The sequence below is a fragment of the Planctobacterium sp. R6 genome (genome assembly GCF_055755215.1).
Map to the genome: position 1 here is coordinate 1 of NZ_JBVTQY010000001.1, position 115,343 is coordinate 115,343.

General features: G+C 46.9%; 94 protein-coding genes and 3 pseudogenes (1 of these 97 running past the window's edge). 56 read left to right on the forward strand and 41 right to left on the reverse strand.

All coding sequences use genetic code 11. From position 1 onward, the window contains the following. Nucleotides 1–74: 74 nt before the first annotated feature. The 3 genes and pseudogenes from AC0J20_RS00005 to AC0J20_RS00015 form a co-directional block, all read right to left on the reverse strand. Nucleotides 75–293 (reverse strand): annotated as a pseudogene (locus AC0J20_RS00005) (flagellar motor protein MotB); the annotation flags it as partial. A 19-nt stretch (nucleotides 294–312) separates the two neighbouring features. Beyond that, nucleotides 313–1,008: a permease prefix domain 2-containing transporter gene (locus AC0J20_RS00010; protein WP_229529623.1), complete on the reverse strand. Its 696-nt coding sequence runs from the start codon at nucleotides 1,006–1,008 to the stop codon at nucleotides 313–315. A 10-nt stretch (nucleotides 1,009–1,018) separates the two neighbouring features. Next, the gene (locus AC0J20_RS00015; RefSeq protein ID WP_229529622.1) at nucleotides 1,019–1,354 is read right to left on the reverse strand and encodes a PadR family transcriptional regulator; all 336 of its coding nucleotides are present in this window, start codon (nucleotides 1,352–1,354) and stop codon (nucleotides 1,019–1,021) included. 170 nt (nucleotides 1,355–1,524) lie between these two features. Between AC0J20_RS00015 and AC0J20_RS00020 the strand changes: the two genes are divergently transcribed. The 10 genes from AC0J20_RS00020 (at nucleotide 1,525) to AC0J20_RS00065 (ending at nucleotide 13,300) form a co-directional block, all read left to right on the forward strand. After that, nucleotides 1,525–2,607: a CNNM domain-containing protein gene (locus tag AC0J20_RS00020; RefSeq protein ID WP_473020124.1), complete on the forward strand. Its 1,083-nt coding sequence runs from the start codon at nucleotides 1,525–1,527 to the stop codon at nucleotides 2,605–2,607. A 401-nt stretch (nucleotides 2,608–3,008) separates the two neighbouring features. Next, complete coding sequence (locus AC0J20_RS00025; protein ID WP_473020125.1) at nucleotides 3,009–3,197, forward strand: hypothetical protein; 189 nt, start codon at nucleotides 3,009–3,011, stop codon at nucleotides 3,195–3,197. A 72-nt stretch (nucleotides 3,198–3,269) separates the two neighbouring features. Beyond that, nucleotides 3,270–4,283, forward strand: a complete 1,014-nt coding sequence (locus AC0J20_RS00030) for an MvdC/MvdD family ATP grasp protein (RefSeq protein ID WP_473020126.1) — start codon at nucleotides 3,270–3,272, stop codon at nucleotides 4,281–4,283. Between the two features lie 2 nt (nucleotides 4,284–4,285). After that, nucleotides 4,286–5,176 (forward strand): hypothetical protein, encoded by an 891-nt coding sequence (locus AC0J20_RS00035; RefSeq protein WP_473020127.1) that lies wholly within the window; start codon nucleotides 4,286–4,288, stop codon nucleotides 5,174–5,176. Then, a complete protein-coding gene (locus tag AC0J20_RS00040; protein WP_473020128.1) occupies nucleotides 5,163–5,693 on the forward strand; it encodes a MauE/DoxX family redox-associated membrane protein in 531 nt (176 codons plus the stop codon). Before AC0J20_RS00035 ends, AC0J20_RS00040 begins: the two co-directional genes overlap by 14 nt. After that, nucleotides 5,693–6,244, forward strand: coding sequence for a TlpA family protein disulfide reductase (locus AC0J20_RS00045; RefSeq protein WP_473020129.1), 552 nt, complete (start codon nucleotides 5,693–5,695; stop codon nucleotides 6,242–6,244). The genes AC0J20_RS00040 and AC0J20_RS00045 overlap by 1 nt, the downstream gene beginning before the upstream one ends. 37 nt (nucleotides 6,245–6,281) lie before the next feature. After that, entirely contained in the window at nucleotides 6,282–8,039 is a 1,758-nt protein-coding gene (locus tag AC0J20_RS00050; protein WP_473020130.1) for an ABC transporter ATP-binding protein, read from the forward strand. A gap of 93 nt (nucleotides 8,040–8,132) precedes the next feature. Continuing rightward, nucleotides 8,133–9,185 (forward strand): aldo/keto reductase, encoded by a 1,053-nt coding sequence (locus tag AC0J20_RS00055; protein ID WP_473020131.1) that lies wholly within the window; start codon nucleotides 8,133–8,135, stop codon nucleotides 9,183–9,185. A gap of 165 nt (nucleotides 9,186–9,350) precedes the next feature. After that, nucleotides 9,351–10,631 (forward strand): ABC transporter substrate-binding protein, encoded by a 1,281-nt coding sequence (locus AC0J20_RS00060; protein ID WP_473020132.1) that lies wholly within the window; start codon nucleotides 9,351–9,353, stop codon nucleotides 10,629–10,631. An 11-nt stretch (nucleotides 10,632–10,642) separates the two neighbouring features. After that, the gene (locus AC0J20_RS00065) at nucleotides 10,643–13,300 is read left to right on the forward strand and encodes a hybrid sensor histidine kinase/response regulator (protein ID WP_473020133.1); all 2,658 of its coding nucleotides are present in this window, start codon (nucleotides 10,643–10,645) and stop codon (nucleotides 13,298–13,300) included. 168 nt (nucleotides 13,301–13,468) lie between these two features. Here AC0J20_RS00065 and AC0J20_RS00070 read toward each other — a convergent pair whose 3' ends face one another. Both AC0J20_RS00070 and AC0J20_RS00075 read right to left on the reverse strand, forming a co-directional pair. Next, nucleotides 13,469–14,473 (reverse strand): hypothetical protein, encoded by a 1,005-nt coding sequence (locus AC0J20_RS00070; RefSeq protein ID WP_473020134.1) that lies wholly within the window; start codon nucleotides 14,471–14,473, stop codon nucleotides 13,469–13,471. A gap of 184 nt (nucleotides 14,474–14,657) precedes the next feature. Further along, nucleotides 14,658–15,158: a hypothetical protein gene (locus tag AC0J20_RS00075; RefSeq protein ID WP_473020135.1), complete on the reverse strand. Its 501-nt coding sequence runs from the start codon at nucleotides 15,156–15,158 to the stop codon at nucleotides 14,658–14,660. Between the two features lie 234 nt (nucleotides 15,159–15,392). Between AC0J20_RS00075 and AC0J20_RS00080 the strand changes: the two genes are divergently transcribed. Next, a complete protein-coding gene (locus AC0J20_RS00080; RefSeq protein ID WP_473020136.1) occupies nucleotides 15,393–15,800 on the forward strand; it encodes a hypothetical protein in 408 nt (135 codons plus the stop codon). A gap of 91 nt (nucleotides 15,801–15,891) precedes the next feature. Here AC0J20_RS00080 and fusA read toward each other — a convergent pair whose 3' ends face one another. Next, nucleotides 15,892–17,979, reverse strand: a complete 2,088-nt coding sequence (gene fusA, locus AC0J20_RS00085; protein ID WP_229529614.1) for an elongation factor G — start codon at nucleotides 17,977–17,979, stop codon at nucleotides 15,892–15,894. 217 nt (nucleotides 17,980–18,196) lie between these two features. Next, nucleotides 18,197–18,994 carry an MBL fold metallo-hydrolase gene (locus AC0J20_RS00090; protein WP_473020137.1) on the reverse strand — a complete coding sequence of 266 codons (798 nt, stop codon included), beginning with the start codon at nucleotides 18,992–18,994 and terminating at the stop codon, nucleotides 18,197–18,199. A gap of 118 nt (nucleotides 18,995–19,112) precedes the next feature. Here AC0J20_RS00090 and AC0J20_RS00095 point away from each other — a divergent pair, with 118 nt between their 5' ends. Both AC0J20_RS00095 and AC0J20_RS00100 read left to right on the forward strand, forming a co-directional pair. Further along, complete coding sequence (locus AC0J20_RS00095) at nucleotides 19,113–20,894, forward strand: peroxidase family protein (protein ID WP_473020138.1); 1,782 nt, start codon at nucleotides 19,113–19,115, stop codon at nucleotides 20,892–20,894. After that, on the forward strand, nucleotides 20,860–21,012 hold the full coding sequence (locus tag AC0J20_RS00100) for a hypothetical protein (RefSeq protein ID WP_473020139.1): 153 nt from the start codon (nucleotides 20,860–20,862) through the stop codon (nucleotides 21,010–21,012). The genes AC0J20_RS00095 and AC0J20_RS00100 overlap by 35 nt, the downstream gene beginning before the upstream one ends. Here the strand turns inward: AC0J20_RS00100 and AC0J20_RS00105 are convergent. Next, the gene (locus AC0J20_RS00105; protein WP_229529611.1) at nucleotides 21,009–21,911 is read right to left on the reverse strand and encodes a DMT family transporter; all 903 of its coding nucleotides are present in this window, start codon (nucleotides 21,909–21,911) and stop codon (nucleotides 21,009–21,011) included. The genes AC0J20_RS00100 and AC0J20_RS00105 overlap by 4 nt on opposite strands. Before the next feature lie 212 nt (nucleotides 21,912–22,123). On the opposite strand from AC0J20_RS00105, the gene AC0J20_RS00110 reads away from it, so the two are divergent. Together AC0J20_RS00110 and AC0J20_RS00115 are read left to right on the forward strand one after the other, a co-directional pair. Continuing rightward, nucleotides 22,124–22,804, forward strand: coding sequence for an SPOR domain-containing protein (locus AC0J20_RS00110; RefSeq protein ID WP_473020140.1), 681 nt, complete (start codon nucleotides 22,124–22,126; stop codon nucleotides 22,802–22,804). 144 nt (nucleotides 22,805–22,948) lie between these two features. Next, nucleotides 22,949–23,710, forward strand: a complete 762-nt coding sequence (locus AC0J20_RS00115; RefSeq protein WP_473020141.1) for a substrate-binding periplasmic protein — start codon at nucleotides 22,949–22,951, stop codon at nucleotides 23,708–23,710. A gap of 21 nt (nucleotides 23,711–23,731) precedes the next feature. Here the strand turns inward: AC0J20_RS00115 and minE are convergent, their stop codons facing one another. The 7 genes from minE to AC0J20_RS00150 form a co-directional block, all read right to left on the reverse strand. Next, the gene (minE, locus tag AC0J20_RS00120; protein WP_229529608.1) at nucleotides 23,732–23,983 is read right to left on the reverse strand and encodes a cell division topological specificity factor MinE; all 252 of its coding nucleotides are present in this window, start codon (nucleotides 23,981–23,983) and stop codon (nucleotides 23,732–23,734) included. A gap of 6 nt (nucleotides 23,984–23,989) precedes the next feature. After that, on the reverse strand, nucleotides 23,990–24,799 hold the full coding sequence (gene minD / locus AC0J20_RS00125; protein WP_229529607.1) for a septum site-determining protein MinD: 810 nt from the start codon (nucleotides 24,797–24,799) through the stop codon (nucleotides 23,990–23,992). Between the two features lie 13 nt (nucleotides 24,800–24,812). Further along, nucleotides 24,813–25,526 (reverse strand): septum site-determining protein MinC, encoded by a 714-nt coding sequence (minC, locus tag AC0J20_RS00130; protein ID WP_473020142.1) that lies wholly within the window; start codon nucleotides 25,524–25,526, stop codon nucleotides 24,813–24,815. 161 nt (nucleotides 25,527–25,687) lie between these two features. Further along, nucleotides 25,688–26,779 carry a fatty acid desaturase family protein gene (locus AC0J20_RS00135; RefSeq protein ID WP_473020143.1) on the reverse strand — a complete coding sequence of 364 codons (1,092 nt, stop codon included), beginning with the start codon at nucleotides 26,777–26,779 and terminating at the stop codon, nucleotides 25,688–25,690. Nucleotides 26,780–26,921: 142 nt separating this feature from the next. After that, entirely contained in the window at nucleotides 26,922–27,650 is a 729-nt protein-coding gene (locus tag AC0J20_RS00140; protein ID WP_473020144.1) for a hypothetical protein, read from the reverse strand. A gap of 78 nt (nucleotides 27,651–27,728) precedes the next feature. Continuing rightward, nucleotides 27,729–29,720, reverse strand: a complete 1,992-nt coding sequence (locus AC0J20_RS00145) for an alkaline phosphatase (protein WP_473020145.1) — start codon at nucleotides 29,718–29,720, stop codon at nucleotides 27,729–27,731. 13 nt (nucleotides 29,721–29,733) lie between these two features. Beyond that, a complete protein-coding gene (locus AC0J20_RS00150) occupies nucleotides 29,734–31,311 on the reverse strand; it encodes an alkaline phosphatase (RefSeq protein WP_473020146.1) in 1,578 nt (525 codons plus the stop codon). 621 nt (nucleotides 31,312–31,932) lie between these two features. Between AC0J20_RS00150 and AC0J20_RS00155 the strand changes: the two genes are divergently transcribed. From AC0J20_RS00155 to AC0J20_RS00170, 4 genes and pseudogenes are all read left to right on the forward strand, one after another. Beyond that, nucleotides 31,933–33,144: an HD-GYP domain-containing protein gene (locus AC0J20_RS00155; protein WP_473020147.1), complete on the forward strand. Its 1,212-nt coding sequence runs from the start codon at nucleotides 31,933–31,935 to the stop codon at nucleotides 33,142–33,144. A gap of 88 nt (nucleotides 33,145–33,232) precedes the next feature. Next, the gene (locus tag AC0J20_RS00160) at nucleotides 33,233–34,267 is read left to right on the forward strand and encodes a GGDEF domain-containing protein (RefSeq protein WP_229529600.1); all 1,035 of its coding nucleotides are present in this window, start codon (nucleotides 33,233–33,235) and stop codon (nucleotides 34,265–34,267) included. Nucleotides 34,268–34,373: 106 nt separating this feature from the next. After that, entirely contained in the window at nucleotides 34,374–34,868 is a 495-nt protein-coding gene (locus tag AC0J20_RS00165) for a hypothetical protein (protein WP_473020148.1), read from the forward strand. A gap of 100 nt (nucleotides 34,869–34,968) precedes the next feature. After that, nucleotides 34,969–35,226: pseudogene (locus AC0J20_RS00170) on the forward strand (2OG-Fe(II) oxygenase family protein); the annotation flags it as partial. Between the two features lie 5 nt (nucleotides 35,227–35,231). Here AC0J20_RS00170 and AC0J20_RS00175 read toward each other — a convergent pair. Next, complete coding sequence (locus tag AC0J20_RS00175; protein WP_473020149.1) at nucleotides 35,232–35,750, reverse strand: hypothetical protein; 519 nt, start codon at nucleotides 35,748–35,750, stop codon at nucleotides 35,232–35,234. Between the two features lie 215 nt (nucleotides 35,751–35,965). On the opposite strand from AC0J20_RS00175, the gene AC0J20_RS00180 reads away from it, so the two are divergent. The 13 genes from AC0J20_RS00180 to AC0J20_RS00240 all read left to right on the forward strand — a co-directional run bounded on the left by AC0J20_RS00180 (nucleotide 35,966) and on the right by AC0J20_RS00240 (nucleotide 62,967). Then, the gene (locus tag AC0J20_RS00180) at nucleotides 35,966–37,894 is read left to right on the forward strand and encodes an aspartyl/asparaginyl beta-hydroxylase domain-containing protein (protein WP_473020150.1); all 1,929 of its coding nucleotides are present in this window, start codon (nucleotides 35,966–35,968) and stop codon (nucleotides 37,892–37,894) included. A gap of 44 nt (nucleotides 37,895–37,938) precedes the next feature. Next, on the forward strand, nucleotides 37,939–38,454 hold the full coding sequence (locus AC0J20_RS00185; RefSeq protein ID WP_473020151.1) for a GNAT family N-acetyltransferase: 516 nt from the start codon (nucleotides 37,939–37,941) through the stop codon (nucleotides 38,452–38,454). Nucleotides 38,455–38,720: 266 nt separating this feature from the next. Further along, a complete protein-coding gene (locus AC0J20_RS00190; protein WP_229529595.1) occupies nucleotides 38,721–39,059 on the forward strand; it encodes a DUF6916 family protein in 339 nt (112 codons plus the stop codon). A 63-nt stretch (nucleotides 39,060–39,122) separates the two neighbouring features. Then, nucleotides 39,123–39,650 (forward strand): phage tail protein, encoded by a 528-nt coding sequence (locus AC0J20_RS00195; protein WP_229529594.1) that lies wholly within the window; start codon nucleotides 39,123–39,125, stop codon nucleotides 39,648–39,650. Nucleotides 39,651–39,662: 12 nt separating this feature from the next. Beyond that, entirely contained in the window at nucleotides 39,663–40,196 is a 534-nt protein-coding gene (locus AC0J20_RS00200) for a phage tail protein (protein WP_473020152.1), read from the forward strand. 30 nt (nucleotides 40,197–40,226) lie between these two features. Further along, nucleotides 40,227–40,763, forward strand: a complete 537-nt coding sequence (locus tag AC0J20_RS00205) for a phage tail protein (protein ID WP_473020153.1) — start codon at nucleotides 40,227–40,229, stop codon at nucleotides 40,761–40,763. A gap of 136 nt (nucleotides 40,764–40,899) precedes the next feature. After that, the gene (locus AC0J20_RS00210) at nucleotides 40,900–42,084 is read left to right on the forward strand and encodes a S8 family peptidase (RefSeq protein ID WP_229529591.1); all 1,185 of its coding nucleotides are present in this window, start codon (nucleotides 40,900–40,902) and stop codon (nucleotides 42,082–42,084) included. A gap of 597 nt (nucleotides 42,085–42,681) precedes the next feature. After that, entirely contained in the window at nucleotides 42,682–43,875 is a 1,194-nt protein-coding gene (locus AC0J20_RS00215) for a TIGR03032 family protein (RefSeq protein ID WP_473020154.1), read from the forward strand. A 2-nt stretch (nucleotides 43,876–43,877) separates the two neighbouring features. Continuing rightward, entirely contained in the window at nucleotides 43,878–59,579 is a 15,702-nt protein-coding gene (locus tag AC0J20_RS00220) for an Ig-like domain-containing protein (protein WP_473020155.1), read from the forward strand. A 148-nt stretch (nucleotides 59,580–59,727) separates the two neighbouring features. Continuing rightward, nucleotides 59,728–60,636 (forward strand): hydrogen peroxide-inducible genes activator, encoded by a 909-nt coding sequence (locus tag AC0J20_RS00225; RefSeq protein WP_473020156.1) that lies wholly within the window; start codon nucleotides 59,728–59,730, stop codon nucleotides 60,634–60,636. A 132-nt stretch (nucleotides 60,637–60,768) separates the two neighbouring features. Then, complete coding sequence (locus tag AC0J20_RS00230) at nucleotides 60,769–61,311, forward strand: RNA polymerase sigma factor (protein WP_473020157.1); 543 nt, start codon at nucleotides 60,769–60,771, stop codon at nucleotides 61,309–61,311. Further along, nucleotides 61,304–61,987 carry a hypothetical protein gene (locus AC0J20_RS00235; protein WP_473020158.1) on the forward strand — a complete coding sequence of 228 codons (684 nt, stop codon included), beginning with the start codon at nucleotides 61,304–61,306 and terminating at the stop codon, nucleotides 61,985–61,987. Before AC0J20_RS00230 ends, AC0J20_RS00235 begins: the two co-directional genes overlap by 8 nt. Before the next feature lie 14 nt (nucleotides 61,988–62,001). Next, nucleotides 62,002–62,967, forward strand: coding sequence for a hypothetical protein (locus AC0J20_RS00240; protein ID WP_473020159.1), 966 nt, complete (start codon nucleotides 62,002–62,004; stop codon nucleotides 62,965–62,967). 53 nt (nucleotides 62,968–63,020) lie between these two features. On the opposite strand, the gene AC0J20_RS00245 is transcribed toward AC0J20_RS00240, so the two are convergent. The 10 genes from AC0J20_RS00245 to AC0J20_RS00290 all read right to left on the reverse strand — a co-directional run bounded on the left by AC0J20_RS00245 (nucleotide 63,021) and on the right by AC0J20_RS00290 (nucleotide 77,919). Then, a complete protein-coding gene (locus tag AC0J20_RS00245) occupies nucleotides 63,021–63,863 on the reverse strand; it encodes a hypothetical protein (protein ID WP_473020160.1) in 843 nt (280 codons plus the stop codon). A 352-nt stretch (nucleotides 63,864–64,215) separates the two neighbouring features. Further along, the gene (gene nspC / locus AC0J20_RS00250; protein WP_473020161.1) at nucleotides 64,216–65,352 is read right to left on the reverse strand and encodes a carboxynorspermidine decarboxylase; all 1,137 of its coding nucleotides are present in this window, start codon (nucleotides 65,350–65,352) and stop codon (nucleotides 64,216–64,218) included. A 129-nt stretch (nucleotides 65,353–65,481) separates the two neighbouring features. Continuing rightward, a complete protein-coding gene (locus tag AC0J20_RS00255; RefSeq protein WP_473020162.1) occupies nucleotides 65,482–66,684 on the reverse strand; it encodes a saccharopine dehydrogenase family protein in 1,203 nt (400 codons plus the stop codon). Nucleotides 66,685–66,962: 278 nt separating this feature from the next. Beyond that, complete coding sequence (locus AC0J20_RS00260; protein ID WP_473020393.1) at nucleotides 66,963–68,561, reverse strand: isocitrate lyase; 1,599 nt, start codon at nucleotides 68,559–68,561, stop codon at nucleotides 66,963–66,965. Between the two features lie 391 nt (nucleotides 68,562–68,952). Then, a complete protein-coding gene (locus AC0J20_RS00265; RefSeq protein WP_473020163.1) occupies nucleotides 68,953–71,139 on the reverse strand; it encodes a malate synthase G in 2,187 nt (728 codons plus the stop codon). 153 nt (nucleotides 71,140–71,292) lie between these two features. Beyond that, on the reverse strand, nucleotides 71,293–72,228 hold the full coding sequence (locus AC0J20_RS00270; protein WP_229529580.1) for a LysR family transcriptional regulator: 936 nt from the start codon (nucleotides 72,226–72,228) through the stop codon (nucleotides 71,293–71,295). Nucleotides 72,229–72,431: 203 nt separating this feature from the next. Continuing rightward, the gene (locus tag AC0J20_RS00275; protein WP_473020164.1) at nucleotides 72,432–73,376 is read right to left on the reverse strand and encodes a phospholipase A; all 945 of its coding nucleotides are present in this window, start codon (nucleotides 73,374–73,376) and stop codon (nucleotides 72,432–72,434) included. Nucleotides 73,377–73,566: 190 nt separating this feature from the next. Further along, entirely contained in the window at nucleotides 73,567–76,332 is a 2,766-nt protein-coding gene (locus AC0J20_RS00280; protein WP_473020165.1) for a CHASE domain-containing protein, read from the reverse strand. Between the two features lie 284 nt (nucleotides 76,333–76,616). After that, nucleotides 76,617–77,078, reverse strand: a complete 462-nt coding sequence (locus AC0J20_RS00285; protein WP_473020166.1) for a YHS domain-containing (seleno)protein — start codon at nucleotides 77,076–77,078, stop codon at nucleotides 76,617–76,619. Between the two features lie 67 nt (nucleotides 77,079–77,145). Next, nucleotides 77,146–77,919, reverse strand: coding sequence for a substrate-binding periplasmic protein (locus AC0J20_RS00290; RefSeq protein ID WP_473020168.1), 774 nt, complete (start codon nucleotides 77,917–77,919; stop codon nucleotides 77,146–77,148). Between the two features lie 173 nt (nucleotides 77,920–78,092). Between AC0J20_RS00290 and AC0J20_RS00295 the strand changes: the two genes are divergently transcribed. After that, nucleotides 78,093–79,043, forward strand: a complete 951-nt coding sequence (locus tag AC0J20_RS00295) for a chemotaxis protein CheV (RefSeq protein WP_229529575.1) — start codon at nucleotides 78,093–78,095, stop codon at nucleotides 79,041–79,043. 14 nt (nucleotides 79,044–79,057) lie between these two features. Then, nucleotides 79,058–79,456 (forward strand): VOC family protein, encoded by a 399-nt coding sequence (locus AC0J20_RS00300; RefSeq protein WP_229529574.1) that lies wholly within the window; start codon nucleotides 79,058–79,060, stop codon nucleotides 79,454–79,456. 14 nt (nucleotides 79,457–79,470) lie between these two features. Here AC0J20_RS00300 and AC0J20_RS00305 read toward each other — a convergent pair whose 3' ends face one another. Together AC0J20_RS00305 and AC0J20_RS00310 are read right to left on the reverse strand one after the other, a co-directional pair. Continuing rightward, on the reverse strand, nucleotides 79,471–80,997 hold the full coding sequence (locus AC0J20_RS00305; RefSeq protein WP_473020169.1) for a GNAT family N-acetyltransferase: 1,527 nt from the start codon (nucleotides 80,995–80,997) through the stop codon (nucleotides 79,471–79,473). Nucleotides 80,998–81,060: 63 nt separating this feature from the next. After that, entirely contained in the window at nucleotides 81,061–82,704 is a 1,644-nt protein-coding gene (locus AC0J20_RS00310) for an alpha-amylase family glycosyl hydrolase (protein WP_473020170.1), read from the reverse strand. A 131-nt stretch (nucleotides 82,705–82,835) separates the two neighbouring features. Here AC0J20_RS00310 and AC0J20_RS00315 point away from each other — a divergent pair, with 131 nt between their 5' ends. Further along, a complete protein-coding gene (locus AC0J20_RS00315; protein WP_473020171.1) occupies nucleotides 82,836–83,756 on the forward strand; it encodes a DMT family transporter in 921 nt (306 codons plus the stop codon). 7 nt (nucleotides 83,757–83,763) lie between these two features. Here the strand turns inward: AC0J20_RS00315 and AC0J20_RS00320 are convergent, their stop codons facing one another. From AC0J20_RS00320 to AC0J20_RS00365, 10 genes are all read right to left on the reverse strand, one after another. Continuing rightward, nucleotides 83,764–84,156: a DUF3224 domain-containing protein gene (locus AC0J20_RS00320; RefSeq protein ID WP_473020172.1), complete on the reverse strand. Its 393-nt coding sequence runs from the start codon at nucleotides 84,154–84,156 to the stop codon at nucleotides 83,764–83,766. 109 nt (nucleotides 84,157–84,265) lie between these two features. Continuing rightward, a complete protein-coding gene (locus tag AC0J20_RS00325) occupies nucleotides 84,266–85,003 on the reverse strand; it encodes a VC0807 family protein (RefSeq protein ID WP_473020174.1) in 738 nt (245 codons plus the stop codon). Nucleotides 85,004–85,082: 79 nt separating this feature from the next. After that, nucleotides 85,083–85,643 (reverse strand): rhomboid family intramembrane serine protease, encoded by a 561-nt coding sequence (locus AC0J20_RS00330; protein ID WP_473020175.1) that lies wholly within the window; start codon nucleotides 85,641–85,643, stop codon nucleotides 85,083–85,085. Between the two features lie 81 nt (nucleotides 85,644–85,724). Continuing rightward, complete coding sequence (locus AC0J20_RS00335; protein ID WP_473020176.1) at nucleotides 85,725–86,888, reverse strand: glutathionylspermidine synthase family protein; 1,164 nt, start codon at nucleotides 86,886–86,888, stop codon at nucleotides 85,725–85,727. A 15-nt stretch (nucleotides 86,889–86,903) separates the two neighbouring features. Further along, nucleotides 86,904–87,530, reverse strand: a complete 627-nt coding sequence (locus AC0J20_RS00340) for a DUF1190 domain-containing protein (RefSeq protein ID WP_473020177.1) — start codon at nucleotides 87,528–87,530, stop codon at nucleotides 86,904–86,906. A gap of 12 nt (nucleotides 87,531–87,542) precedes the next feature. Next, the gene (locus AC0J20_RS00345) at nucleotides 87,543–87,962 is read right to left on the reverse strand and encodes a DUF350 domain-containing protein (RefSeq protein WP_229529567.1); all 420 of its coding nucleotides are present in this window, start codon (nucleotides 87,960–87,962) and stop codon (nucleotides 87,543–87,545) included. A 15-nt stretch (nucleotides 87,963–87,977) separates the two neighbouring features. Beyond that, nucleotides 87,978–88,631 (reverse strand): YjfK family protein, encoded by a 654-nt coding sequence (locus AC0J20_RS00350; RefSeq protein ID WP_473020178.1) that lies wholly within the window; start codon nucleotides 88,629–88,631, stop codon nucleotides 87,978–87,980. Beyond that, entirely contained in the window at nucleotides 88,624–89,670 is a 1,047-nt protein-coding gene (locus AC0J20_RS00355; protein ID WP_473020179.1) for a potassium channel family protein, read from the reverse strand. The genes AC0J20_RS00350 and AC0J20_RS00355 overlap by 8 nt, the downstream gene beginning before the upstream one ends. Further along, complete coding sequence (locus AC0J20_RS00360) at nucleotides 89,667–90,347, reverse strand: PspA/IM30 family protein (RefSeq protein ID WP_229529564.1); 681 nt, start codon at nucleotides 90,345–90,347, stop codon at nucleotides 89,667–89,669. The genes AC0J20_RS00355 and AC0J20_RS00360 overlap by 4 nt, the downstream gene beginning before the upstream one ends. 29 nt (nucleotides 90,348–90,376) lie before the next feature. Beyond that, nucleotides 90,377–90,766, reverse strand: coding sequence for a DUF2170 family protein (locus AC0J20_RS00365; protein WP_229529563.1), 390 nt, complete (start codon nucleotides 90,764–90,766; stop codon nucleotides 90,377–90,379). A 132-nt stretch (nucleotides 90,767–90,898) separates the two neighbouring features. On the opposite strand from AC0J20_RS00365, the gene AC0J20_RS00370 reads away from it, so the two are divergent. Next, a complete protein-coding gene (locus AC0J20_RS00370) occupies nucleotides 90,899–91,159 on the forward strand; it encodes a DUF6471 domain-containing protein (protein ID WP_473020180.1) in 261 nt (86 codons plus the stop codon). Between the two features lie 33 nt (nucleotides 91,160–91,192). Here AC0J20_RS00370 and AC0J20_RS00375 read toward each other — a convergent pair whose 3' ends face one another. Next, nucleotides 91,193–92,830: a methyl-accepting chemotaxis protein gene (locus AC0J20_RS00375; protein WP_473020181.1), complete on the reverse strand. Its 1,638-nt coding sequence runs from the start codon at nucleotides 92,828–92,830 to the stop codon at nucleotides 91,193–91,195. A gap of 179 nt (nucleotides 92,831–93,009) precedes the next feature. Between AC0J20_RS00375 and queA the strand changes: the two genes are divergently transcribed. From queA to AC0J20_RS00405, 6 genes are all read left to right on the forward strand, one after another. Beyond that, nucleotides 93,010–94,053, forward strand: coding sequence for a tRNA preQ1(34) S-adenosylmethionine ribosyltransferase-isomerase QueA (gene queA / locus AC0J20_RS00380; RefSeq protein ID WP_473020182.1), 1,044 nt, complete (start codon nucleotides 93,010–93,012; stop codon nucleotides 94,051–94,053). A 110-nt stretch (nucleotides 94,054–94,163) separates the two neighbouring features. Beyond that, complete coding sequence (gene tgt / locus AC0J20_RS00385; protein ID WP_473020183.1) at nucleotides 94,164–95,285, forward strand: tRNA guanosine(34) transglycosylase Tgt; 1,122 nt, start codon at nucleotides 94,164–94,166, stop codon at nucleotides 95,283–95,285. 22 nt (nucleotides 95,286–95,307) lie between these two features. After that, complete coding sequence (gene yajC / locus AC0J20_RS00390) at nucleotides 95,308–95,643, forward strand: preprotein translocase subunit YajC (RefSeq protein WP_229529558.1); 336 nt, start codon at nucleotides 95,308–95,310, stop codon at nucleotides 95,641–95,643. Nucleotides 95,644–95,711: 68 nt separating this feature from the next. Beyond that, a complete protein-coding gene (secD, locus tag AC0J20_RS00395; RefSeq protein ID WP_229529651.1) occupies nucleotides 95,712–97,556 on the forward strand; it encodes a protein translocase subunit SecD in 1,845 nt (614 codons plus the stop codon). Between the two features lie 9 nt (nucleotides 97,557–97,565). Then, nucleotides 97,566–98,507, forward strand: a complete 942-nt coding sequence (gene secF, locus AC0J20_RS00400; RefSeq protein ID WP_473020184.1) for a protein translocase subunit SecF — start codon at nucleotides 97,566–97,568, stop codon at nucleotides 98,505–98,507. Nucleotides 98,508–98,667: 160 nt separating this feature from the next. After that, complete coding sequence (locus tag AC0J20_RS00405) at nucleotides 98,668–99,630, forward strand: hypothetical protein (RefSeq protein WP_473020185.1); 963 nt, start codon at nucleotides 98,668–98,670, stop codon at nucleotides 99,628–99,630. Between the two features lie 39 nt (nucleotides 99,631–99,669). Here AC0J20_RS00405 and suhB read toward each other — a convergent pair whose 3' ends face one another. After that, the gene (gene suhB, locus AC0J20_RS00410; protein ID WP_229529555.1) at nucleotides 99,670–100,443 is read right to left on the reverse strand and encodes an inositol-1-monophosphatase; all 774 of its coding nucleotides are present in this window, start codon (nucleotides 100,441–100,443) and stop codon (nucleotides 99,670–99,672) included. A gap of 181 nt (nucleotides 100,444–100,624) precedes the next feature. Between suhB and trmJ the strand changes: the two genes are divergently transcribed. The 14 genes and pseudogenes from trmJ to AC0J20_RS00480 all read left to right on the forward strand — a co-directional run bounded on the left by trmJ (nucleotide 100,625) and on the right by AC0J20_RS00480 (nucleotide 114,801). Then, a complete protein-coding gene (trmJ, locus tag AC0J20_RS00415) occupies nucleotides 100,625–101,356 on the forward strand; it encodes a tRNA (cytosine(32)/uridine(32)-2'-O)-methyltransferase TrmJ (protein ID WP_229529554.1) in 732 nt (243 codons plus the stop codon). A 12-nt stretch (nucleotides 101,357–101,368) separates the two neighbouring features. Continuing rightward, entirely contained in the window at nucleotides 101,369–102,136 is a 768-nt protein-coding gene (cysE, locus tag AC0J20_RS00420; RefSeq protein WP_473020186.1) for a serine O-acetyltransferase, read from the forward strand. Between the two features lie 95 nt (nucleotides 102,137–102,231). Continuing rightward, nucleotides 102,232–102,717, forward strand: a complete 486-nt coding sequence (gene iscR, locus AC0J20_RS00425; RefSeq protein ID WP_229529552.1) for a Fe-S cluster assembly transcriptional regulator IscR — start codon at nucleotides 102,232–102,234, stop codon at nucleotides 102,715–102,717. A gap of 4 nt (nucleotides 102,718–102,721) precedes the next feature. Next, a pseudogene (locus AC0J20_RS00430) lies at nucleotides 102,722–103,870 on the forward strand (IscS subfamily cysteine desulfurase); the annotation flags it as partial. A gap of 155 nt (nucleotides 103,871–104,025) precedes the next feature. Then, entirely contained in the window at nucleotides 104,026–104,457 is a 432-nt protein-coding gene (ndk, locus tag AC0J20_RS00435; protein ID WP_229529550.1) for a nucleoside-diphosphate kinase, read from the forward strand. A 158-nt stretch (nucleotides 104,458–104,615) separates the two neighbouring features. Beyond that, nucleotides 104,616–105,752, forward strand: coding sequence for a dual-specificity RNA methyltransferase RlmN (gene rlmN, locus AC0J20_RS00440; RefSeq protein WP_229529549.1), 1,137 nt, complete (start codon nucleotides 104,616–104,618; stop codon nucleotides 105,750–105,752). A 22-nt stretch (nucleotides 105,753–105,774) separates the two neighbouring features. Further along, entirely contained in the window at nucleotides 105,775–106,746 is a 972-nt protein-coding gene (gene pilW, locus AC0J20_RS00445; RefSeq protein WP_229529548.1) for a type IV pilus biogenesis/stability protein PilW, read from the forward strand. Nucleotides 106,747–106,766: 20 nt separating this feature from the next. Further along, on the forward strand, nucleotides 106,767–107,918 hold the full coding sequence (locus AC0J20_RS00450) for a RodZ domain-containing protein (protein WP_473020187.1): 1,152 nt from the start codon (nucleotides 106,767–106,769) through the stop codon (nucleotides 107,916–107,918). Further along, nucleotides 107,915–109,036 carry a flavodoxin-dependent (E)-4-hydroxy-3-methylbut-2-enyl-diphosphate synthase gene (gene ispG / locus AC0J20_RS00455; protein ID WP_229529546.1) on the forward strand — a complete coding sequence of 374 codons (1,122 nt, stop codon included), beginning with the start codon at nucleotides 107,915–107,917 and terminating at the stop codon, nucleotides 109,034–109,036. Before AC0J20_RS00450 ends, ispG begins: the two co-directional genes overlap by 4 nt. A gap of 99 nt (nucleotides 109,037–109,135) precedes the next feature. Beyond that, on the forward strand, nucleotides 109,136–110,410 hold the full coding sequence (gene hisS / locus AC0J20_RS00460; protein WP_473020188.1) for a histidine--tRNA ligase: 1,275 nt from the start codon (nucleotides 109,136–109,138) through the stop codon (nucleotides 110,408–110,410). 42 nt (nucleotides 110,411–110,452) lie between these two features. Continuing rightward, a complete protein-coding gene (locus AC0J20_RS00465; protein WP_473020189.1) occupies nucleotides 110,453–111,079 on the forward strand; it encodes a YfgM family protein in 627 nt (208 codons plus the stop codon). 2 nt (nucleotides 111,080–111,081) lie between these two features. Next, nucleotides 111,082–112,338, forward strand: a complete 1,257-nt coding sequence (gene bamB / locus AC0J20_RS00470) for an outer membrane protein assembly factor BamB (RefSeq protein ID WP_473020190.1) — start codon at nucleotides 111,082–111,084, stop codon at nucleotides 112,336–112,338. Between the two features lie 110 nt (nucleotides 112,339–112,448). Next, on the forward strand, nucleotides 112,449–113,888 hold the full coding sequence (gene der / locus AC0J20_RS00475) for a ribosome biogenesis GTPase Der (protein WP_229529542.1): 1,440 nt from the start codon (nucleotides 112,449–112,451) through the stop codon (nucleotides 113,886–113,888). A 67-nt stretch (nucleotides 113,889–113,955) separates the two neighbouring features. Further along, on the forward strand, nucleotides 113,956–114,801 hold the full coding sequence (locus AC0J20_RS00480; protein ID WP_473020191.1) for an EamA family transporter: 846 nt from the start codon (nucleotides 113,956–113,958) through the stop codon (nucleotides 114,799–114,801). A 10-nt stretch (nucleotides 114,802–114,811) separates the two neighbouring features. On the opposite strand, the gene AC0J20_RS00485 is transcribed toward AC0J20_RS00480, so the two are convergent. Then, nucleotides 114,812–115,343: the 3' portion of a hypothetical protein gene (locus tag AC0J20_RS00485; protein WP_473020192.1), read on the reverse strand. 341 nt of this gene lie beyond the right edge of the window; the window shows 532 of its 873 coding nt (coding positions 342–873); its start codon lies beyond the right edge, outside the window — the gene reads right to left on this strand; it ends in the stop codon at nucleotides 114,812–114,814.

A 115,343-nucleotide genomic window follows, 5' to 3' on the forward strand; every position in this document is an offset into this window, starting at 1 on the left:
TTCACTCAAACCTGTCATCCACCCCCTGTCTAACAATACGAAAAACTGAGGCGACAACTATCCTGACACAGGGGGCCTTTAGGGATATCCTGAACATTAATTTTATTTTGCACACCAAAGGCATATTTCATAGAACCGGCGATTTGTTTGAATTTCTGCACGTCCAGTTCAGAAAAGGACAATAACAGAACAAAAAAGCACATAAGTAGCGACATAAGATCGGCAAATGTGGCCAACCAGCCCTGAGCACCTTCTTCCTGCTCAACGTCCTCTAATAATTGCTCGGTTTGCATCTTTTTTTGTGAGCCTGTCTTACTTTTTAGATTTGCTCAGAATAAACCACGCCATCGGAAGAATCAGGTAAACAATGGATAGGGTCATGAATGCTACCGGAGGTCCTACATGACGGGCTTGGGGTTGAATGATCTCGATATAGATCAGTCCAAACAAGTAGGGAAGCAGCATTAACATTGTGCACCATGCGGCAGCTTGATGAGCAGAGAAATCTGCACGTTTATTGCGTATATAAAGTGCCGCCAGGGCAAACAGGGTCCAGAGAGTGGCTGGCGTATTGAAATACATGCCCAAATCGAAGTCAGAGAGCAGTTTGTCTGTGCCAAGAGATAAAACTTCAGCTTCAAAAAGAAAAGTGTGTACCTGGCCCTGTAACAGGCTCTGCCAGATATGTTCTGAGGTGTCATGGTCCATATTACTCAACCATGAAATCATCAATACCAGTGTCGGAAACAGCACCAGGGTAACAGCAATCACCAGTTTTTTAAGTAGCGATTCAGTGGCAAGATATTGTGCGAAAAAATGTAGTGAGGTTTGCATCGTTTGTCTCCAATACCAGCGTGTGGCGTTTTGCTTGTTGTATTTCAACAAGGTTGTAAATTCTTCTTCCAGATCACCTGTTATGCTCTCTCTGAGATGAGCAGGTACCACCAGATTCAAAATACGATTAGCCAGTGCCGGAGGACGTGGATCTGAACTGTTTGAATTTTCCATGGTGTTATCGTTAGCGGCTATAAGTGCGAATTGAAATCCCTTGCCAAAGGGTATCCATTGCTTCCCTGGCGCGTTTTAGAGATTGCTGTCCTTTCGCCGTTACTTCAAAAAAGCGTTTGGGTTTACCACCCCGCTCTGCAGTGGCTTCACCAAAGTGGGAGGTAACCATGCCTTTTTTCTCCAGTCTTTCCAGCGTTGAATAGAGGGCTCCAATGGCGACATCTCGCTGAATTTCTTGCTGTAATAATTGTCGCAAGGAGGCCCCATACGCCTCTTTTCCCAGATGCAAGCAAGCTAACAGCACCACCTGTTCAAATTCCCCCAAAAACTTTTCTTTGTCAGCCATAGTACTGTTCTCAAAATAATTATGACTACAATGTAGTATTAATTGGATGAAGATGGCAAGTATTAATTACTACAAAATAGTAATAATCTTGTTTTCGCTGAAAAAGCCTCAAAATTGTCTTACTATGCAGAAGCGTTTTAATTGATTCACAGATTGGAAAGGAAAAAGTAGTGCTACTACTGATCACATACGTACTGATTGCTTTGGGTTTTTCGTTTATATGTTCTGTTGCTGAAGCTGTAATTCTGAGTGTTTCATCGGCTTATATTTCTTTAATGGAGCGGGATGGCAAACCAACGGGAAAGTTGTTGAGAGATTTGTCAGCTGACATCAATAAGCCGTTATCTGCAATACTGACTCTCAACACCATTGCTCATACGATGGGGGCCGCAGGGGCAGGGGCGCAAGCCGCCGTGGTGTTTGGCGATGCCTATCTGGGTATTATTTCTGCTGTGCTGACCCTACTGATTTTAGTTTTTTCGGAAATTATTCCAAAGACATTAGGTGCCACCTATTGGCGACAACTAGCGCCACTTACGGCGTTTTTCCTCAAGTATCTGATTATCGTGCTTTATCCCTTTGTAAAAATGTCAGAAAAATTAACCAGCGGCTTTAAAGAAGAAAGCCCATTGCGTGGCTTAAGCCGCGGGGAGATGTTGGCTATGGCGGAAATTTCAGCACAGGAAGGTCAGTTAGCCGTTCACGAAATGAATTTTATGCAGAGCCTGTTGAACCTGCATGAGCTAAAGATCAAAGACGCCATGACCCATCGAACCGTGGTTTTTTCACTACCCGAGCGTATGACCGTCGAAACCTACTTTCACAAGCACGACAATAACGAGTTTTCACGGATCCCTATTTATGAAGAAAATGAGCCTGAAAAAATCAGTGGCTTTGTGATGAAGTCAGATTTGTTGTTGGCACAGGCACGCGGCAATGGCCAGAAACAGTTATTTGAATACAAAAAAGACATGATCGTGATGCTGGCTGGCATGCCATTATCATCAGCTTTCGACAAGTTTTTAAGCCAACGTGCCAATATGATTTTGGTGGTTGATGAGTACGGCGGGCTGGAAGGTATTATTACCATGGAAGACCTTCTGGAAACGCTTTTAGGCATTGATATTGTGGACGAAAATGATCGCACCGTGAGTATGAAGAAATTAGCTAAGAGCCTGGGTAAAAAGCGGGAAAAGTCAGTACTGAGTAAAATTCAGGAGAAACAAAAAAACGATCAGCCCCCTAAGATTTAAGATAGCTGAACTTAACTTTTTTAAGCCAGATATGTGGAAAGTGTAAACTTTTTAGTACTGATGTGTAGCGCGAAAAAGCACCTTTAAAGGTGCTTTTTTTCGTTGTGGAGTGTCGTAAAGCGGCCTGAGCCTTGTTGTATACACGTGGTTGTTGTCTTACAAGAATACCCAAATTCGAAGGCTAAATTCTACATTTACTCCGCTAATTTTTAGCGAAAATTAATACCCGGCAGTGTATTGACAAGCGAATTCCGCGTAGGTTAATTTAACTCTCGAAAGGTCAAAAATGTAACCGTGATTTGGTGTGTTTATGCTGATACAGGCTACATGGCTTTGACAAAAAAAGTCTGGCAGCACGTGAAAATTAAAGCCAGGCAGTTACAACAAGAAGAGGAAAAAACATGAAAAATCAAAGCAAAGGTTTTACTTTTAAAATTGCTCAGGAAAAAACTGAAAAGGCTCCTGTTAAAGCACGTGATGGCGTTGCATTAGCGGGCTGCACTATGAAAGCGACCCCATGGGGTACTGAGCCAGCATATAGCCGTTACTACGCAGGTCAATGGCAAAGAGATGGCGGCGCCTGGTGCTAAGCGACGATTGAATTATCAATCCTGATGAACCCTGCATTGCAGGGTTCTTTTCTTATTTTCTCGTCGTATCCTATGAAAAACAATAATAAGAATACAATTCTAATTATCACGCACTCTTTCGACTTACACGTTGATGTTCTGACAAAACACCTGACGCAAATGGGGGAGCGATGCTTCCGGTTGAACCTCGATCATTTCCCAAGGGATTACGATATTCATTTTCATACTGATGGACGTTCCTCTCCCCGGTATCAGTTAAGCTACATCACCCAAAACCAATTGATTGAAAGCGGTCAAATTAAATCAGTCTGGGTACGAAAAAAGGCCCCGTTTGCGTTCGTCAGCGATGACCTTGGTACTCAGGAACTCAAATATGCTCAAACGGAATGTGAGCATTTACTATTCGGGTTTTTGTCCTCTTTGGATTGCTACTGGATGAGCCATCCTAAAGCAATGCGTGCCGCACAGTGGAAAGTGGAACAGTTGGCTCGTGCCAACAGATTCGGCTTTATCACTCCGGCTACTTTGATCACCAACGAGCCTGAAAAGTTACTGCAATTTTATCATCACCATAAGCAACAAATTATCACCAAACCGATCTGCGAAGCATCGTTAGAAGTAGACAATTTACAACCAGAGGACGTGCTGACTAATGGCGTTTCAACGGCAATGGTTTCCGAAGAGCACATTGAACACATTGCTGCGGTCAGGGAGTTTCCTTGCCTGTTTCAGGCGTATGTGGAAAAGCAATATGAGTTAAGAGTGACAGTCATTGGTGATAGGTTGTTCGCCGCCAAAATTGATTCTCAGGCAGATGAGCGTACCCGTGTGGATTTTCGCGATTTTTCAGTGGAGATTGATTATCAGGCCTGTCAGTTGCCAGATGACGTGGCCTCCTCTTGCCTTGAGTATGTTCACAGTTACGGATTGCAATACGGAGCACTGGATCTGATTTTCACTTCGGAAGGCGAATATGTATTTCTGGAAAACAATCCTGGTGGACAATTTTGGTTTGTAGAGCAACTGGTTCCTGAGTTGCAAATGATGAGTCAGGTGGCCGGTTGTTTGGCCAGAGGAAGAATTTAAATATGACAAGTTTATCCGACCCTGTATTGCTGGATATTCGGCCCCTGTCTGAGATTAGTCAGCGCCGTAATAGTAATACTTTGTTGCTTGCCGCTTCTGTCCTGGAGATGGACGCCTTACCTAAACTCTATGAAATACTGACACAGCTACCTCAAAAGGAACGCCTGGATGTAGTCCTTTATGGGCGAGGGGGAGAGATTGTCGCTGCGCGACGATTTGCGATTTTATTACATAAGTTTTGCACTGAACTGACTTTTATCATTCCCTATCATTGTCAGTCTACAATGACCGCATTATCACTGAGTGGTCATCATATTATTGCGGGTGACATGGCTCTGTTTTCTGCCATCGACCCCGCACTACAATGTAAGGAGCAGGGAGCCCTGGCGAGTGAAGATTTGCGCTTGTTTGCTGAAATGGGACAAAAGTGGTTTGGCATTGATTCCGAAGAAGCCAGAGGTCAGTTATTAAGTGCACTGGCTTCCAGTATATTTCCAACTACACTCACCTCCCTGTACCGTTCAACCCTTGAAGTTGCTGATATTGCGAAAGATCTGTTGGCGATGGGGGCACCGGATATGTCGGGTGAGGAGCAACAAAAGATCGTCGATAAACTTTTATATGGATACCATTCACATAGTTATGCGCCAACCAATGATGACTTAAAGGCTTTGGGATTGCCGATAGTGAGGGAGCCGATGATCGAGCAGGTTTCATGGCAGCTGGCGATGGCTATTCAGTCGGTTCATGGTGGAACTGCCCGTGATAGTCACCAGGATCCCCGTAATGACTTCATTCTGGCGACACCGGAAATCGCGTGGGTCAGGCAGCATTATCCAGGGGGATTTGGACCGAGTTGGCAACGATGTGAGATTACCGATGTTAGCGCCTGAACCCGTCGCTATTTTTGGTCGCATCCTACTGAGCCTGATACTGTTGGTTGCAGTGTGGGGGAAGCTTCGGCATCGCAAAGTGTTTTGTTCAGATCTTCAGACCTCGTTTGGTTTGTCTGGTTATCAGGCGTTTTTTAGCTACCTTGTGTTATTGCTTGCCGAAATCATCATTTGTGGAGCCTTGTTATTGGGAGGCGACTGGGTGGTAACAGGTTTATGGTCAGCGTTGTTATTATTTTCCGTTATGACTTTGCTAATGGCTGTAATGTTAATACAAAACCGGGTGTTTAAGTGTAATTGCTTTGGGGAATCGCATCACAATGTCAATGCCGGTGATCTGCTGCGCAACCTGTTTTTAATATCCATTACTGCGATCAGTTTACTGTCTGCCAACCCTTACCAATTCACAATGACTGAACATTGGTTGCTCTTTCTGGCGGCGATACCCGTCTCATTGGTGATCATTTCGTTCAATGATATTTACCTGGTTTTGAAGTGGCAGGAGAGAAAACTGTGATGGCGCAATCGACGATTATTGTGCTATTCATCATCGCGTTTAGCTTGATATTACTCAATTTAATACTGACCATTCGATTAATCAGAGTCACTCGCAGTATCAATGTGGCCGCTGCTGAACCTCAACCTCTCTTGGATGGGAGTCAGTTACCACAGTTGCAAGCGACTCTTTTGTCAGATAACAGTGCATTTGATTACCAATCCATAGCGCAAGAAGCAAAGGTGTATTTGTTTTTATCCAGCCATTGTTCTAAATGCAAAACCTGGTTACCTGACATTGAAAAATTGCATACCCGTACGCAGAACCTGGGTGTCAGTATTTGGTTATTAACTGATGAGGAGCCCAACAGAGTCAGGCGCTTTTTACAGGGAACATCCTTATCCGGGCGAGTATTGCTAGTTGATAAAGCGTTACTAGTACAATTTAATCCATTGATGGCATCCCCTTACTATTTGTTTATTGACCAGGAAAATACACTGCAGGCGCAAGGGGCTTTAGGAGATGAAAATTGGCTTAGCTTTATAGAACAAGCCAGTCAGGAAGCTGCCTGAAGTGGTGGTCAATATAAGTTTTGGATGAGTGAGTTACATGCAATTAAACAATAAACACAAAATGATGCTCAGATTAATGCAACCGGTGCTGGGGTACCTGGTTGTGGGCCTGATGTTTATGTTTTTAGTGGTTGGCTTACAGTTGTGGATCCCGTCGTTGACTGGGTCATTTGTGGATGAGCAAATCGTGCAAAAATCAGGGAGTCACCTGACGCAGGCAACCCTTTTTCTTGCTTTGCTTGCCTTTAGTTACGCTGTAATTAATGCAATTCGTTTTTACCTTTTTGATTTTGCGGGTAACAGCATAATTGTGCAATTAAGGCGTAAGGTCTTTAGTCATTTATTGCGTCAGGAAGTTGGGTTTTATGATGAACAAAAAACCGCTGAACTCACCAGTCGCTTGACTTCTGACGTCGAAGCCATAAAGGATGTATTGACTACCCAGGTGGCAATTTTGTTGCGCACCAGTGCTATTGCGATAGGCGGTTCAGTTATGCTGTTTTATTTGTCCTGGCAATTGACGTTGGTGATGCTCTTGGTGTTTCCGATATCTGCCTTATTAGGGCGATGGATTGGCACTAAGGTGCAGGACAATTCGCGCTTTTTGCAAGAGGCGATTGCCAGGAGTTTGCATGTTGCCAATGAGAATCTCACTAATATTCGCTTAATCAAAGCCTTTAATAAGCAAGCAGCAATAACCCAAAGCTATCACGGAGTTACTGAAAATGTGCTCAATTCTGCTATCCGACAAGGGGGGCTGTTTGCATGGATACAGGCCGTTTCAAATATTATTACTTACAGCGCGCTCATTGTGATTTTGTTCAGTGGCGGTCACCTGGTCTTAAGTGGAAACCTTTCGGTAGGGGAACTGACCAGTTTTATTATTTACGCCGGTATGACCTCTATGGCCATTTCCGGAATATTGAGTTTTTGGGCTGAGTGGAAACAGGCAAGCGGGGCCAGTGAGCGAATATTTCAATTACTGGAGCGTAAGCCAGAGTCGAAACGAACGGCAAATCAGCCGGTTAAAACTTCTGCTTTTTCCGGTGATATTCAGTTTTCTGATGTGTCTTTTTCCTATCCGCAACGTCCTGAAGACAAAGCACTACATCGCGTCAGTTTCGATATTGCTCCGGGGGAAGTGGTGGCCTTTGTTGGTGCTTCGGGTGCTGGTAAATCTACCATTGCGGCACTCATGTTGGGTTTTTATGAGCCAGATGAAGGCACGATAAAATTTAACGGTGTTGATTATCATCAGTTTGATCGCCAACTACTGAATGACAAAATCGCCATTGTCGAGCAGGAGCCTAAGATGTTCTCAGGTTCTATTGCTGACAACATTGCCTTTGGTAGCACAACAGATAATGTGATTTTTGATGAGATCGTCAATGCGGCAAAACAAGCCAATGCCCACCAGTTTATTTCAGCAATTAACGCGGGATATCATGCCGAGGTGGGACAAAATGGCGTTCAATTGTCCGGCGGTCAAAAACAACGAATCGCGATAGCGAGAGCGTTGTTACGGGATCCGGAATTACTTATTCTGGACGAAGCCACCAGTGCTCTGGATGCGGAAAGTGAACAGAGTGTCCAACAAGCCCTGCAAACTCTGATGCAGGGGCGCACCACCATAATCATTGCACACAGGCTGTCAACTATCATGAATGCTGATAAGATTGTCGTCCTGAATGACGGTCAGATTGTGCAGACAGGGAAACACAAAGAGTTGGTTGCTCAGCCAAATAGCCATTACGCCAAATTGGTTGCTGCGCAAACTGCTGCAGAAGCAGCTTAGTAACTACTCCAGAGGCCTTCTGGTCTCTCGGTCTGTCGACATTCATACTTCTCAATATATTTCTTCATTTCATACACATTACAGGAAGTCACAATGCGATATTCCAGATTAGGTAGTAGCGGGTTAGAGGTGTCCAGAGTTTGCCTGGGAACGATGACGTGGGGTCAGCAAAACAACCAGCAAGAGGCAAACCAACAACTAGATTATGCCGTGGCAAATGGCGTTAACTTTATCGATACCGCAGAACTTTATTCGATTCCACCCAGACCTGAAACCTATGGCGCCACTGAAACCATTATCGGAAATTGGTTAAACAATAACAAAGAAAGGCGTCGAGATCTGGTGTTGGCCACGAAAATAGCTGGCCCGGGCCTCAGTTGGATTCGCGATGGTTCGCCAATTTCTGGTGAAACCGTGATTGCTGCTGTAGATGCCTCTTTGCAACGATTACAAACAGACTATATTGACTTGTATCAGTTACATTGGCCAAACCGTCGTCACCCGCACTTTGGCAATCATTGGCCCGGCGAGGTCAAATTTTCTGATACTGACTCTCAGGCAGCTTCCAGTCAAATGTTGGAAATTTTACAGGCCTTAAAACAGTGTGTGGACGCCGGGAAAATTCGCTATTGCGGACTCTCTGATGATACGACCTGGGGCATCAGTGAGTATTTGAAGCTCAGCACCAGGTACAGTTTGCCGCGCATGGTATCGATTCAAAACGAATTCAACCTGTTGCACACCAAAGATTGGCCATATCTGATTGAACAATGTATTCACGAAGATATTGCTTATTTACCCTGGTCACCATTGGGGGGCGGTGTATTGAGCGGAAAGTATCTCAATGGGGCCCGGCCTGAAGGTAGCCGCTGGACGATAGCGCAACGCAATGGCTTATTCAGAGATAGTGTTGTTGTTGAGCAGGCCGTTACCGAAATCAAATCGCTTGCTGAGCAACATGGGCTGACGGCAGCGCAGCTGGCTTTAGCCTGGTGTGATCAGGTGGACGGTGTCACTGCCACAATCATCGGAGCCACGAGCATGGCGCAACTACAGGAGAATCTCAACGCATTTGATGTGAGTCTGTCTGATGAGTTGCAAAGTGAAGTGGTTAATCTGTTAAAACGCTATCCACTCCCTTTTTAAAGGAACGCTATTTATTGTGATGTGAAAAATATTTCCAAATTGTTTCTGATGGTTGTTGTGACATTGGAATTGTTGTTCAGTCAGCGAATATATACTAATGGATAGTTGCGAAATTCATTACGCAGTGCCACGCTTTATCGGTAATAAAAGTACTGGTGCTTACGCATGGCGGAACCAAAAGACACTGGAAGTTCAGGGTCAACAACAAGACGACATTTTCTCAAAGGGGCATTGGCGACGGTATCTGCTGGTGCTGCGCCTTTTGCGATCGGCAAGCCTAAGCCTGTTATTCGGGTGTTGGGGACTCATGTCACTCTCAGAGAAGCAATAAGAGAACAGGCGGAAGCTGACCTGGGAATTCGCCTGGTGTTTGAACCCAAAGGCAGTGCCGCTGTATTGCAAAAGGCCTCGGTAAATCCGCAGAGTTTTGATCTGTATGAGCAGTGGTCTAACAGCATCAATGTGTTATGGCGTTCTCAGGCCATTCAACCCATAGAAAAGCGCAGATTGCGCTTCTGGGATGAAATCAACGATTTAACCAAAACCGGTAAAATTTCAGAAAAAGCGAAAATTGGTGCCGGTGATGCACCGCATAAAATTCTCCATGTGCAAAAAGACGGTTCACTGTCAGCACAACACACGGATGAAATTAGTTTTTTGCCCTACGTCCATAATGTTGACTCATTTGGTTATGTGGTTAACAAAATGCCAGACCGCTTTAAAACGGATAACGAAAGTTGGGGCTGGCTTCTGGACCCGGAATTTAAGGGGAAGGTTGCTATTGTCAATGATCCCACCATTGGGTTGTTTGACTTAGCACTGGCAGCTCAGGCCAAAGGTTTAGTGACCTTCAACGATATCGGCGCTATCACTGAATCGGAAATGGATGCATTGTTTACTGTGCTTCTCAATCTAAAACTGGATGGCCATTTCAATGGCTTTTGGACATCGGTACCTGAGTCTGTAGAGTTTATGAAGTCTGGCCGCGTGGTCATTGAAAGTATGTTCTCACCGGCGGTTTCAAGCCTGAATGGACAGGATATACCGGTCAGATTTGCCGCGCCGAAAGAAGGTTACCGGGGCTGGCACGGGGTAATGTGCCTGTCAGCCGCCACCAAAGGAAGGGAAAAGGAAGCTGCCTATGACTATATGAATTGGTGGCTCTCCGGATGGCCTGGCGCATTTATTGCGAGACAGGGCTACTATATTTCTAATCCACAGCGTTCAGCCGGGTATTTAAGTCAGGCTGAATGGGATTATTGGTACGGGGGGTTACCCGCACAGACAGACCTGAGAGGACACGATGGCAAAGTGTCTGTAAAACAAGGACAAATCAGAGCCGGGGGCAGCTATACCGAGCGATTGGGGAATGTAGCTGTATGGAATACCGTGATGCCGACCTACGAATACAGTTTGCAAAAATGGTATGAGTTTATTACCGGGTAAGGATTTTCTGGATGTTAAGATCAATTCGCTCACAGTTGATATTTGTTATCGCTGCATTGATCATTCTGTTTTTACTGCAAACCTTTCTCAACCAAAAGAGTCAGTTGCAATTAAGTACAGCACTGGATAATTCCGCGCTGTCATTTGCTGATCTAAAGCAGGTGAAAGAAATCGAATATGATCTGTTAAACCTGCAACGCACCGTACTGTTGTTTATCAATACCGGAAGCCCGTCAGCGGTTACCCGGTTCACCCGGACTATGGATAAAATCAACTCGAACCTTGCGCGATTTGAAGCACTACACGAGTCTGATTTACCCAGTTTGCTGAATGATAACCTGTTACAAAGAATGCAGGCGCACTTGCAGGATTATCAGTCCAATTTCGAACAGGTGGTGGCTGCCCGTGCAAAACGCGAAGAGTTGTTAAAGCAAGGCACTATTAAACGGCTGGACGAGATAAAGAGCCGGTTAACGGGTATCAAAAATGAGCCATCGCTTCACGCGCTCATTCAACAATTACTTTGGCATGTCAGTGAGGCAGAAATTGCGTCTATCCGCTATACAGTGCAACCCAGTAGTGTTCATATTAATCAGTTTAATGACAGCTTGTTATTTCTTGAGTCCAGACTCACTGAGTTACCCGAGACAATACGCGCTGCACAATTCAAAGAAATTGAAACGGCACGTAGTGATTTTTTGGCCCTGACTCAGTTAATTCAGGGAAATTTGTTTTTGGTGAACGTGGTGATGGCCGGGGCGGCGAACGAGTTTCTGTATCTCAGTACTACGTTGGTGGAAGACGTCGCACAGACGCTGGAACGCAACCGACAACAATCTCAACAGCTGGTGCAAAAAGCTGAAATTCATAGTTATCTATTTTCAATCATTGCCATTTTGCTGGCTTTTGCGGCGGCAGTTTATACGGTTTTAAGCATATTAACGCCCATCAGGTCTATTACCGAAGTCTTTAACAAACTGGCCAGAAATGAAAAGGTCAGTGCTATTCCTGGGTTAGAGCGCAAAGATGAAATAGGCGCATTGGCAATTGCTGCTCAGGTGTTCAGCGACAAGAATAATGAAACACAGCAACTGCTCGCAGAGACGCAGAATACCAATGACCGCATGACGCAACTGAATCAGGAATTGATGCAGGCGAAATCAAAAGCGGAGAAAGCAACGATTTCCAAAAGTATGTTTTTGGCGAATATGAGTCATGAAATTCGCACTCCCATGAACGGTATAATTGGATTAATCGATTTGGCCACGAAAAAGACGAACCAACAAGAGGTGCGCTCTTATCTGGAAAAAGCGTCCTATTCCAGTGAAATACTAATGACGGTAATCAACGACATTCTGGATTTTTCTAAAATTGAAGCCGGTAAAATGGAAATTGAAAAAAGCAGTTTTGAGCTGCATGGCTTTATTGATAATTTGATTTCGGTAGTTTCGCTGAGAACAAAAGAAAAGAACTTACAGATAAAATTGGATATTGACCCCAACCTGCCCAACAAAGTCGTGGGTGATCCACTGCGACTTTCTCAGATCCTGATGAACATCTGTAACAATGCCGTCAAATTTACGGAACATGGCCAAATCGAAATTCGTTTTGGCGGTGAGTTGAATACTCAGGGCAATGAATTGCAGTTGCGTATCGCGGTGAAAGATTCCGGTATCGGCATGAATGAAGAGCAGTTAGAGAAAATTTTCAAACCTTTTGAACAGGCAGATGGTTCAACCGACAGAAAATATGGTGGTACAGGGTTGGGGCTCTCTATTGTGACTCAGCTACTAAATTTGATGGGCGGAAAGATAGAAGCCGAATCAGAGCCCGGCAAGGGGAGTTGCTTTTATGTACAATTACCCCTCAGTGCGTTTAAAAAGCAACCGTCTATATTGGATGGTCTGCCCTGTTTGCCGGAAAACAGTATTTATGTCACTGACAAAAATTTTATTGATAAGTTCTATTGCGACAGTGTGGGGCTGAGTAACAAACGTGTTGCGAAACAGGCACTGGCTACGCTATTGCAACGACAGGATATAACACATTTACTTATTGATATTGAGTCTCCTGCGGATTTGCGACAGTTCTTAAGTGAATTACCGGGTTTACTGGAAAACAGGATACGGATTGGCATCATTATTAATACTTTAATTTCAGATACCTTAAACATGACGGACGCCCGTTACCTGGCGTTAGCCGTGCCATTCAGCCCGTTGCAGTTTAAGAATTTTATTTCTGATTTTGTTACTGAACGCAGCGATATTACCGACAGTGCAGCCGCCACTGAATCTCATGAAACGCGTTTAAACGGACATATCTTGTTGGTGGAAGATAACGATATCAACCAGGTGGTAGCCGGGGAGCTTTTGAAAACATTGGGCCTGACTTTTGATATCGCAGAAAACGGTGTTGTCGCCGTCAGTAAAATTAGCAATTTCCCCCATTACGATGCCATTTTGATGGATATTCAGATGCCGCAAATGGATGGTTATACGGCAACAAAAACGATTCGGGGTAAAGGTTACAACGACATTCCGATAATTGGCTTATCTGCCAATGCGATGAAAGAAGATAAGCAAAAGGGCAAAGAAGCCGGCATGAACGATTACCTTACCAAGCCGATCAAACGAGATATATTGACAGCGATGTTAAAAAAATATCTATAGGGCCTGTGGCTTTGTGCGGATAGATTGCCTACCTGATGAGTCCGGTTTCGGCTCCTGCGGTATTCAAATTTCAGATGTGCCAGTCTCTGATATTCAAGGTAGCGACACCCATAACGGTTCAGTTAAAAATTGACAACGCGCGACAGGCGCCGCGCAATTGCCTTTTCGCTATTGCAGTGACGGTAAATAACTCTGCGCTTTGCCCGGCAACAGAGCAACAATGGCGTGACGGGTTTGCTGCCAGTAGGCCGACAGCAACAGCAGACTGCCGCCGATAAAGATACCAGTCAAAGCCATGCTATAACTAACGAGTCCATAGTTTTCCAACAGACCACTCATTGCGTACACCACGTATACCAGCGCTGAAACCATGATCGCCCGTCTGTCGACAATAATAGATATTAATGCCAGCAGCGCGTACAGAGCTAACACTAACAGCGCGGTAGAGTAACCAGTCATCCCTGAAAATATGCCCAGCGTGCTAAATATGGGATGCACAATCAGCGGCGCTGATAACAGGTGCAACCAGAAAGCGATATCAGAATTACGGGTTTGTCTTAGCGGGTCCCGGGCATCCCAGTACATTGCAACAGCAAAGGTCAATAACCCCGCAACGGCAAGATAAGGTTGATAAAAGTAACGTATTTCTGGATATTGCAGGAATAATACCCCAAAGGTGCCCAGCAATAGCGCTATCATACCTGCTGCAACTGTGACCGGGACACGGAATCGTTGCCAGTGAACCCAGGCGCCAAAGACTGTCAGTAGTCCGGCGGCGATAAACTGAGCCTCATGCACCTGCTGCTCAGCACCGAACAGGGTAACTGGTATTGCGAATAGCCCCGCCAGAAAGGTAACCAACAACCCTATGGCGGGCAGCGCCATGCGTTTTCGTTTAACAAATACTTCTGCTAAACCCCAGGAGCCGGCGGCTAATACGATTGCGCCTAAAACCGGCTGATTTTCAAAGCCCAGCCAGGTCAATGAGGCCAGAAGCAGGGCACTGGCAATAACCACAAAAACATCATTGAAACCGCTGAGCAGTCGAAAGTTTTCTTCATCAACCTGATGGATATTGCGAGATTGCGCAAAGTGCTGTCTGAATTCGTTAACGGATTGGGTGCTAAAGATACCCTTTCCGATTGCTTCGTTGAGATCTTCATCTGAGTACATAGGGGCTTCCTCGTTTTCTTTTTCTACGTCATACTCTGGTCAGCAAATCTGAGGCCATATATAAAATTCAATAAAAACAAAGGGATAGTGATTTTCGAAGACGGTTTTGTGAAATTAACCAATTTCTATTAGGAATTTAAGTGAATTTTTGGTCTAAATCACAGCGAACCGCGGTTGTGACCAATCATTTATGAGTGATGAGTTCGACTAATTCTGCTATCAACTGCGTGATGTGTTGTTCAAATAGCACAAGACGCGCCTGGTAGTCCGCATTGATGTTGTCTTTAAACTCCTGAAAAATAATTTTTAATGCAAGCAGTAACCGGTTGATGTCAGCATAAAACTCGTTACCGACATTAAACGAGCTGCACTTAAATGCCGTATCCAGAGCCAGAATTTCGACTTCAATACTTTGGATGTGACGGGATTCACTGCGTGTTAAGGGGATACCTGAATAGCTATGGCGGCAAGCAACAGCCTGTTGCTCACTTTGTTGCCGGATCAGATGATAAGGGAAACACAGGACATTTTCCTGGCCTCTTGATTGACGCGCGAGTTCTTCCCAAATCGCTTTGAGATTCAATTTCAGATTTTGGCTGGTGGCGAGAGAAAATGCTTCAGTTGTGTGCTTGTTTGCGACACTTGTCTCTGAATGTAGCTCACACGTCTTTTGTCTTCTGTTCATTGCGCCACCGCAGGATTAATCCGATACAGGGTATTTTATTGCGCAGTTAATTCAAAAACAATGCAATGTCACGCTGATTGGGGTATGGCCGGCGAGGGGGGCGTATAACGTGATATACCTTTAAGGTATTAAAATGTATACCTAACTCTCTGCTGACATCAGTAATGTCACTGATTTTTAATTATTATATTCGACTCGTTTACAGTCGACAGTAAAACTGTCCGGAGGCCACGAATGATACCAGAAAACAGATCAGTAATAGAATGGATTAGAGAAATAACCATTGGATTAAAACATCGCAATCTGGATATCAACACGCGGGTTTCCTTATCATTTTACCTTGAACATAGCTCTGAGTCGGGCGCTAAAAAACTTGCGGAACTTCTTGCTTGTGAAGGTTTTGATACCGATATAGATGCGTTTCAGCAACATCTGAATAAATGGCGCTGCTGGGCCAATATAAGTATTGTTCCGAATACCCCAAATTTGAGTTACTTGTTACATTTATTGAAAGACAAAGCGGTCGAGTTTGATGGTCAACTTGAAGGCTGGGAAACAAACCCTTATGAATCAGGTCAGGAACTGGGGCAATTGATTGCAAAGTTGGAAAACGACTGGCAGGAGGTTATGCGCCGGGGGTAAGCCTGTTTTACTGTTCTTGTTTTTAACCGATTCTGCATAAAAAAAGCCCCGGCATTTGCCGGGGCTTTTTGATTCGGCTTGTCAGAAGCGCTTATTTAGCTGCTTTACGCGCTTTGGCTTCTTCGATAACTTTTTCAGCTACTGCATTAGGACAAGGCATGTAGTGTGAGAACTCCATAGAGAACTGACCACGGCCTGAAGTCATAGTACGCAGGTGACCGATATAACCAAACATTTCAGACAGAGGTACGTCAGCTTTAACACGTACACCTGTTGCACCAGCTTCCTGGTCTTTGATCATGCCGCGACGACGGTTTAAGTCACCGATTACGTCACCAACGTGATCGTCTGGCGTGAATACGTCAACCTTCATGATTGGCTCCATCAATTGCGGGCCAGCTTTAGGCATAGACTGACGATATGCGCCACGAGCAGCGATTTCGAAGGCTACAGCCGAGGAGTCAACTGCGTGGAAACCACCGTCGTACAGCTCAACTTCAACGTCCAGTACCGGGTAACCAGCAAGAACACCTTGGTCCATCATAGACTTGAAGCCTTTTTCGATGGCAGGGAAGAATTCTTTAGGAACGTTACCACCAACAACCACAGATTCGAATTTGAAGCCAGAGTTAGGCTCACCAGGACGGATGCGGTAGTCGATTTTACCGAACTGACCAGAACCACCAGACTGCTTCTTGTGAGTGTAAGAATCTTCGATAGGCGCAGTGATGCTTTCACGGTAAGCAACCTGAGGTTGACCTACTTCCAGCTCAACACCGTAAGTACGCTTCAGGATGTCTACTTTGATATCTAAGTGCAGCTCACCCATACCTTTCAGGATGGTTTCGCCAGACTCTTCATCAGTTTCAACCTGGAACGACGGATCTTCAGCTACCAGTTTACCGATAGCGATACCCATCTTCTCGTTGCCGCCTTTATCTTTAGGCTTAACAGCAATAGAGATTACTGGCTCAGGGAAGATCATCGGCTCAAGCGTACAAGGGTTGTTAGGATCACATAACGTGTGACCAGTTTGTACGTTCTTCATACCGACAACAGCGATGATGTCACCCGCTTGTGCAGAAGTTAATTCTGTACGCTCGTCTGCGTGCATCTCAACCATACGGCCGATACGCTCAGTTTTACCTGTTGCAGAGTTAAGGATGGTGTCACCTTTGTTCAGCTTACCAGAGTAAATACGGATAAAGGTTAATGCACCGAAACGGTCGTCCATGATTTTGAACGCCAGAGCACGGAACGGCTCGTCTACAGATACTGTTGCAACTTCGCCAGTAGGCTCACCAGTTTCTTCGTCAGTCAGATCCTGAGGATCAACTTCTGTTGGAGAAGGCAAGTAATCAACAACGGCGTCTAGTACCAACTGAATACCTTTGTTCTTAAAAGCAGAACCACAGTAAGTTGGGAAGAATGCCAGATCACGTGTACCTTTACGGATACAACGCTTGATGTCTTCGATAGAAGGCTCTTCGCCGTCCATGTAAGCCATCATCAGATCGTCGTCTTGCTCAACCGCAGTTTCGATCAATTGCTCACGGTATTCTGCCGCTTTATCAACCATATCTGCAGGGATATCAACTACTTCGTAGTTTTCTGGCAGACCAGAATCATCCCAGATGTACGCTTTCTGAGAAAGTACATCTACAACACCTTTGAATTCGTCTTCGATACCGATAGGCAGAGTCATTACCAGCGGGTTAGCCGCCAATACATTCTTAACCTGACCAACAACGCGGTAGAAGTCTGCACCCATACGGTCCAGTTTGTTAACGAAAATGATACGAGATACTTCAGATTCGTTAGCATAGCGCCAGTTAGTTTCTGATTGTGGCTCAACACCACCTGAACCACAGAATACACCTACACCACCGTCAAGTACTTTCAGTGAACGGTATACTTCAACTGTAAAGTCAACGTGTCCTGGAGTATCGATAATGTTTAAGCGGTGATCTTTCCAGAAACAGGTTGTTGCAGCTGACTGGATGGTAATACCACGTTCTGCTTCCTGTTCCATGAAGTCGGTAGTTGATTCACCGTCATGTACCTCACCGGTTTTATGGATTTTACCGGTAAGTTTAAGAATACGTTCTGTAGAAGTTGTTTTCCCCGCGTCTACGTGAGCGAAGATACCAATATTTCTGTACTTAGCTAAGTCTGTCATGGCTTCACTTTTTGGAGTTAAAAAAAAATTGCGCGGCAGTATACACCATTTTTGCAAAATAGATCAGGGATATTGCCACTAATCTGATTATTTTACGTTCAAATGGTGAAAAACCAGGCGTTTCGAACGGTTTGTATGGAATTTGCGCGTTATCGCTTTTTGTAACAGTCTAAGATAGTGCACTGTTATTGCTGAATTATGTCAAATATCGGGGTGATCATTCAATACTTTGCACTTCTCCTGGCGTAGAAAAATACCGGTAATCACTGTCTTTCAGGTATTTGGGTACTTGTTTGGGCACATGAACCCCTATGTGCTTTTTCACATTCAAAATTTCATACAGGATATCGCGGCCTTCCGCGGACATAAAAAACCAATAGGGTGGAAAATTCACGGACGTCATTTGCTCTTGCCAGAACGCCTCGTAGGGGAGGTAATGGCTATCATCCGGATCGGCATCCCCCATGTGCATTGCTGAGAAATTGTCACCCAACTGCACTCTAAAAACCAGATTCTGAACATCTTTTCTGCCTGGCCATCCGGCATGAGGAATGCGTAAGGCACTGATCTGCATTCCCTTAATGGATTGTTGCTCAGGCGCTGCTTTGAAATCCAGATTAAAGGCATGGAGTTGTTGTTTGGGCACCAGATATTCTTTCAGCATATCAATCGCTTGCTGGGGAGCGACTAAGACCGTGTCTGGAAATTTAGAGAGGTATTCAGCTACATCGTAAGCCGAAAAGTGATCTTCATGGGCGTGGCTTATCACGATTGCATCAATATCGTCGTAAGGCGGTGCACCGGCCATGATGGCACTGTGCATTGTTTCCGGTACCAGCTGATAAATGCCAAAATCATTGTGAAAAAATGGATCAAACAGGATTTTTTTTTGTTCAGTTTGTACCAGAACGGCACTGTTACCCAGATAATGAGCATCGCCATGGGCAAAACACAGTTGACTGTAAAAAGCACTAAACAGGATGGCGATATTGCCAAATAAGCTCAATTGTTTCATATCACCTTCTCTGATTCTCAGTTCATAAAATATTTTGTCAGTTTTTCGTAAATCAATGTCAACCATTGGTAATGGTACGCGTTGTATAGGGTAAACAATCCGCAGTTTGGAGAACAAGATGCGACTAAGTACCCTGATACTATACATTGTCACCACCATGACCGGCAGTTTAGCACTGGCTCAGCAAAACCCGGAACAAGCAGCAAACGCAACACAGGTTAATTCCGAAAATAAAACCAATCGGGTTTCTCCGGTACGCAATATTGAGCGCGATGCGCGGCCCCAGCCAGAAACCCCGGTTTTTGAGGTCAGAGCGATTGATGGTCGTAATAATAATATTGAGAATTCCGCCATGGGGGCAACTCATACTGTGTTACAGCGCTATACACGCAGTGGGTACAGCGATGGTATCAGCAGCCTGGCCGGTGAAAATCGCCCTTCGCCCAGATTGATCAGCAATCTGGTGTTCGCGCAAGACCACGTTGTCCCCAATAGTCATTCAGTCACCGATTTTATGTGGCAGTGGGGGCAATTCCTCGACCATGATATCGATTTGACCGATGGTATTGATCCGGAAGAACCGGCCAACATCCTTGTCCCGGCCGGGGATCGTTTTTTTGATCCCCTGAGTACAGGTATTGCGGAAATTCCCCTTAACCGATCCGTTTATGATCTTGAATCAGGTACCGACCAGGAGAATCCAAGGCAGCAAATCAACGAGATAACGGCCTGGATAGATGCATCTAACGTTTATGGATCTTCCGCGCAGCGGGCTGAGGCGTTGCGTCTGTCAGATGGTTCGGGCCAGCTAAAAACCAGTGAAGGACGGTTCCTGCCTTTTAATGAGCCCGGATTAGCGAATGCCGGTGGTACGGCAAACACATTGTTTCTGGCAGGAGATGTGAGGGCCAACGAGCAGGTGGGATTAACCACCATGCACACGCTTTTTGTCCGGGAGCACAATCGTCAGGCTCGTCGGATCAGACGTGATCAGCCTGATTTAAGTGGTGAGGAAATCTATCAGGCTGCCAGAGATATCATAACGGCACAGATGCAGGTAATCACCTACCGTGAATTTTTACCCCTGTTGCTGGGCCGCAACGGCATTCCTGCTTATCGGGGTTACGATGCCACGCTCAATGCTGACATTGCCAACGAATTTTCCACGGCAGCCTATCGTCTGGGGCATAGTTTATTGAGCCCACAGATATTGCGGCTAGATGAAAACGGAGAAGAAATTGCAGCCGGGCACCTGTCGTTGAGAGAGGCGTTTTTCCGCCCCGATGAAATCATCAACGAGGGGCTGGAACCGATATTAAGAGGACTGGCAAGCCAGGTTTGTCAGACGATCGACAATTATGTCATAGATGATGTACGCAACTTTTTATTTGGCCCGCCAGGTGCTGGTGGTTTTGATCTGGTGTCGCTGAATATTCAGCGCGGTCGGGACCACGGACTAGCCTCTTACAATCAGGCCCGGCAGGACATGGGCCTGGTGCCGGTATCCGACTTTTCTGAAATTAGCTCCGATGTGTTGGTACAAACCGCCCTGACAGCCGCTTATGAAACGGTTGACGATATTGATTTGTGGGTGGGCGGTCTGGCTGAAGACCACTATGAAGATGCGATGGTGGGGGAGTTGTTTTTTCACATCCTGCAACGTCAGTTTGTGGCACTTCGCGACGGCGACCGCTTCTGGTATCAGAACAGCTTATCAGAGGACCAGATAAAGCGGGTCGAGGACACGCGTTTGTCTGATATTATTCGCCGCAATACTGCGATTGGCAGTGAATTGCAGCGCAACGTGTTTCTCGCTGCGGATGCACAGCGCAATGGCCGAAATAATGGTGGCCGACGCGATAACAATGAGCGGTCTGAAAGCGGCGATGGACGTCCCTGAATTAACGTCACTGGGCGGTGCAACCGCCCCGGTTGCCGTAACTTCACTCAGGCAAAAAGAAACGACCGACAATGCCTGCCAGCAGCAGGCATCAAAGCCATTATTTAATTTCGTCTAATTGATTTCGTCTTTGTGGCGATTTTTGTTGCCGTGGATATTGCCATAAATGGCCCCACCGGTTACACACAACAAACTCACCGCAATAAATACGGTGATCTGCTCCTGCAAAACCGGTACAGCCAGCAAAGCCGCAAGAACAGGCACAAAGGCCATAGTTACGGCCATGTTATTGGCTCCAATAGTTTTCGCTGCCTTAACGTACAATAACAACTGTACTACAGCCGCTAAAACGCCCTGATATCCGGCCTGAAGCCAAATTTCTGCGTCCGGAGCACTGCCCAGATTTGAAGGCAGGTACATCAGAAACAGTGGTAAGTACACGACGGAAGTAAACAAAGATACTGCAGCAACGGTGGCATAGGGGTCCGGGTGCCACTTTTTTAAAAGGGCATTAAAAACCCCCCAACTGAATGCCGCGCCCATAAACAACAGATCGCCTCTGAGGGTATCTGCACTCACCGTCAGAGTATTTAACGCCAGTAAAACAATGCCGGCCGAGATAATTCCAAGCGCGATTAACTGCTTGCCCTGCACCCTGGTACCCAGAATCAGCCATATGCACAGACTGATGGCCACCGGCATAAAACCGGGTAAAAACACTGCAGCGTGATTGGCCGGAGCCAGAGCGAAGGCACTAAATGCACAAAACGCGTAACAAAGCCCGCCGAACAGAGCGAGCAACAGGTAGCGATAATGGAAAAAGTTTATCCTTGCCGAGAAAAACCACCATACGGGTATGGATACCAGCGTAGCGACCCCATAACGCAGGGCGATCAAATCATAGTTGAGCAATGCGTTAGTGGCACCATAACGGGAAACAACGATAAAACCACTCCAGATGGAAATGACTATCGCCGCCATAATGTAGCCGGTCACCAGACTGTAATTTTTTTGCATGGATGGTTGATATGTGTGCGTAAAACTGTGGTTCAGGTACGGCTGTGAGCGTAACAACCGGACAGAATTACTGCTATTGGATGTGATGTGAGTCTAACCAGGATGAGTGTTCAGAACAATGATTTCTAATTTTTGGCCCGAACATTGCCTGTTTAATGAGCAATTACCCCTGAATCAGTAAATTGTCAGGAAACTGACGTTGTGGAAAACGTATGCAAAAGCTAATCAAGGTCTCCTCGTTGTGTGTGGCCGTTACCTGTGTTTCCGGATGTGCTTCACTGGAGCTATTAGCAGTTGGTGGGATCAGTTACCTGCTCACCGGCAAAGGCTTAAGCGATCACGCCCTATCAGCGGTAATGGATAAAGACTGCGCACTTCATCGTTATTTGACGGATGAGGCAATTTGTGGCGAACCCGTTGAAGCCACTTTAGTGGCAGAGCAGGCTGCAGATAGCCACTCCGATGGTGTGCTATCCGACCCTTCGGCCGTCTCGGTTGCTGCAGCAAATCATGAAACAATCGCAGTCGTTGAGGACAACCTTTCTGCGCCATCTGCCAGGCGTACTACTATTCTGGCTGAACCGGGCCGTGCCGAGGTATACGCGGTGGCGGGTAGTTTCAATGATTTAAAGTATGCCTATGAACGCAGTATGATCTATCGCAATTACAACACCCATATTGTTGAAAGCCCCGGCAGCAGCCTGACCCGGTTTAGGGTGGTTATTGGTCCTCTGGAAGATAAATCACTGGTAGATTTAATCTCAGTGCCAGACGTGGCTGATCTGGAACCGCTGTGGACAACAGAGTTGTGTGCCCTTGATCTGTCCTCACCGCCTTGCCATGACGCTGGTTTATTGGCAAATACCGAACACAGAGCTGCGACGGGAACCTGATCCACAACCTGGAGATAAATCTGCTATTTCGGCCAGACAAGTGAATTCATTCCCTCTATACTGAAACTAACTTTTACTCCTGATAAGGTGACTTTGGGATTGTACATGTTCAGGTGTTGTAGTCTGTGGTTTATGCTGTTGGCGATGAGTTTGAGCCTCCAGGCCAAAGTTGAAGTGAAAATCCATGTGGATGACGGTTATCCGCCCTATAGCTATGTCAAAGATGGTCGGGTGCAGGGTTTGTATATTGAAATTCTCACCGCTGCATTCGATAAAATGGCAGACTACAGCGTTATTTTTGAACCCGTGCCCTGGAATCGCGGCAAACATCTGATGGAGCGAGGCGAGGGTTTTGCTTTCTCGCCAACTTATTTTCACGCCCATGACTGGCCTTATCTTTATCCTTATTCTTATCCATTGTACGAAGAAACCGTATTGGTTATCTGCAACAGCAAAGTTAACAGCGCAACATCACTGCAGTGGCCGTCGGATTTTATCGGGAAAACCATTGGTAACATGCGGGGATACGATGGTTGGGGCGGTGCGGAGTTTCGCACTTTGTTGCATCAAAAAGCCATTAACTATCACGAAGTGGATGGGGCAAATTTACTGTTGATGATGGTGGCATCGGGCCGCAACGATTGCATTCTGATGGAAAAACTGGCCTATCAGTATCACATGAAAAAGCTTGTAACCTCCGGACAGTACAAGCCCGAAACTCATCTGCGTTTGTTTCAGGCGGCAATTGCCGGCAGAGATGATGGCTATATTGGCTATTCAGAACCAGGTATCGCCTCAGGCCAATATCCCTGGCAGAAGGCGTTTAGAAGAGCGCTGGATGGCACCTTATATCAAATGAAAAAAAGCGGCGAACTGCAGGCCATCACCGCCGGATTTTCGGATTAACGCGTTGTCGGCCGGAACCCCTTATTCCGGCAAAGTGACATTCAGTTCCAGCACCGACAGATCATCTTCAGTTTGTTCCAGTTGCACTGAAATGGCGTCCGGACCAATTTCCACGTATTTGCTGATCACAGCAAGAATGTCGCGTTCCATTTGCGGTAACCAACTGGGCCCGGCCCGTTTTTTACGTTCATGAGCCACGATAATCTGCAGTCGCTCTTTGGCCACTGAGGCGGCGGGCTTTTTCTTGGGGCGGAAGTAGTTTAATAATGACATCGCTGATTACCCCCCGAATAAGCGCTTCAACAAGCCCTTTTTCTCTTCTGTTAAAAAGCGAAAATCCAGTTTTTCACCTAAAAGTCGTGCGATGGCATCCTGGTATGCCAGGCCAGCATCACTTTCCTGGTCCATTACCACCGGCTCACCAATATTGGACGCTTTTAACACCGCCTGTGATTCGGGAATAACTCCCAACAGTGAAATAGCCAGGATTTCGTTGACGTCATCAACGCTCAACATCTCGCCCGCGGTTACCCGGGTCGGGTTGTATCGGGTTAACAACAGATGTTCTTTGACCGGTTCCATATTCTGTTCAGCGCGACGAGACTTCGATGCCAGAATGCCCAGAATTCGGTCCGAGTCACGCACCGAGGATACTTCCGGATTCGTGACGACAATGGCTTCGTCGGCGAAATACAGCGCCATCAAGGCACCCTGCTCAATACCCGCCGGTGAGTCGCAGATAATAAAATCAAAACTTTGTCTGAGCTCTTCCAGAACTTTTTCTACCCCTTCCCGGGTTAGTGCGTCTTTGTCACGGGTTTGCGAAGCGGGCAGTATATACAGACCTTCCACGCGTTTGTCTTTGATTAATGCCTGGTTCAGATTGGCATCACCGTTAATGACATTAACGAAGTCGTAGACCACGCGGCGCTCAACACCCATGATAAGGTCCAGATTTCGCAAACCGATGTCAAAATCCACGATAACAGTTCGGTGGCCCTTCAGAGCCAGACCTGTACCGATGGCGGCACTGCTGGTAGTTTTGCCAACACCGCCTTTTCCGGAAGTAACTACGATAACTCGTGACATATATGTTCCTAAATTAAATGTCTAATGATAAAACCGACAGTTGTTCACCATTTAATGAAATACACACCGACTGCTCCCAATGCGCTTGAAGTTGATCTGAGGTCCAATAGTGACCGTTGATACTGATCAGTTCGCCCTGGAGCTTTCGGCAAAAAATTCTTGCATCATTGTTGCCAGACGCACCGGCTATGGCTCGGCCTCGCAGTGCGCCATAAATATGAATATTGCCATCAGCAATGACTTCGGCTCCGTTGCTGACCGAGCCAATAACAATTAAATCACCGCCTTTGGCGTAAATTTGCTGACCTGAGCGCAACGTTTGCTGAACAATACGACTGGGCACGGATTCCGCCACTTTGACTACTTTCTCGACTACCTGAGGCGCAGGCGTCTCGCTGCTCTGAGTCACGCCGTGAGAGGCTTTCTTTGGAGCATTGAGTAAGGCAAATCCGGCATCGTTTGCCGCCTGTTTATGAGCGTCCGGACAACCGGTAATACCAACGGGCAACAGTTTTAAATCGGCTAATAATGACTTGAGTGAGGCGAAATCTGGCATCACCTCACTGGCTTCCAGATTAATGACCACAGGAGCAAGATTAAAAAACTGCGGAGCCTGTGCGATTTTTTGAGACAACTCGGCTTTGACTTTTTCCAGATCCGGGTGGGTGATTTTCACCACCGACAAGGTAAACCCCGTACCTTTTAATTCTACTGCGTGTTCAGACATGCTTATTATTTTTTAATCCGTGAATGAAGGTATAAACGCTGCCGGAGCTGGTCCGGACGGCCTTATGTTGGCAGTTTATAGCGCGTGATCTTTAGGCGCAAGCAGCAAAACTGTGACATCCCAATGACAGCCTAAAAATCAAGCAGTTAGCCAAAGAATACTCACCGCTGTGAAATATTAACCGGCACCGTGGTTTGCATCTTTTGGCATCCGGTGGCGATGGCGACCATTTTACTCAGTCTTTGCCAGACACTTTCCTGAATGTAGGGTACCCCATGCTGTAAACACAGTGCTTTGACCTGAGGTTGAATGCGTCGATATTGGCGCATGGGAAGTGCCGGAAAAAGGTGATGTTCAATCTGGTAATTCAGGTACATTTGCGACAAATCCAGCCACTCATTTCCGCAATGATAGTTTGCTGAACCCAAAATCTGTCGCAGATAATAACTATCGCCTCGTCGCTGTTGTTTTTGGATATCGTGAAAGCGACATAAATCCTCACCGGCATGGTTGGGAACTATGATAATGAAGGTATGTAAATTGTGCAGCAGCTCTGCGACGATCCGGCAAAGCAGAAATGACCCACCCGCTGAGAACCACCACTCCACGAGCAGTGGCAACAAGGCAAAATGAAAAAGTCCGTAGGGGAGGAACAATTGCAGCCACATTACTCGCTGGGATTTCTGGCGAATATCCAGAAAATTAGCAAAGGTGACTTTGTTGTGGCCCCGAAGAAATGACAGGGTGCGGGCTGAATAATACGTGACTTTCCAGGTGAGTGCGAAAAACAACAAGATTAGCTTTTTCAATGGCACCGGCAGTTTTGCTTTGGCCAGCCAGTCCAGGTTTTCCTCTACGAGGTCCGGATCTTTTAGTTCTCCGGTAAAAGAGTGATGCAGGTAATTGTGTTCATAATTCCAGGCTTCCGGTTTAATCCAGTCAAACCAGTCAATGTAGCGTCGCCACCCCTGAGCATAGTGCTTTGAATGGTAGCGTCTGGGAATATCGGCTATTTTGTTATATCCGCCATGACCGATGTGGTGCATTAACAGCCAACTAATCATTAAAGACCATGCCATCAGGACAGCGGCTGGTAGCATATACTGCTGCACAGCACAGTAGACACCCAACAAAAAGCTGCTTTGACCGGCTAGGCCAATAATACGCATGTGGTAATAGTCGGTCTTGCTGATCTCGCTTTCAGCCCGCTGACCTATAGCCTTGAGTGCTGTGAAAAATTGTTCTGATGGCATGCCGGCGATAAAAAATTTGTTGTGAAATTAGGGGACAACAGATTCTACAATAACACAACTTACCGGCCTGCAAACTGATGTTTGCAAGTTGTCATGCAAGGAGACAGAGAACGCCGTTAGCGCGTTCTCTGTGTTTCAGCCTTTAGTGATGATGGCTGTGTTGACCTTTAATCGGCTGACCTTTGTCATTGTAAAAACCGGAAGCGGCTTCCTCGACAAATCCAAGGTTGATCATTTGCATTAAAAACGGATCGGATTCATTGTCCCCAATGTCAGCATAGTCGGTCAGATAGTAACCAGCCCATGCCTGCCATTGTTGTTCAACGTGTTGCGCATCACTGGAAACCGAGTGCAAAACCCAGGTTTCCTTACTTTGTGCACTGTCGTTAGTGATTGATTTTACTAATGACAATTCGGGCAACCATTCTACGGTGAAACGATTTTCGGTTGCCTGTTTACTGAGTACTTCCACTTTGCCAAATTGTTCATCATCGTAAGTGCGAACCAGTTGCAACTCACGCAGAAAATCGTTGCTCAACAATTGCCATTTCTCTGACCAGTCACGTTGCTGGTGGCCTTTAATGTCTGCTGCTGCGTATTCAATGCCCCGTTGATGACTATCAAACAAGGTGATCAGTTTTACCTTGTGGTTGTTTTGCAGGGTCCAGTATTGGGCCACCTGTTGGTCATTATGCTGGTGTATGACCTGATTATGTTTATTGCGCCATAGCGTAAAGTGTCTGACCTTTTCGGGATGGTCTTGGCTGGTGATCGCGATTTCATACTTCGCGCTTAACAGGCTTTGGGCGCCCGAGAGAACGGGCATTAGCAGCGAAAAAACGCCAATGATTAACTTAATTGCGGGTTTCATAATAGTGTTAAATTGCTTGATTGGGTTAAAAACGGGACCAGTATGGTCCCGTTTTATTGCTAACACATTAAGCTGTGCTTAATTGAGTGTGTCGTTGGCTTTTTTCACAAAATCTGCCGCGTAATCCATCACGTGGAAGATGACACTTTGTTCATTGGTACCTGTCACCAGATGTGCGCCGGGACCACTGGCATAAATGCCAACATCTTCAGCCGCATGCGTTTCTGACGTCAAGGGCACTAACGCTTCCTGGTGAAAGCCTGGCGCAGTAGTGTCCACATCGCTTAAGTCCACGCGACCGGTCACCGGTGCAAAGGCGTATGCAGCGTCAGCGTCTGTCTCACTACCAAGATCCTGGAAACCTAAACCGTTGGTGTAACCCAGTGTGGTGTAAGGCATGCCATCAGCAGCTAAAGAGACTTCCTCTGAGCCAACCGGCACTACCTTGCCCAGTATCGGGTTGCCGCGCTTAGGGTACCCTGCAATGGTAAATACGTGACTGTGGTCAGCGGTAACCACGATCAGCGTGTCACTGTCACTGGTCATATTGATGGCGGTTTGTACGGCATCGTCGAAAGCAATCGTGTCTGTCAGCGCCCCGTAGGCACTTCCGGCGTGATGCCCGTGATCGATACGACCAGATTCCACCATCAGGAAGAACCCATCACTGTCGTTGTCCAGGATGTCAATCGCCTTTGCGGTCATTTCAGCTACAGAAGGTTCACCCGAAATATCATTTCCACGGTCTGCTTCATACTGCATATGTGACTCGTTAAACAGACCAAATACCCGGGTTGTAGTTGCAGCATCGATAGCATCAAATCCGGTTTGGTCATACACGTATATGCCATCGGCATAAGTCGTTTGCCATTCGGCGGTCAAATCGCGTCCATCTGTTCGATCACCTTCCACATCGCTGGCTGCATCAGGAGAATTGAACGCGGCGTCTCTGGGCAAGAAATGACGACGACCGCCACCCATCACCACTTCGATACCATCTACGTCTAATCCGTCAAAGCGCGCTTCCAGATTGGCTTCAAAATTCACTAACTGAGAAGCGATGTCCTCACAGGCAATTTCAGTTTCGGGCATATCTGAGATGTCTTCCCAGTTGCGATCGGCGGATTTTGCGTAGGTGGCTGCGGGTGTTGCGTGAGTAATACGCGCGGTAGAGATAATACCGGTCGCTTTGCCGGCAATTTCCGCCAGTTCCAGCGCGGTAACCAGTTCGTTGCCGGCTACAGAAGCGCAACTGCCGCGCTCTACGCCTTCGGCGACACCAATTACACCTACATCGGTTTTAACACCAGCTACCATGGCTGTCATAGTACCGGCTGAATCCGGTGTTTGCGCATCGACGTTGTAGGTTTTTGAAAAACCTGAAAACGGCATGTTGTCCATGGCCAGTACGTGTTCTTCGCCATCCAGTCCCTTGTTTTGACCGTCAAGAATACGCGCAGCGGTAACCGTAGAAATGCCCATGCCATCACCCACGAACAGGATGACATTTTTCGCTTTGCCACGGACATCGGCGATGTCACGTGCCGCGATTTTCTCTACGACTAATCCTTTTGCCTCGGCATGTTTAAGTGCGCGCTGAGCAGTAGGGTCAGTAACATCAGCCCATACCGCCTGAGCCGTGCTGATTTCTGCCTGGCCCGCAATAAAGTAATCGTTTGTGCGGCTGGATTCCAGGGCCGTGTCATCCAGGGCCAGTAGTGTTGGAGAACACACATATTCGGTTGCGGTCACTTCACTGGCGTCCAAAACTCCGTCGTTGTTGCTATCCAGACCGGAATCAATTTGCACGCCACCATTGCGACAATTTGCATTACCAACCTGCAGAGCCGTCTGACTGATCAGGCTATTCAGACCATCAGTACCATCAGTACCATCAGCACCGTTTGTGCCATCCGTGCCGTTAGTTCCGTCAGTACCATTTGAACCGTCCTGGCCTGCCGGTCCCTGTGAACCTTGTGGACCCGCCGGGCCCTGATCACCATCATCTCCGGAGCAGCCTGATAGACCGATAATGGAAGCCACAATTAATGTATAGATAAACTTGTTCATTTTTAATTCTTCCTTAGTCTACCAGGTCAAGTGCCTGGTCAATCAGATGGAATACCACGCTCTGTTCAATCACGCCTTGCGCATATTGAGAGCCAGGGCCCATGGCATGTAAGGAGATGTCTTCACCAGCATGAGTTTCAGAACCCAGTGGGATCGTGGCTTCCTGGTGATAACCGGATTGTGTGGTGTCAATGGCGGAGGTATCGACACGGCCTGTCATTGCATCCAGTGCATAGGTGGCATCGGCATCGGTTTCAGTGCCCAGATCGCGATACCCCAATCCATTGGTGTAACCTACTGTGGTGTAAGGCAAGCCGTCAGCAGCCAAAGAGGGCTCGTCTGCGCCTACGGCTACCACATGTCCCAAAATCGGGTTGCCGCGTTTGGGATAACCAGCGATAGTAAATACATGGCTGTGATCAGCCGTTACCAAAATCAAGGTTTCGTCAGGATCGGTGGCATCCACAGCGGCCTGAACTGCATCGGCAAATGCGATGGCGTCAGTCAGTGCACCGTAGGCACTGCCAGCGTGATGGCCGTGATCTATACGACCCGATTCAACCATCAGAAAAAAGCCTTTGTCGTTGTTATCCAGCACATCGATGGCTTTTGAGGTCATTTCGGCAATTGAGGGCTCACCAGCGATATCGTTGCCGCGATCCGCTTCATACTGCATGTGTGATTCGTTGAACAAACCAAAAATACGCTCAACCGAATTGGCGTCAATAGATTCAAAGCCTGTCTGATCATAGACGTAGACACCATTTTCATATTGCGCCTGCCATTCAGCTGTTAAGTCGCGGCCATCGGTACGATCACCTTCAATGCTGCTGGCAGCATCCGGGGAGTTGAATGCTTCGTCGTTAGGCAAAAAGTGGCGGCGACCACCTCCCAGCGCAACTTCGATACCATCAACATCGATGCCCGGATAACGATTCTCCAGATGACTTTCGAAATTAACCAGCTGCTCGGCAATATCGGCACAGTTGCCTGCCGCACTCGCTGGCATATCAGAGATATCTTCCCAGTTGCGATCCGCCGATTTGGCATAAGTGGCGGCAGGTGTGGCATGGGTAATTCGGGCAGTAGAGATAATGCCTGTAGACAGGCCTTTAATTTCAGCCAGTTCAAGAGCTGTAACCACTTCATTACCCGCAACAGTCGCGCAATCACCACGAACGATATCTTCATCGACCCCGATAACACCTACATCGGTTTTTAGGCCTGACATCATGGCCGTCATAGTACCGGCTGAATCGGGCGTTTGGGCATCGACGTTATAGGTTTTTACTTGTGCAGAAAAAGGAAAGGTTTCAAAGCTCAGGTAACCCTCTTCACCGGAGTTACCTTGCTGTTGGCCTTGTAAGATACGGGCAGCGGTCAGGGTTGAAACACCCATTCCATCACCCACAAATAAAATGACATTTTTCGCTTTTTGCTTTGGCGCTCTGGCCAGTTTACTGCTGATTTGAGCCTGACCGTCGGTATACCAGGCGCTATTACTTTGCGCTTCGGGTAATACCTGGGCATGAGTCGCAGCGGATACAGCCAATGCTAAAGCACTGACTGGTGCAATCCAGTTCGTCTTCATGTTTATGTTCCTGAATTTTATCAATGTTGGGTTTGAGGATCGTGCTACACGTGGTAGCACAAAACCTGAGAGAGCATAGGGGGGCTTAATGACACAAATTTTATGTTTTTGTGTAAAAAAATGCGCTAATTTGTGACAAGTTTGGCGCTTTTATGACGAATATAAGTCGTTGTTGGGTAAATAAATTTTCACGTTGGGTGGTGGCTTTTTCTGCGGCTTTTGTGGTGTTATGAGTTACCGCAGGGTAAAGTCAAAAAGCGTATGTGAAAAATCATGAAAGTTGTATTACATTAAAGTGTAACAGATGACAAAAAAGTGAACTATTGATGAATTGTTGCGGTATCAGGATACACAAATAGTGGGCTAAAAATAGGATACCGATGTTAGACAAGGTCAGCTTATCGGATATGTTATATTATCTCAATGTGTTTTTTGAGTAACAGCGAAATTAATAGCAATCCCGAAAAAAAAATTACTTTGTCAGCAGGCTTTAATAACAACAATTTTAAGTATACTAAAGAGACATTGAGGTTCTGCAAATGGGGTTTGATGTCGGGCGAAGTGATGCAATAATCGGTATCACAGTATTGCATAGTGAATAACAAGGGTTGTGTCAGATTGATGAACAAATTAGTCGTAGTCCCCATAGATAAGCTCGCAGTGGGAATGTTCGTCGAGGCGGTACATCAGCAAGATGGTGATCTGAAAATAAAGACTCAGGGCAAAGTTACCACCGAAAACGCCATTTCGATATTAAAAACCAAAGGTATTATTTCACTCATTGTGGACATGGAGCGCAGTGATGTGGCAAGAGATACAGAGCGAGACGTTGACACCGGCACAAACGAAACCGAACGAGCGGAGCATGTCAGAGGCTCTGTTTCTCTTGAAGACGAATTAACCCAGGCCAGTGCCTTGTATGAAGAGGCTAAAAAGCTACAGAAAAAATTACTGCACTCAATTCAGGCGGGGCTTCCGGTTAACTTTCAGCCTATCAAAGACGTCAGCGAGAAATTTGTCAACTCACTGGACAGAAATCCCAACGCATTGTTGTGTATGACCCACTTGCGTCAGAAAGATGCTTACCTGTTGGAGCATTCGCTCAATGTCGGAATTTTAATGGGGGCGTTCGCACAATATCTTGAGCTGGATAATGACGTGGTATCGGAGCTGGCCCTGGCGGGCATGTTGCATGATATCGGTAAAATTGAAATTCCTGACCAGATACTACACAAGCCTGGCAAACTAACCGACGAAGAAATGGACGTCATGAAAGGTCACGTGGTTAAAGGGCTGGAAGTGCTGAAAAAGATGGAGGGGATCTCGAAACGGCTATTTCACGTGGTGGCGCAGCATCATGAACGCCTGGATGGTTCGGGTTATCCAATGGGGCTGAACGACAGCGACATCAACATATACGGACGTATGATTGCCATTGTCGATGGGTACGATGCCATGACCGCTGACCGTTGTTATCGAAAGGGCATGCCGCCTAATCAGGCGCTGAAAATACTGCTGAAATGCAGTGAGACGGAATTGGACAAAGCCCTGGTGAACAAATTTATTAAATATATTGGTGTGCATCCGGTGGGCAGTCTGGTGAAACTGGATTCCGAAAAGCTCTCGTTAGTCACTGAACACAATGAGAATGCGCCCTTATCACCAAAAGTGAAAACCTTTTTCTCATTTCGGTCCAATCACTTTGTGGCGCCCAAAGACGTTAATCTGGCAGACAAGCATTGTCGGGAAAAAATCGCCAGCGCGGTGCGCGCCGAGGATATTAAGATTAACTACCGAAAGTTCTTTCATGAACAGATAGTGTTGAGCAAGTAAACCCGGCACTGCGATATCATACTAAAGTTTAATTGAGAACTTACGTTTAGGGCTTAAGCTGGGTCATTACCTTCACAGAGAATGGTCGATGAACAAGCAAATACTCGATTCGGTGGTGTCATTAACTGAGCAAAAAGACCTGGATTCCGTCGGGATCAGTCTGTTGTCTACTATTGCCGAATACGTGTATTTTGAAAAAGCGTGTTTATACGAGTTAGAACGGAGCTGGCCCAATCCCATCATCACCGTTTTACTCGAACTAAAAGTGCAGTCCGTCGAGCCTCACTTTGTCTGGTATGCAAATCAAACCCTGATGCAACCCGCCACACAACTCGTCACTTCAATAGATAGCCTGAAACGCTCCGTTACCGAAACCCGGGATGGGATGACGGAGTTATGGGTGCCGGTTGCAGGGGCAGGTAAAAAGTTAGCGTTGCACTTGCGTGCTGAAACCATCACTACCGAAAACAAGTCATTGATCAGTGCTTTCGCCCGGATTTATGGCAATTACCTCAGAGTGCTGGTGGAAAGCGAAAAAGACAAGCTCACCGGATTATTAAATCGACACTCTTTTGAACGGCATTTGCGCCAAATGTTGGCCAAGCAGGCGAGCCGCCAGAAACGCCAACACACTAATTTTCCTTCCCGTGAGGCTCATGCTGAGGATAAACCCTGGCTGGTTATCATTGACATAGACTACTTTAAAAAGGTGAATGACGTCTTCGGGCATGTCTGTGGCGATGAGGTTTTGCTCACGCTGTCGCAGAAAATGTCTGGCTATTTTCGCTCTTCTGATTATGTCTTTCGTTTTGGAGGTGAAGAGTTCGTTATCATTTTAGAGCCTGCTACCCGCTCGGATGCCTTCAAAAAACTCAACGACTTTCGACTGGAAGTTGAGCAAGACAGGTTCCCATTGGTGGGTAAAATTACAGTGAGTATCGGGTTTGCAGAAGCCTCGCAGGAAGATTACGAACAGGTGCTAATGGAGCGGGCTGACAAGGCCATGTATTACGCCAAAGAGCACGGCCGCAATGCCGTGTATTGCTACGAGCAATTGGTTGAAGAAGGTGAACTTCAGGAGGAAGTGGCCATTGCCAAAGAATCAGCCATTGATTTGTTTTAGTTTAACCCTCTATCATTTGATTTTTATTTACCCCTTTTAATCGTCTATAGTTTAGTCCTCAAATGCTTATTGCTATTGAACGCCATCAACATGAAAAGGAACTCTGATGCAACCATCAACTTCAGGTACTGAACTTTTGCAGCGAATAATTACATTTCTTGAGCAGGTGGGGGTTCAGGTGAAGCTTACCGGGATTGATGGCGAGACATTCCTCCCGGGCGTAACCATCCATAATGGACAGCTGTGGGTGGATAGCGAAAAATTAGAATACCCCGGTGATTTATTGCACGAAGCTGGTCACATAGCGGTTCAACCTGCGGCAACCCGCCACCTTTTAAACGAAAATGTAAATGATTCAGGTCAAGGCGATGGTGAGGAAATCGCGGCGATTGCCTGGTCCTGGGCGGCATTGGAAGCAATTGGTTTGCCTCCCGAAGTGGTGTTCCACGAAGCTGGATATCGCGGTTCTTCAAAAAATCTTATCGAATGTTTCCAGAGCGGGGGGTTTTATGGTCAGCCTTTGCTTTCCTATTTTGGAATGTGTAAGCCGCTGAATGAGCCTGGCTCCTTTCCCAATATGCTGTGTTGGTTACGCCCTTAATGCTTGTGCACGATGCATTAAATAATGGAATGAAAGCCAGAGACACTATGAAACCTGCAGAACAAATAATGGTTGATTTGACCGACTATCAGGCAGCTTTTTAACCGCCCATCATGACGTGAACCAGGCAGAAGTTCGCAAAATTGCTTACGTGTTTAACTTTTCTAACAATTGGCATCCCGATTGGGGCGGACTTTTGCCATTTTTTTCAGCGGATATCACTTCCTCTGAAACCTGGTTGCCTTTGTTTAATAGCCTGGTATTGTTAGATGTGGCATTGCCTCATTCAGTGACTTATGTAACCCCCTTTGCTGAGAATTATAGTTACAGCATCACCGGCTGGATCAATGGGAAGTAGTTGTATCAGCACTCTCTAACACTGATTGTGCGATTTATTTTCTCTTGCAAGTTACTCATCGCGGCGACCTGGACATGGTAATTTGTGACTACCTGTTCAATACGCTTTTCAATCTCTTTGATTTCTGACTTACTTTCCGGGGTCTCGTTGCTAAGCTGTGCTTTTTTCACCTTGGCGTGACGGACTTCCAAATCACTTTTTTGTACATCAAGGCTGACAATCTTAAAATCGATGTCTTTTATATCTCTAATCCAACCCTCTCTCGTCTGTGGTGCTACCAGGTCGTCTGGTATTTTTTTGATTAGGTTAACTAATTTGCATCGAGATGAGGTGTGAGCGCAGGTAAGATTCACAAGTCGCCCTGCGGTAGGACATAGCCCAACCCGCGCAAAACCATGCTCGGCAACGGCATTGCTTAGCGGTATTTTACTGTTCCTGTGATACGCAATCCTCTCGTGTTGCATGTCACATTTCCCGCAACTGAGAGACGTTAAATAACCGATATCTTCTTGAGTCAGGCTCATTATCTTACTCTATCCCCCAAGTTTGTAATGAGGCGTAATGTGGATTGAAATAGGAGTCGTGCTATAAAAATAACGCATTTTAATAAATATTAAAAAATATTGGCAAATATACCAATATGGGTCTAGTTTTATTCACAATTCGATGCGCGTATACGAGTAATGCTGTGCATCAAGTTGAATGACTTATTGAACATGGATCAGGTAAGGAGACTGTTTTGGCGATAGCGTCACAGAAGTTAGACACGTTACTGAATTTTGATGCTGAGAAACTAAAGCGAGAGTTGCTTACATTGGCGGATGAAAACTGGTCAGATCATGTTAATGCTGATGTTTATCATGGAGAATGGCGGCTCTTGCCACTAAGGGCACTCGCGGATCACGAAAATGCCAATGTTATTTTACAAGCAAATCAAATCCACAGTAATGGCGTCTGGGTAAATTTACCTGTTCTGGAAAAATTACCTGTTATTAATGAGTTGTTGGCTCAGATACAAGCCCCCAAAAAATCTGTACGGCTTATGAAGTTAGGTAAAGGTGCTAAGATTCTTCCGCACCGTGATAACGATTTGTGTATTGAAAAGCAAGCCGCAAGATTACACATCCCAATTCTTACTGCCGCTGAAGTTCAGTTTTATTCCGATGGAAAGCCTCTGGATATGAAGGTGGGGGAACTGTGGTATGTAAATGCCAATTTGGAACATTCAGTAGTAAATGACAGTGAAACCGAACGCCTGCACTTGGTGATGGATATACAACCCAATGATTGGCTGATGTCTCAATTTGACGAAGCGAGTCTAATTACTAGCCAAACTGCCCCAACCGCACAGTGTTTAGCAGAGCTCACTAAAAAACTGCTTCAGGGGGAGAAAGACTTTGTCGCCTTGATGCCGGTTGTTAAGCAAATGGCGGATATCTACAGTGCCTGGACTGACATCGTCCTCGATGACGACATGAACAATTGGGATGACATCGACACAGGCGCAGGTGTTGCAATATCACCATTACAGGCCGCTAAATGCCAGGTGGAACCCATCAGAACCCAGACCTTTTTATTGGCAAATCAGGCGGCTATAACCGATATTTTGGCGTCTCGTTTGAGCAGTGGCGAAGGGTACATTGAACCCATCAAAATTCTTTATGCTGGCACGGGACCATGGGGCTCAATTCTGACACCACTGCTACCGGGATTGAAAAAAGTCCCTGTCCATGTGACTTGCCTCGATATTCATCCTGAAAACGTCACGGCATTGCAAAAAGTACTGCAACAGTTGGATGTCGAAGATAGGGTGACGATCCATTGTGCTGATGCCACCAAGTGGTGTCCACCAGAAGACCATCGCTTTGATTTACTCATTTCAGAGACCATGAGTGGCTTTCTGTGCAGAGAACCTCAAGTTACCATTTTTTCTCACTTACAGCAGTTTTTGAAACCTGACGGCAAGTTGATCCCCGAAAACATCAGAACCAGTATTTGGATGGGAGAGCCGGCCTCCGTCTTTGACGCCGAAAAAATCGGATCGTTTGAGGATAAATCTGGCCTTCCCTTTAAATTGGCCGATTTACTCCATTTAAATCGCGAGACCGCAGCCGCGATTCATCGTGGTGAGCAGGAACCTCTGAATTTTGAATTCGAGCTTCCCGAAGTACAGGGCATTATCGACCGGTTTTATCAGGTAACAGATATTATTGTTTACAAAGAACACTACCTGGACTTACAGCAAAGCAGCTTATGTACTGCTAGCGCCCGAATGCATTTCCAGGGCGGCTCAGGTGACATTGTAAAGTACCGATACGTGATCAATGAAGCGCCTGTTTGGGAGGTGCAACTACCCGATTATTTTGCAAAACAACCGGTTTTACAAGCAGACGAAAAGAGCGAGAAAGGTTTGGTATATTTACCCCGACTCTGGAGTAAATACCGGTTGATGTCCACACCTCATTACGATGCGCAAGGACTGCAGAAGGAGTTTGAACAGGATGTGGCATTTTGTAATTTTTTTGAAATACCTTGTTTCAACATAATGAATTTTATGACCAATGGCTATCCAACGTTGCAAGAATTTGAAGACTGGTTTAGTCGCCAGGCAAATAGTTACGAGCAAATTAAAATCGAAGAAGCTAATAAGCTATTTATGAGTGTTTGATTTTAACTATGTGTGTTTTTAAAGGTAAAAAAAGAGTTTAGTTGGTGAACAATTTAAATATACCCGAAGGCCTTCATATGCGGCCTGCTCAAGATAAAGATAAACCGTTTCTGGCTATGCTTCATGAGTCCGTGCGTCAGGATCTGTTACTCATAGACGCTGAAGAAGATTATATAAAGCAGATTGTTGAGATGCAGTTACGAGCCCAGACCGACGGTTATGGTCAGCAGTATCCCAATGCAATGTATTTTGTCATTGAGAAACACCACGAGCTTATTGGCAAAGTGACCGTAGATTTTGGCCACAATGAAGTAAGACTTGTGGAAATCGCGTTTTTACCTCAGGCCAGGGGCCTCGGATTTGGTGAAGTCATTATCCGTTCGTTGATGGTTGCCGCAGAGCAATCGAAAGTGCCAATGACGTTAACCGTGGCGCGCAACAATCCTGGTGCTTTTAAGCTCTATGTGAAGCTGGGTTTTGTGATTGAACAGGAAGATGATATGTACATTTTAATGACCTGGAAGCCTGAGTTGAATGTTTTTCAAACAACGTTTTCTTAAATTGAAATTAGCTCATGGATAGGCGTTTCGTAAATTTTAATGGTTGGTTTTTGTTTAATGATAAATTGTCAGTGTGTTTATAGCTGTTTTTAAATTCAACGTCTTAACGTGAAAATAAAACGCTCACATTTTTGGATGTAAAAAGCTTTGTTGTCTACGCTTTAAGTGCATCAGCTGGAATAAAAAAGTGTACTCCACATCGTGATGTAGGCGTTATCTATTTTTATTTGTAAATAAAGAATTTTAATTGGTTTTAAGGAGGTGGTATGGAGAATTTTCGTTATAAGGATGTTTCCAAGTTGGTCGAGGAAACATTCACTCTTCAGTTATCTGATGTCGATGGAAATCCGGTCTCTGATGGTGAAGGTGAGATTATAGAAACGTTTGAAGCTCCTATGATTAAGTGCGAACAAGGTGCTTGCAACGGTGAACAATGGGAAGCATTTAAAGTCGTGTTTAAAGTTGAGCCCAAACAGGCAACGCCGGAACATCACTATATATTAAAGCACGATACTCTCGGTGAAGTATGCCTTTATGGCAGCCCAAACGATGCCGAAAACCTTGAATTTTGCTGTTCCTACGATCGGTCAAAACTTAGCAACTAAACCGTATTCGTTTGAACATTTACTCGTTTCGGATTCAACTTATTTAGGATTAGGAGAATTTTTATGGCGATGATTGACCCTTTTCTGGGGCAAATCTCAATTACAGGCTTCAACTGGGCACCAGTTGATTGGGCCAAGTGTGATGGTCAAATTACCCAGATTTCGCAAAATAGCGCTTTATTTGCCTTATTGGGCGTAGCCTACGGTGGCAACGGACAATCTACTTTTGGTTACCCTGACTTACGTGGCAGAACCCCAATGGGCTTGAATCCTGGCATTGATGACCTCGGGGCAAAGGCGGGACTAGAAGATGTAGTGCTGACCACGGCCACAATGCCTGGTCACAGCCACGCTCTGGCTGTAACTGATGCCGAAGGCGATAAAGCCGGGATCTCAGGTCGGGCATTTGCCATCGCGACTATGTCTGGTGTACCTGCTAACGTCTACACTCCTGCAAATAACCTTGTTGAGTTAAACCAGCAGTCACTGCCTACCTCTGCAGGTGGCAACCAGGCACATACCAATTTACAGCCGACTCAGGTAGTTAATTTTGTATTGTGTATCTCTGGTCTTTTCCCACCCCGCAATTAACAGGAGCGAATCATGTCAGAAGGTTATTACGGAGAAATTCGAATTTTTGGGGGTACCTATGCCCCAGCCAAGTGGTCTTTTTGTGACGGTCAGATATTGAGTATTAGTAGCAATTCGACTCTGTATTCATTGCTGGGTACTTACTATGGTGGCGATGGGCGCACTAGTTTTGGTTTGCCAGATTTGCGAGGCCGCATTCCTGTGCACCAAGGCATAGGGCCGGGCCTGACACCAAGAGCAATAGGGCAGCGATATGGTTTGGAAGCAGTGTCGTTGACCTTAGGTGAAATGCCTGCTCACACTCATACACTTCAAGCGAGTAATAACGATGCTACCTCAAATACTCCAGTGGATAATGTTTTAGCTAATATGACCAACCAGACAGGTTTAGCTTATAAAACATTTGCTGCGGGGGATACGCCTATTGAGATGGCCGATAATCAGGTTCAAAACAGCGGTAGCGGCACATCTCATGAGAATATGATGCCTTGGAGTTGCCTGAGTTTTATCATTTGTATTCAGGGTCTTTATCCGAGCCGCTCGTAACGTTAACCAAATTTATTCAAGGAGTTTCAAATGGCAAATCCATTTATTGGAGAAATCCAAATGGCCGGATTCAACTTTGCGATTGCAGATTGGGCCTTATGTCAGGGGCAGTTAATGTCGATATCCCAGTACCAGGCATTATTCGCAATTATCGGCTCCACCTATGGTGGTGATTGGCGAGTGACTATGGGCATTCCCAATCTCAAAAGCAGGGTGCCGTTGGGAGATGGTACGGGGCCTGGGTTGACCTCAAGGCAACATGGTCAGTTTGGAGGCTATCAGGCTGTGCAGCTTTACAAGTCTCAATTGCCTTCCCATTCTCATGGCAAAGTAAACGGTGATAATCCTCAAAATACTGCAGGGCCAGGTTCTACAGTGGTACCTGCTAATATGAGAATTGGTAGTGCGGGAGTATCGGCCTTTGCAACTACACCGATTGCAGGGGAGTATATGTCTACTTCTGCCATATCTAATACCGGAGGGAATAGTGCCCATGAAAATAGGCAACCTTTTTTAACGGTCAACTTTATGATGGCGCTGGACGGAATTTTTCCTCCCAGAAGCTAAGTTTTTCAGAATACAGTCGCTGAACAACGGAGGTGAAATGCCTTATACTGCAAAGTATAAGGCATTTTTTTATTGGTCTAATATGACACCTTTGCTAAAAATGTTTCTTTAATTGGATACTTATGCACTCATCCTTATGGAAAAAATGATAGCCTTGTTACGAATATTGATGGTAATAGCCTTCTCTTTAATCAGTCAGGTGGTTGAAGCTCGAGCCTTGTCCAGGCATCAGTTTCCCTCAACCATAGAATATGAAAATTTAGGGAGCAAGGTGGTGCTGGCAGTTAAAGAAAAACAAAAGTCGGGGCCTGAAAATGTTGCTTATTATGAGGTTTCGTCGGGCATTGATGCGGGAGCCAGAAAGCTAAAGGTAGCAGTCTCTAAACATTTGGTGGTGACAGGAAATAAGGAATTGCTTAAAAATGATTGGAGCGAAATAATATCAGGTACTTCAATCGAAACTACGTTGGCAGAGTTTGACGAGACAGTTATCCTGCTTTTATCATTACCTGACTGGGACCTGCAAACCGCAATCGATAAAGTCAAATTGATGCCTTTGGTGCTGAATGTTCAGCCTGATTTCATCCAATTGCGATATTACAAAGCGTCTGGCTCATTACATAAAACCTCTGCAAAAACATTTAATAACCCCGCCAATAAAACCAAAGAGTCTCTTGTTACTTCCAGGGTTGCCATTATTGACGATGGTTTTAACCTGAATCATCCCGCTCTGGCTAAAACCAAAGTGGTATTTCAGTATGACCTGGACAATAAATCTCTGGATGCATCACCTCGAAGTGAAGCTGATTTTCATGGAACCATGGCATTGGGGCTTTTAGCTGCACAAAAGACAGGTAACATCCCGGCCGGGTTATTGCCGGACGCAGAATTTGTGTTGTTAAGATTAACACAAGCCAAAACATCTAATTTTGTTTTGGCATTTTACTTGTCGCAGTTGATGGCGTCAGATGTTGTCAATGCCAGCTGGACACTACGTTATTTACCTGAACCCTTAAAGAGGTTGTTGGACTGGCAATTAGAGCGTGGAACACCCGGTCTAATAATTGCCGCGGCGGGAAATAAAAATAAAAATGCCTGTCAAGAGACTGCCTTGAGTCAGATTAATGGTGTAATGATCATCGGCTCTCGTGATTCTTCAGGTGAAAAAGCATCGTTTTCCAACTATGGTGAATGTGTTGTTGGTTTCTATCCTCATGAATTTATCACGACTTCTTCTGATGGTATCTCCGAATCTTTGTACGAAGGTACTTCCTCGTCCACTACTTTTGCGGTCGCCGACGTAATTTCGGAGATGAAATAAGAGTAACACTTGAGTTATCCGTGTAATTTGTTGATAACTGGTCTGATTACTACTTTACAAAAAATGTTCTTATTGTTTTTACGCGATGTTGCTTTGGGCAAGACTTAATATGCTTGATTTAGCGGTATTCTCCTTTTTATTACTATCTACATTCAGGGGGTGAGCCAGGATTCCACGCAAGGTAGACACGAACCCTATAGCTTGCCAAGTGCATCTTTATCTGTGTAGCGTTTTTTTAAAGGCCTTGGCGATCAGATTAAAAAGCGAATGGTGTCAAATATTTTTGTATTAGTCTTGAATTTAAGAGCCTGCCCTACGATACTTGTACAAAGAAAACAAAAGGTTAAATGTAAAAATATACACATTTATAAGGGACAGTGGTAAGTTCTGTGTGTTAATCTTATATCACTAATTAAACTGCCAAATTGGCCTCAAATGTCTGTTTTTCATTGCATTAGTATTAATTTTTAAAAGACCAATGCCGTTAAACAATAAAGCATCGTATTTTGTAGAGACGAAATTGTAATAGAACGTAATATGATGATGTTAACCGAAGTTATATTGTAAAATTGATCCAAAAAACGTCAAAAAGTAGATATGGAAGTTGAGCCAAAACACCATAAACCTGATTCTGTAAATGAAATTTCAGAAGACCTGGAAGAGTTGAGAGACTTTTCCAGCGAATGTTCAGACAATTTCCCTCAGATTTTGCAGGCCCTTAATATTACACTGGCTATGACCAGCTATGATTCTAACAGACTTATTCTGGTTCGCGCGCTCGACGGGGAACTCAATACACAATTAGAGTTCTTTCCACGCCCCATGGGGTTACATGTAGATCAAAACACCTTAACCTTGGGGACTCTGACGCAGGTTATTAATTTTAAGCGTGCAGACTTTTTTCTTCCCAAAATAAAAGACGGTCATTACGACAATTTGCAGACTTTTAGCCGAAAGCTGTATGAGAAGCATCCGCAAAGAGCAGCAAAATATATTGAAAGCCGAGATAAAAAAATAAGCGAATTAAAGCTTGCGGATGCCATGTATGCCCAAAGAGCATTTATTACTACCGGGCGTATTAATATTCATGACATAGCCTGGGGCAGTGATCGATTATGGATAGTCAATACCGCCTTCTCCTGTTTGTGCTCACTCGACCCTGAATATAATTTTATCGCTCACTGGAAGCCTGAGTTTATTTCAGCGTTAAAACCTGAAGACCGATGCCATTTAAATGGCATGGCGATGCTTAACGGAATGCCAAAATATGTTACGACTTGTGGTCAAAGAGACATTAAGGATGATTGGTATGAGCGAGAGTTGAATGGCGCAGTTATTGATATTGAAACTAACCAGGTATTGGCCAGTGGCTTGTATATGCCCCATTCACCGCGAGTAAATGGCGATTATGTCTATTTTTGCGAATCTGGTCGAGCCTGTATCAAGCGCATTCATCGAGAAACTGGAAATATTGAGGTATTTAAACCATTGCCGGGTTTTTGCCGGGGAATGTGTTTTCACGGTGAGCTGCTTTTTGTGGGTTTAAGCGCCATGCGAGAGACAGAACGAAAAACCTACATGCCCATAAGAGACTTTATTGATCCTAATGATACGTTTTGTGGAGTTTGGCTGTTAAATGCCAATACCGGTGAACTTATCGCGGAATTAAAGTTTACCGGGGATGTTAACCAAATTTACGATATTGCTGTAATAAATGATGGTCATTTCGCTGCAATAACTTCTGGTGATGATGTTCTAAATCAGCATCTTTATGACTATGTGGAAGATTAATTATGAATGATAAAAAACTACGCGTTAAGGCCATTGGGTTGCTTTTACCAGGGATGCTGGCTGCCCCGGCTTTCGCCAGTACGAGCCGTTCTGTTCAGCGTGTCGCACGCACTTTATCCTACAATCATAGTCAAATGGTGCAGGGGGTATCAACACCACCTTCTGTTGCTAAAGAAAAGAACACCCTTGCTGCGAGAAAATCCCCGTTTTCTGCTTTTAAAAAAAGCAATTCTGAAAATGGAAAAGAAGCTCAATCTGCCGCAAATCATGAACAAACCGGAAATAATCCTGAAGCATGGCATAAAAAAGCAACTTTAGATTTTTTGCAGGAACAGAATTTACTCAATAGCTTGGAAACCATCGCAACAACGATATCTGGCGAAGAGAGGGTTGAGTTTTCCAGAAGACGCAGAGGCTCTTGTTTTCATGGTGGTTCATGTCAGACAACAGCCGGTATTGGAGAGACAACCTGTACCTCATCCAATGGCGGCACTTATTTCACTCAGAACAACTGTGCGGCTGGTGGCGGTGATTCCGATGCCCCAACTAATGATTCAGGCCCTTCAGTATCTGGGACTACTGATTCTCAAACCACAGTCAATTTCGACCTGAACGAACAAGGAACCGTCTACGCTATTGCCATCGGCGATGGGGAGACAGCGCCAACTTCTGCTCAGGTCAAGGCTGGGGTAAGCTACACCGGAGCCACAGTAGCTTCAGCAAATAGTTCGGCGACAGGTGGGGATCCTTTTTCTGGTTCCTTCAATCTTACAGGGTTGGCGTCGAATACTGCTTACGATGTATACGTTGTCTCTGAAGACGATGAAGGGACGCCCAATTTACAGGCATCACCTTCGTCAGCCCTGAATATCACTACCTTGATATCTGCCCCAAATATTACGGCGGTATCAATACCCGATACCGCCATGAAGGTTGGTGACTCCGTTACTGCCACTATTACTGTGGATTCCAATACCGATGATTTCACAGGCGGTTCTGGTGGTATCAGCGGGAATATTAATGGTTTTACACTTGGCTCACTAGCGAAAACCAATGACACTACTTACACCGCTTCTTTTACTGTTGCAAATGGCGGTACCGATGTTGCTGCTGGCAGCAACATTACTCAAAGTGTTCAGCTAACCAACTCTGCGGGTACCGCTGGTAACACCTTTACCACTGCCATTACAGGGAGTAGTGATGCCATCGACGCAAATAATCCGACTATTAGCACATTTAGTCCAACCGATGGCAACACAACGGTTTCTGCGGATTCTAATTTCGTCATCACGTTTAATGAAAATATTGCCGCTGGTTCCGGTAATGTGACTATTTATGACTCGGGGGATAATGCTGATTTCACTATAGCGATTGGTGATGGTCAGATTGATATTACCGGCGCCGTGCTTACTATTAATCCCAGCTCTGATTTGACCGAGCAGGACAGCTATTATATTCAAATTGATGCTGCTGCTATCGATGATTCTGCGGGCAATAGCTTTGCAGGTATTGCTGATACTACAACCTACAACTTTACTGTTCCCGATGCTACAGCACCGACGAACGATTCCTCATCCAATGTCGCATCTGAAAATGGTACTTCAATCACAATAAACGTTGATATTAATGAAGCGGGTACCGTATACGCTATTGCAATTCCAGACGGAGCCACGGCACCAAGTTCCAGCGAAGTAAAGGCAGGAGTTAATTATGGTGCTGTGACTGTAGCAGCGAGTAACAGTAAGGCGGTAACTGCTGCTGCCGACACACTTGTATTGAGCAGCCTGGCAGAAGGCACGGCATACGATATTTATGTTGTAGCAGAAGATGACGAGACATCACCTAATTTACAGGCGTCACCTGAAGGTCCTGTCAGCCAAACAACATCCGATGTTTCTCCGCCAGTGGTGCAATCCATTACCGAAAGCAGTGCGGATGATGCCACCTCTGTTGCATTTACTGTCACTTTTAATGAAGATGCTAATAACGTAACTACTGGTGATTTTGAGATCACCAATGTTACAGGCGATGCGACAGGGTCCATTGATAGCATTGCTACTGCGGTTGCTGATACCACATACACGGTTACCGTAACACCTTCAGGTGAGGGTAGCTTTAGGTTAGATTTAAGTGCCAGCACAGACATCGTTGATGATTCCGGCAATGGGAATGGCACCAACGGCTCTGTGGCTACTTACACCTCCGGTACTGCCCATACGGTAAGTTTCACCACTGCTTCAACGACGGGAGCTGGGTTTAGCACAGGTGGTACGCCCACAAATATTAGCCCCTCCTTCACGTTTGATTCCAGTGATGAGACTTTAACCATAACTGACGGCTCGCATATGACGGGCTCTACAGCCGCGGCAGCTGGAGAGACGACCGCTGATACCATTGTTATCGCGACTAATCAGTCGGCGGATTTTACGGCTTTAGCCTCATTTTCCGGCTTTGAAGCTCTGACGCTAAATGACGATGCTTCTGCCACGATGACAGAAACCGATCACGAAGGATTCACCAGCGGTATCACCGCAGGCGCAGGTACCGAAACTATCACACTAAGTACTTCTGATGGAGACGATACTATCACCGGTGATGCGGATATTGAAGCCTATACGTTAAACGATGTATACACGTTTACCCTTGGCGCGTCAGGGCAGGATGTGACGGGTTCAGATGCTGCCAGCCAGACGATCAATATTGGTACGTTTACCCTATCTGCCACCAGTGATCTGGATGGTGGTTCAGGCCAATCTGATGTTCTGCAAATGGCAACAGGATCGTCGATCGCCTCAGCCGGCAGTATCGCCGGTTTTGAAACTGTGGATGTTACTGGTTCAGTCACCATGACGGAAGCGCAGCACGATGGCTTTTCTTCAGGCGTAACTGCCTCTGGAGGCTCTGATCAGATCACGATTAGCTCCGCCGATGGCGATGCTTCAGTCACCGCTGATGCCGATGTGGAAACCTATGTATTGGGCGCTGGAATGACAATCATACATGGTGCTGCAGGGCAAAACATCACGGGAAGTACTTCTGCCGATACTATTTCCACCTCATTCACTGCTACAGGCACTTTGGATGGTGGTAGTGGCACTGACACTTTGAGTCTGGGAAATGGCGCTGACGTAGATAGCGCTACGGTCTCAAATTTCGAAAACCTGACACTGGCAGATGGTGCTACGGTAGCTGTTAACGCCACTCAACTAGTACAATTCTCGGGCACAATTACTGCCAATGGCAGTGAAACAATCAATGTGAACAATGACGGTGATGTCACCACACTTGCTACAACGGCCCTCGAAAGCTATGTGGTGGGAGACGATTCAACTAATTCCCGCACTATTACTTTGGGTTCAGGGCACACCTCTGGAGCCATTACCGCTAATTCTTCAGATGATGCCGTGACTTTCAATATTGGCACCCAATCTTTCGCGGGCACTCTGACGGGTGAAGGAACAACAAACGATACTGTTCAGATGGGCAATGGCAGTAGCATCGTCTCCGCTACCTTGAATAATATAGAAAATCTTACAGTTGATTCCGGTGCTTCGGTAACGATGACCGAAGACCAGCACGATGTTTTCACAGGCACTATTACCGCTACTGGTACTAACCAGATTACCATCAGTGCTGCTACAGACGGATTCACTGCAAATGCCGATATAGAAACCTACGTGCTTAGTGTAGCGAACTCTGTCACATTGGGTACCAGCGGAGGTTCGCTAACGCAAAATATTACCGGCTCGACAGGGAGTGATACTCTCACGCTTGGCGCAGCGACGTATTCAGGGATATTAAATGCGGGTGATGGTACAGATACTTTAAGTGTTGTAGATAACACGAATATCGTGGGTGCTACGCTGAGCAACTTTGAAAACCTGACGCTGGCATCAGATGCCACTTTATTAATGGCAGCCGCAGATCTTGCTGATTTTTCCGGGACTGTCACCGCGCCAGGCACAGAACAAATCACCGTGTCGGGTGACGGCGATATTAGTACCTTTAACAGCGCAGCCGTTGAAACCTATGTTGTTTATGATGATACATCAAATACCCGAACGATTACCCTGGGTAGCAACGATACAGGTACCGATATCTCTGCTACCAGCACTTCTGATACCGTGACATTTTCGGTACCTGGTATCACTTATACCGGAACCTTAGAAGGTCAAACTACCAATGGAGACATATTATTATTAGCAGACTCGGCGAATGTTTCTGGGGGAACGCTTACTGACATAGGATCATTATCATTGGCGTCCGGGGCTAGTGTTACACTGTCTGCTGCCCAATATAATGCACTAAATAATGCCACAATAGTCGCTGCAGGTACTGGCGTAGGCGGAGAGGAGATTACAATTAGTGGGACTGGTGACCTCACAATTAACTCGACGACTGTAGAAACTTATACTATCGAAGATGATAGTTCTGATTCTCGCACCATAACTGTAGGGTCTGACAATAGTAATACTTTTACAGCAAGTTCAGATTCTGATGCTATCTCGTTAAACGTAGGCGCAACTACCTTTAGCGGTTCGTTTACCGCAAATACAGATGTAGCTAACACGTTAGTGGTTGATGGTACTGCAGATATTGCATCAGCAACTTTGTCTGGATTCACCAATTTAACTCTTGATGGCGCCACCAATGATTTAACACTCACCGTGGCGCAGCTTAATGCCTTTAGCGGCACCATTACGGGCTCGGGTACTGATACCTTAACATTCACTGCCACCGGCAGTGTGACAGGCGGAAATTTAACAGCCATCGAAACGTTTTCCACCGGCAGCGGCGGTAGCATTACTATTACTATTCCTGCCTCTGATGTAAGCACAAAAACACTGAATGTTACTACGTCTGCCAGCGACAGCTTTACCGTAACCGGTTCTGCCAGCTCTCAAACTATCAACGGCAGTGCCGGCGGCGACAACCTCTCCGGTGGAGACGGTGCCGATGTTATTAATGGTAACGCCGGTAACGACACCTTAAATGGTGGTGCTGGCGCTGACACGCTCTCTCCCGGAGCGGGCACAGATTCAATGACGGGGTCAGATGGTAATGATACTTTCAGTGGTTCAGCCTCAGACCTGACAGGGGATACCATTACTGATTTGTCTGAAGGGGACACAGTTAAAATTACCGGGGTCACCGGACTAACCACTTCCAATGTGCGTTTTAACGGCGCCAATACGTTGCAGATAGACACGGATGCCACAGATTTCAGCGCCGTTGAAGTGGCTATTACCTTGTCAAATAGTGCCGGCGGCAACCTCAACATTCTTGCAGTGTCAGATAATAGTGGTGATACGGATATTACCTTTGAAAGCGCCAATGATGTTCCGGTATTTTCTAATCTCGACAATAACCCGGCCTTCACCGAAAATGGCTCAGCGGTGGTGCTGGACGACAATGTTGCTATTGCCGATACTGAGCTTGATGCGCTGAATACCGCGGCAGGTAACTACAGTGGGGCAACCTTAACGATTACCCGCAATGGTGGTGCCGATGCAGATGATGAATTTGCTGCAAGCGGCCTGCTTGGCGCTCTTACTGCTTCAGGCAACCTGACTTACAATAGCCTGGTGTACGGTACCGTGACCACCAACGGTAGTGGTACGCTGGTACTAACCTTTTCTGATGCCAGCAATGTCCCGACTACTGCCATTGTTGCTTCAATAATGCGGGCCATCACCTACAGCAATGGTTCAGAGGCGCCGGATGCCAGCGTGACCCTGGACTGGACTTTCAATGATGGTACAGCTAATAGCACGGGTACTAATCAGGTTTTGGTGTCTGTCACTGCACAAAATGATGCACCGGTACTGAATTCAGCCGCATCTCCCGCTTTAACAGCCATCACCGAAGATGCGGGTAATGATGATGGCAGTGGTGCAGATGGTGATGACGATGACTCCAGTAATACCAATAACGCTGGTACAGCCGTCGCCACTATGGTCACTGACGCCTCCATCACGGATGTTGATGGTTCGGCAGTTGAGGCCATAGCCGTTATTACCGTAGACAACACAAACGGTGTCTGGCAGTACAGTACAGATAATGGCACCACCTGGAACAACTTCTCTGGGACTACAGGTAGCTCGGTGGATTTATCAACTGCGGCGCGCTTGTTGGATGGTACTTTAACGGGAGCAAGCACCAATAAAGTACGCTTTGTACCCGATGCAAACTATAACGGTATTGCTACCATCACCTTCAGAGCCTGGGACAAGTCTGATAGCTCAAGCGCTGGCGACACGGCTGACACTTCCACTAATGGTGGTACAACGGCCTTTTCTTCAGTTAGCGATTCAGCTTCAATTACCGTTACTTCTGTCAATGATGCGCCAAGTGTTGACACCAATACAGGTGTAACAGTGGAGCGAGGTAGCAATCTGACAATAAGCAGCTCTGCGCTTTCAACCAGCGATGTAGAAGATGCGGCCAGCAACATAACCTATACCGTTACCGCAGTACCTACCTTAGGTGCATTGCAGTTATCAGATGGCAACAATTACAGTAGTCTGAGTAACAGCAGTACCTTTACTCAGGATGATATTGATAACGATTATTTGCGCTATGTGCATGCCGGGGGGGTGAATACCAGCGATAGCTTCTCCTTTAGTGTTGCTGATCAAAACTCAGGCTCCGTAACAGGGCAAACATTTAATATCACAGTGCAAGACACCACAGCACCAACTATCACCGCGGTGAGTATTCCTAACAGCACCCATAAAGTTGGTGATACGGTCACAGCCACGATAACGGTGAGTTCTGATGCCGACACCTATACCCTGGGGGCCAGCACGGTGGCTGGGTACACCTTAGGTAGCCTGAGCAAAACTAATGATACCACCTACACGGCTACTTTTACGGTGACTGATGGCGGTACAGATTATGCCGCAGCATCTGCTGTCCCGGTGAGTATTGTGTTGATTGATAGTGCTACCCCCACAAACAGCAATACCGCCTTTACTACAGCAATTAGCCAGGCAGGGGATGCTATCTATGCCAATACCCCTGATGTGACCTTGTCATCAGATCTTACGACTATTGCAGAGGATGGTGGTGTCGCTACGATAACTGCCTCTATAACCAATAGTTTGAATAATCAATGGCCGGATGATATTGGTTTTACACTAGGCTTTTCTGGTACGGCAACCAACGCTACTGACTATACCCGCAGTAGCTCATCCATCACCATCAGCGCAGGAAACTCAAGTAATACGGTGACCATAACCGGGGTGGCTGACGACCTGTTTGATGCTGCCAGTAACGAAACCGTCATTGTATCGTTTGATTGCATTCAAACTGGTGCAGCGACACTTCTTTCCGGTCAGACCCAAACAATAACTATTACAGATGCAGAATCTGCACCTACCGTGACCTTAAGCGTCAACAACAGTTCGATTGATGAGGACGGCGGTACCACTACCGCTACGGTGACCTTGAGTAATGCCACTTACCAGGATGTTACGGTTGGCCTGGTCTATTCAGGGACTGCTACTGCATCTGCAAGTGGTGCGGATTACAATAACAATGCAAGTACATCCATTACCATTAGCCAGGGCAATACATCGGCTGATGCTGCTACAGTGATAACGTCTGTAGACGATAGCGACAGCGAAGGTGATGAAACCATCATCATCGATGTTGATAGTGTCAGTGGCGGCAGTGCATTTGAAGATACAGCGCAACAGGTTACGGTAACCATTAGCGATGACGATAATACGGCTCCTGTTTTCAGTAACCTGGGTGGAACAGCTAACTTTACCGAAGATGGTTCAGCTGTAACCCTGGACAGTGATGCTACTGTTGCCGACAGCGAGAATGATGCGCTTAACAGCAGTAATGGTAATTACACGGGATCTACGTTAACCATTGCCAGAAACGGTGGTGCAAACACTGACGATTCCTTCAGTGTGGCATCTGGTTCTCAGATGGCTGTCTCTGGTGCGAATTTAACCAATAGTATCGGTGATAAGTTTGCCAGTTATGCGTCCAGCAACGGTACGATGACAGTGACCTTTAGTGGTGACCTGACTACGCCAACAACCGCGCTGGTGAATGAAGTCATACAAAATATTGCCTACAGCAATAGTTCAGAAGATCCCATAACCAGTGTGCAACTGGACTGGAGTTTCAGTGACAGCCAGTTGTCTAGTACTGGTGTGAATAATACGACAACGGTGACCATAACACCGGTCAACGATGCGCCAACTCTGGATAATACGCAATCTCCTATGTTGACTGCGGTGACGGAAGATGTTGCCGATGGTGACAATGTGGGAACGTCGGTGTCTGCTATTGTAGTCAATGGTAGCATCGATAACATTGAAGCTGCGCAAACTACTGAATCCATCGTGGTTACTCAGGTTGATAACAGCAATGGGGTTTGGCAATACAGCACTGATAATGGTACTAATTGGAATAACTTTAGCAGCACTACCGGGGCGTCAGTAGATTTGACCAGCACCACATCGGCGCGCCTGTTGTCATCTTCTTCTACCAACAATAAGATTCGGTTTGTGCCGGACGAGCATTTCAATGGCAATGTCTCCTTTACCTTCAGAGCCTGGGATGAAGCTTCCGGCAGTAATGGCGGTACAGCAGATGTGAGTACTACAGGTGGCGACAGTGCGTTCTCCTCTGATACCGACAGCGCGATTCTGTCCATTACGGCGGTTAATGATGCACCGACCATTGGTACTAATCTGGGGCTCACTGTAAACGAGGGTGGCACCGGAGTAATAACCACAACCCAACTGGCGGATTCGGATCCGGATGATACCGGTACTGGGCTTACATTTACGGTTACGACGGCAGTCAGCAACGGCACCCTGTTCCTGGATGCGGACGATGACAATACGGCAGACTCTGGTGAAGCGCTGACAGTTAATAGCACTTTCACTCAGCAAGACCTGGCCGACGGCAATATTCAGTATGCCCATAATGGTGGTGAAACCACCTCTGATAGTTTTGTCTTCTCACTGGCCGACGGTGGTGAAGATGGTGCTACAACTCTGACCAACCAGACGTTCAGTATTAGTGTTACCAGTGTCAATGAAACCCCGGTAATTACCTCATCTGAAGTAACGTCAGCGACAGAGGATACTGCGTACAGCTACACAATCTCTGCTACCGATGTCGATGCCGGTGATAGTCTGACGTTTGCCGCGCCAACTCTACCCACCTGGTTGACATTCAACGCCAGTACCGGTGTATTGACTGGTACTCCGACAAATGCCAACGTGGGTAGTCATAGTGTGGTGCTAACCGTTACCGATACCGGTAACCTTTCGGCGACCCAAAGCTTTACCATTACCGTTATTAATACCAATGACGCTCCGGTGATCAGTTCAACTGCAGTGACATCGGCAACAGAAGATAGTGCCTACAGTTATACGCTGATTGCCAGCGATGTTGATGCGGGTGACAGCCTGACTATGGCGGCCACAACAATACCAGGCTGGTTGTCGTTCAATAGTGCGACAGGCGTGTTGTCCGGAACACCTACCAATGACGAGGTAGGAAGTCATGCCGTTGTGCTGAGTGTCTCCGATACCAGCAGTGCTACTGATACCCAGAGCTTTACTATCGCTGTTGCAAACGTCAATGATGCACCGGTAATTACCAGCGCCAGCAGCATCAGTATTGATGAAGATGAATCTACCCAGGTAACCGTCACAGCGACTGACGTAGATAGCTCTGCGCTTACCTGGTCGATAACGTCTGAACCTGCTCTTGGCGTAGCTTCTATAACCGGTAGTGGTACCAGTGCAACCTTGAGTTATAACCCTAATCTGAACGCCAGCGGGACTGACTCTCTTGAGATTACCGTAAGTGATGGTGCGCTTTCTGCGACACAAACAATTACGGTGATAATCGCTTCAGTCAATGACCGACCTGCGATTACAGGTTCGCCGGCAACCAGTGTTAACGAAGGTAGCCGATACAGCTTTACACCTGTCGCTGTTGATAACGATGGTGATGATCTTACGTTTAGCGCCACTAACCTGCCAGATTGGTTGGCACTGAACAGCGCAACCGGAAATATTGCCGGAACGCCTGATGCAGAAGACGTTGGAACCCACAGCAACATCGTTCTGTCCGTTAGCGATGGTATTGCAACAGCCAGCTTACAGGCTTTTTCCATCACTGTTGTTAATGTTAATGAAGCGCCGGTGATCAGCGGTACGCCATCGGCATTGGTTGAAGTGGATACGCCATACAGCTTTGTGCCACAAGCCAGCGATGCTGACGGTGACACATTGAGTTTCAGCGTGGAAAATCTGCCAGCATGGTTAACCCTTGACACCGCAACGGGTGCATTAACCGGTACACCTACTTCTGGTGATATTGCGGAATATAGTGGAATTGTGCTGACGGTGAGTGATGGTGAATTATCAGCCTCGCTGGCGGCATTCTCGATTGAAGTTATCGATCCGAATGTTAACGTAGCGCCGGTTGTGGAAGCTGTTATCGCTGCCACCGATGAAGACGTAGCTACTGAAATAACTTTGTTGGGAAGCGATAGTAATGACGATACGCTGAGTTATTCGGTCGTAACCGCACCGGTAAACGGCACCGTGGAGATAATCAATAACATCGCTATTTATACGCCTGTCAGTAACTTTAACGGCGAAGACAGCTTTACTTATCAGGCTTCTGATAGTTTGCTGACTTCTGAAGCTGCGATAGTGACAATAACGGTGAATGCGGTGAACGATGCGCCGACCATCACCGGTGAACCTGCGACTCAGGTGGCATTCGATAGTGAGTACAGCTTTACGCCTGAAGCCGCTGATATTGATAATGATTCGTTGACATTCAGTGTCACTAACCTGCCTGACTGGGCTGATTTTGATGAAACCACCGGTCTGCTGTCCGGTGTACCGGCTGAGCAGGATCTTGGCACCTTTGCCGATATCAGCATCAGCGTTTCTGACGGCGAATTGGCGGCCAGCTTAGAAACATTCACTATTGAAGTGGTTGACCCTGACGCCAATACAGCCCCCGTTGCTACTGATAGTGAAATAGAAACCAATGAAGATACACCGGTGACCTTTACGCTGGAAGCCAGCGATGAAGATGGTGATACGCTCACTTACACTATTACTCAGCAACCGGTTTCGGGTGAGATAGTTGTAGAAGGCAACAATGTCACTTACACGCCCAATGCCAATGTGGGAGACATACAGGATACTCTGCGCTTTAGTGTCAGTGATGGTGTGGATACCTCTGATGAAGCTACGGTAACCATCGACATCATTGCGGTGAACGATGCGCCGGAAATTTCCGGATCACCAGTAATGTCTGTCAGGGTGGGAATGGCCTATGAGTTTGCCCCTGAGGCGTCAGATGTTGAGGAAGATACCTTAACCTTTACAATTGAAAATCAACCGCGTTGGTCAAGCTTTGATGGTAACACCGGCACCCTGACGGGTACGCCAGGCACCACTGATGTGGGTATTTATGGCAATATTACTATTAGTGTTTCTGACGGCACAGATACTGCGGTACTGACCGGCTTTAACATTGAGGTATTAGCTAACTCACAACCGGTGATCAGTGGCGTAGCCGTGAATGCCGTTGAGCCAGGTCAGAGTTACAGCTTTACGCCTGTGGCCAGCGATTCTGACGGTGACAGCCTGATTTTCAGTATTGAGAATCAACCAGAATGGGCAACGTTTGATGCTGAAACCGGTACCTTAAGTGGCATCCCCGGCAGCGATGATATCGGCCTTTACACTGGTATTGTGATCAGCGTCAGCGATGGCATCGATACGGTATCCCTCGCAGCATTTGACCTTGAGGTCTGTGCGGTTTGCGGTAATGTGGCACCAACCATTAGTGGTTTACCTGCGACGACAGTGACCGAAGGTGTGAGTTATCAATTTACGCCATCAGCATCAGATGTTAATGGCGACATATTGACCTTTAGTATTGTCAACCAGCCAGCCTGGACTGATTTTGATAGCAGCACAGGGACATTGAGTGGCACACCGGGTATTGCTGATGTGGGTACGACCACAGGAATTGTTATATCCGTTTCCGATGGTGAATTTAGCGCCAGTCTGAACGCCTTCTCTATTACAGTATTGGAAGTCAATGACGCGCCGGTCATTAGCGGTACACCAGCCACTTCGGTCTTCCAGAACGACGAATACCGGTTTACACCGACAGCGACCGATGCGGAAGGTGATACCCTGGTATTCAGTATTGCTAATCGTCCAGCCTGGGCAGCATTCAATACCCGCACAGGGACATTGAGAGGCACACCGGTTGCTGCAAATGTAGGTAGCTACACCAATGTCGTCATTAGTGTCTCGGATGGTCAAAACAGTAGCTCACTGGAGAGCTTCACGATCACGGTTGTGGCGCGTAACAATGTGCCCACTATCAGCGGCTCTCCACGCACTGCTATTACGCAGGGTAATGACTATAGCTTTACGCCTACCGCAACGGATATTGACGGCGACAGTCTGACCTTCAGTGCCACAGGCTTGCCGAACTGGTTGTCGGTAAATTCTGCGACTGGTGCTTTGACGGGTACCCCGGATCTGGAGGATGTTGGCACAACCGGCAGCATTATTCTGACGGTTTCCGATGGCACTGACAGCGCCAGCCTTAATGCCTTCACTGTTACTGTGACTGAAGCTAATGCCGTTCCGGTGGCAAGTAACAGCAGTGTTACACTTGACGAGGACGCCAGTGTTGCCATTACGCCAGCTGTCAGCGATGCCGATGGTGATGCACTTAGCTTTGTTGTCATCACTGATGTGCAAAATGGTGAACTGAACGAAACTGCCAGTGGTTGGACTTATACACCAGCGGCTAATTTTAACGGCAGTGACAGCTTTGTTTATCAGGCCAGCGATGGCGAAAGCAATTCTGAGCAGGCAACTATCAGTATTACCGTAAATAGCGTCAACGATCGTCCGGTAGCTGTAGCCGATAGCATTGTACTTGAACAGAACGATGCCGGTATTTACCTGTTGGATGTATTGGCAAATGATACTGATGTGGATATTGCTACGGCCGGTGATGCATTGACACTGCAAGGTGTGCAGGCTGATTTCGGTAACGTTAGTATCGTGAACAACCAGATCCAGTTTGAGCCCGGTCTCAGCTTTATTGGTGATGTAGACCTGCAATATGCTATTCGAGATAACGCCCGTCGCAGTGCTCAGGCCCGGGTTAATCTGACAATCAATGGTGTTGCCGGAATTGGCCAGCCTGTTCTGACTGTACCGGATGATTTGACGGTTGATGCCGACGGCTTGTTTACTGAAGTAGATTTAGGCGTTGCCGAAGCCGTTGATGCTGACGGTAATCCGTTGCCGGTGACGTTAGTGCGGGCTTCCAACAGCTTTAAACCAGGCACCCGTAAGGTCTTCTGGCGCACCGAAGATAGCTTTGGTAGCGTGACAACTGACTCGCAGGTACTGAATGTTAATCCGTTAATTTCACTGGGCAAAGACAAGGTGGTTAACGAGGACAGCACGGTCAGAATGCGCGTGTTACTCAACGGTGATGCACCTGTCTATCCATTGACGGTTAATTATACTGTTGGCGGTACGGCCACTATTGGTGAAGATCACAACGCGCAAAGTGGCAGTGTAACCTTCAGCAGTGGCAGAGAGCAGATCATTACCTTTAACGTGTTCGCTGATGAGGAAGTTGAAACCAACGAGACCATCACCTTTACCCTCAATAGTGATCAGAACGTTGGCGCAAACAATGTCTCTGTTGTCACTATTTCTGAGGCGAACATAGCGCCTGAAATCCGATTGATGGTAAGTCAGTCTGGGGATAATCGCCTGACAGTGGCGCAAGACGAAGGTAATGTCACTATCAGTGCAACGGTTACTGATGCAAACCGTCAGGACACGGTGGACACCGACTGGAGCAGTACCGGATTGTCAAACTTAAGTGATTCTCCGAATCAGTTCCTGTTCGACCCGGCCGGTGTTGCCACGGGTATTTATCAGGTTACTTTGTTTGCCAGCGATGATGGTGATCCCATCTTGTCAAATACCGCGGATGTCTATATTGAAGTGGTGGATACACTGGCCGCCCTTTCGGATGACCTGGATACCGATGGCGATTTGATCCCTGACTCGCAAGAAGGTTATGCAGACTCTGACGGCGACGGTATTCCTGACTATTTAGATGCCATTGACGATTGTAATGTGGTGCCAGAGCAGGCCTCAACCCAGGATGGTTTCCTGGCAGAAAGTGAGCCAGGTGTATGCTTGCGTCAGGGTTCTATTTCTGCGCTGAACAGCTCTAATGGTGTGGAAGTCATTGTCGATGAAACCTTTGTTGGTCGCACCGGATTCAATAGTCGTGGTGAATCGGTGAAACTGCAATCAGCCGGTTTACCGGAAGATCCAGAGGCGACCAATATCGGCGGCATATTCGACTTCATCTTGTATGACTTACCGGAAGAAGGCCAGATAGCCTCCATTGTGTTACCGCAAACCCGTCCTGTGCCGAGCAATGCGGTGTATCGTAAATACAGCGTCAGATCAGAGCAATGGACAGGCTTTGTCATCGACGATAACAACCAGATATTCTCAGCTCGCGGCTCCAAAGGTGTTTGTCCTCCTCCGGGCAGCACGCGCTGGGTGGTTGGTCTGACAGAAGGTCATTGGTGTGTGCAGTTGCGCGTTCTGGATGGCGGCGTCAATGATGATGATGGCCTGGTCAATGGCGCTATTGCAGACCCAGGTGGTGTCGCCGTAGTACTGGCGGGCAACAGCTTGCCGGATATTCAAAATGACGAGGCGATGATGCAATGGAATACCAGCATCGAAATTGATGTACTGGCTAACGACACCGATGTTGATGGCGATACCTTAACGATTGAAAGCGTGGATGGTAGCTTCGGGACCGCGGAAATTACTTCTGGCGATACCATTTTGTATACCCCGGATAGTGGTTTTGTTGGTACTGAAGTGCTGGTCTATGGTGTGAGTGATGGTAATGGCGGCACCGGTAGTGGAGAAGTCACAATAACCATCAATGGCAACCGGGCTCCGGGTGCCAGAAGTGACAGCGCTACAACCACCGATGATACGCCGATTGAAATTGATGTACTGGCCAATGATACGGATGTGGACGGTGACACCCTGACAATACAGTCGGCGACTGTTGATGTTGGTGATGTGGCAATTACGGCCAACAACACATTGTTATACACACCTGCCGACGGATTTGATGGGCTGGCGACAATCACCTATGTGGTAGCGGATAGCTTTGGTGAAACTGATACAGCGACGGTCTCCGTCGTGGTTGATGGTAATCAGTCTCCTCAGGCCATGGATGATAGTGTGACCACGGAATATCAAACCGCTGTCACCATCTCCGTGCTGGACAATGATATGGATGTTGATGGCGATACGCTGACCGTTGTGAGCGCTCAGGCCAGTTCAGGTAGTGTGGTGATTAATGCGGACCAAAGCCTGACATTCACACCGGCCTCGGGTTTCAGCGGCACAGTAGCGATTACTTACGTTATTAGTGATGGTGAATTGACCGATGAAGGGACTGTTAGTGTGACAGTTGCGGCAAAACCCGTGGAAAATGTTAACGTCACTAAGAAATCAGGTGGTGCGGTTAACCTGGCCTGGTTGCTGCTGTTAATGTTAATTAGCTGCTACAGATTGGCCAGCAGCCACAGACTAAGAAAACCTTAACGCATACCTTCGGGTTTAGCTAAATATAAAATAAGGGCACATAGGTGCCCTTATTTTTTTGGATTAAATTTGAGGATATTAATTGATTAAATTGATTATTACCTGAATACTTGAACAGTTGATAACAAGTCAAAGGTTTGTATACGCGATGAAATGGCCTAATCTGAAACACCTGCATTATCTGGTAACGCTGCATCAGGAGCAGCACTTTAATCGCGCCGCTCAGCGCTGCCATGTGAGTCAGTCCACCCTGAGCACTGCTATTCAGAATTTGGAAGAACAACTGAATGGTCAACTACTGGAGCGGGACCATAAAACCTTCATTTTTACCTCATTCGGTTTGGAAATTGTTGAACGCAGCAAAATCCTGTTACAGCAAGCCGGTGAAATGGTGGATTACGCAACCAGCGCTGGTGACTGGCAAGCCGGAAATCTAAAAATCGGGGTTATCCCAACGATTGCCCCGTTTATCTTTGAGCGAATGATTGGTGATATCGGGACTTCACTGCCGGCCCTGAATCTGCAATTACAGGAAGACACCACTGAAAACCTGTTAAAACAATTGAATGACGGCGTGTTGGATCTACTGGTTTTAGCCTTGCCAATGGAAACCCCGGGTTGCAAACAGTTGGTAGTGGGACATGATCCGTTCCACCTTGTGGGACATGAAGACGTATTAGCGCAGCTACCCAACCCCCTGGAGATCTCATCGCTACCCAAAAACAGCGTATTTCTTTTGCAGTCCGAGCATTGTTTGACTGGCCATGCGGTGAGTGCCTGCGGGTTGAAGCATGCCGAACAGGTGAGTGCCTTAGCGGCCAGCAGTATTCACACTTTAATCAAACTTGCGGGTTGTAAAATGGGCATCACCTTTTTACCCGGTATGGCGTTGTCAGAGGGGATTTTACAAGGTTCACCACTGCGCGCGCTGGATGCCGAAGAAAATGCCTTCCGCGAAATTGGCCTGGTGTGGCGTAATGGCACTACCCGAATGCAGCTGTTTCGCAAAATTGCTGAAATTATCTCACCCATCATGCCTGTACCAAAGCTCAAATAACCCCGAAACGGTTATAAAATGCAGGAGGCGAGCAAAACTATATTTTTTTTCTGTTTGCCTCAACTTTTCAGTAATCCCTCTCGACTTTAAGAGTAACAACAACACAACACATTCACCTGGGACACAACAAGCGTGTTTGAAAAAACGGATGAACAATTAATTCAAAAGGCGTTGCAGGGCAATCGCGGGGCCTGGATGAAACTGGTCAAACGCTATGAAAAGTCCATATATAACTATGGTATTCGTATGACCAGTAATCGCGAAGATGCTTTGGATCTGATGCAGGAAATTTTTACTTCCGTGTTCAGAAACCTGGTATCTTACCGGGGCGATGGCGCGTTTAAAGCCTGGTTGTTTCGCATTGCGAGTTATCGATGTGTCGAGTTTTACCGGCGTAGAAAACCGACACAGGCATTAGATGATGCGCCTGAAATGGTTTGTGAATCAGCGGCACCGGAACAGGTGTTGTTTGGCAATCGCGATAGCCAACAGCTCATCCAGGCGATGGCGCAATTACCCTTAGCGCAAAAGGCGGTGGTGGAGCTGAAATTTTTTGGTCAGTTTACGTTTGATGAAATAGCAGAACAGCTCAATGTCTCAAGCAATACCGTGAAATCAAGACTTTACAGTGCATTAGAAAAACTGAAATCGTTATTAGAGGTGGAGTATGTCTGAACTTAACCGTGCTAAAGAAGCCCTCTTTACCAAATGGTCTGAAGCGGAGTTAACTGCGGATGAACAGCAACAATTTGAGCGTTGGTGCCTGGAAGATCCCGCTTTTTCAGATCGGGTGGCTGTGCATGGACGTTTGCAGTTTATGGCCCAGCAGTTTAGTGACGAGGAGGTACCAGAATGGTCCCGGGACGCAGGTTTTGAACAAAGTAAGGGCGAGAGTTGGTGGCATTGGAAAGGTCTGCCTGTGGCTTCTATGGCGATGTCCCTCGTGGCAATCTTGTTGGTGACATTCAAAATGGAAGTCACTGTGCATCAGGGCAGTATGACCATCAGCTTTTCTGGTGCTGTAGAGCAACAAAAAATCGAACAACTGGTTAATGAACGCATTGCTGAATACGCTGCTTTGCAAAATAGCAAGTTTGACGAGCAGGCAGATCACCTGCAGCAACAGCAAATGCAGATGAATACGCAGTTGGCCAACTATCTGCTGGCCACCAGTCGCACCGAGAGACGAGAAGATTTTGCAGAGTTAATCAAGCATGTTAATGAGCAACGGGCTGATGACCAGGTGTTCTACGCTCGTCAAATTAACCGTCTCAAATCTGATTTTAAGTCAGACAGCAAGAATCCGGACTGGTTGTCTGAACCTTACGAACAAACCCATTCTGACAACTAATGGAGTATCAGAACATGAAAAAATCAATGTTAGTATCCAGTGTTATTGCCTGCTTATCGCTGATGACAGCGGCAAACGCACAGGACAAGTTTGATGCCGTCCATAAAGACGCGCAAATTATGCAAAACATTCTCACCACATCGTTGAAGCAAAACACCCGCAGTGATGGCATTCGCTTCAGGAAGATTGAAACCGGGTATCTGGCCGGGCAAGGACTGGTGTTTGATATTTATACATCGACCTCAAAAAACATGCATTTTAGCTTTGATTTTGGCGATATGGTACAAAGCCTGGAAGGCATGATGGAAGGTTTTGATGTACCCGAGGCTCCACCGGCTCCCGACATCGAGGTGGACCCTCATGGTAGTAATTTTTCATTTTCTTTTGAAGTGGACGAGGAGATGGAAGAGTATATCGAAGAGGTACAGGAGCGCACCAGAGAAGTGATGCGCGAACATCGTGAGCGACGTCGTGATTTAAGAGAAAAGGAACGGGATCTGTCGTGGCAAAGTCGGGAGTATGAACGCAACATCCGCGACCTGGAATTTGAAATGCGTCATGCTGAGCCGGAACGCAAAAAGGTACTGGAAAAAGATTTAAAAGAAATCCGCTCTGAACTGGAAAAACTCGACACGAAGAAAGCGGAGTTCGCGAAAAAAGCCAAAGAGCTAGAAGAAGAAGAAGCGCGCCGGGAGGCTAAAATGGAAGAAGCGCAAAATCAGATGGTAAAACGGTTTTTGGCTGATTTTGAAGCGACGGTGGCTGAAACCCTTTGTAATTACGGCAGTGGTTTAAAATCATTGGATGACACTGAAAAACTCAATTTTGTTTTAAAGGAGTTTAGCCGCGGACAGGGAGAGCGATCCAGAGATGAGCTGGACAAGGTGTATGTGTTTAATCTGAAGGACGTAAAACAGTGTGTTTTGCAGAAGGTATCGCCCAATGAATTGTTGACCAGGACTCAGACTTACCAATTCTAAACCCGGGTTCGGGTTTTGTGACGGCCTGCTTAGGGCCGTCACTTAAAACCCTGTTAATTCAATGCTGATAACAAGGGCTGTTTATCAAAGGACAACCAAAACTCTGAAGCCAGTTCTGCACTGGCCTCAGTACCTGAAGGCAGCGAGAAAATTAATGCATCCTCATTTTGTAACTGCTCGTACAGGCTTACCATCCAGGGAGTACTAAGCAAAAGCTCATCCATAGAACCATCCAGTAACATAGCCGTTAAACCTTCACGCAGTTTTTTAGCAAGATCCGGGCGACTCTTGTGCACTACAAAATACCATGGACTATCAATCGCAATAAGACCCGGTAGCAATTTAAAATCAGCAACGGATTTTGCATCGATACGCGCTGCCGGCGCTAATATGGCATCAAATCGTTCGCCGTATAGCATCTCAGTAAGGTTATCCAGGTGTTTTACATTAACAATCTGATAGCCCGAATGTTCAAGGTAGGCCGCCTGCGCATCGTCTCTGAACATCCCCAGTTCCAGTTGTTTTAATTGACTTTCCGGTTGCAGGTTTTGCTGGTAGGTACTTTGAACCATCTTATAATAGCTCATCAGGCCTCTGAATATCGGTACAGCAACGATATGGTGCTGCGTGTTTTCGGCTTCCTCTTTGGGTAGCCAGAGAATGTCCAGTTCCCGGTCGTCAAATGCCTCGATTAATCGTGTGCCAGTGACATCATAGCCATAATTACGTGCGCTAATCGGGTGTTGTTGACTGGCAAGAGCCTGGGTCAGCAAGTCATTGGCGTATTGATCCTCCACCGAATCGTAATAGGGAACCACCACTGATTCTTTTGCTGTTAGTATGAAAGGGGTGAACGATAATACAACCCAAAATAGATAATTCTTCAACCGCATCATAACCTGCTCCTTCGTTGGTTTCTCCGTTCAGTACGCCATTGCACTGAGCGGGGAGGAAGGCAGAACAATCCGGTTAATCAAAACGCAGAAGGTCAGTGATCTTCCTCGATTACACTAATGCGAATGATGGGCCAGGATTGTAACTAAATGATTTCATTAGAATTACGCTTTTATTGCCGAATTTATCAGGGAAATATTTCCCAAATCAAAGGCTTATCAGCACCAGACTTGTGCAATAAACAAACAATTAACACCCTGTTTTCGGCTGGTTAACCTAATTGGCAGAAAATGTCCCCTGACACTGTTTTATCAGGAGAAAATCGGGATTATGACGGATTGGATTGCACCAAAATCAGGAAAGGCGGGCGCGAAATTCCTCATAGGAGAAGGATTTCACCAATTTAAACTGACCGTCTTCTTTTAAGATACCGATGTGAGGGTGTTGTACACCGTTAAAAAATGTGGTTTTCACCATAGTGTAGTGGATCATGTCTTCAAAAATGAGTCGATCACCGGGTTGTAAAGGCTGCTCAAAACTATAGCTGCCGATTACATCGCCAGCCAGGCAGGAGTTGCCTCCCAATTTATAGGTGTAAGCTTTGTCTCCTGGCTCTCCGGCATTGCGCACAACAGGCCGGTAGGGCATTTCCAGTACATCTGGCATATGTGCTGTGGCAGAAATGTCCAGTATTGCAATTGGACCCTGATTTTCAACAATATCCACCACTTCACAAACCAGTGGCCCGGTTTGCCAGGCGACCGCAGATCCAGGTTCCAGGATTAGTTCGACATCATATTTTTCCCGGAAGGTTTTCAGTACTGAAATCAGGTGTTCGACATCGTAACCGGCTTTGGTCATCAGATGACCGCCACCCAGATTAATCCATTTTAAACCCGGCAGCCATTTGCCAAATTTTTCTTCTACGGCTTTGATGGTACGCTCAGTCGCAAAGGAATCGCACTCGCATAAATTATGAATGTGAAAACCTTCAATCCCCGATAAATCCTGACCTTCTAAATCTGCGGCCCGAATTCCGAGTCGAGAACCTGGCGCGCTGGGATCATAAAGTTCGGTATCGGCTTCCTGATGCTCAGGATTAACCCGGATACCAGGTGAGATATCTGTTGCCACAAATTCACTTTTATAACGCTGCCACTGGGTCAGGCTGTTAAAAGAAATATGATTGACCAACTGTTTTAACTCAGTGATTTCTTCTGGCTTGTAAGCCGGTGCGTAAGCGTGAACTTCCTTACCCATTTCCCCTTTAGCCAGTTTAGCCTCCCATACTGAACTGGCGGTACAGCCGTGTAAGTACTCGCCAACCAGATCAAAGGTAGACCACATACTAAAGCCTTTCAGAGCCAGGATGATTTTACAGCCTGATTGTTGCTGTACGCGCGCCATTAACTCAAGATTGCGTTTTAGCTTCGCTTCTTCACAAACATAGCTGGGAGAAGGAATTTCAGGAGAGTGCATAGGGTCGATCATTGTGGGTTACCTCAGACGAGATGTTAAGTCAGAAATCATGGCTCAGAAATCATAGGGTCAGAGTTGTTGCAAATGAAAACCGCCACGCTTTTTGGTTTTCAAAGACTCTGACCCTTGGTTAGGCTTAGCTTATTTGCTGAAGGGGCTGGCGTCACATTCCAGAACGTGCCACGGTAAGCCGTGTTGATTCAGCATGTCCATGAACGGGTCTGGATCGAATTGCTCCATATTCCAGACGCCTGGCTTCTTCCAGGTGCCATTTAGCATCAGTGCTGCACCAATCATGGCGGGTACGCCTGTGGTGTAAGAAACTGCCTGGGCGCCAACTTCTTCGTTACATACGGCGTGATCACAGTTGTTGTAAATAAAGATGGTTTTCTCTTTGCCATCTTTAATACCTGTAATGTAGGTACCGATACAGGTCATGCCGGTGTAGCCTTCCGCCAGTGAGCCTGGGTTAGGCAATACTGCTTTTAAGAATTCTAACGGAACAATCTGTTGGCCCTGGAACTCAACTGGTTCGATTGAAGTCATGCCAATGCCTTCCAGTACGCGCAGGTGGTTCAGATAAGCTTCACCAAAGGTCATCCAGAAGCGGGCACGTTTTAAAGTGGGGAAGTGCTTAACCAGTGATTCCAATTCTTCATGGAACATCAGGTAAGAAGCGCGCTCACCAATATTCTGATAGTGCAGATCTTCACGTACACTCAGGGGATCGGTTTCTTTCCATTCGCCGTTTTCCCAGAAGCGACCACGTTGGGTGATCTCGCGGATATTGATTTCCGGGTTAAAGTTAGTGGCAAACGCCTGACCGTGATCACCACCATTACAATCGACGATGTCCAGGTAGTGGATTTCATCAAAGTAATGCTTAGCGGCATAGGCGGTATAAACATTAGTAACACCCGGATCAAAGCCACTGCCTAACAGCGCCATAATACCGGCATCTTTAAACTTGTCCTGATAAGCCCACTGCCAGGAGTATTCGAATTTGGCTTCGTCTTTAGGCTCATAGTTGGCCGTATCCAGATAGTCTGTCTTAGTTTCCAGACAGGCATCCATGATAGGCAGGTCCTGATAGGGTAGAGCCAGGTTTACCAGTAGGTCTGGCTTGATTTGATTAATTAAGGCAGCCACTTGATCTTTGTCATCAGCATCCACTGCAAATACCGCTTTTACCCTGTCTTCGCCGCATTCTTTTTGCAACGCTTCACATTTGCTCAGGGTTCGGCTGGCCAGATAAATTTCATCAAAATGCTCCGGTAATCTGGCACATTTTTTTACTGTGACGGTGCTGACACCACCGGCCCCGATGATTAATACTTTTGACATAGGTAGTTCCTCAAAATTTTAAACAGCTGCTCAGCGCTATGAGACAGAAAAACGCTGCATCCTAACACGTTTTATTGCCAGTGCAATACCCGGCAGAAGCTATTAAAAATAGGGGAATTTGAACGATTGTAAAGGGCAATTATGGTTTGTTAATGTTTGTTTTGTTATTTGTTGAAAATAGTATGTATTTGCACATTGGAATCCCGCAAATCTGGGCGTAATAAAAAACGGTCTGGCTGACGCCGGACCGTTTCTGTATTTAATGACTTGCTGGTCGCTTAGCTGAACTGATTCATCGTGTTATCTTTACCTGACGCTTTCAGGGCATTTTCACCGGCAAAGTACTCTTTGTGATCATCACCCATATCTGAACCCGCCATATTCTGGTGTTTAACACAGGCAATGCCCTGACGGATTTCTTTGCGCTGAACACCGGCAACATAGCCCAGCATGCCCTGCGCACCAAAGTATTCTTTGGCAAGATTGTCCGTAGACAACGCGGCTGTGTGGTAAGTCGGCAAAGTGATCAGGTGATGGAAGATGCCTGCGTCGCGTGCTGCATCTGCCTGGAAGGTGCGGATCTTATCATCAGCAACCACCGCCAATTCGGTATCGTCATATTCAGCATTCATCAGGTCAGCACGAATGTAGGCTGATACGTCTTTTCCTGCGTCTGACCAGGCATCAAATACCTGTTGACGGAAGTTCAGCGTCCAGTTGAATGACGGTGAATTATTGTACACTAACTTGGCATTAGGAATGACTTCGCGCACCCGGTTAACCATGCCGCCAATCTGACCTACATGAGGTTTTTCGGTTTCAATCCACAATAAGTCTGCGCCGGCATTTAAGGCTCCGATACAGTCAAACACGCAGCGGTCTTCACCTGTACCCTTGCGGAACTGATACAAGCCGGAAGGTAAACGTTTAGGACGCACCAGCTTACCGTTTTTATTGAATACAACATCGCCTTGTTGCATGTCTTCTACTGCGATTTCTTCAACGTCCAGGAAGGAGTTGTAGATATCACCAGCATCGCCAGGCTCTTTCACTACCGCGATTTCTTTGGTCAGACCGGCACCCAGAGAGTCTGTACGAGCTACAATAACACCGTTGTCGACACCCAGCTCAAGGAATGCATAACGCAGGGCGCGTAATTTGGCGTGAAAATCTGCATGAGGCACGGTGACTTTACCGTCCTGGTGACCACATTGCTTCTCGTCAGCAACCTGATTTTCAATCTGCAGACAGCAAGCACCAGCTTCAATCATTTTTCTGGCTAACAGATAAGTGGCTTCTTCGTTACCAAAGCCAGCATCAATATCCGCAATAATAGGCACTACGTGAGTCTGGTGGTTGTCGATTTTGTCCTGAATTTCAGCTTGTTTGGCGCTATCACCCGCCTCACGTGCAGCGTCCAGTTCGCGGAACAGGCCACCTAGTTCTCTGGCATCCGCCTGACGTAAAAATGTGTACAGTTCTTCAATTAGTGCCGGTACGGAGGTTTTTTCATGCATGGATTGATCCGGCAACGGACCGAAATCAGAACGCAATGCGGCCACCATCCAGCCTGACAGGTACAGGTAGCGACGCTCTGTGCTGCCACCAAAATGCTTCTTAATAGAAATCATTTTTTGTTGACCGATGAAGCCGTGCCAGCAGCCCAGTGATTGAGTGTATTTAGAACTGTCAGCGTCATAGGCTTCCATGTCAGCACGCATGATGTCAGCCGTGTATTTGGCGATGTCCAGGCCTGTCTGGAATTTATTCTGAGCGCGCATTCTCGCTACGGATTCAGCGTCTATCGCTTCCCAGGATTTGCCACGCGCTGCAATGACGGCTTGTACTAATTCGATATCGTTACTGTAGAGAGACATGTTTACTTCCTCGTTTTCTTTCAGCTGTAGCTGCTGGTCAGGGTAATTGTTTTTATTCAGAGATTCGGTGAAATCCAGTCTGAAAGTTTTCAACAGAATTCCGAATCCGTTGATGACTACTTTAAGTAACAATTCGCGATTCATCTAATAGATAAAATGGATTTGCGATATTTATTTGGTGAATGTTGCTATGGCTGGGATAAGGGGGTTTATCTGTAATCGTCTTCCGGATAGCATGAAATTAGATTGATTTTCAGTTAACCTTATGAAAATAATAAATATTTATTTTGTGAATGGTGGGTATTTCGTGGTTTTGATGTGTGAATGTGAGTTGCAGTGAAAACACTGATGGAAAAATAACTATAAAAAACGCCTCCGAAGAGGCGTTTAACTAAGCTTGGCTGGCTTTCATTTCCAGGCGCTTGCGATGCAGAACTGGCTCAGTATAACCACTGGGCTGCCCTTTACCTTCATAAATAAGCTCCATAGCAGCCTGATAGGCAATGGCACGTTCTGGATCAGGACACATGGCGATGTACTCACTGTCGTTGGCGTTTTGTTGATCCACCAGGTTTGCCATTTTTTCCATGCTGGCTTTAACTTGTGCTTCACTGACAATGCCATGTTCCAACCAGTTGGCGATGTGCTGGCTGGAAATTCGCAGGGTTGCTCTGTCTTCCATCAAGCCCACATTATTGATATCCGGTACTTTGGAGCAGCCTACTCCCTGGTGTACCCAGCGCACTACATAACCCAGTATGCCTTGCACATTGTTGTCCAGTTCCGCTTCCAGATCATTGGCGCTAAGGGTGGCTACATCCGGTTTTACCGGGATACTTAAAATGTCATCTAAGCCATCGAAGTCCACTTCACTCAGTTGCTGCTGCAAAGAAGCCACCGATATTTCATGATAATGCAGCGCATGTAAGGTGGCAGCGGTAGGAGAGGGAACCCAGGCTGTATTGGCTCCGGATTGCACGTGGCCGGTTTTGGCGGTCATCATTTTGGCCATGTTATCTGGCTCTGGCCACATGCCTTTGCCAATCTGGGCTTTTCCGGCAAGACCGCAGGCCAGGCCCTTGGCGACATTGGATTTTTCATAGGCCTGAATCCATGGCATGGCTTTAAGCTCCGTTTTGCGTGCGAAAGGCCCACATTGCATAGACGTGTGGATCTCATCACCGGTGCGGTCCAAAAAGCCGGTATTAATAAAGGCAACTCTTGATTTTGCCGCAGCGATACAGGCTTTCAGGTTGACGCTGGTGCGACGCTCTTCGTCCATAATGCCGATTTTTATAGTATCCGCCGGTAGCGCCAGAATCTGCTCCACTTTACTAAACAGAGTATGGCTAAACGCCACTTCTTCGGGGCCGTGCATTTTGGGTTTTACAATGTAAATACTTCCGGTTTTGCTGTTGCTGAATTGGCCTTGCTGCATTACGTCCTGTTTGGCGATAAGGCAGGTGATCACGGCGTCCATTAAACCTTCGTAGACTTCTTCTCCGTCAATATAGATAGCGTTATTGCGCATCAGGTGGCCCACATTGCGCACAAACATCAGACTCCTGCCAGGCAGGCGAATGGACTCTTCATTTTTGCCCGTGTATTGCCTGTCCTGATTTAAAGAGCGGGTGATCACTTTGTTGCCTTTGCGCATCTCGAGTTTCAGATCACCACGGATAAGCCCAGCCCAGTTTTGATACACCAGGGTTTTATCTTCGCCGTCTACTGCAGCCACTGAGTCTTCGCAATCCATGATCGTGGTCAGAGCTGCTTCTAACACTACATCTTTAACGTTGGCGGGATCGCCTTCACCCACCAGATGTTTGCCGTCAATCTGAATTTCAACATGAAGTCCATGGTTTTTCAGCAAAATACAAGAGGGGCTGGCTGCCTCGCCCTGGAATCCGATAAATTGTGCATCGTTTGCCAGCTTTTGGCTGGCGCCATCTTGCATGGTAACTGTTAGTTCAGCGTTGGAAACGCTATAGGCAACAACATCACGGTGAGAGCCGTGTTGTAACGGAAAGGATTTGTCTAACCAGGTTTTTACCCATTCCACTACCTGTTGACCCCGCACCGGATCATAGGCCAGCGATGTGTCGGCTTTGCCGGGCAACACATCCGTGCCATACAGAGCATCGTATAAACTACCCCAGCGGGCATTTGCTGCATTCAGGGCATATCTGGCGTTATTGATAGGAACCACTAACTGTGGTCCCGCCATGGTGGCAATTTCCGGATCCACGTTTTGCGTGGTGATCTGAAAATCTTCTGGCTCTGCCACCAGATAATTGATGTCTTTCAGAAATTGTTTGTAAGCCGAAAACTCCATTTCCGGATGCTGATTGTGCCAACTGTCAATTTGCTGTTGTAGTGATTCGCGTTTCTCCAGCAGTGCTTTATTAACGGGTTGTAGCTCCAGCAATAGCGCCTCAAACGCTTGCCAGAAAGCACTTTGCGCCAGTTTAACGGGTGGCAGCGCTTCACTGTTGATGAATTGCCAAAGTGCAGGATGAACAGCGAGTTTGCCTGCTGAGATGTAGTCGGCGGGAACATTGCCCTTGCTGGTGGTCATATTACAACTTCCTCAAACTGTAGGGTCGCAACACCTAGCATGGTAACAAGTGGTGTTGCTGATTGTGTTTTCTTTCAGTTTACGCCCGCTGAATACCTTAATAAAAATTTATGACCTCTATGATTGTTATAAATTTCATGAATGAAATGGTGACTATAAGGTTTCAGCCACCTGGGTGATTAAGCGACGTAACCAGATATGGCCGGCGTCGTGTTGCAATAACGGGCTCCAGGCCATTTTTAATGCGATAGGTGGCACATCAAACGGTGGGTCAATGACTTTAACCGCCGGATCATCACCGTACAGTTTGGCTACCCGGGTGGGAAGTGTGGCAATCAGGTTGTACTTTTTAGCCAGTTGCAGCGCCACATGGTAGTGGCGGGTAAAGACACTGATATCCCGGACACAACCTTGTTTTTGCAACTCAGCATCTACCCACCCCAGCTTTTGTATTTCTTTGGGATCAATACCAACACCGACACCAAAGCCGGTTTTACTGACCCAGATGTGTTTGGATTGCAGATATTCATCTTTGCCAAAACTTTCAATAAAGGGATGTTTTGCATTCACAACACAGGAAAAGCTGTCGTACCAGACCACTTTTTGATGAAACGACAATGGTAATTCTTCAAAGCGGTTGATTGCCATATCAACCTTGCCCTGTTCAACATCATGGTAGGTCACATCACTGGGGGTTATCACGTCTAAGGAGATGTGAGGTGCCAAAGCCTGAAGCTGCTCCAGCAATACCATCAGCAGCGTAGATTCTGCATAATCGCTGGCCATAATACGGAAAGTCCGTTCACTGGTTTCTGGCTCAAATTCGGTTTCGGGTTGAATGGTGGCTTCCAGTTTACTCAGAACATCGCGGATCACCGGTTGTAATTGCAGGGCACGTTCTGTTGGTGTCATGCCTTCGCTGGTACGCACTAAAATCGGATCATTAAACAAATCCCGCAAACGACGCAGACCGTTACTCATGGCTGGTTGCGTGATGCTGAGTTTGTTCGCGGCTTTGGTGACACTGCCTTCCCGTAATAAAACGTCCAGGTAAACCAACAAATTGAGATCGATTTTAGCTATATTCATTGTAAAAATAGTGTGTATATCTTTGATAAATTCATTGAATTGTAATGGTTGCACGGTGACTTGTCAGCCATGAATCCGAAAAAATGTTTGCCGGAATTGCTATGACTTTAACAACGCATAACACCGGCAGACAGTTCAGCTGATAATTTCTGCAACGGATATCTCCGCTAAACTACCGTTGTGAGTACAACACTTCCTTACGGTTACAATATGTCGTTCAGGGCAATTCCGATACCAAAGCGTGTTTGTTTGTGGTTGTAATCAATCAGGCTTTCTCCGTAACCATTAAATGCGGTAGCGTATCCCCGAAGTTTGCCCCACAGTGGGAAGGTCAGGCCCAGTTCAATTGCACCATTGTGTGTTGAGAAGTTATTGCGTCCCTGAAACATCAATTCCATGTCATGCCATTGATATAACATGCCCAGTTCAAAATGGCCCATGTAATCTTCAATGTCCGGGTTATCATCGCCTTTGGGATCTAACGGGGAGGCTTTTTCATCTTCGGAAACGCGGGTCCAGGGGCGAAATGACAACGCAAAATTGTTTTTCTCGAACAGAAATTGTCCGTAAATCCGGTTCCAGCTGCGGGACAGCCCCTGAGTCCGGCCATTCGACTGATGTTCTGCGCCAATCACAAAGGCGGTATTGCCTCCTAACGGATGCCACTCCAGCGGTGCGAGGTAAAACAGTTCCGGTTGATAGTTGGTTTCTCTAAACGGCTTTGAAATGTTATCGGCATAAATTTGCCACCAGGCCTGCAAAGTAAATCCAAAGTACAAGGCATCACCATCGATAAACAGATCTTCCTGTAGCAGGGGGACCTTAAAACTCAATTGATATTTAGCTTCAACTTCAGCCAGGTTTTCCTGATAGCCGTTAACATTTTCATAGGGTAAACGGTTAATGGTGTTGGTGCTGTATACGGGTAACACGTAGTTCATGCGGTGCGGTGTGATCACAAAAGGTTCGAACTGGGTACGGGATTCGTTGTAAAGCCGTTGGCTGATCAGGCCGGGTTTAACTTGTTCCGATGTGGCCTTGGTGGTGGCTGAGTCTTTAACCGGTTGTTCTGCGGCGGTTTTTAATGCGCATTGCTGACGCATTTCTGCCAGCGTCATAGTGTCATCGCCACCCTGGTAAAGTGCCATAACGCACGCGGTTGCTTCATTTGCTGGCGGAGCCGCAAATGCATATCCACAAAGCACAAGGCAATGTATCAGAAGTCCTGTTCGCAAGCCTTTCAGCGGCAACATAATCGTATCCTTTTGTTAATCAGCAAAGGTGAGCATAGCATTTTTGCGTGGTGCGGGCAGACTATCAGTACTCTCAAAACCGGTATCAGATACTACTATTCAGGTCTGATTGTTGCTTGTCCGTAACCACATTGGCTAAACATTCACGCAGTGCGTCAATGGTTACCGGTTTGGTCACGTGGGCACTGAAACCAATCGACAGCGCATATTCACGGCTCTGAGAATCCGCATCGGCGGTCAACGCAATGATGGGGAGATCTTGCGTACTGCGGTTACTTCTGAGTCGTTTTGTGGCTTCGTAACCATCAAGCACCGGCATTTGGCAATCCATTAGTACGGCATCATAATTCTGTTCAGCAAGTGCCTCGACTGCCAGTTGCCCATTGCTCACAATGTGAAAGTTAACCTGTAGTTGTTGCAACATGGCCGCGATGACCTGCTGATTAATTTCATTGTCTTCAGCCACCAGTAAATTCAGTGAACTAACGTCGATATCCTCTCTGACCTCAGATTGAGGTGGTTTCTCATCGGTCAACAAAAAGCGGGATCGGAAACTAAAGATTGAGCCCTGCGGATGATGTGCAGAGATAGTAATATCGCCCTGCATAAGCTGGCTTAATTCTTTTGATATGGCAAGCCCCAAACCGGTGCCACCAAAATGCCTGGACGTGGAGGAGTCTGCCTGAACAAAAGGTTTGAACAGCTCTTTGCGCTTTTCCTCTGAAATACCAATTCCGGTATCGATTACATCTATTTTTAAACTGGCATAACCATCTGATGAATCGGTGAGCCAGCAGAGCAACGATATCCCCCCTGTACTGGTAAATTTAAGTGCGTTGCTGCACAGGTTCATCAATACCTGCTCGAAGCGGGTTTTGTCGCCAAGTACACAGAGGTCTTGCGGGATGGCACTTTTAAACCGCCAGTACAGGTTTTTGTCTTCTGCTAAGGCACTAAACATCTCGCTGACAGAGTGAATTGACTCAGAGACACTGAAGGTCTCAACACTCAGTTCAAATTTATTTGATTCGATTTTTGAGATATCCAAAATATCGTTAATGATGTTAAGCAGTAATTTCGAGGAGGTGCTGATTTTATTGAGATAAAATTTTATCTCGTCCACGTTGTCACTGGTGTTGGCAAGTTGTGCAAAACCAATTACTGAGTTCATCGGGGTTCGGATCTCGTGGCTCATATTGGCTAAAAATCGACTTTTAGCCTGGCTGGCCTGTTTGGCTTTTATCGTCGCTTCCCGCAAAGAGGCCGTTTTGCCGTCCACCAGGTTGTCCAGAAACTGTTGTTGCGAATTCATCATCAACACGATCAGAATGATGCCCGCTACCGTGAACACCTGCAATAAAAACAGCGGGCCAAAAGCATTGTTTTGACGGGCTGAGATATACCCCTGATTCAGGGTGAGTTTGATTTTCCAGGATTGTCCAATCAGGTTGATATCAATCGTTTTGAAGTAGTTATGTGCAACCGCTTTATCGTTTCCTTCAAAGTTTTTGAAAAACGGAATGTCTTTGTCTGCTTCAAACGTTTCGACAAAAAACACCTCTTTATCAGTGGCATTGAGGGCCTGTTTCATCAGAATCTTGGTGTAAAACACGCCGGTTACCATGCCTTTAATACTGGCCTGGCTGAGATGTGTCGATTGATTTTGAATAACCGGAAAGTACAACAAAAATGCGGGAATGGGCAGCTCATCCTGAACCAGATGTACGATCGGAGTGGCGCGAGGCTGAAAGTTTTGCAAAATGGTATTTAAAGTGTTTTTGCGCACCGGGTTGGAAAATACATTGTAGCCAATAGCACTGCGGTTGCCTTCTTCCGGATATACATATTTTATATAATTAATCGGGTCCGACGGGGTCAGAGGGCGACCTTCAATAGAGACATCATACTGATAAATTTGCTGCAGTAGCATCTCGTGCTGTTGCACATCTTCAGCGTCAATTATCGGGTTCCAGGAGATTGAACTAAGCACTTCTGAATTGGCCGTATAGACTTTGGCTTTGTCTTCAAATTCAGTTTTACTGAGTGCCGGGTTTTGCTGAACAAAGGTGGATACTTCTCCCAGTTGCACTATGGTTTTTGTAAGCTCTCTGTATACCTGGTTTTCAATTTGCTGGGCTTCCTTTTGCAACCAGTTGAGCGATGTATTCTTTTCTTTTTCGATAAAAAACCAGGAGATTGAAACCACCGACACAAACAAACAAATCACAGCCGAAATGACCACAAAACGGGCTTGTCGTATTTGTTGTTTTACACTGTTGATTTCCATCAGGCACAGAAGCAATGGCGTTGCCATCAAAACACCCAGCGAGTCTCCCAACCACCAGAAAACCACATTGGTCCAATAGTCATCGTGATTGTAACTGGGATTGAATTCGCTTAATGACCAGACGCCGATATTGGCAGATAACAAATTGAGTAAGACGCCAACAAATACAATGAATTTGACGACTCTGGCGCTATCCACGTGCATGGGGTTGCCGGTCCAGTACCTGAGCAGCAGTGCGCCTGCAATCGCCTGTAGTGTAGCACCACATGCGATAATTAAGTTTTGCAGGCCCACCGATGTAAACACCGCGGTAAGTTGAAAGCCGGGGGTAACCGAGCAGTTAAAAATAAATGAGCCCAGTAATACGGCGGGATAAAAACGCGGTCCAAGGATAAAACAACCCGAAAGTGCGATGCCCGCGGGTAACCAGATGGGCATTACCTGTGACTGAAAGGTAACAAACGAGAGGATGTATCCCGTGGCGATAAAACCGATAAAAAGTGCCAGATAGAGGCTGATATAGCCAGAACGGGACGCTGTAATGGTGTAATCAGGTTTGGTCAAACGCGGTTCCTTAAGATGCTGTGTTCAGTGGCTTTCCCTTATTTTGGGGAAACGGGCAGCATTCAATCTCTCAGTATTCTCAGAGTATAACCAAAGGAATGGGTTTTGTGCGAAAAGCGACAACTTTCTCACGATAAATGATTGATCAGCGGCAGCTATTGTTGAATACGGGATAGATAGCGAATTCCAGCCTGGTCAAAAGGCAATTGCAATACACCGTGCTGGCTGTCGCCTGCAGACTTTAACAGGAGCAGGCGCAGCGACATTTAGTTTGAAGGGGGGCGTTAATACCGGGCGGATTGTACTTGCTCGGGGAATCGTTCTTTGTAAAATCCGTTGCCTTGCTCAACAAACAGCGCTTTTTGTTCCCGCCAGTCCTCCATGACGCTCTTGTTGTAATTCAGGTAAAGTTTGCCATCAAACAGTGTCCAGGCTTCACCGTCTACGCTTGCCAGGCGATCATCAGCCATAGCCCAGGCACAGTAACCGCCATACTCAGGCAGGTACTTTTCCGGATCAGCAATGAACAACTGCATGTTGCTCTGTGATGCGAAGCGCCATTTTGCACCCTTGTATTCATAGGTAAACTCTTTCTTGCCTTCAATAGCCTGACTATCTGTCCAGTAGGCGACAGTGTCATAACCATCAATGGCCTCATCGCCGAAAAAGGAACGGTACACAGGTTCGTCAGCCACACTGGCTGCACTAAACAATAAAGCAAAACACCATACTAACAATTTTTTCATTGGTTCTGTCCGGTTAGATTATCTGACAATAAAAACCGGGCGCGTTGGTATTTTATTTCAAATTTTGCTAATACCACTGAGGGTTGTGGCGCTGGAAGGTTTGCATCAATTGTTCAAACTCACCGGATAAGTACATCTCAATTGCCTTTTGATTCATGCGTTGGGCATCAAAGGCAAATTCGGACTGACGGGAAAGCGCGATATAAACTTTGGTCCCATTGATTACCTGATAACTGGCCTGCTTTATGGAATCTGTAAATTCAGGGTGACTTTTTACAATGTTGGTACCGTAATAATCAGTACAAACGACGGCATCGACTCGGCCTTTGGCTAACATGCCGAAGGCGGCGGGTAAGGTGTTGACTGCAACCCGGTTAAAATAACCACCAGGCGCATTATCGAAAAGGTCAAATTGTCTCGCGCCTCTGACCACTGCGATATTGAGACCCGCAAGGTCTGAAAAGTCTAAAATATCCTCTGCTTCATTGCGGATAAAAAAACGCTTGATGGTGTGATCGTCGTACAAAAACATGTGGTAGTTTTGCTGTCGTTGTGCTGAGTCCAGCAGGCCTATCATCAGGTCAACTTCGCCATCTTCCAGCCATTGCAGGCAGCGTTTAAAGGGAATATCAGTGGTAAACGTGAGTTGATAGCCGAGATTTTGAGCGAACTGTCGTGCTACTTCGACATTTTCGCCGGTTGCCTGACCATTCTCCAGTACGATTTGCAAAGGTGGGTAATGGTCAATGCACAATGACAGTGTTGGTGTTTCCCTTGCCAATAACGACAACGAAACCAAGCCGAAAACCACCTGACTGATGAGTATTGCCCTTTTTAACACCTAAACCTCGGGTTCAAAAAACATCCTGAAGTCTGCAGCATACGTTTTCCTGGTCAGGGGTTCAATTGTAAAAATCGCCATTCACATTTGCCCGAATACTACATTAGATGTAAAGTTTTAAAATCTAATTCACGAAGTCGCAGTCAATTCTGGGCTTTGCTTACAGGTGTGAAATGTCAGGTCTTCTTGCCTCTGTTGATCAGCGTACAAAGTTAGTGGGTGAAAACCGCCTCGAGCTTTTACTTTTTCGTCTGAATTCACAACAGATTTTTGCTATGAACGTGTTTAAGGTACGGGAAGTGATCCCTGTGCCGCAAATGATTCAGATGCCTGGGTCGCATGAACACTTGTGCGGAGTTGCCAGTCTGCGTGGTTTGTCAGTGCCCATTGTGGATTTGCGTCGGGCGATAAAAATGCCGCCATCGCCCTTGGGTGATAACCGCAATGTGATTATCACCGAATACAACCGTACCGTGCAGGGGTTTTTAATCGGTCCGGTTTTGAGTATCACCAATTTATCCTGGGCTGAGATCCTGCCGCCACCAAACAGCGCGGGTAAAAACAACTACCTGACGGCGTTTACTCAAATTGATTTAGAAGGTCGCAAGCAGATAGTTGAGATCATCGATGTCGAGAAAGTACTGGCTGAAATCGTTTCCTATGATATTAAGGTCTCCAAAGAAATTCTGGATGATGAAGTCAATGAACATCTGAAAGGCAAGCGGGTCTTAATTGTTGACGATTCCAACACTGCCAGACAGCAGATCAAAGAATCGCTGAAGCAGGTGGGTATTGAGGTGATCGAGCGTCAGGATGGTTTGCAGGCGCTGCGTTTATTAAAACAGTGGGCAGATCAGGGTAAATCCATCAACGATGAAATATTAATGATGTTTACTGACGCTGAAATGCCGGAAATGGATGGTTATATGTTAACCGCTGAAGTGCGAGCGGACGCCAGATTAAAAGACCTGTTCATTACTCTGAATACGTCGTTAAGTGGTAATTTTAATGAGGCGATGGTGGAGAAAGTGGGCTGCAACCGCTTTATTTCCAAATTCCAACCCGATATGTTGATTAAATGTGCTCAGGAACGCATGAGAGAAGTGCTTGAAGGCAAACGTTAAAAAGGGAAATACTGATGACCGGACCCGGAAAGATGACCCCCATGCTGAATGTCAAAGACATATTCAGAAGTCTGGACTTTTATCAGGATGCACTGGGGTTTGAATTACTCAGCCCGATGGAAGAACTCATTCACTTTCGTTGGGGCATCATTGCCGCTGATGGTACCGAATTTATGCTGTCTGAGTCAGAATCTGCGCCGCAGGCAGACGCCGCGATTGACCCGTTGCTGAATCATAACTGGGCGGTTAATTTTTATTTTTATCCCGCCAATATTAAAGCCCTACACGATGCCTTGCTGAAGAAAAAGTTTCAACCAACCGCGCTTAAACAAACCGAGTATGGCATGCAGGAATTCAGCATTCAGGACCCGGACGGCCACCTGTTAAGCTTCGGTGCGGAATCCCGCACCTGACGCTGATTACCGGGTTATTTTTTCACAAAGCTCACCTTGTAGAGATCATCTCGTCGGTCTTTCAGATTTTGCACCGTGCCTTCGCTATGCAATATTTTCAGCTTAGTCATATCCAGATCGGAAAATAACAACATCTCAGTGTTGGGGGTAGCTTCATTGAGAATCGAGTCATGAGGAAAGGGAAAATCAGACGGAGTTAACACCGCTGATTGTGCGTATTGTACATCCAGACTTTCCACCTGTGGCAGGTTGCCTACACTACCGGCAATCACCACATAACACTCGTTTTCGATGGCTCTGGCCTGAGCGCACAGTCGCACCCGTAAATAGCTGTTTTTCGTGTCAGTCCAGAAGGGCACAAACAAGATATCTAACCCCTGGGTTGCCAGCAGGCGACCCAGTTCCGGGAATTCCACATCATAACAAATCAATATACCGACCCGTCCGGCGTCGGTTTCAAACACCTGAAGATCCGAGCCGCCTTTTAATGCCCAGTCGTTGCGTTCATGCGGGGTGATGTGAATTTTGCGTTGCTCGTCAATTTTGCCACTGCGATGGCACAGGAAAGACGCGTTGTAATACTCTCCCTCTTCCATAATCGGCATAGAGCCGGTAATGATATTGGCATTATATTCCACCGCCATTTGCGACATGGCTTCCACAATCTGATTGGTGTAGGTAGCCAGATAATGGATGGCCTCGATTTGCTGATTTACTTTCTTTTTCAGGCCCATCAGCGGCATATTAAAAAATTCCGGGAACACGATGAAATCACTCTGATAATCAGACACGGTATCCACAAAGTATTCTACCTGAGAAAGCAGCTCTTCCAGTGAGTCTACTTCCCGCATCTGCCACTGTACTGCGCCTACCCGTACTATCGGTTTCGGCATGGTAAATACCGTTTGCGCGGGTTCATACAAAATGTTGTTCCATTCCAGCAGGGTGGCAAAACCGCCGGATTTTTCGTCTTCGGGAATGTATTTGCGCAACAACCGGATAACCCGGAAGTCGTTGGATAACTGGAAACTGAGGATCGGATCATAGATGGCGTGATTCGCCACTTCGTTGATGTATTCTTGTGGCGTCAGTTGCTCCGCATGTTGGTGGTAGTTTGGGATGCGACCTCCGGCCAGTATGCCTTTCAGATTGTATTGTCGACAGACATCTTTACGCGCATCGTATAATCGTCGACCCAAACGCATACCTCTGTGACTCTTCGCGATTACCACATCCAGGCCATAAATGGCGTCGCCATCGTCATTGCCTTTAACATTATCGTTGCTGTCTACGATGTCATCGTAGGTGTGAGGGTTGGAAAACTTTTGGTAATCCACGCGCAGAGAAAAGGCTAAGCCCACCAGGGTTTCGCCTTCAAACACACCTATTTGCCCTTCCGGAAAGTGCTTCACCAGGCGTTCCAGCGTATGACGTGGCCAGGCTCCGCCCAAATCCGGGTAGGCTTCATCCATCAGCGTTTTTACCTGTTGGTAATCGGTAATCGTCAATGCTTTTAAAAGTATGTGTTGTTCTTCTGACATAATTGCTCGTTGTTTTTGTGAGTTGCTTTCAGGTTATCTTTCAATGGCTGCAGTCGTCAATTGTCATTGTGTATCAGCAGGTTGAACGGGCGTTTGCTGAAAAATAACAAATCCCGGTCCTTTAAACGTCAGCTGGTCGTTTTCGATCACCAGGGTATCGCTCTGACTAAGAATGTTCCCTGTTTTTGTTATCTGTCGCGGCTGGTCACTAAACCAGAACAGGCATTGCAATGCCTTAGTATCGTCAACGCGACGGAAGCTGAGCAGCTCACCGTCAGCGTTTATCTGGTGGATATCACCGCAAATAAGTGCAGCCTGGGTCTTGCGAAAAGCCAGAAATTGCTGGGTGAAGTTAAGTGCTGAGTCGGGGGCCTGGGTTTGCGTCTGAACGGCTAGTGGATAGTGACTTTGGGCAACGGGTAACCAGGGGGAAGCGTCAGTAAACCCGGCGTTCGGCGCGTTGCTGTCCCATGGCATTGGGGTGCGGCAGCCATCGCGCCCCTTAAATTCGGGCCAGAAGGTAATGCCCCAGGGGTCCTGTAGTTGTTCAAACGTTAACGTCGCTTCCGGCAGGCCCAACTCCTCGCCCTGGTAGAGGCAGACACTGCCGCGCAAACAAAACAAAAAGGCCAACAGGGATTTGACTAAATTATCCTGCTGTTCAAAGCGGTCTCCCCAGCGGGATAGCACCCTGGTAATATCGTGATTGCTAAATGCCCAACTGGGCCATCCATCCGTGAGTAAGGCTTCCTGCTGAGCAATAACATCGGCGAAATATTGTGCGCCAAACTCTTCGTTTAACAACCGGAAACTGTACGCCGTGTGCAGTTTATTCTGGCCGCCGGTGTAGTCCTGCATCATTTTTTCGGCATTTTTATCACCAATTTCACCCATCAACATGCGGGCCTGATATTGATTTAGTAGATGGCGCATGCGCTGTGTATAGGCAATGCTTTGTGGACGGTTTTTGTCGTACAGATGAGACTGAAAGTCGTAAGGATTAAACAGTTTGCGCCTGTCCTGCCTGAGTCCCGGATTGTTGCGCAATTGGTCATCGTGAAAGTAATAATTCACCGTATCAAGGCGAAATCCATCCACACCCAGGTCCAGCCAGAACTGCATTTCTGCCAGCATTTGCTGTTGCACCTCTGGATTGTGGAAGTTTAAGTCGGGTTGGCTGACCAGAAAATTATGTAAATAGTACTGCTGGCGACGACTGTCCCATTGCCAGGAAGAGCCACCAAACACACTTTGCCAGTTAGTGGGCGGTGTGCCATCTCCCAATGGGTCCTGCCACACATACCAATCAGCTTTGGCGTTGTTTTTATCCTGACGACTCTCAACAAACCAGGGATGTTGATCGGAAGTATGACTTAACACCTGATCAATTATCACTTTGATGTTGCGGGCATGGGCATGACGGAGCAGTTCTTTAAAGTCGTCAAGCTGACCGAATATCGGATCTACTTCCCGGTAATTGCTGACATCATAACCAAAGTCTTTCATTGGTGAGGTAAAAAAAGGCGATATCCAGATGGCATCCACATTGAGTGAATGAATATAATCCAGTTTGCTGATAATGCCCTTTAGATCGCCGATCCCATCCTGGTTGGCATCGCAAAAACTGCGCGGATATATCTGATAAATGACGGCCCCCCGCCACCAGGTATCGGTATTGTTGGCATCGTGTCCTGAAAAGTCAGTCATAAGTAGCCTCCTGGTCATTGAACTTCAGCTATTGACTATGCCATATCTGTATTTTGGTTTTAATGGCGAAATTGCTACCCTGTATTGTCTTTTTCAGTATAGTTGCGCGCTCGCAACTTCAACGGATCGTCATGTTATCCCCATACCAATTTATTTCCGGACAACGCTCACTGGGTATCCTGTTGGCTATCTTTGGCACTATTTTGTTTTCTTTTAAGTCCATTGTCATCAAGTTGGCTTATCAATACGACGTGGACGCCTATCAGGTAATAGCCTTGAGAATGTTGTTTTCAGCGCCTGTATATTTACTGATCTTAGGTTTTTCCCACAAACGCCATGCACTTTCATGGACAAAGATACACACCAACAAATGGGTGATTTTGTGGTCGGGTGTGCTGGGCTATTACCTGGCCAGCTTACTGGATCTGATGGGCCTGACGTTGATCAGTGCTCAGCTGGAACGACTCATTTTGTTCACCTATCCTGGTTTTGTGATGTTGTTTAGCTGGCTGATCTGGCGAACCATTCCCGGACGCAATACCATTTTTGCGTTGGCGGCAACCTGGTTGGGTATTCTGGTGGTATTGGGCGTCGAAATTCAGAGTAACATGCTTGAAGTTTTGTGGGGGGGAAGCCTGGTCATGATCAGTGCTGCGGCATTTGGTGGGTATCTGATACTGAGTAAAACCGGTATTGCAAACCTTGGCTCTCAGGCGTTTACCTGTCTGGCAATGCTGGTGGCTTCAGTGTCTGTTGCACTACACCTGACCATCATGGGGGAAGTGCAGATAGTGAACCTGCCCTGGCAGGTTTATCTTCATGTGTTGGTTTTGGCGATTCTGTGTACCGTGATCCCGTCATTGCTGATTGCTGCCGCTATCAGTCGTATTGGCCCACAACACGTCAGTATTTTAGGGGGGCTTGGGCCGGTGATTACCGCATTGTTTGCCGTTGCGTTGTTACAGGAACCCTTTGGTGTTGCGCATATTATCGGTATCAGTTTGGTGATGACCGGCGTCTATCTGGTGGCCACTGAAAAACGGGTTTCCTGATGCTGAGCTAGTCGAGCTGGTACGCGAAGTCGTAGAAGTGTACGCCACCTTCGATTCGAATATGCATCTTGCCCGTTAACCCTGTCAGTTCTGCGGTACCTGAATCTGGCACTACCTCTAAAATCAGACGGTTCTCTCCCGCGCACATCACGCCAAAGTGTTGAAGTACAAAACTGCCTTGCTTGCCCTCAAGACTTCCTTCAACCTGCTCGATGGCCACATAGCCTGCTGAACCTTGTATTGCCGTCATGGCGCTGAGCATTTCACCACGACTGTTGGCCGATAAGTCGCCGTGAAAGGTTTTTTCGATGGCCATACGGCCCAGATTAACGCCGTGTTGTCCCTGGATATGGGGCTCCATTGGTGTCAGTGTAACGTCAAATTTACCGGTAATTGTCATGGTTATCGCCTTTTTCTGTGATTAGGGTCTGTTTCGCGACTATAACACGCCTGTTCAGAACAAAATCTGTACTGAAAAGTGCAACAGACCTTCTGTATAACCGCCTCGGTTAGCCTTTTTGTTGCTCTTGTTGTGCTTCGTTTAAAAAGGTTTCAATGTCCTGGCCGGTGAGTTTTTTCATTTGGCTGAATAAAAACCACAGCGCAATGAACAAAACAATCATGCTGGGGATCACTATCACCGGATAACTCATCGCTGTCATTTTACCCAGCTCTTCATTGTATTCCGGCGTACCTGGTGGGCTTATCAGTAAAACCTTTGCCAGAATGTAATTTAAGGTGGCGGATAAAAAGAACGAACCGGCCACTATCATAGAGCTTTGTGCCACTTTGCGTTCAAAGGCTTGCAGGTTGTTTTTTGCCGCTAATGCACTATTGAGCAGTGGCAGATTAATCAGTTGTTCATTCAGAATAAAAGTCTTCACTAATGGATATTGTGTGCGATTACTCACTAACACTGCAATACCAATGATAGCAGGTATCGCCGCTTCTTTAACCGCGATATATTGCGGGTCCAGCTCCATTAAGCTAAAACCACCAGTCAGGGAGACACTAATGATGCCCAGGACGGAAAACGGGTTTATTTTTCCGGAAGAGGTTAGATCCTTAATGCCATATCCAATGGGGAACGCCAGGGCGACAACGATACCCATAGCCGGTCCAAGATACTCAGGTTTGCTGAGATAGGTGAGGATCAGGGTGGGTAAAATGATATTAAACAGCAGGTTGCCAAAAAAGCCGCCCTGTTGTGGTTGCTGGTGAGTGTTTTGCTTATTTACTTGGGTCATGGGATTTGCATATTTTTAAAGTGACTGGATTATACCGCTGCCTGAACCAAAGTTGCAGGTATTGCCGGTGGAATTTGACCTATTTTCTGACTTTTTTCACAAATAATCGCGCAGCGCCGATACCCACCACAAAGCCGAACAGGTGGGATTCCCAGGAAATATAAGGCCGCATGGGCAATACGCCGAAAATGAGTCCGCCATAAAAAAAGCCCACTAACAGGGAGATCAGTATCAACTTAATACTGCGGCTGATAAAGCCGGCAAATAATAAAAAGCCGAAATAGCCGTACACCATACCGGAAGCGCCGAGGTGATATGCGTCTCTGCCCAACAGCCATACTAATATTCCGGTACACACCAGGATAAAAGCACTGGCCTGCCACCAGACCTTACGGCCATATTGCATCACCAACAGGCTGAACAGGCAGATGGGGATAATGTTAGAGGCATAATGCATCAGGCTTCCGTGCAAAAACGGACTGATAAAAATGCCTCCCAGAGCGTCAATTTCTCGAGGCACTAGCGCCAGGTGATTTAACTGGCGCCCGGTCACTAAATTGAGCAATTCCAGTACCGTCAATAATACGAACAGGCGCAATGTAAAATTCAGTTGTTCTTCGAGGCTGTAGGGTGAACTCAAAAATGGCTCCTGTAGTGAGAGTAGGACGCTTGTTTATACCTTATTTTGGCACGTTCGGATGCCGGATATTTGGAAAAAGTGTCACAAAATAATATGCGGTAAATAGCGAGATAAATCCTGAGTAATCGGCTGGGTATCTTCCCTGATGGAAATACCGGCCGGTTGATCGTCCACTAACCATGAGCCGATGAGCGTGTGGTTATCACCAAACTTAGGGAGTGGGTACCAACTCTGGTAGATAAACCCTTCTTCGCCATATGGTCCATCGACACAGTGTTGTACCTCGCCGTTTTCCAGCACCGAAATGTTAGCCCCTTCACGGGAGAAGAGCGGCTTCTTTACCAGTTTGGATTCACTGGCGCTCGCCAGATCTTCTTCAAACCAGGCGGGCAGCAGGTTGGGGTGGTTAGGGAACATTTTCCACAGCAGTGGCAACAGGGCTTTGTTGGATAAAATAGCCTTCCACATGGGTTCAATCCATTGCGTCGGCGATTCAATGATGGCTGAGCCAAACTCTTCCTGCATCATAAACTCCCAGGGGTAGAGTTTGAATAGCAAGGCGATGGCGTTATCCTCCAGATCGGTAAAATATCCGGTGTCTGCCAAACCAATATCTTCGATAAAAAGAAACCGGTTGTTGATATTGCCGGCTCTGGCGCAATCTTGCAGATACTGAACCGTACCACGGTCTTCCTCGGTATCCTGGCAACAGGCAAAATGCAACGTATCTGCTTTGTACCAGTGCTGAATAACCTGCAACTGCGCGATGAGTTTTTCCTGCAGCGAATTAAATTGGTCGGCTGATTTACTGATTTTGCCGCTGTTTACCATATCTTCCAGCCACAGCCATTGCCAAAAACCGGATTCGTATAAGCTGGTGGGCGTATCAGCATTGTTTTCCAGCAGCTTAACAGGTTTGTCTTTATGAAAAACCAAATCTAACCGGGAATATAAAGAAGGCGTTTGGTCGCGCCAGGCGTCGGCAGTACTTTGCCAAAAAGCCTCAGGGATCTGGAACTTATTGAGCCAGTATTCATCGCTGACCACCAAATCAACCGCCTGCAAACACATTTGATGCAGTTCCGCGCTGGGGTCTTCGATTTGTTGCTCTATCTGCTGCAGCGTAAATTGGTAGTAGGCCGTTTCATCCCAGTAGGCCTGGCCGTACATAGTATGGAATCTGAAACCATACTCATCAGCCTGCTTGCGCCAGTGAGGGCGTTCTTGTGTTGGTATACGTATCATACAGCGTTGCTGGGGTTAACCACCCCATCCACTGCGACTACTGCTTTTACCCCAACTGGATTTAGCTCTCACCGAAGAACCAAAGCCACCGCGATTGATGGTACGGTTGACAGCTGGTGGTTTGGTGTAAGATTTCGATACTTTTAATTCTCGTTTGCGAAAATCGCCATAATCGTAACCACCTGCACCTATCCAGCGATATCGGTAGGGTGAATACCGGGAGTAGGAGGTAAATAAGGGTTGTGAGTAGCGTCTGGGTTCCAGCAAATCCCGGATAATATAGCCCGCCATCAGTGGCATAAACCAGCTGTTGCCCGACTCATTGCGATACACCACACACTGATCTGAGCCAAACTCGTGCTCACAATCCGCTTGTGAACCATATTTAGGGGCTGTTTCTGCCGCTTCTGCCAGGGCTTTTTCGTAGGCCATCTGGCATTGCTCGGCGTAGTCAGGGAGCTGATACTGACAATCATTCAGGCTGGTAAATACCATCGCTTCCTGACGGTTATCACTGCAGGCTGCGGCCAAAAATACCGAGGCAATACCCAGCGACAGGGGTTTGATTTGATGCTGTTTACGGTATTGTTCCCGATTTAAGGCACGACTTCGTTTGGCACCGGATTTGGTTTCTGTAGTCATAGTAACCTCCTGTTACCAACTCATGCAGGCGGCATTTAACAAACCAACAGACAACGACATCGCCGCCAACATAACACCGGCAGACACTTCATTGTCTTCAATGCGTTTCACGATGCGCGGCATAAAGGTAAAGCGCAACAGGGCAAATGCCAGGCCTTGCGCTACGATTGCCACAATGCCCCACACTACAAAGTCGATGAGATTGGCTGAGTTGGACACGGCGCCGGCCAGCGCAATGCTAAAGCCCACCATAGACCCGCCAAATCCTATCGCGGCAGCAACGTTTTTTTCTTCTTTCACCAGCAACCATTCATCATGTGGCGTGATAGCCGTAAAAATAAACTTAAACACGAATAACATCAGGATTGAGATAACAAAATAAATCCCAAAGTTAGCCAGGCCTGCGATGGACTCCAAAATAGTGTCGGTCATTGTGTGCTCCTTGTTTTAGCCGTTAATTCGTAAATCTGCAGGATTAATATTAAAACCGGTGCTGATCACCAGGCAACGGTCATGATTATTATTAATGATTTTCTCTTCACCAGACACCATCAGAGCTTCAAAGTTGTCATCGCCCAGGTCACGCTCGTAAAGCATAACAAATTGATCCGTGGTGCTGGTATCACCATCTTCTTCGTAGGTTTTTTCGGTCATGGCTACCGGCGGTGATTCCTCGCCAACGGCGTCCCAAACGCGCTGGAATTGACAGCCTTCTAGTGAATATTCCGGTTGTGAAATTTCCTGTTTGAGTAAACTCTGCCACTGATTTTCAGAGCCCACGGTTTTGGTATCATAAAAATACCAAAGCTTGACGTCTGTAATATGGTTTTCTGTGTCGCCGCCATCCATTACCACTTGTAAATATGCATCATCATCAGTGTAGAAGCGCAGGATCTTGCCACCGGTATCCAGATTGACTTCTCCCACCGCCTGGATCAGGTGGTGACTGGCGGCGTTTTCAATGATCAGTTGTGGCTGCAGGAGTTTAAGTTTAAGGGCATCCAGTTCAAAAGAGCCGCCCAGGTACAGGCCCATTATTTCCGGCGCTTTTTCTGTGGGAGACAGTTTCTTTTCTTTAGAGCCAAACAGTTTACTAAACATAAAGTTTCTGCCATTCAATATCGGTAATGCGTTTATCGGCGATGTAATAGAGTTTATCGCCGCCTGAAATATGGGTGTCTAATGCCGGATTCAGTTCAATTTCCTTTAAATTTTCTGCTTTGGCATGGCCGATCAGAGTAGCGTTATATTGTTTTTTAAATTCTGTAAATAAGGTGGCAGTGCTGATGGAATTATCCAGTTGTGGTACCGCTACCGAATACTGAGCCTGCCCGGCGTACACGTCCAGCAGATCAAAATGCAATTTACTGGAACCTGGGTCAAATGCCGATTTGGCTAGCATTTCTACCGCGACACTGGGCATACATTCGACATTGGGGCAGTGTTCTGTCAGTAGCTTGACCAGACTTTCATCCTGGAAATAGGCCAGAATGTGGGCATTGGGGTTGCGATGACTGGCGTATAAGCTAGTGGTCATGGTGAGGTCATCCTGAGGATTGTCCACGATGATGGTCGCCGCAGCGTCGATGCTGGCGTTGTCCATATCAGCGTCCTGACTAAAGGAGTTCACTTTGACGAACTCAATCTGGTCTGGCATCGGATTTTCAACATCTACCTTTACGCACAATACAATAGACTGATCGTCACCGGTGTACTCGCGTTCGCGAAGTAACAACTTTAACAGGTGCAACGTGCGTTCGCCGTTCCAGCCGATTAACAAAATATGATTTGATAAATGCACAGGTTTTAACCCCCTCGCTTTTTTGTGCCACTGTGCAGATACAAACGCAGCAGCTCGTCCCAAAACAAACGCAAAGATACTCAGGCCAACAGGAATGATGTAAAAGGCAACGACGTATTTACCGGCGACGGTGGTGGGGGAATAATCACCATAACCCACGGTGGAGCCGGTCACCACCATCCAGTAAACAAAATCCGTCGGGTTGGTTAATGCACTTTCTCCGGCCAGTTGCATAAACCACCAACTGCTTATTCCGTAAAGCAAAAGCGCCAGCACAATGGTGTGCCAGCGCATTTGAGTAAAGTAACGCATTAAAACTTTGCGTAGTTTGTATATCATTTTCCTAAAATTCGACTCAACTCATCTTCTGCTGAATTGCTACCACCTTTGACACCGGCAGCCTGTAGGCGCTTTTCCAGATCATCGGTGCTTTCATCGGCTGCCAGTTCCTCTGCGGCCTCCAGCTCGGCGGCACGCAAGTTCTGGCGCTTCTGAATGCGATCTAATGATTCTGTCGCCGTTTTCATTTTGCTGTTTGCCCCAAGGTGACGGGAAGACACTGCCACCTGTGCTTTTTGCACAGACTCAGTGGCCTTGACCATATCAACCTGTTGCTCCAGTCGGCGTAAATTCGCTTTCGCCTGACTGATGTTATTGGCTAGTTGTACCTCAGACTTTTTGAACTGGTCAAGGTAAGTTTGCTCTGTCTGCAATTGTTCGGTTAATTCAGTAACACGTTGAGCGCAGTCCAGCGCCAACTGACGATCTGTGTCAATCGCTTTGCGGGCGTGCTCTTCATATTCACTGATAGACTTTTGCAAACCGTCGACTTTTTGCTGCGCCAGTTTACATTTCGCTAAAATTTGCGTGCGGGCGTGATCCGATTTACGCAGTTCTTCTTTGGCTTCGCGGATTTCCTGTTCCAGGATTCGGATAGCCTGATTATCTGCCACTGATTCGGCAGCTTCAGTGACACCGCCTTTTACGGCAGTGACAAGTTTTCTCCAAACAGACATAGTACATCTCCTCAGATGGATGAAATGGGTTAGTTTAAATATTCGTGCCAGGCATCGATAAAGGCTTCAACATTGTCGAACAGGGTATGAATCTCGATCAGGACACTGGATTCTTTGGACTGTGCACTAAGGGAGCCAAAGGCGGTGTAGTAACTTTCACCTGAAATATCTGAGATACCCACTGTGGTCAATGGAAACATCATATGGGTGCGCAATATGGCGTCGTTTAATTCGGCTGGATTGTTAACTTCGCTGGTAGCAAAAAGTAATGATTCCACTAAAATCTGTTCGCCGCTGATGGCAAGCCATGCGTCGATTCCATCCTGGTTTGCTATCAGCAGGCAATCATTTTCGCGTGTGACAACTAAATCTGATTCTTTACCAATGAGCGTTTCTAACTGGTCAAGATCCCAATGCATTGTTCCTCTCCGGGTTATTTAGTCTGGTGACTAGCATAGGCTATTATTTTCCCATCCGTCAAATTATTTGTTTGAATAAAAACGTAATTATTTGTAAATTATAAATCACAAACGTGATATTTGGAGTGGATAATGGAATCAGTAAACTGGCGCTTGGTAGTGCAGCGTCTGATTAAATCGGAAATGAGTTTAAAAGGGATTCGTTACCAGGACCTGAGTGACAAGTTGGCAGAGATAGCTGTAATCCAGTCCGCTGACAATCTGCGCAACAAAGTTAACAAAGGAATTTTAGGGGCAGATCTGTTGTTACAGATCATGTTTGTTATGGATATTAAAAAAATCGAGCGGGACAGGTTAAAAGATATCGCCAAGACCCTGATGAAAGATGACTGAGCGGTAACTCAGTCATCCGGGGTGTTTTTTGCGTTATACTTTTTGCCCCATCAGGCGAGCGATAAGTACCGCCATGCTGTTTTTCACTTCTGAGAGCGTGACATTATCCTGATTACAACTTTCAGCGTGTTGTTCATTAACGGCAGCAATTTCCGCCAGCCCCAGAATATTCTGTTCTATCTCCATGGCCACATCAGATTGCTCTGCAATGGCGTCGGCTATTTCTTTGTTCAGTTCGTTTATCTGCTTAATAGCACCGGTTACTGATTTCAGATTTTTATCCGCTTCCAGCACTTTATCGACACTAACCTGTGAATTTTTTTCGCCCAACTGAATGGCTGATACTGCGTTTTTAGCCCCCGTCTGCACATTTGCGATAATATCCTGAATTTCTTCGGTGGATTGTTGGGTTTTTGCCGCCAGGGTGCGGACTTCATCGGCAACAACAGCAAATCCGCGGCCCTGTTCACCGGCTCTGGCAGCCTCAATGGCGGCATTCAGTGCTAACAGGTTCGTTTGTTCGGCAATGCTTTTGATCACGTCCAGTACGGTTCCGACATTTCTGGCGTCTTCATCTAACTTATTAATCACACTGGCAGTATCATTAATTTGCCCGGAAGAATGGGTAATGGTATCGATAGTCTCCTGCATTACCGTAATGCTTTGGGAGGCATATTCGTCAGCCTGTGAAGCCGCTACGGAAGCTTCATTGGCACTATCCGTTATTCTGCGTGCCATTTCCGTCATACTTTGCATTGATACACTGACTCTGTCTGTGCCACGGTTTTGGTCTTTGGCGCCCATGTCAATGGCTTTGGCACTGTCGTGTAAACTCGCAGACACCTGATCCAGATTACCCTGTACAGTGGCCATTTCATTACAGGTGGCATTCAGACTGCGACGCAGTAACTCAATGGCTTTGGACATCTGTCCGATTTCATCGTCCCGAAAAAAGCTCAGCTCATCTTTAAAATTGCCTTTACTCACCTTGTAAAGGTGTTGGATAAGGGTGGTGATGGGATAAACCACTTTGTAGTTCATGAAAAGTGCCGACAACGTCATGCTGACTACAATGGCCAGAAGTATCACGGTTGCACCCCAAAATGTGGTGGATTCCGCCCTTTCGCTTAATGTCTGACTCTTTTCCAGGCCGCTGTTTCGCAATGACTCTGACAAGGATTCCAGTAGTTTAGTGGGTTCTCTGTCGATTCCCCTGACCGCCTTGTCTGCTACCTTGTGAGCAAACTCACTTTGCAAAAATACCTGATAGCCTTGTTTATATTGCGCTTCAAGGTTTTGGTGAACGTTGATGAACTCCTGCATGCGCGTCAGGTAGCTATCATCAATTTTAAGGTTGAGGAATTTCTTTGCGTCTTTTTGAACCTGCTCATGCCTTTCCTGAAATCGCTGCCAGTACTTGTTTCGATCGTCGTCGTTGTGTCCTCTGAGCAATACATTTTTCCATTCCTGTACCTGCCGCTTGAAATTCAGATTGATAGAATCTGCCAGTGTGGTTGCTTTGACTTCGTGCTCAATTAATACGCTGTATTGTGCTATTTTTCCGGATAACAGAGTGGAGATGACAAACGCGATAACACCTACCGCTAAAATGCTGGCTCCCATCAGGGAGAGTATTTTGGTCCTTAGGTTTTTGAATTTCCCTGGAATCATAGTTAATGCTCTTTTTTCTTCAACGTTTACGCTGAAAATCGCCGATGGCGCGGAGTCTATTGCGAAAATGTTACGGGATTATGAAGTCTGAAATTTGCTAAATCTCCCGAATTTTCCGGAATATTTGCGCGTTTTTACGCAAAAACGTAAAATCGCCCACCTTGAAATAAGGAACCCCTATGCAGCTTTCAGATTTTGACTTTCACCTGCCCGAAGAACTCATTGCTAACTATCCGCCCAAAAATCGCACGGATAGTCGCTTGTTGCACCTGCAAGGGCAATCCGGTGAGATAAGTCATAAACAGTTTCCCGACATTCTGGAGTTGTTACAGCCCGGTGATTTGATGGTGTTTAACAATACCCGAGTTATTCCGGCTCGTCTGTTAGGGCAAAAGTCGTCTGGTGGCAAAGTAGAAGTGCTGATTGAGCGGGTACTGGATGAGCACCAGGTCCTGGCCCATGTTCGTGCTAATAAGTCGCCAAAGCCGGGCAATATTCTGCTGCTGGAAGAGGCACTGGAAGTTGAAATGTTGGGGCGTGAAGGCGAATTGTTCCACTTGCGCTTTTTACATAGCGAATCGGTATTCGATTTGCTGGAGGCCCATGGTCATATGCCATTGCCGCCCTATATTGAACGCCCGGATGAAGAGCAAGACAAAGAACGTTATCAAACCGTATACAATCAAAAGCCGGGCGCGGTAGCGGCACCCACGGCAGGACTGCATTTTGATGAGCAACTATTAAGCGCCCTCAGACAAAAGGGGGTAAAAACCGCCTTTGTGACATTGCATGTCGGTGCCGGCACGTTTCAGCCGGTAAGAGTGGAAAATATCAAAGAACATCAGATGCATTCTGAATACGCCGAAGTACCCCAGGAGGTTGTTGACGCAATACTGGAAACCAGGGCCAATGGTGGCAGGGTAGTCGCGGTGGGGACCACATCGGTACGGTCGCTGGAATCAGCAGCACAAGCTTCAGACGATAAGCTGATCGAGGCCTTTAGTTCTGATACCTCAATATTTATCTATCCTGGATATCAGTTTAAAGTGGTGGATGCTATGGTGACCAATTTTCATTTGCCTGAGTCAACGCTGATCATGCTGGTGAGTGCATTTTGCGGTCAACAGAATATTTTAAAGGCCTACAATGTTGCTGTGCAGGAGAAATATCGCTTCTTTAGTTATGGCGATGCCATGTTTTTAGAAAGGCACAACCAGCCATAAGGCGGATTAATGATTACCACCCGACGGTGGATTTCGTTTATAATCCGGAAATTTTGTGATCGCCTTATTATTTGGGGTCACGTTCATGTTTCATCAAAGCAAGATTTATCATGCAATTTGAATTGTTAAATAAGCAAGGCAAAGCCCGCAGAGGGCGCCTTAAATTTGAACGCGGTGTCGTGGAAACGCCCGCTTTTATGCCGGTGGGTACCTACGGTACGGTGAAAGGTGTGACGCCCGAAGAGCTGGACGACACCGGTGCGCACATTTGTTTGGGCAATACCTTTCATCTGATGCTGCGCCCGGGTACCGAGATCATGAAGTTACACGGTGACTTGCATGATTTTATGCAATGGCAAAAACCCATATTAACTGACTCAGGTGGCTTTCAGGTTTTTAGTCTGGGTCAGTTGCGCAAAATATCAGAAGAAGGTGTTACCTTTCGTTCGCCGATTAACGGCGAAAAAATTCTGCTAACACCGGAAAAGTCGATGCAGGTACAACGGGATCTCGGATCTGACATTGTGATGATTTTCGACGAGTGTACGCCGTATCCGGCAACCTTCGAAGAAGCGCGCAAATCCATGGAACTTTCTCTGCGCTGGGCAAAACGCAGTAAAGCGGCTCACGAGGGTAATCCTTCCGCCCTATTCGGTATTGTTCAGGGGGGGATGTACGAAGACCTGCGGGATGTTTCTCTGCAAGGCCTGGTGGATATTGACTTTGATGGTTACGCTATCGGCGGATTGTCTGTGGGGGAGCCCAAAGAGGATATGATTCGGGTGTTGGATCACACCGCCTGGAAGATTCCTGAGCATAAACCCCGTTACCTGATGGGCGTGGGTAAACCTGAAGATATCGTTGAAGCAGTGCGCCGCGGCATAGATATGTTTGATTGTGTTATGCCCACCCGGAATGCCCGCAATGGTCACCTGTTTGTACCCGAGGGCGTGATCAAGATCCGCAATGCCCGTCACAAGACGGATACCGGACCGCTGGACGAAACTTGTGACTGTTACACTTGTAAAAATTATTCCAGGTCATATCTACACCATTTGGACAAATGTAATGAAATGTTAGGTGCGCGCCTGAACACTATCCATAACCTGCGTTATTATCAGCGAGTTATGGAGGGCTTGAGAAACGCGCTGGACAACAATCAGCTCGATGAATTTGTCGCCGATTTTTATAAGAAGTTGGGACGACCAGTCCCGTCATTAGAACAAGATTAATCAATTTTAGGGAATAGTAACTATGAATTTCTTTATCTCGAATGCGTATGCACAGTCTGCAGGTCAACCTGGTGGTGGCGGCATGGAAATGCTGGTGATGTTGGGTATTTTCGGTCTGATTTTTTACTTCATGCTTTACCGCCCACAAGCCAAGCGGGTAAAAGAACACAAAAATTTGATTGGCTCTCTGAGTAAAGGTGATGAGGTATTAACCCAGGGTGGTTTAGTGGGGCGCATCAACAAGGTCACCGATGACAAAGATTTTATGGAAATCGCACTAAACGACAATGTCACTATCGTTGTACAAAAATCTGCGGTTTCAGCTGTGTTACCCAAAGGTACGATGAAAAACATCTAAGCCGGTTTTTCTTTTAACCACAGATAAGGACTTGGGTACCGGTATCTATGAATAATCCCAGAACTGCAATTTTAAATCATACGCCCGTCTGGAAAGCGACATTAGTTTTCCTGGTAGTGGCGTTTTTTACGCTGTATGCCTCACCAAACCTCTATGGTGAGGACCCGGCCGTACAAATTTCAGCTGAGCGCACCGCGCCGGTTGATACTAATCTGCTCGATCAGGTTCAAAGCATATTGGCTGAGCGCAACATTGCCACTAAGAGTGTCGCGCTGGAAGACCAAAAGATTTTGGTCAGGCTGGCTGACAATGACACCCAGTTACAGGCTCAGGAAGCGTTAGATATTGCCCTTAGCGACGATTATATCGCCGCTATTAACCTGGCACCTGCCACACCTGAGTGGCTTAAGTCCCTTGGTGCGTCACCGATGAAACTGGGCCTGGACTTGCGCGGTGGTGTTTACTTCCTGATGGAAGTGGATATGGATACCGCCCTGAACACCAAGCTGGAAGATACGGTATCGGATTTTCGCACAGCGCTGAGAGAAGAAAATATCCGTTATCGCCGCGTTGTCAAAGAAGGCAATGTTGTTGAAATCCAGTTTCGCGATGAAGCCACTAAAGATGAGGCGAAATTCTTTTTGCGCAACAGCCGTGGCGACTGGCAATACTCGGATCAGGATGATTTGACGCTGGTGGCGCAAATGTCCGAACAAACACTGGCCGAAACCAAAGATTACGCCATTAAACAGAACATCACTATCATGCGAAATCGCGTGAACCAACTGGGCGTTGCTGAGCCGGTTATTCAGCGTCAGGGTCCTGATCGTATCGTAGTGCAACTACCAGGTATTCAGGATACTGCGCGGGCGAAACAGATCCTTAATGCTACGGCAACCATCGAGTTGCGTATGGTGGACCAGGACAACGACCTGAACAGCGCCATTTCAGGCCGGGTTCCGGCGGGCTCTCAATTAATCGAAGATGAAAACGGCACACCGGTATTGTTGAAAAAACGGGTAATGCTGACCGGGAATCACATCGTAGACGCCAATTCCGGGGTTGACGAGTACGGACGTCCGCAAGTGAGCATCAGTCTGGACTCGGAAGGCGGCAGTAAAATGACTCGCGGCACCCGTGATAACGTGGGCAAGCCCATGGCCACAGTGTTCATCGAATATGAGCCGACCCGTGAACGCACCGCTGAAGGCAAATTAAAATTCGAGAAAAAAGAGCGCGTTATCAGTGTTGCAACTATTCAGGCGGTATTGGGCAGCAGCTTCCGTATTACCGGACTGGATACGCCAGGTGAAGCCAGAAATCTGGCCCTGTTGTTACGTGCCGGGGCGTTAATTGCGCCAATCCAGATTGTGGAAGAGCGCACCGTTGGGCCAAGCCTGGGGCAACAGAATATCAGCCAGGGTACCGATGCCATTGTACTGGGCTTTGTGATTGTGCTGGCCTTTATGCTGATTTACTACAAGGGCTTTGGTGTCGTTGCCAACGTGGCATTGGCGGCAAATCTGATCTTAATTATCGGCGTTATGTCACTGATCCCCGGGGCCACATTAACCTTGCCAGGCATGGCGGGTATTGTTCTGACGGTTGGTATGGCGGTAGACGCGAACGTGCTGATTTTTGAGCGGATTCGGGAAGAGTTGCGCGATGGTCGCAGTCCCCAACAGTCTATTCATCACGGTTATGACAGTGCCTTTTCCACGATTTTAGACGCGAACATTACCACCCTGATTGCTGCGCTGATCTTGTTTGCAGTAGGTACCGGCCCAATCAAAGGCTTCTCGGTGACTCTGATGGTGGGGATTGTGACGTCAATGTTTACCGCGATCATCCTGACCCGTGCCATCGTCAACAGCATTTGGGGCGGAAAGCGTCTCAGCAAGCTTTCGATTTAAGGAACAGTTATGCAGTTATTAAATTTAAAAGATACGGTTTCCTTTATGTCATTGCGGGTGCCCGCAATGATTTTTTCAGTGATTTTGATGCTTCTCTCTGTGCTGAGCCTGGCGACGAATTCACTAAATTGGGGACTGGATTTTACCGGCGGAACCCTGGTTGAAGTAGGCTACGAGCAGCAGGCCGACTTAAGCGACATCAGAGCGAGATTACAAAACTCCGGGTTTCCGGATGCTGTGGTACAAAACTTTGGTAGTAGCTCGGAAGTGTTGATCCGTCTGGCGCCTCGTGAAAATGTGAAAGCGTCAGAGCTGAGTAATCAGGTAATGCAGGCACTGGAATTAACCACCAGTAATATTCGCCGGGTTGAGTTTGTGGGTCCATCTGTAGGCGAGGAACTGGCGGAGCAGGGTGGATTGGCAATGTTGGTGGCATTGCTGTGTATCCTGGTTTACGTGGCAATGCGCTTTGAATGGCGTTTTGCACTGGGCTCTGTGGTGGCACTGGCCCATGACGTATTGCTGACTTTGGGCTTGTTCTCGTTTTTACAGTTGGAGTTTGACCTGACGGTACTGGCTGCGGTTCTGGCGGTTATTGGTTATTCACTTAACGATACCATCGTTGTTTCCGACCGGATCCGCGAGAATTTCCGTAAAGTGAGAAAAAGCGAACCGGAAGAAATCATCAATATTTCATTAACGCAAACGCTGAATCGTACCGTGATCACCTCATTGACCACCATATTCGTGTTGTTAGCCTTGTTTTTTGTTGGTGGGGCACTGATCCACGGTTTCGCCACTGCATTGTTGTTTGGTGTCGTTATCGGTACTTACTCTTCCATCTATGTTGCCAGTTTAGTGGCCCTGATGCTGGGTATCAGCAAAGAAGATTTGATACCTGCGGAAGTAGAGAAGGAAGGGGAAGAGCTGGAATCTACGCCGTTTAGCTAAGCTGTAGCCGTATTAAACATAACTAAAAGCCGGGAATTTCCCGGTTTTTTTATGTTTGTTCAGCGCTGAATTTCTTATTTTGGCTAAAAAGTTGTCTATTTTATGAATATTGATATTCTGTTAGCTATCTTGAAAACGAGCCATACAACATGCGGGTTGTTTGATGAAGTATCTGCGCTATTTGCTGACCATTAGTCCCTTGCTTATTGCTTTGCCTTGTCAAAGTATCAACATTACACAACAGGAATGGCTAACCGTTTCCTATACTGTTAAATCAGAGCTCAGGGATAACAACGCGTTACCAGACAATCCGACATCTGCCAAAGACATTTTATTGGTTAGTCAATTTATCAAGGAGTTGCAGTGGCAAAAAGACTTTACTGCCAAACAACTGCACCAGCTCAATAAATGGAAACGCTCCGATGCGGTGTTGGTATTACTGCCAGAGAGTGACGCTGAAAAACCTCAAACCCTGATCGATATCAGCGCTGAAGCCAAAAACACCTTTCTGACGATTCAGTCCCGTGAAGCTGCTGAAGATGTGTATCAAAAGTGGCAGCGGGACGAATTCACGCCGGCCGACTTAAATACCTTCACCGGTCAGAAAGGCGACGCGATTTTTAAAACCTTTTTCAACAGGTTGCCTTTGTACCTGCAGACCGGTTTTAAAGACTGGAGTATTGAGCAGTTTAAAGATCCGTCAGCAGATTTAAAGCAAGACTATTCCGCGATGGTGGCGCATATGGCCACCATGTTAGGCGATATCGAAACGGGCAATTATCTGTTTGAGCTACCCGTCACAGAGCATACTATGTCGTTTTTAGACAGTATCGTGACAAGTTTCGCTCAGGATGAGCAGCTCATGTTATTGAAAAATGCGTCAGAGAACAGCAAGCTGAAAGCAAAAAGTTACCAATTGTTGGCGCAACATTTTGCCAGGGATAAATCGGTGGCGGTACTGGTGGCTGAGGCATTGCAAAGCCGCAATGATTACTGGCAGGCGCTAAATCTGGTACCGGCTTTCGTCAAAGCTGGTAATACAGAGGCTTTTGAAAATGTCATCAAGCAACTGGAGCAAAGCCAGCAAGAACAATTACGGGTGCGCTTAAAGCAGAAAAATTAGCCCAGGCTGCCGCACGATAGTGTGCGGCAGCCCGGCATACTATTTCAGGTGTTTGACAATGGCCTGAACGACTTTCGGATTTCCGGCAACAACCTGTTCAGTTTTGAAGTACTGATGCCCACCACTATAATCGGACACCAAACCGCCTGACTCGCGTACTAACAATTCGCCCGCTGCAATGTCCCATGGCTTGATACCTTGCTCCCAGTAGCCGTCAAAACGCCCCGCTGCCACATACGCCATATCCAGGGCTGCTGAGCCAGAACGGCGAACGTCGCCCGCTTCATTAAAGATTTTGCTGAATTTTTCTAAGGATTCACCCAGTAAAGCTTTATTTTTAAACGGAAATGCAGTGGCTAATACAGTGCCTTGCAGTTCTTTGCGCTGGCCAACGCGAATACGGAAGCCATTCAACTGGGCGCCATTGCCGCGGCTGGCAGTAAACAGCTCACCACGTAACGGATCAAAGACCACCGCCTGATCTAATTTACCTTTGTACTGCAGTGCGATAGATACACAAAAGTGAGGAATACCCTGAACAAAATTGGTGGTGCCGTCCAGGGGGTCGATAATCCATTTGAAATCTTCATTGCCTTCTGTCAGGCCGCTTTCTTCGCCTACAAAAGTGTGATCCGGGTAAGATTGTTTGATTTTGGAGATGATGGCCTGTTCCGCTTCTTTGTCTATTTTGGTGACAAAATCGTTTGCTCCCTTTGTTTCTATTTCTAGGTTGTCCCGAGATTCATAACTTCGGGCGATGATATTACCGGCAGTACGAGCAGCGCGTACCGCAATATTCAACATGGGATGCATAGCGATATCCTGTATAAATGAGCCATCTGGTTTTAAAAAGAGCTATTCGGCAACCCAATTCAGGGCTACGCGAATTTTCGGCGCGGAATCTAACAGAAAAGCTGTGCAAAATAAACACAATTTTTCATTAATCGCTTATGTTATTATCTGCGCCCTTGTTTTAGTTTGAAGAGTTCGTGTCTTGAATAACATCCGAATTGTGCTGGTTAATACGTCCCACACGGGCAATATTGGGTCCACCGCCCGTGCCATGAAAACCATGGGATTGAAAGATTTGTATTTAGTGGATCCGGTTAGCCCACCGGACGGCCATGCCAGTGCGTTAGCGGCCGGTGCTGGTGACGTGTTAGCCAATGCCAAAACCGTATCGACATTATCGGAAGCGATTGCGGATTGTGGTCTGGTCATTGGTACCAGTGCCCGTTCCAGAACCCATAGCTGGCCTATGTTGAACCCCCGGGAATGCGGCCGTAAAACAGTACAGGAGTCGGAGCAATATCCGGTGGCTATCGTGTTTGGGCGGGAAAACAATGGCCTGAGTAACGAAGAATTGCAGCAATGCCAGTACCATGTGTTTATTCCGGCAAATCCGGAATACAGCTCCCTCAACCTGGCGGCCGCCGTGCAAACTATTTGTTATGAGGTTCGCATGGCGACCCTGGAGAAAACCGGTGAACTGCTTGCGGATGCAGCAGAACAACAGGCGCTGGAAGATTATCCCCTGACAGACGATTTAGAGCGTTTTTATGTGCATCTGGAAAAAACCTTATCCGGGACTGGCTTTATCATACCGCAACATCCCGGGCAGGTGATGATGAAACTGCGCCGGATGTTCAATCGCGCCAGGGTGGAAAGTCAGGAGTTGAATATATTAAGAGGGATACTGACTTCCATAGATAAATCGGTCAAATAAAGAGAATCACACATGTTCGCCAGAATAAAAGAAGACATTGCCAGTGTTTATCATCGTGATCCGGCTGCCCGCAATAATTTTGACGTTCTGACCAATTACCCGGGGCTCCACGCTATTTGGTTGCATCGTATTAGTCACAAATTATGGCGTAAAAACTGGTTGTGGCTGGCGCGTTTTATCTCCACCTTTGCCCGCTGGATGACAGGTATCGAAATCCATCCTGGGGCGACTATCGGCAAGCGATTCTTCATTGATCACGGTATGGGGGTGGTAATTGGTGAAACCGCTGAAATTGGTGACGATGTTACCCTGTATCACGGGGTTACACTGGGAGGCACCAGCTGGAACGTTGGCAAGCGTCATCCCACGTTAAAAGATGGTGTAGTGGTCGGGGCTGGTGCAAAAGTACTGGGGCCAATCATTATCGGTAAAAATGCGAAGGTGGGGTCAAATTCTGTCGTCATTCGGGATGTACCAGAGGGCTTAACTGTACTGGGCATTCCGGGTCGGGTGGTGTCAAAAGCCTCGGGGCAGTCCGCTTCGCAACGGGAGAAAATTGCCAAAAAGTATGGCTTTGATGCGTACGCCGTTTCGCAGGACAATCCTGATCCGGTTGCCAATGCCATCGGACTGATGCTGGAACATCTTCATCTTGTAGACAGTAAAGTGGAAGGCATGTGCACCGAGATCAATAAAATGGGCGGCAATGTTTGCGATAAGAAGATTCCGGAACTGGAGTTACCCGATTTCCTGAATGATGATTTTGACCCCATCATCTAAAAAATGATAATACCTGACTAAAATAGTCGGGTATTATCTTGACTGCTAATTCCAGCTATGTGACTATCGCTGCAGTTTTAACCCGGAACCCGGTTATGAAGTTAACATCGAAAGGTCGCTATGCCGTAACAGCAATGCTGGATGTCGCTTTGCATTCAGAAAAAGGTCCGGTGCCCTTAGCTGACATTTCTGAACGTCAGGAAATCTCCTTATCCTATCTGGAACAATTGTTTTCACGTTTGCGTCGGGAAAAACTGGTAACCAGTATTCGCGGGCCGGGTGGCGGTTATTTGCTGGGCCGGGCCGCTGGCGATATCGCAGTTGGAGAAGTCATTAAAGCCGTTGATGAAACCGTCGATGCGACCCGGTGTCAGGGGCAGGCGGATTGTCAAAATGGCCATCGCTGCCTGACACACAACTTGTGGCAGGACCTGAGTGAACGCATCGAACTCTTTCTGGATGGTATCACCCTGGGTGAACTGGTATCTAATGCCGCCGTTCGCTCTGTCGCTGAACGACAAGATGCTGATAAGTCTCGTCATCTCAAGAGTGACAAAATAGAAATTAGTTTACAGTTATAACACTATGAATACCCCAATATATCTGGATTATGCCTCTACAACCCCGGTAGACGAGCGCGTTGCTGACGTGATGATGAAATACATGACTCGTGATGGCGTATTTGGTAATCCGGCATCCCGCTCGCATCGGTTTGGCTGGCAGGCAGAAGAAGCCGTCGAGGCTGCCAGAGAGCAGGTCGCAGGCCTGATCAACGCGGATCCCAGAGAAATTGTGTTTACCTCAGGTGCCACCGAATCCAATAATCTGGCCATTAAAGGCGTGGCAGACTATTACCAGCACAAAGGTAAACACATAATTACCTCGGCCACTGAGCACAAAGCTGTGTTGGACACCTGTCTGGCAATGGAAAAAGCCGGATTTGACGTGACCTACCTGACGCCGCAAAAAAATGGTTTGTTAGATCTCACCGAGCTGAGTAGTGCCTTTCGTCCGGATACCTTGTTGGTATCAGTGATGCACGTGAATAACGAAACCGGCGTCATTCAGGATATTCAGCGCATCGCTGAAATGTGTAGTGAACGCGAGGTCTTATTCCATGTGGATGCAGCGCAAAGTGCCGGCAAAGTGAGCATCGATGTCAGCAATTTGCCGGTTGACCTGATGTCGTTTTCCGGTCACAAAATTTATGCGCCCAAGGGCATTGGCGCGCTGTATGTCAGACGCCGTCCAAAAGTGCATGTCATGGAGCAGATCCACGGTGGGGGACATGAGCGAGGAATGCGTTCGGGTACGCTGGCGACACATCAAATTGTCGGTATGGGCCAGGCGTTTGCCATTGCCAAAGATTGCCTTGAGCAGGAGCAGCAGCGAATTGCGCAACTAAAGCTGCGCTTTTTAGAAGGGCTTAGCGATCTGGCTGATGTTGTGATCAATGGTGAACAAAATCAGTCGGTGGCGGGTATTGTCAACGTCAGTTTCGAACATCTCGATGGCGAATCTTTGTTGATGGCACTCAAGGATATTGCTGTGTCGTCAGGGTCTGCCTGCACGTCAGCCAGTCTGGAACCCTCTTATGTACTCACCGCTATGGGCATTGACCCGCAACTGGCTCATGCCTCGATTCGCTTTTCTTTCGGTCGCTATACTACACAGGACGAAATAGATAAGGCGCTCGACAATCTGTTTTACGCGGTACCCAGGTTGCGGGAATTGGTCGGGTAATTCGAAGTAAAGCGGCTGTTGTACATTTTTTACACCATTAAAATCGAATTTTTGACAAAAATTCTGACACAGCCATAGGAATGCGACGCACAATTGCATATAATCCGCGCCGATTTAAATTTAACCACAAAATTGGAGCGGTAAAAATGGCGCTAGAACGCACTTTTTCCATTATCAAGCCCGATGCAGTAGCTAAAGACGTTATCGGTGCAATCTACAATCGTTTTGAATCTGCAGGCTTGCGCATTGTTGCAGCGAAAATGTTACACCTGAGCAAAGAAAAAGCTGAAGGTTTTTACGCTGAGCACAAAGAGCGTCCTTTCTTCCCGGCTTTGGTTGACTTCATGACTTCTGGCCCGGTAATGATCCAGGTGCTTGAAGGTGAAAATGCGGTAGCTAAAAACCGTGAAATCATGGGCGCTACTAACCCGGCGGAAGCATTGGCCGGTACTTTGCGCGCTGATTACGCCGTATCTATCGATGAAAATGCGGTTCACGGTTCAGACGCACCTGAGTCTGCTGCACGTGAAATTGCTTACTTCTTCGCAGACGAAGAAGTGTGCCCACGCACCAGATAAGATTTTAAGAACTACCTCAGGTAGTTCTTTGCATTGTGAAAGGGAGCCTTGGCTCCCTTTTTCTTGCCTCTGTGATTAACTCATGGCAAGAGAAGGTTGAAAAATATACAATACTGGCATTTTAAATTTGTCAGTGGTTTTTGTTGAGGTAGTAATTAATGACAGTGAAAAGCGTCAGCGAAGAAAAAGTAAACTTGTTGGATTTTGACAGGAAGTCTTTGCGTGAGTTTTTCGCAGAAATCGGAGAAAAGCCTTTCCGTGCGGATCAACTGATGAAATGGATCTATCAGCAGGGCGAAGATGATTTCTCCAAAATGACCAACCTGAACAAAAACCTGCGTGCTAAGCTGCAGGCGCGATGTGAGATTGTGGCGCCAGAAATCAGCACTTTCCAGCAAGCCACAGACGGCACCATTAAATTTGCCTTGCTGCTCAAAGGTGGCCAGGAAGTGGAATCAGTTTGGATACCGGAAGAAGACAGAGCCACTTTGTGTGTCTCTTCACAGGTGGGTTGCGCCCTGGAATGTACCTTTTGCTCAACGGCGCAACAGGGATTTAACCGCAACTTAACCGTGTCTGAAATTATCGGACAAGTATGGCGTGTCGCTAAATTCATCGGTTTGTCGCCGGATACAAACGAGCGCCCTGTGACCAATGTGGTCATGATGGGGATGGGCGAACCTCTGCTTAACCTGAAAAATGTGGTACCCGCTATGGATATCATGCTGGACGACCTGGGGTTTGGTTTGTCTAAAAGGCGGGTCACCTTGAGTACCTCGGGTGTCGTCCCTGCGTTGGATAAACTGGGCGATCAAATTGATGTGGCATTGGCCATTTCACTGCATGCACCTAATGATTTGTTGCGCGATGAAATTGTTCCGGTAAACAAAAAATATCCGATAGCGGAATTTTTAGCCGGGGTAAGGCGCTATTTACAAAAATCCAACGCTAATCGCGGCAAGGTAACCGTTGAGTATGTGATGCTAAATGGCATCAATGACAGCATGGAACAGGCTGAGGAACTCGCGCAGTTAATGAAGAGTACCCCCTGTAAAATCAATCTGATCCCCTTTAACCCGTATCCGGGATCGCCCTATACCCGAAGTAGCAATTCGCGGATAGATCGTTTTTCGAAAGTGCTAATGGGGCATGGCTATACTGTGGTAGTGCGTAAAACCCGGGGCGACGACATTGATGCCGCCTGCGGCCAACTGGTGGGTGATGTTGTCGATCGCACCAAACGTATGTTGAAAAAACGCATGAAGGGTGAAAGTATTGAAGTCAGGCTCAACTAAAAACAATTAAAAGCGAATCACAATGCGCACCATAGTATTGCTATCCATGATGCTTTTGGCTGGATGTGCCAGCCAAACCACCACTTCATCTGTGCCAGCGGCTCAGGGAGTTAACCAGATAGAAGCGGCTAAAACCCGGGTTTCACTGGGGTTAACTTACCTGAAAAACGGCAATTATGTGCAGGCTAAAACCAATCTTGATAAAGCGTTAGAGTTTGCACCGCGACTTGGCGATGTGCATTTCGCCCTGGGCTACTATTATCAACAGGTGTCTGAGTGGGAAATTGCGCGGCAATATTACGAGCAGGCTATGCATCTGGACAAAAATAATCCGGACCTGATCAATTCCTATGGTGCGTTTTTATGTGAAGTAGGTGAGTACCGTGAAGCCAAAGAAAACTTGCTAAAAGCGGTCAATATTAAAAGTTACAATCGCGCCGCCGAGAGTTATGAAAATCTCGCCATTTGCAGTCATCGACAGGGCAAAACATCTGAGGCGATGGATTATCTGCGCAGTGCGTTGCAACATCAACCTGGCCGGGCTCGGAGCTGGTACATGCTGGTGGAGTTGCTGATTGCCAAACAGCAATGGCAGGAAGCAAAAATAGCCTATCGCCAATATGAAAAAGTGGTACCGGTGACAGCTGATACACTAAATCTGGCCATTGAGATTGAAAATGGTCTGGGTAATGCCAATATTGCTCAAGGATATGCAGATATGCTGCAAACCTTGTACCCGGACAGAGTCGGGCAGCCTCGAACTATTATTCTGACTCCGGCACTGGTGTCTGGTGGCGCGGTGCCGGAAACAGCAAAGACAACAGAAGTGGCTAATGCTGGTATTCTCTACCATGTCTTAAAAAAGGGCGAGACCTTATACCAGGTTTCCCGCATTTATGACGTGAGAGTTCAGTCGCTGGTGGAGTGGAACCGCATTAGTGACGTGTCAGGTTTATCAATAGGGCAGCGATTAATCGTTTCAAACCCTAATTAACACATAGAATTTGGGCATTTATGGCAGAAGAAATTCAGGAAGACCCACGTCTTCCCGCACCTGGTTTAAAACTTAAATCTTGTCGCGAAGCGCGTCATCTGAGTATTGACGAAGTGGCTGATAAGTTACATTTGAGACCTTCGGTGATCGCTGACCTGGAAAGTGATGTAATTGATCATTCTATTTCCATGACGTTTACCCGGGGTTATATCCGATTGTATGCGCGTTTTCTGGATTTAGCACCTGAGCCATTGCTGGCTGAATTCGATGAGTTGGCAAATCCCGGAAAGCAACCGGCGAAACTACAGAGCTTTTCCCAAAAAGTCGCTCATCAGGCCAGTGATGCCCGCCTGATGATGTTTAGCTATTTTATTCTTTTTATTATTATCGCAATGGCGGTCGTGTGGTGGTTTCAGCAGCCCGGTAGCAGTGATGTGCAGGTATCGGACACAGCGACGGAACTGGAAACAGCACAACCCGTCTCAGCTGAGTCTGTTGCCCCGGGCGTAACTGAGAAAGAGCGTTTTAACGAGCGTGATTTAACACCCAATACATCTGAGCCAGAATTGCCTGAAGAACAGCCTGAAATCAGCGGCGCAACGACCTTTGACACAACGCAGTCCGATATGACAGAAGCGTCACCAGGCGAAGATGTCGAAACAGGTGAAGATACAGGCGCAGCCGGGGCAGCTCCCGCTGAAACTCAGGATGACTCTTTTGCAACGGTTACAGCAAATAACCCGATGACTACCGCTGTGCCCGATACCAGTAACGATGTAATGACCACGGCACCGGAAGCAAGCCCTGCGCCTGTTGTGGATGGGCTATCCGGGCAAAATAGTGATGATATCAACCAGACTGATGAAGGCGTTGATTCCGCCGCCGGTGCGGAAGAATCTGCCGTATTGACAATGAGTGGCACCGAGGTGGAGTTAGTATTTACCTTCACCGAAGATTGTTGGATGAATCTGGTGGATGCCACCGGTGAAGCCATTGCTTATGGCATTAAATCCGCCGGTCGGGTGATGCCGGTAAGCGGTATTCCACCCTTTGAAGTAAAACTGGGGGCGCCGCAGGCGGTTACACTTACCGTCGATGGCGAACCTTATGATATGAGTTCATTCCCGGCGGGCCGCACCGCTACTTTCACAATAGGAGAGTCGAGTTCATGAATGCTGAATCTCCCATTAAACGCAGAAAATCCACCCGCATCAATGTCGGCAATGTACCTGTCGGCGATGGCGCGCCAATTGCGGTTCAAAGCATGACTAATACACCCACCACAGATGTGGCGGCAACGGTGGCGCAAATCAATCGTATCGTGGCCGTTGGCGGTGAAATAGTCAGAGTCTCTGTGCCTACTATGGACGCGGCCGAGGCTTTCAGGCAGATAAAACAACAAGTATCAGTGCCTCTGGTGGCTGATATTCATTTTGACTACCGTATTGCCCTGAAAGTAGCCGAATACGGCGTGGACTGTCTGCGTATTAATCCGGGTAATATTGGCAACATGGAACGTATCAAGGCGGTTGTTGAAACCGCAAGAGACAAAAATATTCCGATCCGAATCGGCGTTAACGCCGGCTCACTGGAAAAAGACATACAGGAAAAATACGGCGAGCCCACACCGGAAGCGTTGGTGGAGTCAGCGATGCGCCATGTAGACATTCTGGATAAGCTCAATTTTTCCCAGTTTAAGGTGAGTGTTAAAGCGTCAGATGTTTTTCTGGCGGTTGGTGCCTATCGCATACTGGCACAGCGCATTGAACAACCCCTGCACCTGGGTATTACCGAAGCAGGTGGCTTTCGCGCCGGCGCCGTAAAAAGTGCTGTGGGGCTGGGTATGCTGCTGGCTGAGGGTATCGGCGATACCATTCGCATTTCTTTGGCAGCCGATCCGGTGGAAGAAATTAAAGTGGGCTTCGATATTTTAAAGTCTCTGCGAATTCGTTCTCGCGGCATCAATTTTATCGCCTGTCCCAGTTGTTCGCGGCAGGAATTCGATGTTATTGGTACCGTTAATGCACTGGAGGAACGCCTGGAGGATATTCTGACACCCATGGATGTTTCCATTATTGGCTGCGTGGTGAATGGTCCGGGTGAAGCTGAGGTTTCCGATTTAGGGTTGACCGGTGCACGCAATATGAGTGGTTTTTACCTGGACGGCAAGCGTCAGCGTGAGCGTCTGGCTAACGATGACCTGGTGGATCAGCTGGAAAAGCGGATCCGTGCTAAAGCCGCCATTTTGGATGAAAATAATAAAATTCCTACCACTGAGGTGCAATCCTGAGTTTAAAAGCCACAACAAAGATTCAGTCATTGTTGTTTGATGCCGGAAGGCCTATAATGCCGGGCTTTTAAGTCGCAAATTGAGTTTGAGAAGTAAGCCGTGAGTAAAACGATACAAGCCGTACGTGGAATGAATGACTGTTTACCAGAGCAGTCTGGCTTGTGGCAGTGGATCGAAGCTAAGCTGAGAGCCGCTGCTAACAGTTATGGTTATCAGGAAATCCGTACGCCGATTGTGGAGAGTACGGATCTGTTTAAGCGGTCAATTGGTGAAGTTACCGATATCGTAGAAAAGGAAATGTACACCTTTGACGATCGCAACGGTGACAGTCTGACATTGCGCCCCGAAGGCACTGCCTGTTGTGTCAGAGCCGGTAATCAGCATGGTTTACTTTATAATCAGCAACAAAAAATTTGGTACATGGGTCCGATGTTTCGCCATGAACGCCCGCAAAAAGGCCGTTACCGACAATTCCACCAGTTTGGCATTGAAACCTATGGTTTTGAATCGGCCGATGCGGACGCGGAAGTTATCGCTGTTGCAGCAAAATTGTGGCGAGAATTTGGCATCGCCGATGATGTCCGGTTGGAAATCAATTCACTTGGCTCCAACGAAGCCCGCGAAAATTACAAACAGGCACTGGTGGGCTATTTAAGCGGCCACAAAGACAAGCTTGATGAAGATAGTTTGCGTCGCTTAGATTCCAACCCCTTGAGAATTCTGGACAGCAAAAATCCTGATATACAGGCCTTGCTATCCGATGCACCTTCGTTGCACCAATATCTGGATGAAGCGTCACAACAGCATTTCAGTGCAGTACAGGCTCGCCTGGATGCCTATGGCATTGAATATCGCGTAAACCCTACCCTGGTCAGAGGTCTGGATTATTACAACCGCACTGTGTTTGAGTGGGTAACCGATACTCTGGGTGCGCAGGGTACAGTCTGTGCCGGAGGTCGGTATGATGGCCTGGTGGAACAACTGGGCGGAAAAAGCAGCCCGGCAGTGGGTTTTGCGTTGGGGATGGAGCGTCTGGCTTTGATTCTGGCAGAACGCGTTGAACCGGATACCATTAATCCACCTACCGACATCTATTTGGCGGCCATGGGGGAAAAAGCGGAACTTTTTAATATTACGCTTGCCGAAACCCTTCGGAACGCGTTTCCTGAACATCGCATACAAACCCACATGGGGGGTGGTAACTTTAAGAAGCAAATGAAACGTGCTGATAAAGTTAATGCCAGATTTGCCATTATCGTCGGTGAGCAGGAACTGGAAAATCAAAAAGTGATTGTAAAATCCTTGTCAGATGGGCAACAAGAAGAAGTCGCTCAGGCAGATTTGCAACAGAATTTAGAATTAAAGCTGGTTTAATTAAGGCCAGATTAGCATACGAAATTTAATCAGAGGACACTGATGGATCATTTCAGTACAGAAGAAGAACAAATCGAAGCCATTAAGAAGTTTTGGAAAGAGAACGGTATTCCAATTATCGTTGGTGCCGCATTAGGTCTTGGTGGTTTGTGGGGTTGGCGCTTTTATAACGGTCAACAGTTACAGGCACAGGAACAGGCAAACGACGCCTACAATGTGGCGATGGATGCCCTGGCTGCCAACGAAACCGATACTTCTGTGCTAAAGCAATTTATCGATGCCAATAAAGACACCACTTATGCGGTTATGGCGGCGTTACAACTGGCCAAGGTGGCGGTTGAACACGATGATTTGGCGGAAGCTGAAAAACAACTGCAATGGGCCGCCGATAATGTTGCAGATGTCGCCATTCAGGATTTGGCGTTATTGCGCCTGGCCCGCGTTCAGGGCGAACTGGAAAAATACGATGCCGCTAAGGCGACCTTAGACAAAGTTAGCTCTGAAGCGTTTCAGGCACAGGCTTACACCGTTAAAGGTGACGTGTTGGCAAAGCAGTCGCTGTATAACGAAGCGCAGGAAAGCTACAGCAAAGCATTGGAGCTAACGGATGGCAATCCAACTCTGATTCAAATGAAGATAGATCATCTCAACGCAAAAGTAAGTAGTTAAGTATGACTGTTAAAAAAATTGTGAGCAGAGTGGCGCTGCTGGTATTGCTGAGCAATCTGGCTGGCTGTTCTGTTATTCCCACCTGGATGGACCCGACCACCTGGTTTGAAGACGACGAAGAAGCAGAAATTCGGGAACTCAAACCTATCAATGAACGTTTTAAGCCTGCCATCGTCTGGGATGATTCAGTCGGTGATGGCGTTGATTATTATTTTTCCAGACTGACGCCGGTTGTTGCTTACAACAAGGTATTTGCTGCCAGTCGCCAGGGCATAGTTAAAGCGTTCGACGAAACAAGTGGTAAGCCGTTGTGGAAAATTGATCTGGCGGATTATCGCGATGAAGGCATGTTCAGTTCCGTAACACAGCTTTGGGCGGACGGCATTTCAGCGCGCTTATCTGGTGGTATCACGGCGGCCTATCAAAAGGTTTTTCTGGGTAGCGAAAATGGACTGGTGTTCGCCATTGACGTTGACACCGGTAAGGTTGCCTGGCAATCCAAAGTCAAAGGTGAAGTATTGGCTTCTCCGGCTGTCGACGAAGGTGTCGTTGTAGTTAATACCGGAGCCGGCGTCATGCATGCGCTGGATGCGGAAACCGGCGAGCAGCGCTGGATTTATGAATCAGAAGTACCGACACTGACATTGCGTGGTGTCGCGCAACCTTCGATTTCCAGTGGTGGTGCTATTGTGGGCACGGCAAGCGGTAAAGTGGCCGTGGTGCTGATTGAAAATGGTCAGGTGTTGTGGGAACAAACCGTTGCTGCTGCAACCGGGGCTACTGAACTGGAACGCCTGGTGGATATCGACAGCCAGACATTGGTGTTCGGTGGTATTGTTTATGTTGTATCCTACAACGGCACGCTGGCAGCGGTGGAACTGCGCTCTGGTCGGGTATTGTGGAAACGTGAATATCGTTCTTATCGCCGCATGACCATCGATGGCAATTTATTGTACGTAGTTGACGCCAGTAGTCAGGTTTATGCGCTGGACAGACGCAACGGTATTGAACGCTGGTCGCAGCCTTCTTTGCGGGAGCGGGAATTGACCTCCGCCACCCCGGTGTCAGATTATATTGTGGTGGGTGATCGCTATGGTTTCCTGCACTGGCTGGACAAAGCCTCCGGTGAAATTGTCGCCCGCCTGAATTTTGGTGGTGATGACGAAGATAATTCTGTTTACGTTGAACCGGTAGTCAGTGGTGATATCATTTATGCGGTCACGCGTGAAGGCGATATCGCGGCAATCAGAACACCGTAAGCCTGACCAAAATCGACAAGTTTGCGAACGGCTCTTAAGAGCCGTTTTTGTATTACAGATTGATATTACCGGCCCAGTTTTGGGTTTTTGTATTTTAGGAAGTTTTATTCATGCTACCAGTAATCGCCTTAGTAGGGCGCCCTAATGTAGGGAAATCAACTTTATTTAACCGGTTGACTAACACCCGGGATGCACTGGTAGCGGATTATCCGGGCTTAACCCGTGATCGCAAATACGGTCAGGCAAAATTTCAGGGCTGGCAGTTTATCCTGATAGATACCGGTGGTATCAGTGGTGACGAGCAGGGGATTGATGCCGAAATGGCCTCGCAATCACTGATGGCCGTCAATGAGGCTGATGTGGTTATCTTTCTGGTAGACGCGCGTGCTGGCCTGACAGCGGCAGATCAGGGCATTGCTAAACATCTGCGTATTCAGGGCAAGAAAACCTTACTGGTAGCCAATAAGGTGGATGGCATAGACGGCGACAGTGCCTCGGCAGAGTTCTATTCCCTGGGATTAGGCGATGTCTATCAAATTGCCGCCTCTCATGGTCGTGGTGTGGCTTCTCTGGTGGAAACCGCGTTGGTGCCAATGTCGGAACAGTATCCAGATATGCGCATTCCGGAAAAGGTAAAACTGGACGAAGAAGACGCTGAAGCAGAACTGGCGCGATTGCAGTCGTTGCCCATCAAACTGGCAATTGTGGGTAAACCCAACGTCGGTAAGTCAACACTGACCAATCGCATTCTCGGAGAAGAGCGCGTTGTGGTTTATGACATGCCTGGTACCACGCGTGATAGTATTTATATTCCAATGCAGCGCGAAGATCAGGATTACATTTTAATTGATACCGCCGGGGTTCGTAAAAAGGGCAAAATCAGTGATGCCGTAGAAAAGTTTTCGGTTATCAAAACATTACAGGCAATTGAAGAAGCGAATGTGGTGTTACTGGTCATTGATGCCCGCGAAGGCATCTCGGACCAGGATTTATCCCTGCTTGGCTTTGTATTGAACGCCGGGCGCGCCTTAGTCTTAGCGGTAAACAAGTGGGACGGGCTGGATATTAAGGTTAAGGACGACATTAAACGGGAATTAGATTTTCGTCTTGGCTTTATTGATTTTGCACGTTTGCATTTTATCTCTGCATTACATGGTACTGGTGTGGGGCATCTGTATGAATCGGTACAGGAAGCCTATAAATCGGCCACAAAGCGGGTGAATACCTCGATGCTTACCCGCATAATGGAAATGGCACAAGAAGATCATCAACCGCCAATGGTGCGTGGCCGCCGGGTTAAAATGAAATATGCTCATGCCGGTGGGTACAACCCCCCCAGAATCGTGGTACACGGCAATCAGGTGGAAGATTTACCCGATTCTTACAAAAGATACCTGATGAATTATTTCCGTAAATCTCTGAAAGTGATGGGAACACCGATAAAAATAGAATTTAAGGAAGGTGCGAACCCGTATGAAGGGAAAAAGAACAAGCTCACTCAATCGCAGCTCCGCAAGCGTCAGAGATTGATGAAACACCACAAAAAGTAATCAGCTGAGAAAGAAAATACGGTTAAGCGGGGTCATGATGATCCCGTTTTGTTTTTGAGGCTTAGTATTGCACACCTTAATTTACACATTTTTGGCCTTGCTGGCCTTTGCCGGTAACTCAGTGTTATGTCGACTTGCACTGGCGAATAATCTGATTGAGCCTGTTTATTTTACCCAGATCAGATTGTTATCCGGAGCGGTTTGCCTGCTGTTGATTGCGTTGTGTTTTACCACCACCAGACCCGCTCAATCGCTGCTATCAGCAGGTAGCTGGCGCGGTGCGGTTGCCCTGTTTGTATACGCCCTGTTTTTCTCGCTGGCCTATGTCTCACTGGATACGGCCACCGGGGCACTGGTACTGTTTAGTGTGGTACAGTTCACTTTGATCGCTTTGTATCTGAGGGCTGGTCATACAATGGCAGCCAGGCAATGGATGAGTGTGGTTCTGGCCATGTCGGGGTTATTTGTACTGTTAGTCCCCGGAGTCAGCAATCCATCGCCCCTCGGTATTGGATTAATGGCAATTGCCGGTGCGGCCTGGGGACTATATACCCACCTTGGAACACACAGCCGCCAACCGCTGGCTGATACAACGGCAAATTTTATGCGTACCTTGCCCTTGTGTTTACTTCTACTGTTTTTGCCTACCGCACAGTCCTGGGCGACACAAGAGGGCGTAATATTAGCGATTTTATCCGGAGCGTTGGCATCCGGTGCAGGTTATGCGATATGGTACTACGTGCTGCCGCGGTTAACCGGATTGCAGGCTGGTTTATCTCAATTGACGGTACCGTTATTAGCCGCTTTGGCCGGGTTTGCGTTGTTGGGCGAAGCAATCAGCTGGCAATTGCTGTTGTCGGGCCTGCTTATCCTCACCGGAATTGCACGGTTGCAATATTCCAGGCAAGGTTAAAGCGGGTTGATTATTGCTTTACCACTAATTCCTGATACCACTGTTGATACTGCTGGTTGGCGGTAAACCAGCGGCTGACATTGTGTTGGTATTCCGGTTTGACGACGATATCACGCAGCGCACCATTAATGCTGGTCAGTGCGCGAAGCGCAAAATTATCATCTGCATGGGTTGCACAACCAACAGCACCTACCACAGGTTGATGTTGATTTTCTGCAATTAGTACTTGCTTCAGGTTCTGTTGTTCTGTGGTGTTAAAAAAATTGACGATAGCGGGATATTCAATCGTAAAGTCGGCCCGTTGTATTTGTAACAAGCGCAACACCGAAGTCGTGCTTTTTCCTTCATTGCGCAAGATGAGTTGCTCTGACTTATCGCTGAGTTGCGACAATACCTGATCCAGTAACGGGCCAAATTGCCGGCCACCATGCCTGGCGAAGATTAACTCGTTATCTGTGAGTAGTTGGGTCAGTGAGATAACAGTCTTGCCTGTGATTCCTGCTTTACTCTCAATTTGTGGCGCCAGCACTAATACATGCGGT

Excerpts from the sequence above, each read along its gene's own strand:
- AC0J20_RS00030 (WP_473020126.1), top strand. The coding sequence starts at position 3,270 with ATGAAAAACAATAATAAGAATACAATTCTAATTATCACGCACTCTTTC.
- AC0J20_RS00155 (WP_473020147.1), top strand. The coding sequence starts at position 31,933 with ATGAACAAATTAGTCGTAGTCCCCATAGATAAGCTCGCAGTGGGAATG.
- AC0J20_RS00255 (WP_473020162.1), bottom strand. The coding sequence starts at position 66,684 with ATGTCAAAAGTATTAATCATCGGGGCCGGTGGTGTCAGCACCGTCACA.
- AC0J20_RS00160 (WP_229529600.1), top strand. The coding sequence starts at position 33,233 with ATGAACAAGCAAATACTCGATTCGGTGGTGTCATTAACTGAGCAAAAA.
- AC0J20_RS00270 (WP_229529580.1), bottom strand. The coding sequence starts at position 72,228 with ATGAATATAGCTAAAATCGATCTCAATTTGTTGGTTTACCTGGACGTT.
- AC0J20_RS00465 (WP_473020189.1), top strand. The coding sequence starts at position 110,453 with ATGGATCATTTCAGTACAGAAGAAGAACAAATCGAAGCCATTAAGAAG.
- AC0J20_RS00150 (WP_473020146.1), bottom strand. The coding sequence starts at position 31,311 with ATGAAGACGAACTGGATTGCACCAGTCAGTGCTTTAGCATTGGCTGTA.
- tgt (WP_473020183.1), top strand. The coding sequence starts at position 94,164 with ATGCAATTTGAATTGTTAAATAAGCAAGGCAAAGCCCGCAGAGGGCGC.
- AC0J20_RS00165 (WP_473020148.1), top strand. The coding sequence starts at position 34,374 with ATGCAACCATCAACTTCAGGTACTGAACTTTTGCAGCGAATAATTACA.
- AC0J20_RS00205 (WP_473020153.1), top strand. The coding sequence starts at position 40,227 with ATGGCAAATCCATTTATTGGAGAAATCCAAATGGCCGGATTCAACTTT.
- AC0J20_RS00450 (WP_473020187.1), top strand. The coding sequence starts at position 106,767 with ATGGCAGAAGAAATTCAGGAAGACCCACGTCTTCCCGCACCTGGTTTA.
- AC0J20_RS00140 (WP_473020144.1), bottom strand. The coding sequence starts at position 27,650 with ATGAAACCCGCAATTAAGTTAATCATTGGCGTTTTTTCGCTGCTAATG.
- AC0J20_RS00050 (WP_473020130.1), top strand. The coding sequence starts at position 6,282 with ATGCAATTAAACAATAAACACAAAATGATGCTCAGATTAATGCAACCG.
- AC0J20_RS00265 (WP_473020163.1), bottom strand. The coding sequence starts at position 71,139 with ATGACCACCAGCAAGGGCAATGTTCCCGCCGACTACATCTCAGCAGGC.
- AC0J20_RS00110 (WP_473020140.1), top strand. The coding sequence starts at position 22,124 with ATGCAAAAGCTAATCAAGGTCTCCTCGTTGTGTGTGGCCGTTACCTGT.
- AC0J20_RS00335 (WP_473020176.1), bottom strand. The coding sequence starts at position 86,888 with ATGATACGTATACCAACACAAGAACGCCCTCACTGGCGCAAGCAGGCT.
- AC0J20_RS00210 (WP_229529591.1), top strand. The coding sequence starts at position 40,900 with ATGGAAAAAATGATAGCCTTGTTACGAATATTGATGGTAATAGCCTTC.
- AC0J20_RS00040 (WP_473020128.1), top strand. The coding sequence starts at position 5,163 with ATGTTAGCGCCTGAACCCGTCGCTATTTTTGGTCGCATCCTACTGAGC.
- AC0J20_RS00260 (WP_473020393.1), bottom strand. The coding sequence starts at position 68,561 with ATGTCTCTCTACAGTAACGATATCGAATTAGTACAAGCCGTCATTGCA.
- AC0J20_RS00315 (WP_473020171.1), top strand. The coding sequence starts at position 82,836 with ATGTTATCCCCATACCAATTTATTTCCGGACAACGCTCACTGGGTATC.
- cysE (WP_473020186.1), top strand. The coding sequence starts at position 101,369 with ATGTTCGCCAGAATAAAAGAAGACATTGCCAGTGTTTATCATCGTGAT.
- AC0J20_RS00075 (WP_473020135.1), bottom strand. The coding sequence starts at position 15,158 with ATGAACAGAAGACAAAAGACGTGTGAGCTACATTCAGAGACAAGTGTC.
- AC0J20_RS00060 (WP_473020132.1), top strand. The coding sequence starts at position 9,351 with ATGGCGGAACCAAAAGACACTGGAAGTTCAGGGTCAACAACAAGACGA.
- AC0J20_RS00295 (WP_229529575.1), top strand. The coding sequence starts at position 78,093 with ATGTCAGGTCTTCTTGCCTCTGTTGATCAGCGTACAAAGTTAGTGGGT.
- AC0J20_RS00065 (WP_473020133.1), top strand. The coding sequence starts at position 10,643 with ATGTTAAGATCAATTCGCTCACAGTTGATATTTGTTATCGCTGCATTG.
- AC0J20_RS00135 (WP_473020143.1), bottom strand. The coding sequence starts at position 26,779 with ATGCCATCAGAACAATTTTTCACAGCACTCAAGGCTATAGGTCAGCGG.
- AC0J20_RS00105 (WP_229529611.1), bottom strand. The coding sequence starts at position 21,911 with ATGCAAAAAAATTACAGTCTGGTGACCGGCTACATTATGGCGGCGATA.
- AC0J20_RS00245 (WP_473020160.1), bottom strand. The coding sequence starts at position 63,863 with ATGATGCGGTTGAAGAATTATCTATTTTGGGTTGTATTATCGTTCACC.
- AC0J20_RS00010 (WP_229529623.1), bottom strand. The coding sequence starts at position 1,008 with ATGGAAAATTCAAACAGTTCAGATCCACGTCCTCCGGCACTGGCTAAT.
- AC0J20_RS00080 (WP_473020136.1), top strand. The coding sequence starts at position 15,393 with ATGATACCAGAAAACAGATCAGTAATAGAATGGATTAGAGAAATAACC.
- AC0J20_RS00095 (WP_473020138.1), top strand. The coding sequence starts at position 19,113 with ATGCGACTAAGTACCCTGATACTATACATTGTCACCACCATGACCGGC.
- rlmN (WP_229529549.1), top strand. The coding sequence starts at position 104,616 with ATGACAGTGAAAAGCGTCAGCGAAGAAAAAGTAAACTTGTTGGATTTT.
- der (WP_229529542.1), top strand. The coding sequence starts at position 112,449 with ATGCTACCAGTAATCGCCTTAGTAGGGCGCCCTAATGTAGGGAAATCA.
- AC0J20_RS00305 (WP_473020169.1), bottom strand. The coding sequence starts at position 80,997 with ATGTCAGAAGAACAACACATACTTTTAAAAGCATTGACGATTACCGAT.
- secF (WP_473020184.1), top strand. The coding sequence starts at position 97,566 with ATGCAGTTATTAAATTTAAAAGATACGGTTTCCTTTATGTCATTGCGG.
- minE (WP_229529608.1), bottom strand. The coding sequence starts at position 23,983 with ATGTCATTATTAAACTACTTCCGCCCCAAGAAAAAGCCCGCCGCCTCA.
- AC0J20_RS00025 (WP_473020125.1), top strand. The coding sequence starts at position 3,009 with ATGAAAAATCAAAGCAAAGGTTTTACTTTTAAAATTGCTCAGGAAAAA.
- AC0J20_RS00370 (WP_473020180.1), top strand. The coding sequence starts at position 90,899 with ATGGAATCAGTAAACTGGCGCTTGGTAGTGCAGCGTCTGATTAAATCG.
- AC0J20_RS00045 (WP_473020129.1), top strand. The coding sequence starts at position 5,693 with ATGGCGCAATCGACGATTATTGTGCTATTCATCATCGCGTTTAGCTTG.
- fusA (WP_229529614.1), bottom strand. The coding sequence starts at position 17,979 with ATGACAGACTTAGCTAAGTACAGAAATATTGGTATCTTCGCTCACGTA.
- AC0J20_RS00190 (WP_229529595.1), top strand. The coding sequence starts at position 38,721 with ATGGAGAATTTTCGTTATAAGGATGTTTCCAAGTTGGTCGAGGAAACA.
- AC0J20_RS00285 (WP_473020166.1), bottom strand. The coding sequence starts at position 77,078 with ATGAAAAAATTGTTAGTATGGTGTTTTGCTTTATTGTTTAGTGCAGCC.
- AC0J20_RS00375 (WP_473020181.1), bottom strand. The coding sequence starts at position 92,830 with ATGATTCCAGGGAAATTCAAAAACCTAAGGACCAAAATACTCTCCCTG.
- AC0J20_RS00225 (WP_473020156.1), top strand. The coding sequence starts at position 59,728 with ATGAAATGGCCTAATCTGAAACACCTGCATTATCTGGTAACGCTGCAT.
- AC0J20_RS00325 (WP_473020174.1), bottom strand. The coding sequence starts at position 85,003 with ATGACCCAAGTAAATAAGCAAAACACTCACCAGCAACCACAACAGGGC.
- AC0J20_RS00200 (WP_473020152.1), top strand. The coding sequence starts at position 39,663 with ATGTCAGAAGGTTATTACGGAGAAATTCGAATTTTTGGGGGTACCTAT.
- queA (WP_473020182.1), top strand. The coding sequence starts at position 93,010 with ATGCAGCTTTCAGATTTTGACTTTCACCTGCCCGAAGAACTCATTGCT.
- pilW (WP_229529548.1), top strand. The coding sequence starts at position 105,775 with ATGCGCACCATAGTATTGCTATCCATGATGCTTTTGGCTGGATGTGCC.
- nspC (WP_473020161.1), bottom strand. The coding sequence starts at position 65,352 with ATGATCGACCCTATGCACTCTCCTGAAATTCCTTCTCCCAGCTATGTT.
- AC0J20_RS00100 (WP_473020139.1), top strand. The coding sequence starts at position 20,860 with ATGAGCGGTCTGAAAGCGGCGATGGACGTCCCTGAATTAACGTCACTG.
- AC0J20_RS00275 (WP_473020164.1), bottom strand. The coding sequence starts at position 73,376 with ATGGCACTTTACCAGGGTGGCGATGACACTATGACGCTGGCAGAAATG.
- iscR (WP_229529552.1), top strand. The coding sequence starts at position 102,232 with ATGAAGTTAACATCGAAAGGTCGCTATGCCGTAACAGCAATGCTGGAT.
- AC0J20_RS00055 (WP_473020131.1), top strand. The coding sequence starts at position 8,133 with ATGCGATATTCCAGATTAGGTAGTAGCGGGTTAGAGGTGTCCAGAGTT.
- AC0J20_RS00215 (WP_473020154.1), top strand. The coding sequence starts at position 42,682 with ATGGAAGTTGAGCCAAAACACCATAAACCTGATTCTGTAAATGAAATT.
- AC0J20_RS00035 (WP_473020127.1), top strand. The coding sequence starts at position 4,286 with ATGACAAGTTTATCCGACCCTGTATTGCTGGATATTCGGCCCCTGTCT.
- AC0J20_RS00340 (WP_473020177.1), bottom strand. The coding sequence starts at position 87,530 with ATGACTACAGAAACCAAATCCGGTGCCAAACGAAGTCGTGCCTTAAAT.
- AC0J20_RS00365 (WP_229529563.1), bottom strand. The coding sequence starts at position 90,766 with ATGCATTGGGATCTTGACCAGTTAGAAACGCTCATTGGTAAAGAATCA.
- AC0J20_RS00350 (WP_473020178.1), bottom strand. The coding sequence starts at position 88,631 with ATGTTTAGTAAACTGTTTGGCTCTAAAGAAAAGAAACTGTCTCCCACA.
- AC0J20_RS00175 (WP_473020149.1), bottom strand. The coding sequence starts at position 35,750 with ATGAGCCTGACTCAAGAAGATATCGGTTATTTAACGTCTCTCAGTTGC.
- suhB (WP_229529555.1), bottom strand. The coding sequence starts at position 100,443 with ATGCATCCCATGTTGAATATTGCGGTACGCGCTGCTCGTACTGCCGGT.
- ispG (WP_229529546.1), top strand. The coding sequence starts at position 107,915 with ATGAATGCTGAATCTCCCATTAAACGCAGAAAATCCACCCGCATCAAT.
- AC0J20_RS00090 (WP_473020137.1), bottom strand. The coding sequence starts at position 18,994 with ATGAAACAATTGAGCTTATTTGGCAATATCGCCATCCTGTTTAGTGCT.
- minC (WP_473020142.1), bottom strand. The coding sequence starts at position 25,526 with ATGTCTGAACACGCAGTAGAATTAAAAGGTACGGGGTTTACCTTGTCG.
- AC0J20_RS00240 (WP_473020159.1), top strand. The coding sequence starts at position 62,002 with ATGAAAAAATCAATGTTAGTATCCAGTGTTATTGCCTGCTTATCGCTG.
- AC0J20_RS00355 (WP_473020179.1), bottom strand. The coding sequence starts at position 89,670 with ATGATATACAAACTACGCAAAGTTTTAATGCGTTACTTTACTCAAATG.
- minD (WP_229529607.1), bottom strand. The coding sequence starts at position 24,799 with ATGTCACGAGTTATCGTAGTTACTTCCGGAAAAGGCGGTGTTGGCAAA.
- AC0J20_RS00235 (WP_473020158.1), top strand. The coding sequence starts at position 61,304 with ATGTCTGAACTTAACCGTGCTAAAGAAGCCCTCTTTACCAAATGGTCT.
- AC0J20_RS00070 (WP_473020134.1), bottom strand. The coding sequence starts at position 14,473 with ATGTACTCAGATGAAGATCTCAACGAAGCAATCGGAAAGGGTATCTTT.
- AC0J20_RS00345 (WP_229529567.1), bottom strand. The coding sequence starts at position 87,962 with ATGACCGACACTATTTTGGAGTCCATCGCAGGCCTGGCTAACTTTGGG.
- AC0J20_RS00300 (WP_229529574.1), top strand. The coding sequence starts at position 79,058 with ATGACCGGACCCGGAAAGATGACCCCCATGCTGAATGTCAAAGACATA.
- AC0J20_RS00195 (WP_229529594.1), top strand. The coding sequence starts at position 39,123 with ATGGCGATGATTGACCCTTTTCTGGGGCAAATCTCAATTACAGGCTTC.
- AC0J20_RS00360 (WP_229529564.1), bottom strand. The coding sequence starts at position 90,347 with ATGTCTGTTTGGAGAAAACTTGTCACTGCCGTAAAAGGCGGTGTCACT.
- ndk (WP_229529550.1), top strand. The coding sequence starts at position 104,026 with ATGGCGCTAGAACGCACTTTTTCCATTATCAAGCCCGATGCAGTAGCT.
- AC0J20_RS00015 (WP_229529622.1), bottom strand. The coding sequence starts at position 1,354 with ATGGCTGACAAAGAAAAGTTTTTGGGGGAATTTGAACAGGTGGTGCTG.
- AC0J20_RS00145 (WP_473020145.1), bottom strand. The coding sequence starts at position 29,720 with ATGAACAAGTTTATCTATACATTAATTGTGGCTTCCATTATCGGTCTA.
- AC0J20_RS00310 (WP_473020170.1), bottom strand. The coding sequence starts at position 82,704 with ATGACTGACTTTTCAGGACACGATGCCAACAATACCGATACCTGGTGG.
- AC0J20_RS00320 (WP_473020172.1), bottom strand. The coding sequence starts at position 84,156 with ATGACAATTACCGGTAAATTTGACGTTACACTGACACCAATGGAGCCC.
- AC0J20_RS00115 (WP_473020141.1), top strand. The coding sequence starts at position 22,949 with ATGAGTTTGAGCCTCCAGGCCAAAGTTGAAGTGAAAATCCATGTGGAT.
- AC0J20_RS00220 (WP_473020155.1), top strand. The coding sequence starts at position 43,878 with ATGAATGATAAAAAACTACGCGTTAAGGCCATTGGGTTGCTTTTACCA.
- bamB (WP_473020190.1), top strand. The coding sequence starts at position 111,082 with ATGACTGTTAAAAAAATTGTGAGCAGAGTGGCGCTGCTGGTATTGCTG.
- yajC (WP_229529558.1), top strand. The coding sequence starts at position 95,308 with ATGAATTTCTTTATCTCGAATGCGTATGCACAGTCTGCAGGTCAACCT.